81 protein-coding genes, 1 tRNA gene and 1 other RNA gene (1 of these 83 running past the window's edge) are annotated in these 94,210 nt (G+C 31.2%); 18 read left to right on the top strand and 65 right to left on the bottom strand.

Going from position 1 to position 94,210, the window contains the following annotated elements; genetic code table 11:
• Positions 1–432: 432 nt before the first annotated feature.
• The 7 genes from L1S46_RS11740 to L1S46_RS11710 form a co-directional block, all read right to left on the bottom strand.
• On the bottom strand, positions 433–1,380 hold the full coding sequence (locus tag L1S46_RS11740; RefSeq protein WP_012061060.1) for a GNAT family protein: 948 nt from the start codon (positions 1,378–1,380) through the stop codon (positions 433–435).
• Positions 1,381–1,994: 614 nt separating this feature from the next.
• Positions 1,995–2,816, bottom strand: coding sequence for a PTS mannose transporter subunit IID (gene manZ / locus L1S46_RS11735; RefSeq protein WP_012061061.1), 822 nt, complete (start codon positions 2,814–2,816; stop codon positions 1,995–1,997).
• A gap of 21 nt (positions 2,817–2,837) precedes the next feature.
• Positions 2,838–3,629 carry a PTS mannose/fructose/sorbose transporter subunit IIC gene (locus tag L1S46_RS11730; RefSeq protein WP_012061062.1) on the bottom strand — a complete coding sequence of 264 codons (792 nt, stop codon included), beginning with the start codon at positions 3,627–3,629 and terminating at the stop codon, positions 2,838–2,840.
• A 149-nt stretch (positions 3,630–3,778) separates the two neighbouring features.
• Positions 3,779–4,270 carry a mannose/fructose/sorbose PTS transporter subunit IIB gene (locus tag L1S46_RS11725; RefSeq protein ID WP_012061063.1) on the bottom strand — a complete coding sequence of 164 codons (492 nt, stop codon included), beginning with the start codon at positions 4,268–4,270 and terminating at the stop codon, positions 3,779–3,781.
• 74 nt (positions 4,271–4,344) lie between these two features.
• Positions 4,345–4,767, bottom strand: coding sequence for a mannose/fructose/sorbose PTS transporter subunit IIA (locus L1S46_RS11720; RefSeq protein ID WP_012061064.1), 423 nt, complete (start codon positions 4,765–4,767; stop codon positions 4,345–4,347).
• Between the two features lie 214 nt (positions 4,768–4,981).
• The gene (locus L1S46_RS11715) at positions 4,982–7,780 is read right to left on the bottom strand and encodes a sigma-54-dependent transcriptional regulator (RefSeq protein WP_238900072.1); all 2,799 of its coding nucleotides are present in this window, start codon (positions 7,778–7,780) and stop codon (positions 4,982–4,984) included.
• 180 nt (positions 7,781–7,960) lie between these two features.
• A complete protein-coding gene (locus tag L1S46_RS11710; protein ID WP_017212254.1) occupies positions 7,961–8,722 on the bottom strand; it encodes a tRNA threonylcarbamoyladenosine dehydratase in 762 nt (253 codons plus the stop codon).
• Between the two features lie 433 nt (positions 8,723–9,155).
• Here L1S46_RS11710 and L1S46_RS11705 point away from each other — a divergent pair, with 433 nt between their 5' ends.
• A complete protein-coding gene (locus tag L1S46_RS11705; RefSeq protein WP_012061067.1) occupies positions 9,156–9,848 on the top strand; it encodes a 5'-methylthioadenosine/adenosylhomocysteine nucleosidase in 693 nt (230 codons plus the stop codon).
• A gap of 111 nt (positions 9,849–9,959) precedes the next feature.
• On the opposite strand, the gene L1S46_RS11700 is transcribed toward L1S46_RS11705, so the two are convergent.
• The 4 genes from L1S46_RS11700 to L1S46_RS11685 all read right to left on the bottom strand — a co-directional run bounded on the left by L1S46_RS11700 (position 9,960) and on the right by L1S46_RS11685 (position 15,385).
• The gene (locus L1S46_RS11700; protein WP_238900071.1) at positions 9,960–11,966 is read right to left on the bottom strand and encodes a methyl-accepting chemotaxis protein; all 2,007 of its coding nucleotides are present in this window, start codon (positions 11,964–11,966) and stop codon (positions 9,960–9,962) included.
• 387 nt (positions 11,967–12,353) lie between these two features.
• Positions 12,354–13,175 carry a nitroreductase family protein gene (locus L1S46_RS11695; protein WP_238900070.1) on the bottom strand — a complete coding sequence of 274 codons (822 nt, stop codon included), beginning with the start codon at positions 13,173–13,175 and terminating at the stop codon, positions 12,354–12,356.
• An 80-nt stretch (positions 13,176–13,255) separates the two neighbouring features.
• Positions 13,256–13,849: a TetR/AcrR family transcriptional regulator gene (locus L1S46_RS11690; RefSeq protein WP_038458100.1), complete on the bottom strand. Its 594-nt coding sequence runs from the start codon at positions 13,847–13,849 to the stop codon at positions 13,256–13,258.
• A gap of 207 nt (positions 13,850–14,056) precedes the next feature.
• On the bottom strand, positions 14,057–15,385 hold the full coding sequence (locus L1S46_RS11685) for a potassium channel family protein (RefSeq protein WP_238900069.1): 1,329 nt from the start codon (positions 15,383–15,385) through the stop codon (positions 14,057–14,059).
• A gap of 160 nt (positions 15,386–15,545) precedes the next feature.
• On the opposite strand from L1S46_RS11685, the gene L1S46_RS11680 reads away from it, so the two are divergent.
• The 3 genes from L1S46_RS11680 to L1S46_RS11670 all read left to right on the top strand — a co-directional run bounded on the left by L1S46_RS11680 (position 15,546) and on the right by L1S46_RS11670 (position 18,491).
• Positions 15,546–16,469, top strand: coding sequence for a DUF2935 domain-containing protein (locus tag L1S46_RS11680; protein ID WP_041900530.1), 924 nt, complete (start codon positions 15,546–15,548; stop codon positions 16,467–16,469).
• Positions 16,470–16,834: 365 nt separating this feature from the next.
• Positions 16,835–17,266 (top strand): MarR family transcriptional regulator, encoded by a 432-nt coding sequence (locus tag L1S46_RS11675; protein ID WP_238900068.1) that lies wholly within the window; start codon positions 16,835–16,837, stop codon positions 17,264–17,266.
• 19 nt (positions 17,267–17,285) lie between these two features.
• Positions 17,286–18,491: an MFS transporter gene (locus L1S46_RS11670; RefSeq protein WP_017212261.1), complete on the top strand. Its 1,206-nt coding sequence runs from the start codon at positions 17,286–17,288 to the stop codon at positions 18,489–18,491.
• 644 nt (positions 18,492–19,135) lie between these two features.
• Here L1S46_RS11670 and L1S46_RS11665 read toward each other — a convergent pair.
• From L1S46_RS11665 to L1S46_RS11625, 9 genes are all read right to left on the bottom strand, one after another.
• Positions 19,136–20,392 carry a DUF1015 family protein gene (locus tag L1S46_RS11665; RefSeq protein WP_077869676.1) on the bottom strand — a complete coding sequence of 419 codons (1,257 nt, stop codon included), beginning with the start codon at positions 20,390–20,392 and terminating at the stop codon, positions 19,136–19,138.
• A gap of 17 nt (positions 20,393–20,409) precedes the next feature.
• Positions 20,410–21,318, bottom strand: coding sequence for a D-2-hydroxyacid dehydrogenase (locus tag L1S46_RS11660; protein WP_077309884.1), 909 nt, complete (start codon positions 21,316–21,318; stop codon positions 20,410–20,412).
• A 682-nt stretch (positions 21,319–22,000) separates the two neighbouring features.
• On the bottom strand, positions 22,001–23,659 hold the full coding sequence (locus tag L1S46_RS11655; RefSeq protein ID WP_238900067.1) for a peptide ABC transporter substrate-binding protein: 1,659 nt from the start codon (positions 23,657–23,659) through the stop codon (positions 22,001–22,003).
• 148 nt (positions 23,660–23,807) lie between these two features.
• Complete coding sequence (locus L1S46_RS11650) at positions 23,808–24,791, bottom strand: dipeptide ABC transporter ATP-binding protein (protein WP_012061079.1); 984 nt, start codon at positions 24,789–24,791, stop codon at positions 23,808–23,810.
• Entirely contained in the window at positions 24,791–25,798 is a 1,008-nt protein-coding gene (locus tag L1S46_RS11645) for an ABC transporter ATP-binding protein (protein WP_238900066.1), read from the bottom strand. The genes L1S46_RS11650 and L1S46_RS11645 overlap by 1 nt, the downstream gene beginning before the upstream one ends.
• A 16-nt stretch (positions 25,799–25,814) precedes the next feature.
• Positions 25,815–26,759, bottom strand: a complete 945-nt coding sequence (locus L1S46_RS11640; RefSeq protein ID WP_012061081.1) for an ABC transporter permease — start codon at positions 26,757–26,759, stop codon at positions 25,815–25,817.
• Between the two features lie 13 nt (positions 26,760–26,772).
• Positions 26,773–27,699, bottom strand: a complete 927-nt coding sequence (locus L1S46_RS11635) for an ABC transporter permease (protein WP_012061082.1) — start codon at positions 27,697–27,699, stop codon at positions 26,773–26,775.
• Between the two features lie 574 nt (positions 27,700–28,273).
• Positions 28,274–29,269 carry an iron-containing alcohol dehydrogenase gene (locus L1S46_RS11630; RefSeq protein WP_238900065.1) on the bottom strand — a complete coding sequence of 332 codons (996 nt, stop codon included), beginning with the start codon at positions 29,267–29,269 and terminating at the stop codon, positions 28,274–28,276.
• A gap of 62 nt (positions 29,270–29,331) precedes the next feature.
• A complete protein-coding gene (locus L1S46_RS11625; protein WP_238900064.1) occupies positions 29,332–30,687 on the bottom strand; it encodes a putrescine aminotransferase in 1,356 nt (451 codons plus the stop codon).
• A 347-nt stretch (positions 30,688–31,034) separates the two neighbouring features.
• On the opposite strand from L1S46_RS11625, the gene L1S46_RS11620 reads away from it, so the two are divergent.
• Positions 31,035–31,787, top strand: a complete 753-nt coding sequence (locus L1S46_RS11620; protein WP_023974893.1) for a helix-turn-helix transcriptional regulator — start codon at positions 31,035–31,037, stop codon at positions 31,785–31,787.
• Between the two features lie 245 nt (positions 31,788–32,032).
• Here the strand turns inward: L1S46_RS11620 and L1S46_RS11615 are convergent, their stop codons facing one another.
• The 16 genes from L1S46_RS11615 to dnaX all read right to left on the bottom strand — a co-directional run bounded on the left by L1S46_RS11615 (position 32,033) and on the right by dnaX (position 48,507).
• Positions 32,033–33,514, bottom strand: a complete 1,482-nt coding sequence (locus L1S46_RS11615) for an aldehyde dehydrogenase family protein (RefSeq protein ID WP_012061086.1) — start codon at positions 33,512–33,514, stop codon at positions 32,033–32,035.
• Between the two features lie 278 nt (positions 33,515–33,792).
• Complete coding sequence (locus L1S46_RS11610) at positions 33,793–35,169, bottom strand: amidohydrolase family protein (RefSeq protein WP_171788909.1); 1,377 nt, start codon at positions 35,167–35,169, stop codon at positions 33,793–33,795.
• Positions 35,170–35,270: 101 nt separating this feature from the next.
• A complete protein-coding gene (locus L1S46_RS11605; RefSeq protein WP_012061088.1) occupies positions 35,271–36,071 on the bottom strand; it encodes an ABC transporter permease in 801 nt (266 codons plus the stop codon).
• 1 nt (position 36,072) lies between these two features.
• A complete protein-coding gene (locus L1S46_RS11600) occupies positions 36,073–36,936 on the bottom strand; it encodes an ABC transporter permease (protein ID WP_012061089.1) in 864 nt (287 codons plus the stop codon).
• 12 nt (positions 36,937–36,948) lie between these two features.
• The gene (locus L1S46_RS11595; protein WP_012061090.1) at positions 36,949–38,076 is read right to left on the bottom strand and encodes an ABC transporter ATP-binding protein; all 1,128 of its coding nucleotides are present in this window, start codon (positions 38,074–38,076) and stop codon (positions 36,949–36,951) included.
• 31 nt (positions 38,077–38,107) lie between these two features.
• Positions 38,108–39,202, bottom strand: coding sequence for a spermidine/putrescine ABC transporter substrate-binding protein (locus tag L1S46_RS11590; RefSeq protein ID WP_012061091.1), 1,095 nt, complete (start codon positions 39,200–39,202; stop codon positions 38,108–38,110).
• A gap of 130 nt (positions 39,203–39,332) precedes the next feature.
• Positions 39,333–39,680, bottom strand: coding sequence for a P-II family nitrogen regulator (locus L1S46_RS11585; RefSeq protein ID WP_012061092.1), 348 nt, complete (start codon positions 39,678–39,680; stop codon positions 39,333–39,335).
• Between the two features lie 166 nt (positions 39,681–39,846).
• On the bottom strand, positions 39,847–40,608 hold the full coding sequence (locus L1S46_RS11580; protein WP_012061093.1) for a helix-turn-helix transcriptional regulator: 762 nt from the start codon (positions 40,606–40,608) through the stop codon (positions 39,847–39,849).
• Positions 40,609–40,827: 219 nt separating this feature from the next.
• On the bottom strand, positions 40,828–41,004 hold the full coding sequence (locus L1S46_RS11575) for a hypothetical protein (protein WP_012061094.1): 177 nt from the start codon (positions 41,002–41,004) through the stop codon (positions 40,828–40,830).
• A gap of 146 nt (positions 41,005–41,150) precedes the next feature.
• On the bottom strand, positions 41,151–43,181 hold the full coding sequence (locus tag L1S46_RS11570) for a M13 family metallopeptidase (protein WP_012061095.1): 2,031 nt from the start codon (positions 43,179–43,181) through the stop codon (positions 41,151–41,153).
• 143 nt (positions 43,182–43,324) lie between these two features.
• Positions 43,325–44,599: a CHAP domain-containing protein gene (locus L1S46_RS11565; RefSeq protein ID WP_041900545.1), complete on the bottom strand. Its 1,275-nt coding sequence runs from the start codon at positions 44,597–44,599 to the stop codon at positions 43,325–43,327.
• Between the two features lie 343 nt (positions 44,600–44,942).
• Entirely contained in the window at positions 44,943–45,212 is a 270-nt protein-coding gene (locus L1S46_RS11560) for a pro-sigmaK processing inhibitor BofA family protein (RefSeq protein WP_023974900.1), read from the bottom strand.
• A 20-nt stretch (positions 45,213–45,232) separates the two neighbouring features.
• Positions 45,233–45,511, bottom strand: coding sequence for a YaaL family protein (locus L1S46_RS11555; protein ID WP_012061098.1), 279 nt, complete (start codon positions 45,509–45,511; stop codon positions 45,233–45,235).
• 214 nt (positions 45,512–45,725) lie between these two features.
• Complete coding sequence (recR, locus tag L1S46_RS11550) at positions 45,726–46,322, bottom strand: recombination mediator RecR (RefSeq protein ID WP_023974901.1); 597 nt, start codon at positions 46,320–46,322, stop codon at positions 45,726–45,728.
• A gap of 111 nt (positions 46,323–46,433) precedes the next feature.
• Positions 46,434–46,775, bottom strand: a complete 342-nt coding sequence (locus L1S46_RS11545; RefSeq protein ID WP_023974902.1) for a YbaB/EbfC family nucleoid-associated protein — start codon at positions 46,773–46,775, stop codon at positions 46,434–46,436.
• 85 nt (positions 46,776–46,860) lie between these two features.
• On the bottom strand, positions 46,861–48,507 hold the full coding sequence (gene dnaX, locus L1S46_RS11540) for a DNA polymerase III subunit gamma/tau (protein ID WP_012061101.1): 1,647 nt from the start codon (positions 48,505–48,507) through the stop codon (positions 46,861–46,863).
• Positions 48,508–48,805: 298 nt separating this feature from the next.
• Between dnaX and L1S46_RS11535 the strand changes: the two genes are divergently transcribed.
• The 3 genes from L1S46_RS11535 (at position 48,806) to L1S46_RS11525 (ending at position 51,168) form a co-directional block, all read left to right on the top strand.
• The gene (locus tag L1S46_RS11535) at positions 48,806–49,597 is read left to right on the top strand and encodes a thymidylate synthase (RefSeq protein WP_017212280.1); all 792 of its coding nucleotides are present in this window, start codon (positions 48,806–48,808) and stop codon (positions 49,595–49,597) included.
• Between the two features lie 68 nt (positions 49,598–49,665).
• Positions 49,666–50,157: a dihydrofolate reductase gene (locus tag L1S46_RS11530; protein ID WP_012061103.1), complete on the top strand. Its 492-nt coding sequence runs from the start codon at positions 49,666–49,668 to the stop codon at positions 50,155–50,157.
• A gap of 126 nt (positions 50,158–50,283) precedes the next feature.
• Entirely contained in the window at positions 50,284–51,168 is an 885-nt protein-coding gene (locus tag L1S46_RS11525; protein WP_238900063.1) for a fumarylacetoacetate hydrolase family protein, read from the top strand.
• 156 nt (positions 51,169–51,324) lie between these two features.
• Here L1S46_RS11525 and ffs read toward each other — a convergent pair.
• The 17 genes from ffs to L1S46_RS11440 form a co-directional block, all read right to left on the bottom strand.
• Positions 51,325–51,591, bottom strand: an RNA gene (ffs, locus tag L1S46_RS11520) — signal recognition particle sRNA large type.
• Between the two features lie 316 nt (positions 51,592–51,907).
• Positions 51,908–52,459, bottom strand: coding sequence for a ferritin-like domain-containing protein (locus L1S46_RS11515; RefSeq protein WP_052483046.1), 552 nt, complete (start codon positions 52,457–52,459; stop codon positions 51,908–51,910).
• Between the two features lie 103 nt (positions 52,460–52,562).
• Positions 52,563–52,940 carry a fluoride efflux transporter CrcB gene (gene crcB, locus L1S46_RS11510; protein ID WP_023974908.1) on the bottom strand — a complete coding sequence of 126 codons (378 nt, stop codon included), beginning with the start codon at positions 52,938–52,940 and terminating at the stop codon, positions 52,563–52,565.
• 148 nt (positions 52,941–53,088) lie between these two features.
• A complete protein-coding gene (locus tag L1S46_RS11505) occupies positions 53,089–53,724 on the bottom strand; it encodes a TIGR01906 family membrane protein (protein WP_012061107.1) in 636 nt (211 codons plus the stop codon).
• Between the two features lie 134 nt (positions 53,725–53,858).
• Positions 53,859–54,326, bottom strand: coding sequence for a chemotaxis protein CheX (locus L1S46_RS11500; protein WP_065419240.1), 468 nt, complete (start codon positions 54,324–54,326; stop codon positions 53,859–53,861).
• Positions 54,308–55,183: a response regulator gene (locus tag L1S46_RS11495; RefSeq protein ID WP_023974910.1), complete on the bottom strand. Its 876-nt coding sequence runs from the start codon at positions 55,181–55,183 to the stop codon at positions 54,308–54,310. The genes L1S46_RS11500 and L1S46_RS11495 overlap by 19 nt, the downstream gene beginning before the upstream one ends.
• Positions 55,184–55,535: 352 nt before the next feature.
• On the bottom strand, positions 55,536–58,976 hold the full coding sequence (locus L1S46_RS11490; RefSeq protein WP_077829451.1) for a pyruvate carboxylase: 3,441 nt from the start codon (positions 58,974–58,976) through the stop codon (positions 55,536–55,538).
• A gap of 309 nt (positions 58,977–59,285) precedes the next feature.
• On the bottom strand, positions 59,286–59,726 hold the full coding sequence (gene mscL, locus L1S46_RS11485) for a large conductance mechanosensitive channel protein MscL (protein ID WP_238900062.1): 441 nt from the start codon (positions 59,724–59,726) through the stop codon (positions 59,286–59,288).
• 313 nt (positions 59,727–60,039) lie between these two features.
• Positions 60,040–60,843, bottom strand: a complete 804-nt coding sequence (locus tag L1S46_RS11480) for a response regulator (RefSeq protein ID WP_012061112.1) — start codon at positions 60,841–60,843, stop codon at positions 60,040–60,042.
• A gap of 44 nt (positions 60,844–60,887) precedes the next feature.
• Positions 60,888–62,648, bottom strand: a complete 1,761-nt coding sequence (locus L1S46_RS11475; RefSeq protein ID WP_041900559.1) for a sensor histidine kinase — start codon at positions 62,646–62,648, stop codon at positions 60,888–60,890.
• A 15-nt stretch (positions 62,649–62,663) separates the two neighbouring features.
• Complete coding sequence (locus L1S46_RS11470) at positions 62,664–63,980, bottom strand: extracellular solute-binding protein (protein WP_023974913.1); 1,317 nt, start codon at positions 63,978–63,980, stop codon at positions 62,664–62,666.
• A 123-nt stretch (positions 63,981–64,103) separates the two neighbouring features.
• The gene (locus L1S46_RS11465; protein ID WP_238900061.1) at positions 64,104–65,816 is read right to left on the bottom strand and encodes a methyl-accepting chemotaxis protein; all 1,713 of its coding nucleotides are present in this window, start codon (positions 65,814–65,816) and stop codon (positions 64,104–64,106) included.
• Between the two features lie 212 nt (positions 65,817–66,028).
• On the bottom strand, positions 66,029–67,054 hold the full coding sequence (locus L1S46_RS11460) for a sugar ABC transporter substrate-binding protein (protein ID WP_238900060.1): 1,026 nt from the start codon (positions 67,052–67,054) through the stop codon (positions 66,029–66,031).
• Positions 67,055–67,172: 118 nt separating this feature from the next.
• Positions 67,173–68,189, bottom strand: coding sequence for an ABC transporter permease (locus L1S46_RS11455; protein WP_012061117.1), 1,017 nt, complete (start codon positions 68,187–68,189; stop codon positions 67,173–67,175).
• Entirely contained in the window at positions 68,173–69,684 is a 1,512-nt protein-coding gene (locus L1S46_RS11450) for a sugar ABC transporter ATP-binding protein (protein ID WP_012061118.1), read from the bottom strand. Before L1S46_RS11450 ends, L1S46_RS11455 begins: the two co-directional genes overlap by 17 nt.
• A 607-nt stretch (positions 69,685–70,291) precedes the next feature.
• Complete coding sequence (locus L1S46_RS11445; protein ID WP_041900565.1) at positions 70,292–70,810, bottom strand: nitroreductase family protein; 519 nt, start codon at positions 70,808–70,810, stop codon at positions 70,292–70,294.
• A gap of 87 nt (positions 70,811–70,897) precedes the next feature.
• Positions 70,898–71,551: a flavodoxin family protein gene (locus L1S46_RS11440; protein ID WP_238900059.1), complete on the bottom strand. Its 654-nt coding sequence runs from the start codon at positions 71,549–71,551 to the stop codon at positions 70,898–70,900.
• 134 nt (positions 71,552–71,685) lie between these two features.
• Between L1S46_RS11440 and L1S46_RS11435 the strand changes: the two genes are divergently transcribed.
• Positions 71,686–72,048 (top strand): helix-turn-helix domain-containing protein, encoded by a 363-nt coding sequence (locus L1S46_RS11435; RefSeq protein ID WP_012061121.1) that lies wholly within the window; start codon positions 71,686–71,688, stop codon positions 72,046–72,048.
• A gap of 121 nt (positions 72,049–72,169) precedes the next feature.
• Here L1S46_RS11435 and L1S46_RS11430 read toward each other — a convergent pair whose 3' ends face one another.
• From L1S46_RS11430 to L1S46_RS11420, 3 genes are all read right to left on the bottom strand, one after another.
• The gene (locus L1S46_RS11430; RefSeq protein WP_238900058.1) at positions 72,170–73,777 is read right to left on the bottom strand and encodes a glycoside hydrolase family 43 protein; all 1,608 of its coding nucleotides are present in this window, start codon (positions 73,775–73,777) and stop codon (positions 72,170–72,172) included.
• 202 nt (positions 73,778–73,979) lie between these two features.
• Positions 73,980–74,957, bottom strand: a complete 978-nt coding sequence (locus tag L1S46_RS11425; protein ID WP_041900571.1) for a glycoside hydrolase family 43 protein — start codon at positions 74,955–74,957, stop codon at positions 73,980–73,982.
• A gap of 95 nt (positions 74,958–75,052) precedes the next feature.
• Positions 75,053–77,182, bottom strand: a complete 2,130-nt coding sequence (locus L1S46_RS11420) for a glycoside hydrolase family 3 C-terminal domain-containing protein (protein WP_238900057.1) — start codon at positions 77,180–77,182, stop codon at positions 75,053–75,055.
• 150 nt (positions 77,183–77,332) lie between these two features.
• Between L1S46_RS11420 and L1S46_RS11415 the strand changes: the two genes are divergently transcribed.
• Entirely contained in the window at positions 77,333–78,103 is a 771-nt protein-coding gene (locus tag L1S46_RS11415; protein ID WP_238900056.1) for an AraC family transcriptional regulator, read from the top strand.
• Between the two features lie 527 nt (positions 78,104–78,630).
• On the opposite strand, the gene L1S46_RS11410 is transcribed toward L1S46_RS11415, so the two are convergent.
• The 3 genes from L1S46_RS11410 to L1S46_RS11400 all read right to left on the bottom strand — a co-directional run bounded on the left by L1S46_RS11410 (position 78,631) and on the right by L1S46_RS11400 (position 81,068).
• On the bottom strand, positions 78,631–78,789 hold the full coding sequence (locus tag L1S46_RS11410; protein WP_023974926.1) for an aspartyl-phosphate phosphatase Spo0E family protein: 159 nt from the start codon (positions 78,787–78,789) through the stop codon (positions 78,631–78,633).
• Between the two features lie 333 nt (positions 78,790–79,122).
• Positions 79,123–80,571 carry an MFS transporter gene (locus tag L1S46_RS11405; protein WP_238900055.1) on the bottom strand — a complete coding sequence of 483 codons (1,449 nt, stop codon included), beginning with the start codon at positions 80,569–80,571 and terminating at the stop codon, positions 79,123–79,125.
• A 53-nt stretch (positions 80,572–80,624) separates the two neighbouring features.
• A complete protein-coding gene (locus L1S46_RS11400; RefSeq protein ID WP_238900054.1) occupies positions 80,625–81,068 on the bottom strand; it encodes a MarR family winged helix-turn-helix transcriptional regulator in 444 nt (147 codons plus the stop codon).
• A gap of 1,393 nt (positions 81,069–82,461) precedes the next feature.
• Between L1S46_RS11400 and L1S46_RS11395 the strand changes: the two genes are divergently transcribed.
• The 4 genes from L1S46_RS11395 (at position 82,462) to L1S46_RS11380 (ending at position 86,469) form a co-directional block, all read left to right on the top strand.
• Positions 82,462–83,172, top strand: coding sequence for a toll/interleukin-1 receptor domain-containing protein (locus L1S46_RS11395; RefSeq protein ID WP_238900053.1), 711 nt, complete (start codon positions 82,462–82,464; stop codon positions 83,170–83,172).
• A 617-nt stretch (positions 83,173–83,789) separates the two neighbouring features.
• Positions 83,790–83,969, top strand: coding sequence for a hypothetical protein (locus tag L1S46_RS11390; protein WP_238900052.1), 180 nt, complete (start codon positions 83,790–83,792; stop codon positions 83,967–83,969).
• Positions 83,970–84,251: 282 nt separating this feature from the next.
• The gene (locus L1S46_RS11385; RefSeq protein ID WP_238900051.1) at positions 84,252–85,364 is read left to right on the top strand and encodes a DUF4238 domain-containing protein; all 1,113 of its coding nucleotides are present in this window, start codon (positions 84,252–84,254) and stop codon (positions 85,362–85,364) included.
• A gap of 115 nt (positions 85,365–85,479) precedes the next feature.
• Complete coding sequence (locus tag L1S46_RS11380) at positions 85,480–86,469, top strand: hypothetical protein (protein ID WP_238900050.1); 990 nt, start codon at positions 85,480–85,482, stop codon at positions 86,467–86,469.
• A 288-nt stretch (positions 86,470–86,757) separates the two neighbouring features.
• Here the strand turns inward: L1S46_RS11380 and L1S46_RS11375 are convergent, their stop codons facing one another.
• The 3 genes from L1S46_RS11375 to L1S46_RS11365 are packed head-to-tail and all read right to left on the bottom strand — an operon-like array spanning position 86,758 to position 88,247.
• Positions 86,758–87,099 carry a hypothetical protein gene (locus tag L1S46_RS11375; RefSeq protein WP_238900049.1) on the bottom strand — a complete coding sequence of 114 codons (342 nt, stop codon included), beginning with the start codon at positions 87,097–87,099 and terminating at the stop codon, positions 86,758–86,760.
• Between the two features lie 39 nt (positions 87,100–87,138).
• A complete protein-coding gene (locus L1S46_RS11370) occupies positions 87,139–87,600 on the bottom strand; it encodes a hypothetical protein (protein ID WP_238900048.1) in 462 nt (153 codons plus the stop codon).
• A gap of 5 nt (positions 87,601–87,605) precedes the next feature.
• The gene (locus L1S46_RS11365) at positions 87,606–88,247 is read right to left on the bottom strand and encodes a recombinase family protein (RefSeq protein ID WP_343217253.1); all 642 of its coding nucleotides are present in this window, start codon (positions 88,245–88,247) and stop codon (positions 87,606–87,608) included.
• 265 nt (positions 88,248–88,512) lie between these two features.
• Here L1S46_RS11365 and L1S46_RS11360 point away from each other — a divergent pair, with 265 nt between their 5' ends.
• Both L1S46_RS11360 and L1S46_RS11355 read left to right on the top strand, forming a co-directional pair.
• The gene (locus L1S46_RS11360) at positions 88,513–88,869 is read left to right on the top strand and encodes a helix-turn-helix domain-containing protein (RefSeq protein WP_238900047.1); all 357 of its coding nucleotides are present in this window, start codon (positions 88,513–88,515) and stop codon (positions 88,867–88,869) included.
• Positions 88,870–88,927: 58 nt separating this feature from the next.
• Positions 88,928–89,401 (top strand): helix-turn-helix domain-containing protein, encoded by a 474-nt coding sequence (locus tag L1S46_RS11355; RefSeq protein WP_238900046.1) that lies wholly within the window; start codon positions 88,928–88,930, stop codon positions 89,399–89,401.
• A 1,593-nt stretch (positions 89,402–90,994) separates the two neighbouring features.
• On the opposite strand, the gene L1S46_RS11350 is transcribed toward L1S46_RS11355, so the two are convergent.
• Together L1S46_RS11350 and L1S46_RS11345 are read right to left on the bottom strand one after the other, a co-directional pair.
• On the bottom strand, positions 90,995–91,516 hold the full coding sequence (locus tag L1S46_RS11350; protein WP_238900045.1) for a hypothetical protein: 522 nt from the start codon (positions 91,514–91,516) through the stop codon (positions 90,995–90,997).
• Positions 91,517–91,864: 348 nt separating this feature from the next.
• Positions 91,865–92,026 carry a hypothetical protein gene (locus L1S46_RS11345; RefSeq protein ID WP_238900044.1) on the bottom strand — a complete coding sequence of 54 codons (162 nt, stop codon included), beginning with the start codon at positions 92,024–92,026 and terminating at the stop codon, positions 91,865–91,867.
• A gap of 157 nt (positions 92,027–92,183) precedes the next feature.
• Here L1S46_RS11345 and L1S46_RS11340 point away from each other — a divergent pair, with 157 nt between their 5' ends.
• Both L1S46_RS11340 and L1S46_RS11335 read left to right on the top strand, forming a co-directional pair.
• Positions 92,184–92,714, top strand: coding sequence for a hypothetical protein (locus tag L1S46_RS11340; RefSeq protein ID WP_238900043.1), 531 nt, complete (start codon positions 92,184–92,186; stop codon positions 92,712–92,714).
• 140 nt (positions 92,715–92,854) lie between these two features.
• The gene (locus L1S46_RS11335) at positions 92,855–94,060 is read left to right on the top strand and encodes a site-specific integrase (protein ID WP_238900042.1); all 1,206 of its coding nucleotides are present in this window, start codon (positions 92,855–92,857) and stop codon (positions 94,058–94,060) included.
• Positions 94,061–94,143: 83 nt separating this feature from the next.
• On the opposite strand, the gene L1S46_RS11330 is transcribed toward L1S46_RS11335, so the two are convergent.
• Positions 94,144–94,210 (bottom strand) — tRNA-Ser (locus L1S46_RS11330) (it continues 23 nt past the right edge of the window).

Raw genomic sequence — 94,210 nt, 5'->3', positions numbered from 1 at the left:
TCAAAGACCAATTTTTCTTTCTTACAACTACTGTTGTAATGTTTTGTTGTTATCTGTCGTTTCTGACAGCTTATTCAGTATATCACCGCTTTCGAAGCTTGTCAACAACTTTTTCAAAAAACTTTTTGAACTCATTTTTCAGTAGTTCTATTAGCTTTAAGTTATTAATTTTGCATCTCTTAGCGAGGATTTTATCATATCATCACCATTCGACATTGTCAACAACTTTCGTAAAAAACTTTTAATTTCTTCTTTATTAAAATCTTTTCAGTCTTAAGTTGTTTTGTTCATGTCTCTTAGCGACGTGTTTTATCTTAACACATAGTCCATTAGCCATTCTGGCAAAAACCATCATTTATACCATTTAAATCTTAAAACCTATACCAAACTCCATTTTTCTTCTCATTTCTACTATTGATACGCTAGGTATAGTTAATAGTTATTTAAGTATTCTTCTAATATATAATAGGTCTCATGATCCTCCCACTTTCCATTAATTAATAGATATTTTTCATTTACTCCAATTAATCTGAATCCACATTTAGTTAATACATTTTTGGATTTTTTGTTATTTATCAAAGCTGATGCTTCTATTCTATGAAGACCACATTCTTTAAACGCATAATTTAGTAGCAGTTTTACACTCTCTTGCATATAGCCATTCCCCTGCTCATTTTCATCTATTGAATAACCTAATATGCCATTCTTCAACGATCCATATATAATTCGTGAAAGTTTTATCTTTCCAATCAATTTTTCTTCTTTAAAAATACCCAAATCTACACTTGTTCCATTCAAAAATTCCTTATAACTCTTATTTAACAATTTTCTTTGTGTCTCAACTGTGTAGAAATCACTATCTCTACTTGGTTCGAAAGGAGCCAAGTAATTTTTATTTCTTTTATAATAATCCAACATTTCTTGAGCATTGCTAGGAGTCAGATTTCTAAGAATTATATTTTCCCCTTTTAATTCCACTAATGAATACCTGCACATTTGGTCATATTCAATTCTAGTTATACCAAATGACAGTTCATCAAGATATTCACCTTGAAAATATTCATTTTCATTAAATATTCCTTCTAGAGTAAAACCTAGATCTAAAAATGCAGTTAAGTCTATTTTTTCAAGAACTTTTATGTTAACCTTAAAAATATTCGAATCTTTAAATATTCCCTTTAATATAAGCGATAGTGTATCACTTAATAATTCATAATTATATTCTCTATAGAACTTAAGATTGACGTTGCATGTTTTGCTTCTGTCAGTTAATTCATCAGTACTGAATCTACCAATGATAATATCATCCATATCTCTTATTAAATATTCTGTTTTATTCGATCTATTTCCTTGTATCTTTACTTTCATGTTTGATTCCATATAATTCCCCTCTACAATTATGAAAATCTGTCTTCTCGATTCTTAATCCATTATTTATTATTTTCAATTTCACTATTCAACATTCCTATATAATCATTCAACACTTATTTTAATTTTCCTTTTTGCTGTAATCTTAGTTACTCTTATCAATTATATTTCTCTAAATTCTATATAGAAGATTATTACTGGTTACATAAGTGCCACCTCATAACCCTATACGCCCTTCTTACACTAACTAAAAATTGATAATTAGAAAAGCAATATAATTATACTCTAGTTTCATAAATAACCCTCTCTTTTTAAAATATATAAGAGATTATATATTTCATATTTTTATAGCACCATATATACTAATATTGGTTTTCTAGATTTAATCTTGATTGTGAACTTACATTATTCAGATATTAAATGCAAATTTACTATTGTAGCTATATACTTGGACCTAATGCATAAATTTTATCCACAAAAGTCGGATTTAGTACATACTTATACACAAAACCCACAATATATTGTTGATATTTCTACATACCATGCTAATATATTGCGGGTTCTATTTTTAAGGAAGTTTACTATATTATCTAATTTAACCGTTTATTTATTTGATATTTATATATCTACTGTAATATTCCACAAGCTACGCCCAAAATACCTACTGCAAATAATCCAAAGATTATTATTAATGGATTCACGTTCTTCTTTAATAGATACATACATAAAAATGTTAGTAAAAGCGGAACTAATCCTGGCATTAAGCTGTCTAGTACACTTTGAATAGTTGTAACTACTTCTTTTCCATCAGCTTGTGTATATTTAGAGAGAACAAAAGGTATATTAACAGTTGTCCATTTTGAAACAAGACCACCTATAACAAGTAATCCAAGTACTGAAGCACCTTCTGTAAGATACCTAAGTTTATTTCCTCCCATATCAGCAACTAATTGAGTTCCTTTTTCATATCCATAGAACATTCCATACCAGTTTGTTGCAAGTCTTATTGCATTGAATCCTATGAAGAAAATTAATGGTCCAATTATACTTCCTGTAAGTGCAAGTCCTGCCCCTAATGCTGCAAGTACAGGTCTTAGTGTTCCCCAGAATATTGGGTCTCCAACTCCGGCAAGTGGTCCCATAAGACCGATCTTAACACCACTTATTGATGCCTCATCTATATCTGCCCCATTTGCCTTTTGTTCTTCCATGGCAGCTGTTATTCCCATAATTGGCGTTGCCATAAATGGTTGTGTATTAAAGAATTCTAAATGTCTTTTAAGTGCTGCACTTAATTCGTCACCTTTATATAATTTCTTCAAAGCTGGAATTAATGTAACACAAAAACCTATTGCTTGCATTCTTTCAAAATTAAATGATCCCAATAAGAAATTTGAACGGATAAACATTTTTACTATATCACTTTTATTTAATTTCTTTTCACTCATTATTTTATCTCCTTTCTGTACTTACATTAACTCTGAATCATCAATATCATCAATACTTCCTGTTCCAGCTACCGCTACTTTACCTTCATTAGCTATTGATTTTATATGGAATATTGCTGCAATAACACCTACAGCACCAAAACCAATTAAATTGAAGTTTGTAAATGCTGCTAGTAGAAATCCAATGAAGAAGAATGGTAGTAATGATTTACTATTCATCATATTCATTACCATTGCATAACCAACAACTACTATAAATCCACCTGACACTTGAAGTCCTCTTGTAATAACTTGTGGTATAGCTGCAAGTGCTGCATTTACTGCATCTGTTCCTGCAAGTACTCCTACTATGGCTGCTGGTATCGCTACACGTATTGCTTGAAGTGATAACCCTAGTATATGACACATTTCTATTCCTCTTGTGTTACCCTTTTCAGCATATTTATCAGCTAAGTGTTGGAAAAATACAGTTATTGTTCTCACAAATATAGTAAGAACTTGTCCTGCAGCTGCAATTGGTACTGCTACTGCTATACCTGCTCCAATTGATTGTTTACCGATTATAACAAGTATTGCTGAAATTACACTTGCAAGTGCCGCATCTGGTGCCATAGCTGCACCAACATTCATCCATCCTAATGCTAACATTTCAAGTGTTCCACCTAGTATAATTCCTGTTTTAATATCCCCTAGTACAAGTCCAACCAATGTACATGCAATTATTGGTCTATGAAATTGTGCCTCATCAAGTACACTTGCCATACCAGTAATTGCTGCAACTATTACTAATAAAATTAATTGTAAAGTGCTCATTTGTAAATTCCCCTCTTTCTTTTAATTTATATATAAAAACTTTTTTAAATTTTATATATCTAATCTTTTAACAGGATTTATTATTCCTTCTATCAAAATCTAAGAGTTTTTAAAGGATCTTATCTTTGGTTTTTAGGTAAAATTTATGTCTATATAAGTTGTAATTCTTTAAATTTGTCCATCAAATTTACTTTAGGATCTTTTGCTAGTTTCCTCACCTCTAATTCGATGCCTTTTTCATTAAGCTTTTTAAATGCCTCAATATCAACATCATTCATGCACAATGCATTTGTAACCTGTTTATCTCCAGCTTTATAGCACATTCCCCCAACGTTTACAGATTCAATAGGTACTCCACCTTCAACCATTCTTAATACATCTGTAGGGTTTGTAAATAAGAATAAAGTTTTAAAACTGTCAAATTTAGGATTATTATATGCTTCAATTGCCTTTGCTATTGGAAGCACATATGCTTTTATCCCTGGAGGCGCTACTTGAATTACTAATTGTTTTCTTAAGTCATCTGCTGCAACTTCATCACTGCAGGCAAATATTCTATTGCATCCACTATACTTCGTCCAAACTGTTGCAACTTGTCCATGTATTAATCTGTCATCTATTCTTACAAAACTAATTTCCATCTTTATATCTCACCTTTCAAATTTTATATTATAATTAAATTCATGTAATTCTTATACTAACTAATCATAGGTTGCTATATTATCTCATCATCTAAATCCTCTTCAATATTTTTAGATAAAGTTCTTATAGCCTCCTTTCCGGAATTTTCTGCAATTGATAAAAGTTCTGACACACTTGAAAAATCTCTACTTCCTAGAACCTCTAATATCATTGGGAGATTAACACCTGTCACAATTTCCATATTCTCATGTTTCATTGCAATTATGCTTGCTGCATTAAATGGACTTCCTCCAAAAAGGTCTACCATGAACAATACGCCATCTGTTGAATTCATTTTTTCTATAAGTGAATTATATTTTTCAACTAGAGCATCTATACCCTCCCCTGGCTGAAAAGTAACACTTCCCACATTTTCTTGGGCTCCAAAAATCATTTCAGCTGATTTCAGGATTTCTTCCGAGAATATACCATGAGTACCTATGATTACTGCTATCATTATTTCATCATCCTTTCCTGCTACATATATTATTTCTATACCAATATACCTAGCAATTCCCATGCCAAAAAAAGTGTGTCAACAAATACTTTTCTCCAAACATGAATTCTAAACGCATACAATGCGAATAAGTTTTCACCTTGACACTCTAAAGTATTATTTGACACACTTTTAATTGTATTTTGACACATTATTTTTCTTATATAAACTAAATTTAACACACATCTATAACATCAATCATATAGTATAGCTCATCATCCGTCAGCTCTATTGATAAAGCTTCTTTAAATATTAAATTTGCTCTTCTTAACACTTCCAGATATCTTGGATTTAATTCTGAATCAGATGAATCATATACCAGTCCATTATTTAAAAGCATCCTTTCTAATGCGCATGCAACATGAAACATAATTCTTAGTTTAGTTGGATTCTCATAATGTACATTCAAAGATCTTTCGATAGATTTTATAAAATCATCTAATAACGAATATATCTTTTCAGGATTAAGAAAGGTTAAAATCTCTGTTAAAGTTTGCTTACAAAGATTTTTTAAAACAATCTGATTTTCTCCTTTTATAACCGGATTAATGTCCTTTCCTTCAATTATATTTCTTAAAATATTTTCTCCAGATCCATCAATTAGTTCTTCAATCGATATAAATGGAATTCCCATATTAGGATTTGCTATTCCCACAAGTGCTAAAATTTTATTTTTTCGCGAAATCTGTTTTATTGACTCATTTAAATTGTTTAATCCTACTGGGATTATTCTAACATTATCGTTAATTGAGATATTCTTTGCTACAGCTTCAACTAGCTCCTTGAGTTTAATCGCAGCGCCCTTACCTGTTGAACAAATTGTAATTATAGCATTCTCTTCTCCCATTTTACCTTCTGTCATCATATTATTAGTATATCCTCTAAAATCAGTAATTAAATATGAATATACTGAATTTAGATCAGCATCAAAAATTGAGCATTTTCTGACTGCTTCTAGTACTAGAGCCGTTGATACCATATCAATACTCTTAATATTTATCTTGGTCTTTTTCGTTATAGTTTCACCAAAACTATTTAAAGATCCCATATCTACTAAAAGTAATACACCTTTGCCTTCATCTACTTGCTTAACTTTTTCAATAACACTGTCTATAATATCAGAAGGTTTTCTTTCAAGCGGCATATCAACTGCTGCAATATTATCTGCATCAAAAAGTTTTTTAGCCACTGCCACCATGCTTGTAGCAGTGCTTGTACCATGAGATGCAACTACTATTCCAACTCTTTCTTGATGTGATAATTCTTGTATTGAGCTTAGAAGTAAAGCTAAATATTCTATTTCAACTTCTGGAATTATTAAGTTATATCTATCCTCTATTAACTTATGAATCTCTTTAGCTACTCCATATTCTTTACTATTAGATGATAATGTTAACTCAATATTTGTTGAAAATGATACTGTGTTTTTCTTTATACGATTAAATAACGCGCTGAAATGTAGGCTTATAGCATATATAAATCTATCACTTAACTTTCTGCTCAATCTATTTTCAGCTAACATTTTTATTTCTTCAGCAAAATCAACAATATCTTTATCAACAATTTTCAGTAAACCTTCTCTACGATACGCATCATTCTTGAATCTAGCATAAAATTGCTTTAAATGAACATTTATATCTGTTGTTATATAATTTTTAATATCTTGGTCACTCATACCTTCTTCTTGTAAAACAAATGCCTTGTCCTCTATAATATTGTAAATATTAAATGGTGGCTCATAAGCGTCAGTCTCTAAAAAAGTTTTGTTACCATCAGGTTTAACCACTAATGTACTAGGAACCCTTCCCCAAAAATTGGAATCATCTTTTATTTTACCTTCAAAATTAAGTATCCCATTTCTCATGCTTTCTGGTAGTAAATCTAAATTTATCTCAATACATTTATCTGTATTCATGCAATTTAGAAATCCTGTGGCACAAACTAGCTGTATATTTGACTTTAATTGACCCACATTTCCATATGTTGTACTTCCAATTAATGCTTTTATCGACTCCGATGAAATTTTAATAGTCTTATTTACCCGTTGAGCTTCCTTAGAAAGTAAATAGTGTATAAGTTCTAATTTATCTTGTAATGATCTCTCTTCAAAATTCGGAATAACTATGGTTATAGGAATTCTTCTAATAAAAGTATTTAGTAATGTAGAATTAGGATCTTCTGTTGTAGCACCTATTAACAATACATTAGCTTTGCGCTGCCTATCTGTTTCTCCAAGCTTATTATATGTTCCTGTATCCATAAAATAAAAAATCATTTCTTGCCCTTCTGGTGGTAATCTATGTATCTCATCTAAGAATAGTATTCCTCCATCAGCCTTTTCAACAATTCCCTCTTTTTCCTTATCAGCTCCTGTAAAAGCCCCCTTAATATGTCCAAAAATATACGATAAAAGTAATTGTGGATTATTAGCGTAATCTGCACAATTGAAAACAACAAAAGGCGCATCTTCAGGTAACTTTTTTATATATTTTGAATACTGGTACATTATATTAACAAATAAGCTTTTTCCAACTCCTGTACTTCCAATTATCAAGGTGTGAAGTCCATTAGGAGGATATAGGAGCGCAGCCTTTGCTTGTTCGATTTGATTTTTTAGGCTAGTATTAGCTCCAATTAAATAGTTAAAAGGAGATTGCTCTTCATCTCTTACCACATCTTCACTCGAGGCAAATTTCATTATATCTGATATCTCTTCCAAGTCGTCTGGTAACTTTACAGATAATATTTCCTCAAAACTTTTTCTATCAAAGTAAAGAACAGGTCTATTTTTAATCTTGATAATTTTGGAATCTCTACATAGTGTATTAAGTTCCCTCGATACGTTACTTCTTAATATTTCAAGATATTCTCCTATTTCTTGCGCGCTAAATCCTTTAACCTCTAAGAGCTTATTCTTTGTAAATTTTTTTGAGTTATTTTCGATATAATTGTAAATTCTATCAATACGCTTCATGATGCCCACCTTCTTTTAGATTTGTCTATAATTAATAAAAAAACTAACTCTTTCAAGTAAATATATAGTATCCTTTTACTAAAAAAAATACAATATACTTCACCAAAAGAGTCAGTTAAAATCAATCACTATAAATTTACTATATACTTGAAGCTTTTAGACCAATACCTGAATCTAGTATTACTTTATTTCTAATATATCTTTTATAACCTCTCCACCAATTATCATTCCTGCAACCGGAGGAACGAATGATATACTTCCCGGTATTTGTCTTTTAATAGCGCACTTCTTAGTACCACCAGTACAAACACATCCTGTTTTACATGTAACAACATCATCATAGTTAGGTTTTATCGGAACTTCTTCTGAATATACTACCTTTAATTTTTCTATTCCTCTTTTACGTAACTCAGATCTCATAACCTTAGCCAAAGGACAGATTTTTGTCTTAAATATATCTGTAACTTTAAATTGTGTAGGATCTAATTTATTACCAGTTCCCATAGAACTCATTATTCTTATGCCCTTTTTATAACAATATTCTACTAAACCTAATTTAGCTGACACTGTATCTATTGCATCAACTACATAATCTACATCATCAGGAATTATAGACTCTATATTTTCTTGTGTAACAAAAATTTGATGTGTTATAACATTGCATGTTCTATTTATAGATAATATTCTTTCTTTCATCACTTCTACTTTAGGTTGACTTATTGTCTTATATGTAGCATGCACTTGTCTATTTAAATTTGTTAAGCAAACAGTATCATCATCAACTATGATTAACTCACCTACTCCTGCTCTTGCAAGAGCCTCTATAGTGTAGCTTCCAACTCCACCTACTCCAAAAACAATAACTTTACTATGTTTTAATTTATCTAATCCATCTTTACCTATCAAAAGTTCAGTTCTTGATAAAGAATGTTGTGCTGTCATAAATTTTCTCTCCTTATTATCTTATACTTTTAATTGATATTATAACACAAAAACAATCGAAAATTGGCAGTATAATTATTATATATTATAGCCTTAATAATGATTATTTACATATATATGTTAATTAATACCAAAGCCTTTCTTTTACCCTCACATGGAGTGCACAAATAATTTTACAAATTTATCTATTAAATTGTCAAACTAATGATTATAATATATATTAAGTATCATCTATGCTTAACCAAAATATTTATTTTACTATAATTTATTGAATTTAGTATGGATATGATGAAATTTACTGCTTTTGTTCATATTAAGAACTTGTTCATTTTTAATTTCTATATATTACTCAATAAATTTACATAATAATTAAATATATACATAGGTTATATGATATTTATCAATTAATTATTTTAGGAGGCTCACTTTATATATGATTATTGGAATAATTGCTGCTATGGCAGAAGAATTAGAACTATTACTAAATGATTTAACTATTGAAGAAAAAAAAGATAAGGCTAATATGACTTTCCACAAAGGAAAATTATATGGAAAAGATGTTGTAGCTGTAGTTTGCGGTATCGGTAAAGTTAATTCAGCTATTTGCACTCAAATATTAGCATCTGAATACAAAGTAGATAAAATTATCAATGTAGGAGTTGCTGGTGGAATAGGAAAAGAAATTTATCCTGGTGATATTGTTGTTGCTGAAAATTTAGTTCAACATGACATGGATACTACAGCTTTCGGAGATAAGGTTGGGCAGATTCCAAGACTCGATACATTTGACTTTAAATGTGATAAAGAAATGGTTTCTATAGCTAAGAATGCATGCGAGAAAATTGCAGAATTAAATAGTTTTACAGGAAGAATCGCTTCTGGTGACCAATTCATAGCAAATATAGAAAAAATTCATTGGCTTGATCAGGAGTTTGGAGCAATATCTTGTGAAATGGAAGGCGCTAGTATAGCTCAAGTTTGCTATCTAAACGCAATTCCTTTTGTAGTTATAAGATCTATTTCTGATAACGCAAATAATGGTGCTCATATGGATTATGAGAAATTTGTACCAATCGCAGTTAAAAATTCTACTAGAATAATAAAACAAATGTTAGAAATGATGTAGTAAAAATAATATCTTATATAGGGAAAGCCGTCTTTTATAAGTGTCTAAATATATTTATATACACTTATAAAAGACGGCTTTCTTTATATCAATGTCTTCCTATTTAAAATACTATTCTACAGTAAACATCTTTAATTCCTCTTGCAATTTATATGATATTTGCTGCAAATTGCCAGCATACTCTGTTAATTCTGCCATTGTTGCATTTACTTCCTGAGCTGATGCTGTAACCTCTTCAGATATTGATGCTGATTCCTCTGAAACCGCTGCTATATTTTCAATTTGTGTCTTAACTTCCTCTTTATTTAAATTCATTTTTTCATTTAATACCTTAATATTTTCTATTGCTCCTGTTAAAGGAATTATAGAATCAACTATTTTATTAAATATACTTTCTGTTTCCTTTATTGCTTCTCCTTGTTTCTGTGACATTTCTCTACTTTCTTTCATAGCTACTTTAGTAGAATCGCTCTTATTATTTATTTCTGAAACAATTGCTTTTATTTCATCTGTAGATTTTTTTGATTCTTCTGCTAGCTTTCTGATTTCTTCTGCAACCACCGCAAAGCCTTTTCCTGCTTCTCCAGCTCTTGCAGCTTCTATACTTGCATTTAAAGCTAAAAGATTAGTTTGTTCAGTTATTCCTGCTATTACATCCGATATATAATTTATTTTATTTATACTTTCTCCCATTTCATGAACCATGCCGCCAGACTTAATTGCATTTTCTTTAGACTTTTCAGCTTTAAATATCAAGTCATTAAGTATAGATAATCCTTGAGTACCTAATTTCTCAGCTTCACCAGCTAACTCATTAATATGATTAGTCTCTCCATCAACTTCATCTATCCTATTTGATAATTCTTCAGTACTCGTTGCGACCTCTGTTGCTGATTGCGCTTGATTTGTAGCTCCATTTGCAACTTCTTGTATTGCATTTGAAACTTCTGATACTGATGCAGTTGTTTCCTCAGACATACTAGATATATTTCCTGATGCCTCCAATAAATCAGATGATGTATTTTGAATTCCTTTCAATAACTTCGAGATATTCTCTACCATAAAATTAAAGTTATCTCCAAGTTCAGCGAATTCATCTTTAGCCGTTACAATTATTCTTTTACTGAAGTCTCCTTCAGCTACTGTACTAAACGCTTCTTTTAATTTATGTATTTCTTTCACAATATACGATGCTGAAATCATTGATATAATTATTCCTATAATTACACATAATAAATTAGCAGTAATAACTGTTACCTTCATTGTTAAAACATTATTTGTTACTTCTTTGCCATCAATTATACCTACCATTTTCCACCCTGTTAAAGCATCTGTTTCTTGACAGGCATAAAATGCTTTCCCATTATTTTCCCAATTATATACTCCTCTTTCTTCATTTTTAGCTGATTCCCAAAATGGTAATTTACTAATATTATCATCTATCTCTTTATTATTATTGTTATTTGCTACTACATCCCCATCGTTATCAACTAGTACTATGAATCCCGTATTCAGTAGTTTTATGTTACTAATATATTCTTGCATAGAATCTAAAGACATATCTATTACTATTACCCCGGTGATTTGTCCATTATTATCTTTAACAGCTTGAGCAACTGTCATTACTTGCTTTCCTGTTACGCTATCTTTATATGGTTTTATGTATACAACCTTTCCATCAGCTTCCTTAGCTTTCTTATACCATTCCCTTTCTTTATAATTGAAATCATTAATATTCATCGTTCCACTATCTAATACAAGCTCTCCATATTCAGTTGCATATCCTGCATTAATAATTCCATTTATTGAATCCTTGGTATCTTTAAACATACCTTGTACATATTTAGATATTAGTGCATGATCTACTTGCGGATTTGATAAATCTTTGATATTGGCATTTTTCGATATTACTCTCAATTGAGTATTCAAAATTTCTAGATATTGCGAAAAACCCTTATCAACTTCTTTAATAGTTTGAACACTTGTAGTCTTCAAATTATTCTCCAAAACAACATCAGACTTAAAAATTGCTACTAATCCAACAGTTACAGTTGGGAGTAGAAGCATAATGATAATTCCAATCACTATCTTTCTAAACAGCTTACTATTCCTATTCATTTCATTAACACTCCTATAAACTTTATCTTTCTCTAGAATTAACTACATTAATATACATAATACTACAAATAGCAAATATAAACACAACTTATCTGTAATAATATAACTTAATAGGCTAAATATAATATTTTCATGATAACATTGTATTTTACTATATTCAAGTAGTCGAAAATAAGCTGATTGAATATCCTTAATTTTAATATTCACTTTTACTTGCGAAGATAAATGTTAAGCTAATTTAATATTTAATTTAGCCTAATTATTTTATTATCATAAATAATTAGGCTGGATTACAAAGATCTTTAATTTTTTATAAATAAAATAGAGTTATCTTATACCGCGAACCCAATCTAAGATAACTCTATTTTTACTATATAATATTAATTCTTATTTCCAAGAGATATTTGCATCTCTTCTTGGAACAGTTCTAACATATTTCACATTAGGATATCCAACAACCATACATGTTACAATTTCTTCTTTACCTTTTAAACCAAGTAAGTCTCTTATTTCATCATTTCCCTGTGCTGCCATTGTAAAGAATCCACTAAAAAATGTTCCAAGGCCTAAAGCATTAGTCATAAGCTCCATATTAGATGACGCTAAAGAAGCATTTACAGTCGAGTCTGAAACTACAAGAATTAACGCAGGTGCATTAAAAAATAATTTATCATTCTTCTTAGAATCCTCTTTATAGTCATTATACATTTTAATCCACATTTGTGCATATCTCTTGAAAGGTAAAGTTTGTGGATTTAGATTTTTAAGTATTTCTTCCCCTCTAGTTTTTAAGTTTTTTAAAGCCAATTCCTTCAATAATTCAATATTATCTTCCACAACTACATATGAAACATTTTGACTATTAGTTCCAGTTTGAGTGAATCTACCAGCTTCAATAATTTTTAATATCTTTTCTTTTTCTACTTCTTTATCTTTAAATTGTCTTGTAGTTCTCCTAAATTTAATAAAATTAAGAAGTTTCTCCGATTCTATCTTAAACTCAGACTCATTATAATCTTTTACATCTTCCATATTATATTCATCTGTAGATACTGCTCCTTTAGGGCAAACTGCAATGCAGTGTCCACACTTCATACATCTAACATTTTTGATTTCTGCCTTGTTTCCATTTATCTCAATATCATTAGGAAAACAATCTTTAACACAAAGTCCACATCCCACACACTTTTCTTTATCTACAATCATCATAGTATAATTACTCCTTTTATATTAAATTTATCTATTATTATTTTTAAGTATCCACAATATATTTATATAAATTTGCCTACCTATTTCATCTTAGACATATTACAATTGGCTAATTCATTAACTAAATTCTCAATTGCTTTTTCTCTATCCTCTTTTTTATAGAAATCAAATCCCATTTCATTCTTTATATTTTCTGCCTTTAAGAATATGTAATTTAAATATCCTGCAATTAAGTAGTTCTTAACCCAAAATTTATGCGTGTCATCTCCATAAAGTTCCCTAAGGCACTTATTGTATTCCTCTTCTGACCCTAGTAAATGTGCTGTCATCTGATTATTCTCTAAGTCATCTAAAATCGCAATCTTAGAAATTTCAGAATTATCTGCAATAAAGTTTGCAACTTCTTTTAATATGAAGGTGAGTCTATAAATTGATGATTCATTACTCTTTGATTTCATTTTCTCACTTAAAGATCTCGTTGCACAACTCATAACCTTTTTTACTGCTAGACGAATTAAATTATCTTTACTCTGGAAATGATAGTTTACCATTCCATTACCAAGTCCTGCCTTCTCGGTAATATCTTTTACGGTAATTTCACTAGGCTTTTTGCCTTCACATATCATATGTATAGTAACATCTATCAACTTTTCTTTAGCATCATTTTCCCCCATGTTTTCACCTCCTATTATTATAGACTCTGCATATTGAACACCATACTGTATAAAATACAGTATACTATTCAATAACTATTTGTCAAGCTAATGAACTTTGATAAATAAAAATCACCGCAAAAATGCAGTGATTTTTTTATTGATATTCATAAGTTTTCAAGAGTTAATTTTAAGACTTTAACTTTGAAATTAATATATTTACTTTCATTACATAAATCTTCTTGATAGAGATACTACAAAGCTCGATGTAAAAAACACTCCCAAGAATGACTCTAAACTAACAGCCATCTTCATCCAGTTTAGCGGGATTATATCACCATATCCAACGGTTGTAAATGTTATTATTGTAAAATATAATGTATTACCAAACTTACTAATTAAAAAATTAGCATCAAAATTCGAATTCTTCAGCATTTCAAATACTGTTATGAATAGATTTTTTGAATTCAATTGAACATCCTTACACATCAGCAAATTAGGAAAGAAACAGTATAGTAGAAAAAATGAAACAATCACCACTACCATAGACAATAATGTTCTCTCCCAACTTGTATAGTACTTTGTAGTTATGCCAATTAAATAATACAGCAAATTAAAATTACCTTTATTTTTACTTTTTCTCTCTAATCTCTCATACTTCTTAAAATAATAAAGCGTTTCAAGGTATTGATCTATCCTTCCACTAGATTTATATATATCTGATACGATCAAAAAGTTCCATTTTGTTTTCTTAAAGTCATTGTCAAAAATTAGAGGCTTGTACTTTTTGTTTTCCAATAGTTCATATTCCAGATAACATTTATCTGAGAAATTAGTTTTATACAGACTAAACTTACCTTTGATATCATCAAAATTAATTTCTGATTTTTTATAAAAAGAACACTGCAAAAAACTTAATTCCCCATTTATATCTAACTCCAACTTGCTTAATCCTTCAAATCTACAATCAACAAAGCATAATTCCTTTTCTCCTTTAATTTTGTCAAGGATAAAATCATTCAGTATGTTAACTTCTTGGAAAAGCAAATTTTCTTTAAATATAGATGCATTTCCATAGAACTTTCCAACCTCAGAATTCTCCACTATTATGCTTTCTTTAACCACAGTTTCACTTATTCTTAACTTATCACAGTTTATGAACCTTATAAACATGTTATTTCTTATTATGCAATTATTGATTTTTATTCTTTTATAATCTCCCCCTAATAATTCTATATCCTCAACAAATTCACAATTATTAAGTATCAGTCGTAAATGACTATCCATTTTGAGATTAGAATAGCTATCAAATCTAAATTTCTTTAAAAATATAGTATTATAAAATTCTCCTAAAATATTATTACATTCAAATGTCACTAATAAGCCACTTCTATTTTCCGTATGACCTTTATGGTCATCAAGATATTCCAATAACTCTTGCTCTGTAGAAATGACCCTATATTCCAATATAACTCCATCTTTATCAATCAATATAAATTTAATATCTTTTCCTAGCTCTAATTCATCGAAGCCTTTAGTTACTATTTCTTTATTCATTATCTACCTCATCCTAAAGTATATATAACTTTTATTTTATTATATATTATTTACCACCCAGCTTCCATAATAATGCGAATTGATAAAAATTAATATATCACTTAATTTTTATTTTTGAATATATTAATAAAGATATAAAGAATATATTCAGGAGTAGAAAATGCTATCAAAACAAGAGTTTATTAACCAATCTTTAGAATTAAACTTATTCTTTCTAAGAATTATGCGAGAACATTCGATATTTATTGAAGCAGCCCTACCACCAAAGAACAAAGATCTTATAAGTCAAGCTGATGCCTTTAAAAATGAATTTACAACGTTACTCTCTCGTGCCATATTACTATCAGATGGAGTTATCCCTTTCGAAACATTAGATTCCAATGAAATAATCACAAAATATACAATTGATGCCGAAAAGGCTACTCAATTTGCTACTGGAATCTTTATAGACTCTAATATAACTTCTATGGAAAAGTCATTAATATCTGGCATGAGAAATAGTGATACATCTATGTTAACCGATAATGTATATATGCTTAACCACCAGTCTATAGCTGCAACTAATATGATTATTAAATTTAAAACAAAACTTAGAAATGATGTCCTATCTTGTAAGGTATTTACGACTTTATATCCTGCAGTTCTAAACCATGTGCTTAGTGAAGCAATAATATTTACAGAACTTCTAACACGATTGCAAAGTGGTGTCGGAATTGGTACTAAGAGAGATATACTAATACTTGAAAACTTTTGGGATGATAAGTTAGCAGAACATTCATTTACTATTAGAGGAATGCTAGATCCTACCGAAGTAGAATTATTCAATATAGCTAATAACTTTGGAAAAGAATTCGAGGCATTGAGAGATGAGGCTTCTGATATGGATAAATCAGCAGAAGATTTGTCCGAACTTACCGAGACCACCTTAAGTGCAGCCACTAATCTAAGAAACTTCAAAGCCCAGGGTACTGAAGGCCTTTTAACTTGCAAAATAAAATCAATAATTCTACCACTCTTTGCTGATCATGTTCTTAGAGAATCAAATCACTATATAAACTTATTAAAATCCTTCAGCAACATTTAAATTCATTTAATTTTAAGTAATTTATAACTCAAAATAGACAAGACAGTTAAATTAATTCCGTCTAAATATATCTCTCGATTGATTAGTCGAACATATCTTTATCAATTAAATATAAAAATGGCATAAGTATTAAATATTTATGTTATTGTTCACACATTATAAACAAAGTTATCAACAGAATCTGTTGATAACTTTGTTTATAATGTGGATCTTTTTATTATTAATAAATTTTTTTTCATTATAGTTTTTATTCTATAATCAAATTAGTCTTGATTTTTTTTGAAATATACTTATAATTAGTTGTTGTAGCAATTATTTGTAAAACAATTATATTTACAACAACTTTATTTACTGGAGGTAATTATATGTTTGAATCCTATGATCAAGATATTGGAATGTTAACAAATAAAGTTTCTAAAAAATTAACATCTTATCTAAATAATAAGTTAGAAAAATTTAATATTACAACCGAGCAATGGACAGTACTATTAAAACTCTCTAAACAAAATAAAATAAGTCAGAAACTTTTAGCTGAAGTTTCAGGCAAAGACCAATCCACTTTAGCTAGAATACTTGATATACTTGAAAGAAAGGCTTTTATTGAAAGACATCCAAGCAAAGAGGATAGACGTTCTTTTGAAATCCATATAACAGATAGTGGTTTAAATCTTGTTGGAGAGGTTTCTCCTTTTTTAGAAGATTTATTTAATAAATTACTTAAAGACATATCTCTTGAAAAACTGGAAGTATATAATGCAGTTCTTTTAAAAATTGATAAAAATATAAATAGCTTATAATACAAAAGGAGGAATCAATATGGAAATAAAAAATCATTTTAATGCATCAAAACTTTGGACCAAAAATTATATATTTATGCTACTTTCAAATTTATTTATATACTTAGCTTTTTATATGTTAACTCCAACTCTTCCTGCATATGCCAAGCTATGTGGCGGTAATAATTTAGAAGCTAGTCTAGTTGTAAGTACATTTTCAATAACTTCTTTACTTGTTAGATTATTCATAGGCAATATTATGGATAGGATCGAAATCAAACCTCTACTGCTTTTAGGCGCTCTAATACTTGCTGGAAGCACACTATCATATATCTGGCTTCCAATAGATGCAATAATATTAGTCCGCGTTATTCAAGGTATAGGTTGGGGACTTGCTTCTACTGGTGCTGCTGCAATTTTTTCTAATATTGTGCCAAAAGAGAAACGCGGTGAGGGCATGGGCTACTATTCTCTTTCAATGATAATATCCATGGCATTATCCCCTATGATTGCAATAGTAATAATGAATTTATACAGTTTTAAAAATATTGTTCTTATTTCAATAACTTTAGTAGGCATTGGTATTATATTTCTCAGTCAAGTTAAATCAACTATAAAAATCTCTTCAACATCTAATACGATTTCCAAATGCTCATTAAAAGATTCCTTTGAAAAAAAAGCGGCCTTGCCTTCTTTATTATGCTTTTTTCTTGTAATCACATTATGTGGAATTATGAGTTATATAATGTTATACGGGCAGGAGCTAAAAATATCCTCTATTTGGATTTATTTTATTGGATTTGTTGCAATGATTTTAATAACACGGCCTCTTGTTGGAAAAATATTTGACGAAAAAGGACATGCTGTAGTAATATTACCCGGCTCAATTTGCTTAATAATAGGTCTTATAACTCTCTCCTATGCAAACTCTATTTTAATGCTTATACTCTCCTCCTTATTCTACGGACTTGGGTATGGTGCCGTTCAGCCTTCTCTTCAGGCTTGGGCTGTAAACCGATCTCCTTCTAATAGGCAAGGAGCTGCCAACGGAACTTTCTTATCTTCCATGGATTTATCCTACACACTTGGATCAATTCTTCTAAGTTTCATTGCTGAGCATAAAAGTTATGCAATTATGTATAGATTTTCTGCTATTTTTATAATTTTGCTTTTATTGATATACTCCTATTATGTTTTTATAGATAATTCTGAAGAACCAGAAATTATAGAAGAGAAACTTTCTTAAATTAAAAGGTTGTTGCATTAGTGGAATTCCACTTTGCTAACATCCTTCAGTTCCTTTATCAATTCTAATTTTCTATCTATTAAATTCTGAATCCTTTTATCTTATTTAAGGCCTGTATAAATTTATCCACAAAACATTCCTTTTTACTTTAGATATATCCACATTAATCACAGTTTTTTTATAATAAGTTTTGCAGAAAACTAAACAGAAAAAGGGACATAGGAAAAGGAATAAGATTATTTTAACGTGACACCTATATAAATATACTAGGCTGAAACCTTGATGTTTCCTATAAATATTTACATATGTTTATATTTTTCTATTTAAATATTTACATTTTTAAATAGTTTTCTATAAACGTAGATTCCTTTTTAAATATATTCCTATAAATATATTTATCTTTATACATATGTTTATAGAAAAATATTAAAATATATTTATTTTTCATTAAATACAAACTAAACACAACTTTATTTTTAAGGAAAAAAGAGCATAAATTCGAATTAAGAAAACCGACCCGAAGGCTGTGTTCTACTCGCTTTTATGCTCTATCTTTTATTCTATTTTGAGTTCTCTTTTTTACTGCTCCGCCACGTAGTCAATCTTTTTTTATTTCTTGGGCGATCTTTTTTTGACGAGGAGAACTATTTTAATTCATGAATAAATAATCCACTTCTTAATTTAGGCTCAAACCACGTTGATTTTGGTGGCATTACCTCTCCAATATCAGCAACATCCATAATGTCATGAACCTCTGTTGGATACATAGAAAAAGCAATCTTCATATCTGAATTAACTCTTTTTTCAAGCTCTTTGATTCCTCTGATACCGCCTATAAAGTCAATTCTATCTGATGTTCTGACATCTTCAATTCCTAAGATTGGTGTTAGTACATTACTTTGAAGAATTGCAACATCAAGTTGCGCTATAGGATTATTTTCATCAAACGTCCCATCTTTTGCCTCTAATAAATACCATTCTCCTTCAACATCCATCCCAAATGTATGCTTCTTAGCAGGCTTTACAGGCACATTATTTTCAGATTTAGTTACAATAAAGTTTTCCTCTAACTTCGTAATCAATTCTTCTTTAGTCATTCCATTTAAATCTTTAACAACTCTGTTATAATCCATAACCATTAGATCATTATCAGGGAATGCAACCGCTAAGAAATAGTTAAACTCTTCCTCACCAGTATAATTTGGATTTTCAGCTCTTCTTTTAAGCCCAACTTTTACAGCAGAAGCCGATCTATGATGACCATCTGCAATATATAAATAATCTATTTCCTTAAATAGGTCAACTATTTCGTCTATAATAATTTCATTATCTACAACCCATACAATGTGCGTTATACCATCTTCGGCTACGAAATTATATATAGGTTTTCTTTTACTTTCATTCTGAATCCAAGCATCTATTATTTCTGATGCAATTTGATCTTCCTTGTATGTTAAGAAAATTGGCCCAGTATTTGCATCACAATAATCAACATGATTAATTCTATCCTGTTCCTTATCCGCCCTTGTAAACTCGTGTTTTTTAATTATATTATTCATATAATCATCTATAGATGCACAGAATACAATTCCGGTTTGAGATCTTCCATTCATTATTTGCCTATATATGTATAAACAAGGTTCCTCATCTTGAATAAATTCTCCATCTCTTATCATTCTATCAAGATTTTCTTTAGCCTTTGCATATACTTTAGGATCATGTACATCTATTTCTGGATCTAAATCTATTTCTGGTCTATCAACGTGGAGAAATGAGTGTGGATTTCCAACCACCATTTCTCTTGCTTCATCACTACTCATTACATCATATGGTAAAGCTGCTATTTTTGAAGCTAATTCCTTAACTGGTCTAATTCCTCTAAAAGCTTTAACTATCGCCATCAAAAATTCCTCCTAAATTATAGATTAAAGAATTCCTTTATTACTGAAACTACTTCTTCACCTATTCTTGTTTGAGCTTCTTTAGTTGCAGCTCCAATGTGTGGGGTAGCACTAACTTTTGGATGGTTAATTAATTCTTCATTCTTAGTTGGCTCCTCTTCAAATACATCAATACCAGCTCCAGCAATTTCACCTTTATTAAGTGCTTCTATTAATGCTGCTTCATCAACAACCTTACCTCTAGCACAATTAATAAGATATGCTGTATTCTTCATTAATTCCAATTCTTTTTTTCCTATTAGTGAACCAGCCGCTTTATCATAAGGTACATGAAGTGAAATAAAATCTGAAACCTTTAATACTTCTTCTAAAGATACAAAATCATAATCTAAATCATCATGTCTTCCTTCAATTGTATAATATACAACCTTCATACCCAAAGCAGTTGCCTTTTTAGCTAAAGATTGACCTATTCTTCCCATTCCAACGATTCCAAGTGTTTTACCCGCAATTTCAGTTCCTTCATATTTCTTTTTATTCCATTCACCATTTCTCATAGTGTAGTTAGATATCGCAATAAATCTTGCAAGTGCAAACATATGACCAATTGCAAGTTCTGCAACTGAATCTGAGCTTGCTGATGGAGTATTTCTTACTGTTACTCCTTTTCCTTGTGCAGCAGGAATATCTATGTTATCTATTCCAACACCAGCTCTAATAGCCAATTTTAAATTTCCGCCTGCTTCTGCTTCAAATACATCAGCTGTAAGCTTAGTAGCTGATCTAATAACAACTGCATCAAATTCCTTTAATTTCGCCCCCAATATATCTTGGTTAAAGTGTTCATTGACAACTTCTACTCCCAATCCATTCAATGCCTCAATTGACGCATTTTCTAATCCGTCGTTTGTTAATACTTTGATCATGTTTAAAATCCCCCTTAATTTAAATACGCTTATTGCTAATATTTCTAATAAAATTTATAAGCTTCAAACAATAACTAATTGTTATATCATAGTTATTAACTACTAATATTATTAGTCAGATAAATTATCCGCCTTTTCATAATAGCTAACATAAATTCACACAATTAATTATAATTCCACTACTAAAGTGCCATAAACAATATCCAATTTCCATATCCTATTAAACTTATCTGAATTGTAGAGCTAAAAAAATTGCATAGACTTAAATTCCTTATATTTCTATATAATTCTAAGCTTCTGCACCATATAAATTACTCTATAATAAACTTTAAATTTTATCCTTGGACTTGGAATATTTATTTCACTTCTTAAATCCTATCTTTTTTATTTTACTACTTATTTGGCTTTAATTCAATACTTTATGGGCCAAATTATGATTTTAATATTGATGCTTTTCTACTGTTAAATCTATGTAAATATGTCTTAAAAATTGCTTAATATAAATCTTAAAGTATATATTTTCAAAATCCTAGTAATCGAGTACTTATACTTAATTCAGCTGGAAACGTAAAAACTCGCTTGCACCAGAATATAAATTATATTTCCCTAAAAAATAAAAGAGCTACTCTAAAATATAAGCATATTTTAAAGTAGTTCTTTCAATTTATTTAACTAAAGTTTATTATTTTTTGCCTTCTACATAAGCATTTTTAAAGTAGATAGTGTTCATTACAGATACTCTAGCGCCTTTAACATAATCTTTTATACCTATTGTCCTAGTGTAATAGTATAAAGGAATAACTGGCATATCATTCATTAACATATCTTCTGCTTGATGCATTATATCAAATCTCTTTTGTGGATCTAATTCTTTCTTTGCAGCATCAATTAAAGCATCATATGATGGATTGTTATATCCGCAATTATTTTGATCTGATGTTGATTGGAACATATCTAAGAAAGTCATAGGATCGACATAATCAGCATTCCAACCATCTCTTGCAAGCTCAAATTGCTTTTGAACTCTTGTTGTTAAGAATACTTTCCATTCTTGGCTTTGAAGTTCAGCATTTACGCCTATCTTTTTCCACATATCTTGAATTGCTTGCATTGTATCACCGTGACCAGACTCTGGGTTATAAAGTAGTTGAAGTGTTGGTAATCCTTGACCATCTGGATATCCAGCTTCAGCTAATAATTTTTTAGCTTCTTCTACATTTCCCTTTGGATCAAAATAAGTAGTTTTTTCTGTATAGTCTTTTCCATCTGGACCTATAATTCCTTTTCCTACAATACCATGAGCAGGAATTTGGCCAGCCTTAGTAACATTATCAACAATTGATTGTCTATCAATTGCAAGATTTAAAGCCTTTCTTACCTTTGGATCACTTAAAACCTTAGCAGCGTTTGGATCTACAGCTTTTGCCTTATCTGAAACATTTATTGATAAGAAATAAGTTGCTAAATTAGGGAATGACTTAGCACTTCCATCTTTTAAAGCACCTTGCACATCAGATTTTGGAACTGTATCAACTACATCAAATTGACCTGATTTATAACTTGCCCATGCTGATGTTTCTTCTGCAACAAATTTTAAGTTTAACTTATCAAGTTTAACTTTATCTTTATCATAGTAATTTTCGTTCTTTTCTAAAACTACTGAGTCTTTTATTGTATAATTTGTGATTTTGAATGGACCATTAGAAACTAATGTCTTTGCATCATTTGCCCAATCTTTATTACTTTCAACAACCTTTTGATCTACTGGGAAGTAGTATGATTGTGCTGTTAACTCTAAGAAATATGGACATGGAGCTTCTAAAGTAACAACTAGTGTATTATCATCAGTTGCCTTTACCCCAACAGCATCCGCACTTCCTTTTCCTTTGTTATAAGCTTCTCCACCTTTAAGATAGTATAATGCATAAGCGTATTCTGAAGCAGTTTCAGGATTTAATAATCTCTTCCACTCATATTCATAATCACTTGCTTTAACTGGATCTCCATTTGACCATTTAAGATCCTTTTTTAAGTGGAAAGTATATGTTAGTTTATCATCAGATACATCCCATTTTTCTGCTTGACCTGGAATCGCCTTTTCATTCTCATCCAATTCAGCTAAACCTGAAAAAGCATTTGCTATTACAGTAGTTCCAGTAGTGTCCGTACACAATGCTGGATCTAAAGTTCTTGGATCTGCTCCTAAATTATAAGTTATTTCTTGTTTACTTGCAGCTGCTTTATCTCCACCTTTATTTGAACCACAACCAACTAAGATTGACATTCCAAGTGTTGCTGCTAAAGCTACTGCACAAAGTTGTTTTACTTTGCTTGTTTTCATTTATATTCCCCCTTAATTTATTATTTATTATTTATATCTGTTTAAATCATTTTTCCCAAAATTCTTTAACAGTATGCTAAATATCTAATTATTTTTTTTATTTCTTAATTATTATTAAATTTTAACTAATTACTTTTCTTTATAAACATTAATTATCATACAAGTGGCATGCCACGAAATGACCTGGTTTTACTTCCTTTAACTCTGGATCAACTTCTGAGCAAATTGGCTTTGCATATTTACATCTACCTTTAAATCTACATCCTGGCGGTGGATCTATTGGCGATGGAATATCTCCTTCAAGTACTATTCTTTTGCTATTCTTAGCCACATCTGGATCTGGTATTGGTACTGCTGAAAGCAATGCTTGTGTATATGGATGTAATCCTTCAGAGTAAACTTTATTACTTTCTCCCTTTTCAACCATTCTTCCAAGATACATAACTCCAATATGAGTTGATATATGCTTAACCATTGAAAGATCATGCGCTATGAATAGATAAGTTAACCCGAGTTCCTCTTGAAGCTCTTCAAGCATATTTATAACTTGAGCTTGAATAGAAACATCCAGAGCTGATATAGGTTCATCACAAACTATTAGTGATGGTTCAACAGCTAATGCCCTTGCAATACCAATTCTTTGCCTTTGCCCACCTGAAAATTCATGTGGATATCTATTTATATGATCACTAGCAAGCCCAACTTTTGATAATAAACTTCTTATTCTTTCTGTTCTTGCTTCACCTGTTAGCAATTTATGAATATCTATAGCTTCTCCAATTATGTCCCCAACAGTCATTCTTGGATTTAAAGATGCATATGGATCTTGAAATATCATCTGCATTTCTTTTCTTAACGGAACCATTTCTTTCACTGAATTCTTTGTTATATCTTTTCCATTAAATATTATCTGTCCTGATGTTGGCTCATAAAGCTTCAGTATTGTTCTTCCTGTAGTTGTCTTACCGCAACCTGATTCACCTACAAGTCCTAAAGTTTCTCCCTTTTTAATTGTAAATGAAACTCTATCTACGGCCTTAACATAGCTATTACCCTTAAATAAGCCCTTCTTTGCAGGGAAGTATTTACATAAGTCTTTAACTTCTAAAATTATATCTTTATTAGCTTCCACTACTTTATCCTCCTTATAGGTGATTCAACTTCTGGTGCATCCTCATGGCATAACCAACATGCCGCTTTATGTTTTTCCCCTACTTCAAATAATGGAGGTTGCTTTTGAATACATATCTTCATTGCATAGTCACATCTAGCTGCAAAAGGGCATCCAACTGGTGGATTTAATAAATCTGGCGGTTGACCTTCAATTGGAATAAGCTTTTCCTTTATATCTTCTTTAGGATTTGGAACGCTTCTTAAAAGTCCCCATGTATAAGGATGTTTCCCTCTGTAGAATATATCTTCTGTTGTTCCAGTCTCTACTATTATTCCACCGTACATTACATTTATCCTTGAACAAACGTCTGCAACAACTCCCAAATCATGAGTTATTAATATAATTGCAGTATTAAGCTTTTCTCTTAAATCCTTCATTAAATCTAAAATTTGTGCTTGAATAGTAACATCTAATGCTGTTGTTGGTTCATCTGCAATAATAAGCTTTGGCTCACAAATTAGACTCATAGCAATCATCGCTCTCTGCCTCATACCACCTGAAAATTCATGCGGATATTGTTTCATTCTCTTTTCAGGACTTGGAATTCCAACTAATCCAAGCATCTTTATAGCTTCTTTTTTTGCTTCTGCTCTACTAATTCTTCTATGTTTTAAAAGAGGCTCCATTAATTGCTCACCTATTGTATATACTGGATTTAATGATGTCATAGGATCCTGAAAAATCATTCCTATATCATTACCTCTTATAGTTTCCATTTCAGATTCCCTAATATTAGAGATATCTTTTCCATTAAAATGTATTTCTCCACCAACAATTTTTCCATTGTCAGCTAGAAGTCTCATGATAGACATCATAGTAACACTTTTACCACAACCTGATTCCCCAACTATTCCTAATGCCTCTCCTTTTTCTAAGTAGAAGGATACTCCTCTTACTGAGTGTACTTCACCAGCACTAGTTTTAAAGGAAGTTTGTAGGTCTTTTACATCCAATAATCTTTCCATATACTCTTTCTTCCTCCTATCTCTTGTTCTTAGGATCTAATGCTTGGCTCAATCCATCACCAAAAAGGTTAAACGCTAATATAATTATACAAATCATCGCTGCTGGAAATATTAATTGATATGGATATGTATAAATACCAACCATTGCTTCATTTGCTAAAGTTCCAAGAGATGCTCTTGGAGCAGCTATTCCAAGACCGATAAAACTCAAAAATGCTTCAGTAAATACTGCTTCAGGAATTAATAGTGTTAATGTAACCATTATTGACCCTATACAGTTAGGTATTAAATGCCTGATTAATATTCTTGCATTTGATGCACCTAATGACTTTGCTGCAAGAACAAATTCTTGTTGCTTCAATTGAAGTATATCACCTCTAACTATTCTAGCCATTCCAATCCAATACGATATAGAAAGTGCTATTACTATTGTAAGAAGCCCACTTCCACCTGAACCTGGCTTGTTTAAAATAGCCATAAATATTATTACATATATAGTTAACGGAATTGCATATATGATATCAACTATTCTCATTAATATAGCATCTACTTTTCCACCAAAGAAACCAGCTATTCCACCATAAAATACTCCTATTACTAAATTAATAACTGCCGCTAAAACCGCAATAAGAAGTGAATATCTTGCTCCATAAAAGTTTCTAACGAACAAATCTCTTCCAAGATTGTCTGTTCCAAACCAATGCTCTGCCGAAGGTTTCAAATATGTTGATGATAAATCATTTGCTGCATAATTGTATTTAGATAACCATGGAACAAAGATAGCTCCAAGGATTACAGCTACTATTACAACAAGTGATATTATAGCAAACTTATCTTTTTTCAATCTCATCCAAGCATCTTTCCAATAACTAATACTTGGTCTTACTGATACCTCAATTTTCTTTTCTTCTTCGCTTAGAGGAGTAAATAAATCCTTTTTAACTTTTAATCCATTTTCCATCTTCTCTTCCTCCCTAAACTTCTGCATCTTGTAGTTTTATTCTTGGATCAATTAATACGTATATTACATCTACAAAGAAAGCAAAAAATACTAACATTGTTCCATAGAATATAGTTACTCCAAGCAGCATACTGTAATCTCTATTTGTAACTGATTGTACGAATTCATTTCCAAGCCCTGGAATCGCAAAAATCTTTTCTGTTACAAAACTTCCTGTTAATATGCTTGCTATTAATGGTCCAATATATGTAACTATTGGTATCAAAGAATTTCTCAATGCATGTTTGAATATAATTGTAGTTTTGCTTAAGCCTTTTGCTTTCGCAGTTCTTATATAATCAGCTTTCAATACATCTATTAATTTACTTCTTGTAAGTCTTGTGATAAATGATAATGGTGCTGCTGCTAGTGCCATACATGGCATTACATAATTCTCCCATTCTCCGAATCCAGTCGCTGGTAATAACCCTAACTGAACTGCTAGTACATATATTAAAACCGCACCTATTACAAAACTTGGTATAGTTATGCATAATGTAGAAATGAACACTATTAATTTATCCGGCCATTTTCCATTTTTAAGAGCTGCAAGCACTCCAAGAATTATACCTGTTATCACAGCCATTCCTACTGCTACGCCTCCAATTTTTGCAGATGCTGGAAAAGATTTAGCTATAGTATCTGTAACGCCTCTTCCCTTAAAAGTCATTGATTCGCCAAAATCTCCTTGAACTAAATTCTTCATGTACATCCCATATTGCTCTAATACTGGCTTGTCCATTCCATATTTAGCTTCCATATTTGCCTTAATTTGTGGTGTTAACTTTTCACCATCAAATGGTCCCCCTGGCATAAGTCTCATTAGAAAAAATACTATTGTGATTATAGCCCATATCGTTACAAGGCTTATAAGAAATCTTTTTCCAATATATTTTAACATGTATTTCTCTCCTTCTTTTTTTATTTTATATAATTTATTTTTTAATATTTGGAAATTCTGTATGAATATTTAAAGTTTTTAATAAAATTTTAAATATTTTCTGTTTTCTTGGAAGCGCTTCCACATTCGCTTAAAAATTTCAATATATTATGGCAATGGAGTCATTAAACAAAACTAAAATGTCTAATAACTCCGTTGTTATCTATTTATCAATATTTAATTTTTACTCCATAAAATTTAATTTATTCTCAATTTAATACTATAATAATAATCTTATTCTCTAAAAATGTCAACATTATATTTGAAATAGATAATATCAATTCTATATAAATTTCATAAAATATTACCATTATGATGAACTAAATATATGCATTATAAATCTAAATATTCGTGATTTTAACTAGTTTCTAATGATCAATATTATATTCTTTCCAGTACAAAGCTATAACTTATTATTCCAATTACAATTTCTTTTATATCAAAAAAATATAGATCATTCTTATTAAACTCCATACTTTTTTTGATATCATAATCTGATGTAAAATAGTATTTATTTGTTTCTTCTATATTTAATCTATCTCCTCTTACTTGATGAACTTTTTACAATTAGATTGCATAATAGATTCTCTACTTGTTCAAACACTTCGCTAGTGTCGCACTCTAACAAATTTGCAAAAAGTCCACTCAATGTTCTAATCTCACTATCAGGATATATACCCTGATAAAATTTAATCATTTCCACAAACGTAATATAATTAGCTTCTCCATACATAACTGTATTATCTTTTTTTCTTAATGCCTGCTTAATTACATCTAAATCCTTCCCACCTGTATTTGCAAAAGCAATTTCTGAATAATTGCCTGCTAAAAGAAAATCATCTAATATCTGACTACTCATAGCCATTTCCTTGTTTATAATATTTTTATAGCTTGTAAATAGTATTTCAACAGCTTTTAAAGAAAAAAGCCTAGTATATTCAGTTGCTCTGGGAGATAAATACGATTCAATTGCATGAATTAATGCATTTATAGAGCTACTTATAAGCAGGTGTAGTGGTAATTTGCTTAGTAATTCTGTTATCATAACTGTACTATCAGCATATAATTCATCTGCAACAAGGCTTACTTTCATATTATTTTCTTTTAATTCTAATGCAGAAACATTATTTACTTCACTTCCAATACCAAGTTTAGTTGGGACTAATACTAATTCTTTTTCTTTAATTATTTCTAACTTATTATTGTATAAATCTACAACTGGAGAAATATTTGTTAAGGAAAATATTTTTCCGATCTCTAAAATACATTTCTCGCCAATAGCAATAATCCTTTCATGAGATATTCTTCTAACATGTTCATACATACTCTCAACGATATCCTCAGACATATTTCCAATTCCATAGTTCTCTTTAAATAGAACTGCTGATTCATTTACATTAAATTTCAAGCAATTATTATATATTTCTTTTCTTGTAATTATCAGATCATCTTTGCCTATGTGAAATTCCCTACAAAAAGTTTTACAATCATTATATTTATATATCACAGGACCTAGCATTAATTGTCTCATAAGCACATATCTCCTTATCATGAAAAAAATGCTATATACATTGATATATAGCATCTTTACTTCTAAATATTAAATTCCTTTTTTGTATCTTCCAATGCTGAATCCATTCTCTCAATAACATTATCCATATCTTTTTTTGAAATAACAGCTGCCGGTTCAAAACGGATGCATTTAGCATTTACTAAAGTTCCTGCAGTCATAACGCCTCTTTTAAATAACCCCTTAGCAACAGAGTATCCTATATCACTTTCCCGAAACTCTACTGCTAACATAAGTCCAGTACCTCTTACCTCATTTATAACTGTAGGATACTTCTTCCATAACATTTCTAACCTTGACTTTAAATATTTACCTTTTTCTTTACATTGTCCTGGAACATCATTTTCCAGCATATATTTTATTGTAGCAAGCGCTGCTGAACAGCAAACTGGATTTCCTCCAAAAGTTGGTGATCCTAAAAGCCATGGATTGTCCACTAATTCTTGTGTCCACATTTTAGGTCTGCATATAATACCTGTTATTGGCATTATTCCTCCACCAAACGCCTTACCAAAAGTCATTATGTCAGGAGTCACACCTTCTGCTTCACATCTCCACATTGTTCCAGTTCTGCCCATTCCAGTTTGAATTTCATCAAATATTAGAGCAACTTCATATTCATCACATATTTCACGAACTTCTTGTAAATAACCTTCTGGTGGAATGATAATCCCTGCTTCACCTTGTATTGGCTCTAATATAACAGCTGCAACTTTCTCGCCTACTGCATATAGATTACTTATAGCTTTCCTTATATCTTCTGCATTGCCATATTCAACGTGTTGAACTTGCTGTACCATTGGTGTATACGGCACTCTGTATGTGCTCTTCCCCCCCATTGAAATAGCCCCCATTGATTTACCATGAAACGCTCCCACTGTTGAAATGTACCATCTTCCACCTGTTGCAATTCTTGCAAGCTTTAATGCCATTTCTACTGCTTCTGCTCCTCCATTAGTGAAAAAGCAATATTCTAGATCACCCGGTGTGATTTCAGCAACTGCTTTTGCGAGATATCCTCTTAATGGATCTAATAATTCTTGTGAATGTAATGCTTGATGATCGAGTTGTGCTTTTACAACATCAAGTATTTCCTCATTTCTATGCCCACATGTATAAATTCCAAATCCACCTAGGCAATCTATAAATTCTTCTCCATATAATCCTGTGCAATATGCTCCCTGATCTGTCCATTCTACAACTGCTGCATTTGTTGATACTGATTTTCTGTATTTAAGCCATCCTGGACTTACATAGTTATCAAAATAATTTATTGTATCCTTTGTAATTGATTCTTTTTCCTCGTTTGTTAATCCATCGCTTTTTATATATCCTATAACTCTGTTTAAATCTTCAATAATTTGTTTTCTTTGTGCCATAATAATTACTCCCTTTCTAAAATTAAAACGACGCATTACAATGATTTTAAATCAGTAATACGTCGTTGTATTTAATCTATTTTCTTTATTGATATTATTATAAATCAAATGCCCTAGTTAAAACAATTCTCTCAATGTATGGTTATTGCATTATTTTAGAAGTACGTATACTACTTTATAAGTATCTTTTTTCCTTGTTAGTATATACTTACAATAATATTTAAGTATTATAACTACATGTACAATTTATGTAATTTATGGTAAAATACCTTTAATAATCTCGCATATTTATAGAATATTTATGCAGATATAAATATTAGTAATATATAGTTATGGAAGGTATCTATATGCAAAATAATGAATTTCTATTAATAAATAATATAATTTATCAGATATATAGCATTCCGGATTTTGATACAATGAAAATAACATTTTTGAACCTACTAAAAATGTTAATTCCTAATACAGCCTCCAGTATTTTAATGGCTGACCATACTAATTCGAAGAACTTGGTATGTGATCCCATCTGTGTCCCTGAGGTTTACTCAGATACTGAAAAAAATTACCTTTTAAATGAAGATGAAGATTATACTCGTTGGGTAATGTTGAGCGGACAATGCCTACTTATTCGTGAAAGCGATTTAATGCCTGAAGAAGAGAGAGTGAAAACAGTACTATATAAGAAATGCTACGAGCCATTTAGGCTTCATTACTCATTACAATTAAATCTCGTATATAATGATTTATTTTTAGGAGTTCTCACAATTTATCGTAAACGAGAAGAAGGAGATTTTACCTCCGATGAGATGTTCATTGTAAAGGCCTTTAGCGATCATCTCAATCTTCGCTTTTATGAATATTATACAAAGGATTCAAAAAATTCTTCCAATATATCTTTCTCTATGGCAAATCTAGCCTCGAAGTATAATTTGACTAATCGCGAAGTAGAAGTTTTACAATTAATTTTTCAGGATATGAATAATGATGAAATTGCAAACAAACTTTATATAAGTGGATATACACTAAAAAAACACATTCAGAATTTATACCGCAAATTCAATGTGTCTACTAAATGGAGCTTATTAAAATTTAGAGAATAACTAAATACTTAAAGAGAGGCAATGGACAACCGAAATAGAATACATATATGTGTTCTATTTCTTTGTTTGCTTTCCCTTTACGTATTTTTTAACATACAGATACTTTATTTAGAGATAAAAATACTTGCCTAAATATGCTGTCACCTTAAATTTACACCAAACAAATAAAGGTAATATATGTTTTTGCGAAGTGTTTAAAAGTAAACTTAAACTTTCATACAAACTGCAAGTATTTTATACCAAATTTAATGTTCGTACCAGCCAATTGGTCCTGGGGTTAAATTGATGTTTATTTGTTTTATTTCTTGGTATTCTTCTAAACCGTGGACACCTAGTTCTCTACCATATCCACTCATTTTATATCCTCCCCATGGTGCTTCGTTGAAAGTTGGATTATAACAATTAATCCACGTGATACCTGCTCTAATTTCCTTAATTACTTTTAATGCTATAGTTCCATCTGATGTAAATACTGCTCCTGCCAAACCATATACGGTATCATTTGCTAATGCTATAGCTTCTTCTTCTGTTTTAAATGTTTGTATTGTCACAACAGGTCCAAAGATTTCTTCTTTTACAATTGTCATATCTGAAGTACAGTTGTCAAATATAGTTGGTCTCACATAATATCCTTCTGCACATTCTCCTTCTGTGTATCTTTCTCCACCACAAACTAGGGTTGCACCTTCATTCTTACCTATCTCAATATATTTTAATACTGTTTCCATATGTTCTTTTGAAACTAACGGACCCATATCTGGATTATTTACTGGATTTCCTATAGTCATTGCATTTGCTTTTTCTGCAAGACGTGCTACAAACTTATCCTTAATTGACTCCTCGATAATAATACGAGAACCTGCTGAACAAACTTCACCTTGATTAAAGAATATACCAACCATGGCCCATTCAACTGCTCCTTCAAAGTCCGCATCCGCAAAAATAATATTTGGTGATTTCCCCCCAAGTTCTAGGCCAACTTTTTTAAGGTTTCCTACAGCAGCTCTTGCAATACTTTGTCCTACTTCTGTACTTCCTGTGAAAGTAACCATGTCTATATCATTACTTTCAGCTATTTCCTGCCCTACAGTTCCACCTGAACCTAATACCAAATTAACAGATCCCTTTGGAAGCCCTATTTCATCAAATATTTCAAATAATGCAATTGTTGATAAAGGAGTATTTGAACTAGGTTTAAATACGACACTGTTTCCTGCCGCAATAGCTGGCGCTAACTTCCAAACTGCCATTAAAAATGGGTAGTTCCATGGAGTGATTTGTCCACATACCCCTACTGGTTCATGAACTGTGTATGAGTGCATTTGCCCAAATCCATCATTTACATCATAAACTCCTCCATATGGTTTTGTGATTAAGCCTGCATAATATCTAAAACAATGAATTCCGTCATCTATGTCACCTTCTGCCTCACGAAGAGGTTTTCCATTATCTATTGTATCGAGCATTGCAAATTTATCTCTTTTTTCTGCTATCTTATCTGCAATTTGTAAAAGAATATCAGCACGAGCTTGTGCATTCATTCTCCTCCATTCACCTTTTCCATAAAAAGATTCTTTTGCAGCTGCAATTGCTAGCTTAGTATCCTCAATCCCGCCTTCTGTTGTCTTTGCAATTACTTGTCCATTAGCTGGATTTATTACATCTCTCGTTTTTTTAGAAATAGCTTCTACCCATTCACCATTGATGTACATCTTTTTAATTTCCATAATATCTCTTCCTCTCATTTAATTAATATAAGATCTCTCAACTTATTTTTGCCAACAATTTATTTTGCTGTGAATTTCACAGATTAATTTCTATTAACAATTAATTTCAAATTCTAATAAAATATCTGTAGCTCCCGATTTTTTAAGCATATTCTGAAGAATATATATGGTACAGAATACTTATTCTTAAGAATATTTATGGTAATATTCCGAAGAATATATATTCTAATATTCTCAAGAATATTTGTGGTAGACCTTATTAGTTTATTCCATACTTATCATTGCTCCCAATTCCACATAAGACACTTATCTTTAATAGTTTTCCCTGCACTTATATCCAATACTTCTTTCCCTTTTACTGTAATAACTCCATTTACAAAAACATATTCAATGCCTTCTGGCCTTGTGTCTGTAGCTCCAAAGCATGGATAATCTGCTTTATCTTCTATTATTTTTTCATCAAATATTAAAATATCTGCATCAGCTCCAACTCCAATAAATCCTTTATTTATTAATCCTAAGCGTTTTGCCGGCATGTATGTGCATCGTCTTATAGCATCTATTAACGTGATTCTATGCTGCTCTCTTACCATAGTTTTAAAAAATTTAGGATATGTCCCTGCATCTTGGGGATGACCTGGAACTCCAGCATCGTATAATGTTCCCGCATCTGTAGAGACCATTACATAAGGTTTTTCTAGGATTTCAAATACTTCATATTCCTCTCCCACCATGCCTATGACCGTATCATCCTGATAATTTCGTCTAAGTTCTTCATAAATTTCTTTGGTTAATCTCTTACCTTTATATTTACCAGTCCCAGCTATTAAGCTGCTATAATCGCATCCCCACTTTTCTATGCAGCCTTCATCAAAAACAGCACTTCCAATGGAAGTCGCAAATCCACTATACAATCCGCTATCTACGGATATATCTAGCCCTTCGGCTAAAGCTTCTTCTATCATATGAAGAGCTTCTGTTGCCATTCCCATTCCAAACTGGTAAGTTAGATGAGATATATTTACAGCTGCACCTGTTTTTCTAGTTATATCAATAGCTTCTCTTAAGCTAGAAAGGCCACCATAGGAGTCTGACCTTGTATGAATTGATACTAACTTTCCATATTGGGCTGCAACTTTTGCTAGTTCTAATACTTCCTTCCTTGAGCTTCCAGGAACATATTCAAGTCCGAATGATAATCCGCTGACTCCAAATTCAAATGCTTCTTCAAGGATACCCTTCATCTTTTCAATTTCTTCATCGCTGGATGATTTATATCTATCAGTAACCCCAACTTGTTCTCTCAGAGTAATATGTCCAATTTGTTCTATTTGATTGATTAAAAAACTATCATACTTATTGTAGAATTCCTTAATATTTTCTGGAGACATTCCACAATTACCATTGTATACTGTAGTAACTCCCATGGCTGCTAGCACTCTAGCACAATCTAAATCTCCCTCTACATGAGCATGAATATCTATAATACCTGGACATACTATTTTGCCTCTTACATCTAATTCAATGTTACCTTCCATATCTTCTCTTGTTATAGCTTTTATTTTTCCATTCAGGATTCCAATATTAGCAATAGTGCTCTTTTTTCGCTCTGGATCTATTATGATTCCATTCTTAATAACAACATCGTATTTAATCATTAACTCACCCTCTTATTCAAGTTAGTAAACCTTTATTCCTTATTATCTTTATGAACATGAAAATAAATAAAAGGTAAACATACCGTTCTACTATTCTCTTATTGTGCCTTAAGCTTCCTAACTTGAAATGCAGTATTTAAAGCTATAATTATAATAGTTATAACCATTATTACTGTGGATAAAGCATTTACTTCTGGTGTTACTCCAGTCTTTACCATGGAGAAAATTTTAAGTGGAAGTGTTGTACTTCCTGGTCCAGCTGTAAAGAAGCTAATTACAACATCATCAATAGATAATGAAAATGCCAGCATAGCACCAGACAAAACTCCTGGCATTATGAGCGGTAACGTTACTCTCCAGAAAGTCACAATCCTATTTGCACCTAAATCCATAGCTGCTTCTTCAAGATATTTGTCAAATCCGGCAAGTCTTGCTCTCACTGTTATTACAACAAAAGGAATACTGAAAGTAATGTGAGATAAAGTAATACTAATTAATCCTAAAGGAATACTAAGAACTGAATATATTGAAAGTAGAGCAATACCAAGTACTACTTCTGGAATTACTATAGGGATGTATAATAATTTATCTATTACATCTCTTCCTCTAAATCTGTATTTACTTAGCCCTATAGCACCAATAGTTCCTATAATAGTTGAAATAATAGTACTTATAATCCCAATAATCAAAGTATTTGAAAGCGCCTCCATTAAAGTTCTATTTTTGAAGAAGGTCCCATACCATTGAAAAGTGAAATTTTCGAAAGTAATATTTAACTTTGAAGTATTAAATGAAAAAATAATTACATAAAAGATAGGAAGATATAAAAATAAGAAAACAAGATAAATATAAATATTTTTAAATATTCTAGATATATTCTTTTTCTGCATCTTTGTCATTTTACATACCTCCTAAGTCGTCCATATTACCACCTGATTTTTGGTATAACCATACAAGTACCAAAGTAATTACAATTAAAAATATTGAAATTGCTGATCCGAGTGGCCAATTCCTGGCGGTTATAAATTGAGTTCTAATAACATTACCAATTACTTGAGTTTTACTTCCTCCAAGTAAGTCAGTAACAAAGAAATATCCTAATGAAGGAATAAATACTAGAATACTGCCTGCAAATATTCCCGGCATCGTAAGTGGTAAGGTAACTTTTATAAAAGAAGTAATAGGTTTTGCTCCTAAATCACTACAGGCTTCCAAAAGCGATTTATCCAATTTTTCAATTGAGCTATATAAAGGTAAAATCATGAATGGTAATAACATATATACTAGACCTATCATTACCCCGGTTGTATTATATACTAGTTGAAGTGGTTCATTAATTACTCCTAATTTCAACAATAGTGAATTGATAATACCGTCCTTGCGAAGTAAATTGATCCATCCAAAAAGTCTAATTAACGAACTTACCAAGAAAGGAACTATTACCATAGCCATAAAAACTGTCTTCTTTATAGTTGTTTTTTGGGCTATAAAGTAAGTAAATGGATATGCAATTACTATGCAGATTACAGTCGTAAAGGTCGAAATCAAAAATGATTCACCAAAAACCTTTAAATATAACGGATCAAATACTTGTATAAAATTATTTAATGTAAATCCAATAACAACTCCACCATAAGCCCCCTTATTCATAAAACTCATAACGAAGACATAAATAAATGGAATAGCTACTAGCAAAATCATCCATGCTGAAACTGGACCAACTGTGGTTATAAGAGGCATGTTTATTTTCTTTTTACTTTTCATTTAAGCACCTCCTTATTTTGTTTGGTTCTCTACTGTAAATACGGGATTATCTACAACATTGAAGACTTCTTGGCTTTGTGATTTAATAACAACTGCATCTTCCTTTTCCCAATACACATATACTTCTGAACCTATTGGTAGTAATTCCACTTTTGGAGTAGTATTCATCTTTATCTCCATTCCTGTTGGAAGCATAATTATTGTTTTATTAACATTCCCAATATAGACATGCTCTTTTACTTTTCCTACAAGAGTAAATCCTTCTATCGCTTCCTTAGATAATCTTATATTTTCAGGCCTTACTAGAACATAAATTATTTCATTATCCATAACCTGAGAATCCAATACTATAGCATCTCCATTTTCTAATTTTACTCTTGATAAATCATTCTCTAACTTATTAGCAACTCCATAAAAAATATTTGATTCTCCAATAAAATCTGCCACAAATTTAGATTTTGGCTTTTCATATATTTCCTTTGGTGTTCCTATTTGCTCTAAATCTCCTCCATACATAATTGCAATTCTATCACTCATTGTAAGTGCTTCCTCTTGATCATGAGTGACATAAACAAATGTAATTCCCAACTTTTTTTGGAGACGCTTCAATTCAAATTGCATTTGCTTTCTTAATTTTAAATCCAAAGCTCCTAAAGGTTCATCTAGCAGCAAAACCTTTGGTCTATTTATAAGGGCTCTTCCTATTGCAACCCTTTGTTTTTGTCCACCTGATAATTGATCTGGTTTTCTATTTTCAAATCCCACTAGCTGCACTAGCTCGAGAATTTCTGTAACACGCTGTTTAATTTCTGCTTTGTTAACTTTCTTGACTGATAATCCAAAAGCTAAATTATCATAAATAGTCATATGAGGAAATAGTGCATAGTTTTGGAAAACTGTATTTACTTCTCTCTCATAAGGTTCAGAGTTTTGAACCTCTTCACCCTCAATATAAATGCTTCCACTAGTAGGTGTTTCGAAGCCTGCTATCATTCTCAAGGTTGTAGTTTTACCACAACCTGAGGGGCCAAGCATAGTTAAAAATTCACCTTTTTTTATGTCAATAAATAGATCTCTAACTACATGATTATCTCCGTATTTTTTATTTATATTATCTATTTTCACGATAACCTCAGACATTTAATCCCCTCCAAAGTCTTATTTTTCACCCTTATCCTTTAAACTTAGTCCATAAGTCAGTTATTTTTGATACATTTTCTCCAATATCTTGTAACCCTTGACTTTTCTTCATTTCAGCCTCTGGGATATTCATAATATTGTTATTTTTAAAGTCGTCTCCTAGAATATCTTTAGCTGCTTTGTTTGGATTTACATATGGGAAAGTCTTTGAAATAGTAGCACTCACTTCTGGATCTAATATATAGTTCATTAGTAAGTCTGCATTCTCAGAATTCTTAGCTCCGTTCACTTTCATCATCATATCAAATGTGAAATAAATGCCTTCTTCTGGATAAACTACTTTAATTGCTGGATTCTCCTTAGCTGCTAAAGCGCATTCCCCTCCATAAACAAGGCCTAATGAACACTCACCATTTAATAATAATGTCTTTGGGCTATCACCGTTGAATGCATGAATATTTGGTTTCAATTGTGTTAAAAAGTCCTCTGCTTTCTTTAATCCTTCATCGCTTGTATCATTTATCTTATATCCATTTGTCATTAATCCAATCCCGACTATTGGTCTGGCATCTTCAACAACAACCATGGTATCTTTATACTTAGGATTCAATAAATCTTTATATGATTTTATATTATCCTTAATTTTATCTGTATTAACTGCTATCAATATGCTTGTACCCAAATAAGGAATACTGTATTCATTTTTAGGATCATTTGCTTCATGTAAATATTGCTCATCAATATTTTTGAAGTTCTCTATTTTACTTGTATCTAATTTTTGAATCAAATCTTGAGATTTTAGTATATCAATATCTTGAGCCGGGCCAATAATCATATCATATGTCCCTTTACTTCCTGATTTAACTTTTGCAAGCATTTCATCTGGATCAGTGAATGTAGTCATATTAACTGTAACTCCATACTTTTCTTCAAAACCTTTTAGGACGTCATCAGGCAGATATTCGGACCAGCAGATAACATTTAATTCCTTACTTTCACCAGAATTTTCACCTGTACTTCCATTAGAAGTTGATTGAGTATTTGAACCACAGCCAGATAAACTCATTGTTACCATGCATCCTATTGTTATACTTAATATAAGTTTCTTTAATATACCTTTTATCATCTAAATCACTCCTCTAAATAAAAATAGCTTTTATGCTTATAATTTCCTAACTCTTCTATCATGAGCTAAAACAAAAAAGTGCATAAAGATATTCATACCTTTATGCACCCTTGCATCTAAATATTTATAATTATAAAGCCTTACTTCCTCTTTCACCTGTCCTAATACGAACAACTTGTTCTATATTTCTAACAAAAATTTTTCCATCTCCAACATTGCCAGTTCCTACCTTGTCTATTACTGATAAAATAATATCTTCTATTATATTGTCCTCTACTACTGCCTCGACTTTAATTTTGGGTAATAAATTTATATTTGTTTTTAAACCCTTAATCTCATTTACACCTTCTAGCGAGCCTCTTTGAGTTCCACATCCCATTGCGGTTGATATTGTCATTCCACCACAGTGGTATTCATCCAAAATACTTTTAATAATTTCTAATTTTTCCGGTCTTATAATTAATACTATTTCTTTCATAACCTCTCTCCTCCCTAATTGCAAAATTATATACAAACTTCCATCTAAACAACTATTTCACTACTTCTTGTGAATAATATACTATCAAAATCTTTTTATAACAATTCACCAAAAACACCATTTTAATTATCCTTTTTAATATATAGATACCCCTAAAGTAGTATTCTCATCCTCTTTCTTTAACCATCTTAAATAGCTGAACTCTATTCTTAATACCTAGCTTTCTATATATATTAAGTACATGTTTCTTTAATGTATTATTTGTAATGCATAATTTATTGCTAATCTCACTGTTCTCTAATCCATTCATTAGTTCACATAACACAGCTTCTTCCCTTTTGGTTAATCCATAAGTATCTACACACTGGGAAATAGATATTTTTTCTCCACCCATGGAATTATTATTTAGATCCTGATATAGCCTAAAGGCTAAATGTTCTTTAATAATATCAAGTACAAAAGAATCCTCATATATAAAATCTTCTTTTCCTTTTATTCTAAAGAAACATACTACACCAACAAACTGATTTTTGTGTGCCAATATCATATTTAGTGTATGATGCCAATTGTTAGGTTCAAAGTACTTTTTATAGTATTCCGTCTCTACTCTCTTTTTCTCTGAAATAATATCACTTTCTCTATATACTTTACTTTTACCACCAAACATTAATCCCCTGCTATAATCTATACTGTCATACTTGTCCATGTAATTTTCATCTGCTCTAGGCTTGTAATTGTAAAATACTGGTTTAACCAATGTATGACTATTTAATTCTGATGCAATATAAAAGTCAGCACTATCAAAATCTAAAACTAAAGCCATCTGAGTAAGGAAATTTTTTCGCATAGTAGTAGAATTCTCAATAGAATTAATCTGATATACTATATTGTTAATAACCATCCAATCATTTGTTTCTAAACTACGCATTTGCTAAAACTTCCTTTCCTAAAGTATTGAATAATATAAAATAAGAGGCATATGTAATTCTCTTAATGAGATATTTACATATGCCTCTTTGCACATATCAATTTACTTATACATTATTTTACTCTTTCACTATTCGTCTTTCAACATTATCATTTGATTATTTTTTATACTAAGCATACTCCTTTAGGAGTACATTTAAAGTAATTATAAAGTTATATTTTAATTCTCTTCATCAAAATATAATACTGATTCAGTTTCTCTACAATATTTAACACACATACATTGTGCTAATTTTCTTGGGCACTTATAACATAAACAAGTCAGATCCTTTCCATTACATCTTCCTTGCTTTAGCTCTCCACAATCTCCGCAATTTACTCCATTTCCTGCTGGCATAATAGTATCACTACTCCTTTAACTTTATACTTACATTATTATTAACTCAAAATTAATGAATGTCAAATTATAAGCCATTAATAAATAAATAGATAGCTTTTTTGAAAAGCTACCTACTTTTTCACTTAAAACATATAAGATATCATTTACCAAATCCCTATTCTATCCCCCGGCTTAACATACATACCATCTTTTTCAGTAATTCCATATGTGTCATAGAACTTTTGAAATTGTGGTAGGACTGCATTTACTCTAGCCTTATTAGGAGAGTGAACATCTATGATTAATGCATATGTTGCATATTCTTTTGTTGTTATTTGCCTCCAAGTAACTGCATAACTTTCAAAAAACGCTTTATAATTTGCATTATTCATTTCGCCTAGTATATCTAAAAGACAGGATACTCCACCTATATCTGCAATATTTTCTCCCACAGTAAGATTGCCATCTAACTTTTCACCAGGCATTGCTTCAATCTGACTATAAAAATTTGCAACCTTTTGAGTTTTTTGCATGAATTCTTTATAATCCTCTTCGGTCCACCAATTATTAAGGTTACCATCAGAATCATATTGAGCTCCAGTATTATCAAAGGCATGGCTAATTTCATGACCAATAATAACTCCAATTCCGCCTAAATTAACTTCCTTAGGTGCATTTACATCATAAAAATGGCCTTGAATTATTCCGCCTGGTATAATAATTGAATTTTCTGTTGCACTATAAAAAGCATTGACTGTTTGAGGTTTAAACTGATCTTCATCTTTATCCACTAGTTTGTTTATTTTATTAAACATCTTATCACGCTCAAATATTCTAAGTGTCATTGCATTTTGGAAAAGTGATCCACCTTCTTCGTATGATTTAATATCTAACTTTGAATAATCATTCCAACTGTCAGGATACGCTATCTTTATCTTTAACTTATCTAGCTTATCAATAGCATTTTTTTTAGTTTGACTACTCATCCAATCAAGATTATCAATTCTCTTTTTGTAAACTGCTATAATATCCTTTGTTATGGACTCTACATCTTTTTTAGTCTTTTCAGGAACATATTTTTCAGAATAAAGTCTTCCAATAGCCATTCCCATCATAGAATTTACATTATCAACGGCCTCTTCCTCTTTTGATACATTACCAGTTATGCCTAGCATATTACTTGCGTATTCTTTATTGGCATTTTCAAAATCCTCACTTAAATAATTTGATGCATATAGTAAATTAACTATTTCAATATAATTTTTAATGAGAGGTAAATTTTCTTGATTATATAATTTATTAAATGCTTTCAACCATTCTGGATCTTCTAAAATAATCTTATTAGCTTTGTCTATTCCCATATAATTCATAATTTCTGGTAGATTTAAATTAGGAGCTAAATTATTTAATTCTGCTACTGTATATACATTATATTGTTCATCAATCAAATTCTTAGTTGTAGCCTTTTCCTTTTTTCCTTTAATATACGGAGCTACCATTTCTTCAAATTTAAACATATCATCAACTTTTTTCTGAGATTCTTGTTGAGTATATCCACTTAACATCAATATTTTATTATAATAATCTTCCGTTAACTTACGCTCTTTTTTGCTATTCTCTGTTGGATTAGTATATTCATCTGAATCCCCTAAACTAAGCGCAATAGGACTTATATAAAGTATATTTGTTTTCACATCTTTTATATCTTTTTCTACAGAAAACTTTATTGTTGAGTTTAATATCCTCTTATCCTTCCAGAGCTTAGTAATATCATCTATTGTTCCAATTGATTTAATTTCATCTAAATTTTCCTTTACTGGTTTTATCCCTTCTCTATTTCTTGCTTCTATATTTAAAGTATTATTGTAAATATTTATTATTTTCTTCTCATCACTATTTTCTTTATACGCATCCTTATTAATCAACAAATTGTTAATTATATCTTTGATTTGTTCTGTTACTTTATTCTCAACATCATCAAAAGTAGACGCAGTAGATTTTCCATCTTCAATTTTAGCATTTTTAATCCAATCACTATTTACTGCATCATAAAAATCATCATTTAATCTTACTCCTTGACTATTGTTTGTTACTGATGATTCCTCTGCCATTGCAACATTATGTGATCCATTAGATACAACCAGCATAAATGCTACTATACTTGCTACTATACTTAACTTTTTAATTTTTTTCATTACTACACCTCTCTTTCAGGATAGCTTTTTATAATTAGCTTTTATAACTTACTATTAACCTCTGTTTATATTACATGTGCAATAATATTTATTATGTTTCACTAATAAAAACTACTCCCTAGCCCCTTTAGCTTATGAAATTCTTAGTGGTTTGCCTTGTCCAGATAAATATATCCATATAAATAATTGGTATCATATATTTCTCTATACCTAAAAGTTACACCATTCCAAGTTGATTCTGATATATAAATTTTACCACCATCTATTTTTTCAACTATTGCTACATGTCCATCGCCTCCAGAATTAGGCATGTTAGATTTCCAAACTGCAATAGCTCCTACTCTAGGTTGAGAACCATACTGGTATTTACCGCTTTTTTGATTTGCGTCCCACCATTCATAGGCATTTCCTATAAATCCTGCATCACTTGGCTTTACTCCTGTAATTTCCCAAGCGCGTCCCCAAGCATACCATGTACAATTTCCTTTAATCGGTTTTCCTCCACTATAAAATGGTGGCGAAAGTTTAACTTTATAAAAAAGATTATCATCAGAATAGTAATACTTATTATCTGTACTTGGCTGTGTATTCCTTATATCACTAAGCGAACTACTGATCGCATTAGAATTTTTATTATCTACTGATGGAGTATCTACACTAGAATTAGGTATATTAGAAGAGGTTGGACTCTTTGTTGTATCATCTTCAGGTTTATTAAACGTGACCCATTTAGAGCTTACCCATCCCCTTTTTCCATTTATTATTATGGGATAGAATCCATTCTTTTCATCATCAACAATTTTAACCTGTGCACCTCTGTATATATTGTCAATTATATCTGACGAAGTTGATGCATCTGATCGAACGTTTAATGAATCATTATTTGTCGCAACATATGCAATACGAGAATTCGTGTCATCCTTTACACCATTTACATTCTCTGATCCACTTTCTATTTGCTCAGTATTACCATTTAGCATTTCTCCGCTATCAGAGAAAGTATAAACTTTGCCACTTATGCCTAATGTTCCAGTTTCCATTTCTCCACTAAAATTAGTATAATACCAAGTGCCATTGTCATTTACCCATCCTATGCTCATTACCCCATCATTATTAAAGTGATACCACTTTTCACCAACCTTTTTCCAACCTATAGTCATCTCTCCACTATTAGATAGGTTGTACCATTTTCCATTATCACTAAGCCATCCTGTTTTCATTATTCCATCTGTATTAAAATAATACCACTTTTCATCAATTTCTTTCCAACCAGTAATTTTAATATCTCCATCTAACCAACTCCAACCATTGTTCTTATCATTAATCCATTTAGCTGATGCTGAGATATAACACATGTTTGTTACCATTAGAGTTGTCATTCCCGTTATTATAATCTTTTTAAGAAATTCTTTGTTCACTTTCTTTTCCCCTTCATAAATTATTTCTTATACGTAACTCATAATATACTCTTTTATTGTTTATACATAAAAAATTACTATATTAATTTCAATATAAAACTAATCTCAATAAGTTAAAAGAGTCCCCCCTTGGAAAATAAATAATACTCTAGGAATTTTAATCCTTATACATTAAATATTAACTCAAAATCACTTAATTAACAAACATAATTATAATTAAAAATAACAAAATCTGTATTTAGAAACATAATGAACTTTTTATATTTCTAAATACAGACAATCTTTGAACAATTATTAAATTTTGCAATGTCAAAATTCTCTAAATGAAAATTCTAAAACTCAATTAAAGAAATAACCTTATTATAATCAAAACAATAACACCAGGAACTCCAAAAAAACCTGCTATCAAAGCGGTAATTGGATTAATCGCCAGCGAAAAATTAACATTTATGCCTATTAATCCGAGATTTGCAATTATAAAATTAGCTAAATATAATATTACAACGCCTATGATACCATTTATAAGTATTTTTATCGGCCATTTTAATAATCTTATCATTAAAAATAATAATATTATCCCTGCTAATCCATATATTAAATATTGTCCCTCCATATTTAGCTCCCCCACTTTATTTATTCAACAATTCGTACATTATTTTCTACTACATAATTATGTTCTACTCTTATCCCCTTTTCTCTTGCTATTGATAATAAGTAATCATATCTTTTTCTTGCAACATTCTCTGAATAAATAGCTACTTCTATTAATTTGTCATCGTTAACATTATTAAACATGCTACGAGCCACATTTATTTCCATTTTTGCAATTTCCATATCATGTAATAACTTAGCATACATAGTTGAGTCATTAGTCTTGTTCATCAGGTACTCTACAATATTTTTTTTATTCATGTAAATCCCTCCAAAAAACTTCTTACTACCATTTTATCCATTCAATGGTAAAAATATACATAATTTGATTTCATAATTTATTTTAATACTGTAACACTTTTTCAAATTTATATATATTATACTTAAGAAGCTTTTCACTCATGCAGATAGAAACTTCTAACTCCCATCTATGTAACACTTTTTAGGAACCTAATTTTATTTAGGTTCCTTTATTTTATATCTCTTTTCTTCCCTCTAGTGCCTTAGATAATGTAACTTCATCTGCATAATCTAAATCACCACCAACAGGTATACCTGAAGCAATCCTAGTAACTTTAACATCAAGAGGTTTAAGTATCTTAGATATGTACATTGCAGTTGCCTCTCCTTCTATATTAGGATTCGTTGCTAATATTACTTCCTTTACATCTTCGTTCATTCTAGAAACAAGCTCTCTAATTCTTATATCTTGAGGACCTCTTCCTTGCATTGGAGATATATTTCCATGTAATACATGATATACTCCATTGTATTCTTTAACCTTTTCCATTGTCATAATATCCTTTGGCTGCTCTACAACACATATTGTACCCTTATCTCTATTAGGATTCCCACATAATGCACAAGGATCTTTATCTGTAAAGTTTCCACATACCGAGCAATACTTAACCGTTCCTTTTGCCTTAACTAATGCATCCGCAAATTCCTTAACTTCATCATCCGGAAGATTTAATATATGTAATGTTAATCTTTGAGCCGTCTTTTGTCCAATACTTGGTAGCTTGGCAAATTCTTCTATCAACTTTTCTATGGCTACTGGATAAAACTCCATCATAATTTATAATTCTCCTTTATCTATATTTTTAGCCTATTATAAAAAGCATACAGGCTGAAGTTTCTTCTACACTCCTGTATGCTAACTTATTAATAACTATTGAAATTCTTAGAATAACCCGCCTGGCATTCCGCCTGTTAGTTTACCCATTTTGCTTGAAGTTTCCTCTTCTGCTTTTCTTAGTGCTTCATTAACAGCACTCATTACTAGGTCTTCAAGCATTTCAACGTCATCTGCATCTACAACTTCTGGTTTTATGTTAATTGATGATACTTCTTTTTTACCAGTTACTTTTACAACTACAGCACCACCACCTACTGATGCTTCAAATTCCTTTGTCTCAAGTTCCTTTTGCATATCTTCCATTTGCTTTTGAAGCTTTTGTGCTTGCTTCATAAGGTTATTCATATTTCCGCCACCAAAGCCTCCTGGAAATCCACCTTTTGCCATAAAAAATCCTCCTCTTTCTTGAATCTCATTCATTAATTATAAAACATCTTTTATTAATACTCAAGTTTAATGAATAAGTAACTTCTTATTCATCATATATTTCAAATGGTATTCCTTCGATTGTTTCTTTTAATAACTCTTCTTGATCTTTTACTTCATTATCATTTTTTACTACATAATCTACAATTACTTTTTCCTTTAGAACTTCTGAAAATACGGTATTCACAATTTCTCTGTATTCTGCCTTCTGCAACCTATCTTTATTAAATGCATACATTGAATCATATTCAAGTGTAGCTATACCATTTTTTAAGCTATATGGCTTTGCTGTAACGATTGAAGCATAAACAATCATTGCCCTCTTTGCCTTGAACTTTTCTAATATTTCTGTCCATACTCTCCCAACATCATCTACTGTTAACGATGAATTTGGATTAGCTTCTAAATTAACACTGTTACTATTTATGTTACCCTTATTAATAGCATTTCTACTTTGATTATTATTTGAATTAGTTCCTATATTATTATGTGCAGATTTTAATTCTTCATTAATATTTTCTGATTGAACCATTCGAATCTTGCCAGTTTTTAATGATTCCTCCAACTTGTTTATTCTTGATAAAATAACCTCATTTGAAGTATCATACTCAATTTTACACATCTTTATAATAGCAAGCTCTAAATATAATCTACTTTGCTTGCTAGCTTTTGAATTTGTTTCCGAATCCTGAAGTATTCTAATAGCTCTCATTATTTCTTCTACTCTAATCTTTCTTCCCTGTTCTTTAATTAAATGAATATTTTCAAGAGACATGTCTAAAACTTCTTCTGGATTATTTGTAACCTTTACCATAAGTAAATTTCTAAAATGTGCTATTAAATCTTTAATGAACAATTGCATATCCTTACCAGAATAAACAAGCTTATCAATTATAATCATGGATTTTTCAATACTTCTATCTATAATGGCATAAGTTATGTCAAACAAATATTCATTTGTCACAAGTCCCAATATACTAACTAAATCTTCGTAGTTAATTTTATCTTCACCCATAGCAATCGCTTGATCTAATATACTTAATGCATCTCTCATTGCACCATCGCAGACTCTTGAAATTAAATCCAAACTTTTTTGCTCATAAGTTATTCCCTGAGAATCTGTTATCTTTTTAAGTCTGCTAGATATTTCTTTTTGGCTTATTCTCTTAAAATCAAACCTTTGACATCTAGATAGAATAGTTATAGGTAGCTTTTGCGGATCTGTTGTGGCTAATATAAATATTACTCTCTTAGGAGGCTCTTCTAAAGTTTTTAAGAACGCATTAACTGCTCCTACTGAAAGCATATGAACCTCATCCATTATATATATTTTATACCTAGCTTCCTGGGGCGGATATTTTGTATCATCTATAATGTCTCTAATTTTATCTATACCATTATTAGAAGCGGCATCAAGTTCTGTTACATCAATTGCTAATCCCTCATTTATTTTTCTACACATCTCACACTCGTTACATGGTTCTCCATTTTGTAAATCTAGACAATTTAATGCCTTTGCCATTACTTTTGCAGTTGATGTTTTTCCTGTTCCTCTAGTTCCACAAAAAAGATAAGCATGTGCAATTCTATCGTTTAAAATTTCATTTTTTAACGTTGTAGTTATATGTTCCTGTCCAACAACGTCTTCAAAATTCTTTGGTCTCCACTCTCTATATAGTGCTGTATAACCCACGGGATACCACCTCGCCATTTCTCTTAAATATAACATTATTATACACTATTGCTTGTGCAATGCAAAATACACAATTAGTTTTATATTACATATATTTGAATAAATATATGTAATATAAAAATCTTTAAAAATAAATACTAATAGTTTCTTGAATTTACACTCCTTCTGAAGACCATATACTTTTAATATGCTTTTATATAAAATATATTGGATGACTTGTTAAATACTTTAGGTTAAAATGTATATTGAATAATTTTATTATAAAAATAATTTTTAAATATAAGGAGGCATATCTATAATGAGTTTATATGATGATAAATATTTAGCCATTGCTAATGATATATTAGAAAATGGTTACTTCGATAATAACAGAACTGGAGTCAAGACTTATAAACTACCTCATCAAATTATGCAATTTAATTTAGAAAAAGAATTTCCAATACTAACAACAAAATTTGTGGCATTTAAAACTGCCGTTAAAGAACTTCTTTGGATCTTTAAAGATCAATCAAACAGTGTAAAAGAACTTCAATCTCAAAACGTAAAAATATGGGATGAATGGATGATGGAAGACGGAACTATTGGAACTTCTTATGGTTGGATAGTGAAAAAGTTCGATCAAATGGATAAATTAATAGATGCATTAAAAAATAACCCACAAGATAGAAGAATGATGATTAATTTATGGCAGATTCCATACCTAGATAGCGCTCCTTTATATCCTTGCTGCTTTCTTACAATGTGGGATGTAACAGATGGGAAGCTCAACTGTATGCTTGTTCAACGAAGCGGAGATTGGGGACTTGGTGTTCCATTTAATACATCTCAGTATGCTGTATTAGTTCATCTGTTAGCTCAAGTTACTGGACTTAAGCCAGGATTATTTACTCATGTAATAAATAATGCTCATATATACGAAAATCAAGTAGATGGTTTGAAACTTCAACTTACAAGAAAAAATGATGCATATAATGCTCCAAAACTTTGGATCAATCCAGAAATTACAAATTTCTATGATTTTACTCCTGACGACATAAAATTAGAAGATTATAAGCATCATGAATCTATAAAAATGGACGTATCAGTATAATTAAATTTAAGGCATATGAAAGAAAATAATATACTTTTTGATTGTGCCTAAGATAGGTGGGATAATAAATGATTTCAATAATTGTTGCTATTGCTAAAGATAATGTAATCGGGAAAGATAACAAATTATTATGGCATATTTCAGAGGATTTAAAGAGATTTAAAAAAATAACTACAGGCAAAAAAATGATTATGGGTAGAAAAACTTTTGAATCATTGCCTGGAATTTTACCAAATAGAGAACATATAGTTCTAACTAGAGATAATAATTTTAATGTAGATTCAGATAAGGTGACAATAGAGCACGATTTTAATTCAGTACTTCAAAGATATTCGGAGTGTGAAGATGAAGTCTTTGTAATTGGAGGTGCTGAAATTTATAAACAATTTCTCCCTTATGCAAAGAAATTATACTTAACAAAAGTAGATGAAGAATTTGAAGGCGATACATATTTCCCTGGAATTAATTATTCAAATTATAATACTGAATACACATCAGAGAAATTTATTGATGAAAAGAATGGATTGCATTATACTTTTGTAAATTTAATACAGGCATAAATATACGGTAATATCAGTTTTAAATTCATATTACTATATCATAATTACTAAGAATTACATTCTATTTTAGAAATGGGCTACAATACAACTTTAAAATAAAAAATCTTTAGAATTGGGGAATGTATTATGAAATTTGTAACTTTTAAGCATGAAGGTATAGAGCAAGTAGGAATACTAGCTCTCAATGAGCAAGGAGTTTATCCTATGAAATCTCTTGGCATTAATTATGATAGCATGATCAGTTTAATAGAAAACATAACAGATCATGAAATGGATCTTCTACAAAAATCATTAACTAATAATGATAAGGAATATATCTCCATAGAGAATATTTCTAAAATGCCTCCAATACCTAATCCTAATCAAGATATTATTTGTTTAGGTATCAACTATATGGAACATGCAGTTGAATCTGCTCGATATAAAAACGAAGCCTTTGGTGGAGATAGACCATATGCAGTATATTTTTCTAAAAGAGTTAATACTGCGACTGCTGATGGTGATTATATCCCTAGTTATCCACAAATAGTTGATAGTCTAGATTATGAGGCTGAATTAGCAGTGATCATTGGAAAAGACGCTAAATATGTACCTAAAGAAAAAGCTTTTGATTATGTTTTTGGTTATACTATAATAAATGATGTGAGTGCAAGAAACCTTCAAACAAGACATAAACAATGGTATTTGGGTAAAAGTTTAGATGGTTTTACTCCAATGGGGCCTTGTATTGTCACTAAAGATGAATTTGTTAATCCTCCAGTATTAAGGATATGCTCTAGAGTTAACGGAGAGCTAAGACAAAATAGTACTACTGATCTTATGATTACTTCAATACAAGACGTAATTCATGAATTGTCTCAGGGAATTACTTTAAAGGCTGGAACTATTATTGCAATGGGAACTCCAGCTGGTGTGGGCATGGGATTCATACCACCTAAATTCCTAAAGACTGGCGATATAGTTGAATGCGAAATTGAAGGTATAGGCTGTCTTAAAAATATTGTAAAGTAAATAGTAAATTTAAATTAAATAGGATAAGAAAATGAGGGTATTTCATTACTGAAATGCCCTCACTTTCTTATCCTATTGTGTGTCCTATGTTAATCCTATTGAAGAATAACCTAATTAATTTTTCATTTCCATGCTATAATTAAACATTAAAATAAACCATGCACCTCGCTTCGTTATTAGTTTTCTATACGTTACTAATGCAGTTAGCTCAGACCAGATTGATCCACGGCACATGGAAGGAACCACTTATCGCTGCTTCCTTCCAGATCTGACGAGGTTCATGGGCTTCCATTGCGTGGGACCCAGTCATCAACACCACTTACAAAAGTCAGACTATAAATCGCTAATACCTAAGCGAGGAATTCAATCCTGCTATAGCGGATTGCAGGTTACAGGGCACCGCTAACTCCCCATCTAGCATGGCAATGGTGGAATGATAAGGGTTTGCACCTTAATTTCTCCTATTGAGAAAATCGTCTCTTTTCAGACGTCAAACCATGTTAATCATTGCTTTTATCAAAAACATATTTTTAAAATTATTATTAATTTATTAAATGTCATTTTCGATACTTGTTAATGATAACACATAAAAAGTCTAAATTCAAGAACATTATTACTGTCTTTATGTTAAATTTATTCCATACATACCATAATACAATAACAAAATTAACTTTACATCAATTCTTCCCTCATATTTTTTATTTAAATAAGCTTTAAATCTTTTCAAATTAAAGATTGTCTATTCTTCAACAAGAATGACATGCTCTTTCTCTACGCCAGCTAAAGCTGCAAATATTTCAAATAAATTGCTGTCATTAACCTGATTTTTATATTTTTCATAATATCCAACAGCATGTTCTTCTTTTTGTTTTGCTAATTGTAAAAGTGCACTATCACTATCATATCTATCATAGCTGACTTTACTTAAATTAGGAGCCTTTATAAAATCACCTAGTCTTTGATGTATTTTTGAATGACATATTTCTATTTTTGATAATGCTCCAAATACTTTTTTGACTTTATCATTTTTAGCTCTCATAGCTGCCGTATTATAAAAGTCACCATTAAAGAGCTCAAGCTTAACAGCATGATCTAAAATCTTCAAAGTATTTTCATCAAACGAGTCACTTTGTACTGTAATTATTTCGTTACTTTCACTCAAATACTCCTTACCTACACCACAAAATGGACAATGAATAATATTGTCTATCGAATTCTTATTAATAAAAGCTTCTTCATTAAAATTAAAATTTCTTTCATTTATTTCCATACCACATATTTTACACTTCAAATAGTCCATCCCCCTTAAATTTCATATATATTTTAACATACTTTTCATAGACTCATTGCTTTAATCTCATCTTTTTTTAGTTTTTTGAAATAATTATTCTTTTCTAAATTGATATACTACATACTAATCTAGCTAAGGCAACTCCCCCTATGCTTAAAAATACATTTAATAAAATGTTAGCAATTCCAAATAAGTATCTTCCGTCGCTAATTAAATTTATTGTTTCATAGCTAAATGTTGAAAATGTTGTTAGCCCACCCATAACACCTGTTGTTAAAAAAAGCTTTAAATTGGGCGATATCAAATCTGTTGAAACACTTAGTTCCATTATCATTCCTATAAGGAAACCTCCGACTACGTTTACTATTAATGTTCCTAATGGAATATTAGAATTTATCATTTTTGCTGATTGCATGGTCACTAGGTATCTCATTACAGCTCCAATGCAACCGCCTATTCCAACATAAATAATCTTTTGCAAAATAATCTCCTCCTTAATAATAAAAAAACTCCCGCCTTCTAAAGCAAGAGTCTTTAACATAGCGTATGTCGTATTAACCTCGCTATATTTAATCAGTTTTTCTTATAAATGTTATTATATACCAGAGAGTTTCAAAAGTAAATTATAATTAACTTTTCGAACCTAATTTGTTTCTAATATAAAGTAACTTTATAACTACAGTAACTACTACCAACAAAATTATTATGCTCATTAATTCAAGCATAAAAAATTCTTCTGGTAATGCATTTATTATAGGATCAGTTCTAGGATCAAATATCCAGTAATTATTTCTAAAGAATATTTTATGAAAATAAATAAATGCTTTGGAAAAATCCTTTGCTGATATTGCACCAACAAATATGAATATTACTGCCATCATATTTACACCACTATTGAAATTTGCTATAAGCCTCTTTTTTAAATCATTTGATTTATTAGCCAATACTTTAAAGATTATAACGCCAATAAATATTATACTAAATACATATAGCGCTATAAATATTCTCTTCACCTCAAAAAAGTGTATCCTTCCGAATTCACTCATAGGTATACTATTAAACTTTAATTCCTTAATAAACGGATTCTGAACATAATAAATTACTCTTTTATAGTTATCCATTAATATTTCTGTTGATAATCCAGTGTATTCATTTAATTTATATCTTTGTATTGCATAACCATATATACTAGTTGTATTTAAAACACTTAAAACTATAATGGATATAATTGATATCGCATAAAATATATCTCTAGAAATCCCCAAAGCTATTCTTAAAACTTTTGAAAATATACTCTTATTTATATGAATTCACTTCCTTAAATAATCTAATTCGCCTTTAATAAAACCACTTATGATTCAAAATCACAAATGGTTTTATTATAAAAATTATAAATGTTCTAAATTGTGTTTTTCTCCATTGAAATATTAACCTCAATATTCATATCTCCAACACCCATTTGCACACATACAACTTTATCTGAACTCGCATTTGCAGTAAAGTTTCCATGTACAAGAGTTGGTGTAGATATATTTATATTAATATCTTCTTTTGAAAAATTAGTTGCTACAGTTGCAGTTAACATATTTGTAAGTTCTGAAATTGCACTTTGAGCCAATTCATCAAATTGTTCAACTGGCATTCCCATCATCATTGTAGATGCTATTCGTTTTGCATCATCTAAGCTTAACCCATAAATAACATTACCTTTAATGTCACCTATAATACCAACAATAATGACAACTCCAGGACTCTCTATGAATCTACCTCTTAGACTTATTCCCTTTTTCTCTACATTAGGTAACCCTAACTGTGGCAATACACTTGCAAAAGAATTTAATATTGGATTTATATAATTGACATCCATTCTCCTTCACCTCTTCCAAAGCCTATACTAATTGATAAATCTCCGAACTGAGTTTTTGCATTCGCAGAATAAGTAGTTTCTAATTCTGCTTTCGATATACTAATTGATTCTCCATGGAATGTGGTTGGCGGAGCAACCCTTAATCCAAATATCCTATTTCTTTTATTTATCATTGAACATGCATTTCCTGCCGCCATATTTGTTATCTCAGACATAACATTAAGCATTTCTTCAGTATTCTTTACCTCTCTCTTAAGCAATGCTTTTCCTATGCTATTAGCAGTTTCAAATGACATATCGAAAATTATTCTTCCTGAATACTTTCCTATAACCCCCATGACAATTGAAATTCCCTTACTAATTTTCTCAACATTTTCATTACTTTCATGTGTAATCACCGGCACTGTTTTAGTAAGCTTATTAAAGACATCTAATAGAGCCTCTCTAAACACTGATGAATATAGACCTTCCAATTCTAAAAACAATTCTTCATCTGCCATAACTCTATTTATTAATAATGTTAATTCTTCTGCATCTACTGGCTTTTGTGCGTACCCACATACGTGATTCTTTTTCGCTTTTCTTACTATTTCATCATCCATCATAGAACTAACAATTATAACTTTAATATTAGGATCAATTTTATGTATTTCCCTTGTACATTCAAATCCATCAGTTCCTGGCATAGTCATATCCATTGTTACTAAATCCGGCTTCATATTTGTAACAACCTCAATAGTTTCCTCTAAGGAACCTGCTTCACCCACAACATTAAATCCACTTTCTGTCAATAAATCTCTCAATAAAGCAATTTGAAAAGGCGAGTCATCCACTATAACAATATTCACATTTTTCATAATTACACCACCTACCCCTTTATTTATAAATACAATCAACCTACCTAACTTTAATATCAATCTGTCTCACAATTCTCCTTCTTAAAATAACCATTAAATTTAATATGCTTTGTAAGTTAATCATATTATCATTATATTTTAAATTCTACTAATACTCAACGAAATTTCTACATAATATAATAAATTTATCATATTAATACATATTCTAGTTAAGATAAAAATCAGTAAATCACCCTATTTCTTATTTCATATTTATATTATATTTTGAGCTTGTCACTTTCTGTATAATTAATATTCCATCCACTATAAATAGCCCTATAAACTATCTTATAGGGCTATTTATATATGCTTATTATTTAAGTTTTACTAATAATTCACCTGTTTTAACTTGTTGTCCTTCACTTACTAAAACAGATTCAATAGTTCCTGCACTAGATGCAACAATATTTGTTTCCATCTTCATTGCTTCTACCACAAGTAAACTATCTCCTTCTTTTACACCGTCTCCTTCTTTTACAAGCACCTTGATTATGGTTCCTGGGATACTAGCTCCAACTTCTAGCTTATTATCAGGATCAGCCATCTTAGATGAATCATCCTTACCTGAATTACTGATAATTCTCTCAGTTTTATCTTTTATTTTAATTTCTCTTCTATTTCCATTGATTTCGAAATCTAAGGTTCTATTTCCTTCAGCATCAAGATCTCCGATTTTAACCAGTTGGACAATCATGGTCTTTCCTTCTGCTATTTCAATTTCACTGGTTTCTCCCTCTGCAAGTCCATGGAAGAATACATCACTGCCCATACGGCTTACGTCACCGTACTCTAATATAGATTTTATATATGCTTCAAATACATCTGGATATAATGCATAACTTATTACGTCTTTTTTGCATGGTGTGAACTTATACTTTTCTTTTAAGTATGTTTCAATCTTTCCAAAGTCTTCTGGTGGTAATAATTCACCTGGTCTAACAGTTATAGCCTCTTCTCCTTTTAATACAATTTCTTGTAAATCCTTAGGGAAACCGCCTTCTGGCTGACCCATCATTCCTTTGAAATATGAAACTACAGAATCTGGAAAGGCCATATTCTTAGCTTTTTCAACTATATTTTCAGGAGTTAAATCATTCTTAACCATGAAGATAGCTAAATCTCCAACCATTTTTGATGATGGAGTAACCTTGATTATGTCTCCAAGCATATCATTTACATCTTTATACATGTATTTTACATCATTAAATCTATGTCCAAGACCAAAGCTCTCAACTTGTGGCTTTAAGTTTGAATATTGTCCACCAGGTATTTCAAATTTATAAATTTCAGCACTTCCTGATTTTAAGTCTGATTCAAACTGGCTGTATACTGGTCTTACTGTATCCCAATAATCAGATATCTTTTGAATTCCGCTTAAATTAATACCTGTATCTCTATCTGTATTACGAAGAGCAGCAACAACTGAGTTTAAAGCCGGCTGACTTGTAAGTCCTGACATTCCATTGAAAGTTGTATCAACAATATCAACTCCTGCATCTGCTGCCATTAATACTGTAGCAACACCATTACCAGTAGTATCATGAGTATGAAGATGAATAGGGATCGAAACTTCATTCTTTAATGCAGTTATAAGCTTCTTAGCTGCATAAGGTTTAAGTAGTGCTGACATATCCTTTATTGCAAGAATATGAGCTCCCATTTTTTCAATTTCCTTAGCTTTATTTACATAGTACTCTAAGCTATATTTATCTCTTTTTTCATCTAAAATATCTCCAGTATAGCATAATGCTACTTCAGCTACCTTATTGCATTTTAATACTTCCTCTAAAGATACCTCTATGCCCTTTAACCAGTTAAGAGAATCAAAAATTCTAAATACATCTATTCCGCTGTCAGCTGATTCTTTTATAAATTCTCTTATAACATTATCTGGATAATTCTTATAACCTACACCATTTGCTCCTCTAACAAGCATTTGGAACATTACGTTTGGAATTCTCTTTCTTAACGATTCAAGTCTCTTCCATGGAGATTCCTTTAAGAATCTATAAGCAGTATCAAAAGTAGCTCCTCCCCACATTTCAAGTGAGAATAAATCATTTCCAAAAACTGCTGTTGCCTTTGCAATATTCTTCATGTCCTGGGTTCTAACACGAGTAGCCATTAAAGACTGCTGAGCATCTCTCATAGTTGTGTCTGTAAGAAGCAGCTTATTTTGATTTTTTATCCATTTAACTACACCTTCTGGACCTTCTGCATCTAAAATCTGCTTAGTTCCGCTTAAGCCTTCTAAAGATGCTATAGCTGGAATATCTGGCACGTCATATTCTTTCTTAGTACCCTTAGTTTCATTTACGATCTTTTCACCAATGAACTTTAATACTCTGTATTCTTCATCACTTCTAGGCCTTATATCAAATAATTGTGGATTATTTGATATAAAGTTAGTATCACATTCACCTTTTTTGAAGGTTTCATTATTTAACACATTAATTAAAAAGTCTACATTAGTTTTAACCCCTGAAATTGTAAGCTCCTTGATTGCACGTATGGATTTTCTAACAGCATCATCAAAAGTTCTTGCATATGCAGTGCTCTTTACAAGTAAACTGTCATAATATGGGCTTATTACTGCGCCACTATATCCATTTCCTCCATCAAGTCTGATACCAAAACCTGATCCTGTTCTGTAAACATCAATTTTACCTGTGTCTGGTGAAAAATTATTTGCAGGATCTTCTGTAGTTATTCTACATTGGATTGCATATCCTCTTGGCTGTATATCGTCTTGAGAGTGTATACCTACTTCTGCAGAGCCTAACTCATAGCCTTCTGCTATTAAAATCTGGCTTTGAACTATATCAATTCCAGTGACCATTTCAGTAATTGTATGTTCAACCTGGATTCTTGGATTCATTTCTATAAAGTAATGATTTCCGTGCATATCAACTAAGAACTCTAGAGTTCCTGCACTTCTATAACCTACAGATTTAGCTATTTTAAGTGCATCTACGCAGATTTCTTCTCTTTTTTCTTGTGTTAATGATAATGCTGGAGCAATTTCGATAACCTTTTGGTGTCTTCTTTGAATAGAGCAGTCTCTTTCATAAAGATGTACTATGTTACCATACTTATCTCCAAGCACTTGTATTTCAATATGCTTTGGTCCTTCTATATATTTCTCAATGAACATATCATCATTACCAAAAGCTTTTTTTGCTTCATTCTTAGCATTTCTAAAAGAAGGTAGAAGCTCATTTTCGCTTCTTACTATTCTCATTCCTCTACCACCACCACCGGCAGCAGCTTTTATCATTACAGGAAAACCACATATTTTTGCAATTTCAATTGCTTCTTCTTCAGAAGATATAGGTTTTTCTACCCCTGGTATTACTGGAACGCCAACTTCTTTAGCTACTATTTTTGATTTAATTTTATCCCCCAATTTTTCCATCATTTCTGATTTTGGACCTATGAATTCTATACCAGCTTCTTCACATCTTCTAGCAAAGTCTGGATTTTCAGATAAAAATCCATATCCTGGATGGATAGCGTCTACATGTTTTTTTAATGCAAGATTTATTATTTCGTCAATGTTTAAATAAGCTTCAACTGGCCCCTTATTCTTTCCAATTTGATATGCTTCATGAGCCTTAGTTCTAAAAAGAGCAAACTTATCTTCTTCTGTGTATATAGCCACAGTTCTTATTCCAAGTTCATGACAAGCTCTGAAAATTCTTATTGCTATTTCGCCTCTGTTTGCAACCAGTACTCTTTTAAATTTTTTCCCCAATTAAAATACAACTCCTTCAATGCTTATTATTTTTATTTCATATGAATTATCTTTTAATGCATGTGTTAGTTGTTAGAAACCAATTATGCAATTTTTATAACTCATAAGTTGTCATAATACAAATTTTGTTCATTAAAAAATTAATATATTGATTATAACATATTTGACGTTAAATGATACATATTATTTATCTTTTCTATGAATCTTTACATAATTCTCACTATGCCTGCAAGCTATTTTTTTTCACAAATATGAAATATAAAAAAAATTTTCTTTCATTTTTCTGTATTTATACACCATCTCATTTATCTAATTTTCTTTCAATTCTGACGTACAATTAGGACATCTTGTTGCCTGCGAATTAATTTCGGTGTAGCAGTATTTACATTTTTTCTTATTAGGAACAATATTTTCTCCCTTTTTCTTAGTAAGTTTGCTTATTTGCTGTATAATAATAAAAATTGAGAATGCTACAATCAGAAAATCTATTATGTTATTTATAAATATTCCATAGTTAACTGTAGCCACTCCTGCATCTTTAGCTTCTTGAACAGTTTTAAAATTTCCACTTCCTAAAGTAAAAAATAAATTAGAGAAATCAACTCTTCCCATCAATAAGCCAACTAGTGGCATTATAATATCATTAACTAAAGATGTAACAATTTTGCTAAAAGCTCCACCAATAACAACACCTATCGCTAGACTAACCATGTTTCCTTTCATAGCAAATTCTTTGAATTCCTTAAACATTTTTATTCTCCTTTTTCTTGCTTTATTGTTTAAATGCGTAACTGCATTAAACATAGACTAATCATTCATAACTTATTTTATTATCTGTGACTTTAAATTTTTTATTCTTGTGAATTATTTTATATTCATTAATTAATGAACATTAACATTATAGTGAAAATTATAACTTTCTACTTTATATTCTTTATTATCTATGTGTTGATTTCAGGCTATTGAAACTTAAATATACCAAAAAAAGAAATGTAAGAATATCTAATTTTTACAAACTACATATTCCTACATTTCTACTACATATATCTATACTCTTGTAAATTCATGACTTTTGTTTTTTATATTCTTTGATTGATAGACCAGTACACTTCTTAAACCAATTGCTAAAATAGTTAGGATCATCGATACCAATTTTTTTTGAGATTTCATAAGCCTTCGCATTAGGGTTCTTGAGCATTTCAGTAACTATCTTTACTTTAGTATTTACAATATATTCTGAAAAAGTCTCATCAGTTTTTTCCTTAAAAATTCTGCTTAGGTAACTTGGATTAACATAAAAATATTCAGCTACCAGTTTTAAAGATAAATCTCGATTAGATATATTTTTCACTATAAATTTTTTAATTTGTTCTATACTTAAATTTTTATCCTCAGTTTCATTAGCATCATTTAGATTTATTATATTATTGTATACAACCATCTTTTCTTTAATATCCTTATATTCTTTTTTCTTTAGATATTCATCTTGAATCTCGTCTTTTAGCTTTAAAACTGAATTTCTTAATTCATCTTCATCTATAGGCTTAAGAATAAAATCATTCACACCAATCTTTATACTTCTTTTAGCATATTCAAATTCATTGTAACCTGTAATTACAATAACTTTTATATCTGGATACCTTTCTAATATACTTTTACTCATATCCAATCCATCTGTTACAGGCATATTTATATCTGTTAAAATAATATCTGGCTTTTCTTTATTTATTAGATTCAATCCCTCAACTGCATTAGAAGCTTCAGCTACTATCTCCATGCCAATTTCATTCCAATCAATGCAATTTTTTATTAGATCCCTTATAAGATGTTCATCATCAATTATCATAACTTTTATAATGTTATCCATAAAATAATCCACTTCCCTTTAGAATATTCGTTAGAAAACTTAATCTATTTCTTAATTCTAGGCATCTTAATAGTTATTCTGGTACCAACATTTTTTTTGCTTTCAACAATAAATTCGTGCTCGTCTCCATAGAACACTCTTAATCTTTCCTTTGTAGTTCTTACTCCAATGCCAGTAGTTTTATTTTCGTTTATATTTCTAACTTGTGATTCCTCCATGCCATTCCCATTATCTTCTAGCATTAATATAACTTTTTCTTCCTCTTGAAAGGTAGATATTCTTATCTTTCCTTTATTCTTGCTGCTTCTAATTCCATGATAAATAGCATTTTCAACTAGCGGTTGTAATACTAATTTTATTATCTTAAAATCGTCGCATCGTGGATCTAAATCATATTCAACCTCAAACATATCCTCATATCTTATATTTTGAATTATCAGATAGCTTTTTACCGTATTTATTTCTTCTTTTACAGTAATAATATCTTTTCCATTATTTAAGCTTGTTCTATAGAATTTACCCAAGGCTTTTATCATTTCATATATTGTTTTATTTTTTCCGAGTAGAGCTAAAGAATTAATAGTATCAAACGTATTGTATAGAAAGTGAGGCTTTATTTGTGACATTAACAAATTCAATTCATTTTGCCTTTTTATCTTTTCATCTTTACGTATTTTATCCAAAAGTAAATTAATTTGAGAAATTGCAATGTTATATCCCTTTTTTAATTCTCCTACTTCGTCGTTGTACGTTTTTATATTAACAATATTAAACTCTCCACTTTGAATCCCCTTCATTGATTCACTAAGCTTCTTTAAAGGCATTGTTATAAATTTAGATATTACTATAGACCCAATAATAATTAATAGGAAATTTATTATACTAAAACACAAAAGAAAATAATTAGTATACTTTGTTTGCTCCGGAGATTCATTGTATTCTGCCACAGTCGTCAGATTCCAGTTATAGTCTGAATTTTTAAGATTTGATATTATATAATCTTTATCTTGTATTTTTTCCTCTAAAAAAAACACTTTTGATTTAGAATCATTATAATTTTTTATTCTACTTAGTATTTTAGAGTCAACCTCTGAACCTGTTATCAATTCATCTTTATCATTCTTTATAATCAATTTTGTTCCATATTGATTATTTAGCTTCAAACTTAAATTATAGAATGCATTCTCGTTCATGTTTATAATTATCAAACCAATTTTTTCACCAGTATTTATATCATTTATTTCTCTTATGAGGGATACATAATTATTACCATAACCCTCAAAAAATCCTCCGCCATTTAATCTTAGTATATATTTACCCTTACCCTCTAGTAATTCATTATACCATTCAGAATTTTTAATCTTATCCATCTGAAAATCCTTATAAAAGACATTTTCAGAATAATACTTATTGCCATAGTTATCTAATACATATATTGAAGATATATTAGAGCTAAAATTAGTGAATTGTATCAGATAATTACTAATATTATCATAGGCAGTCCCTTCTTCCTGAACTCTCTTTAATGTATTTTGAACATTGTCACTTGATATAATCATCTTTGATACGTTATTAACATTATCAATTATCATGCTCGTATTAGTTTCTGCACTTTCCAAAACCTCAACTGAACTTTGTTTCATTTTTTCTATATTATAAATAGAATTTATTTTCTTATATGCAAAGGTAAGTATGACTGTTGAAAGCACAAAAATTATTGAAAAATATACAATAATCTTTATACTTATTTTTGAATTTAAATATTTATCCTTCAAATTCTTTAATATAAAAAATTTATTATACATTTAATCATATCCTCATCATTCTATTTTCACCATTTCCTTTGTGAAGTCTTCAGGACTTATTTGTCCTTTAAATAGCTTACTAACTAGCTCCTTCTCTTTGTTTCCCTTTTCTTCTCCTAAGTAAATATCTCCGTATAAGCTATATGATGCATTCTCTGTTAATGTCTCTAATTCCTTAGATAATTTATTTACATTGCTCTTATCATCAGTGTATTTCCACGCTGGAAGCCCTGAACCAAATTCAAAATATCTTTTTGATATTCTTTCAGCTATAAATTTTGCCGCATCAACAGCTTCTTTTTTATATTTTGTATTATTACTTACCATTAAGTGATCCACTGCTCCACCCAAAAATTCTTTATCATTCCCATCTCCCTCTTTAACTACCGGGAATTTCTTAACGATTACATTGTCCTTTATAGACGGATCCATATTCCCTATCTCACCAATGAACCAGTTTCCTGTATAATACATAGGAATTTTTCCTTGTTTAAATAAGATCTCAGATTCATCTCTTGTAAGCTCCATATTTGATTCATTAAAAGCTTTTGAATCTATTAATTCCTTTAATCTATATGCAGCTTTTAATATTGTATCACTTTTATTGGCACCTACATGCGGATCACTGACTCCACCTATTCCACCTTCCCGTAACGCTAAGATATCATAATAGAGAATTCCTGTCCAATTGTCTTTTTCACCTACTAAAAGAGGTGTTATACCTTTATTCCTAAAAGCTTTTACTGCATCTAGGAATTCATCATAATTTTCTGGCACTTTAATATTTGCTTGTGAAAAGAGCTTTGTATTACAATAAAATGTTCCAACTGATAAAGTCATTGGTAATCCATATATGTTGTTATTATAGGTTACATTATTAAGCATATCTTTATTAATCTTATCTTTTGTATCTTCATCTATATATTCATTAAGATTTAATACCTTTCCAGATTCTATGAATGGCTTACTAAAGCCACCTCCCCAAGAATAAAATATATCAGGTAACTCGTTTACGGCAAATGCTGTCTTTATTTTTGCTTTATATCTTTCATTTTCTACAGCCTCAACTTTAATTTGGACATTAGGATTAGCCTTATTCCATTCTTCCACCGTATCCTGAATTATCCTTCCATTAGCATCCATTGTAGTTTGTGACCATATATGCCACATTGTTAATGTTATTTTTTCTTTATTTTCTGTGTCATTTTTTTTATCTAAAGAACAGCCATTTAAACTAACTAAAAATATTAAAATTATAGGAAATAAAATTACTTTTTTAATAATTATCCCTCCCCAAAAAAACTGATAATTAGGTCGATGATGATCAATCATTTAAATTTTCCTTCTTTAACTATATCTGTATTATGCTTTTACTGCAAGTCTTCAAATTCCTCTTAAAATATAAATATACTTTATATTTCAATAAAACCAAAACTCTCTTTTAACACAACTCATCTATATAGTAAATCTATTAATGACCTCATTCAATTTTACTGTTAATTCACTTTGATTCTGCGTATTAAAGGAAATTTGCTCTACTTCTTTGGTTACTTCATTTATACTATCTAATATTTCATTAGAATTATTTTTAGATTTCTCTATATTACTTGAAAACTCTCTCATTGTACTATCTACATTATCAATATTTGAATTTATTGCCTTTACCATGATAGCAATTTCCTCAGACATTTCATTTATAAATCTAGCATCATTTTCATAACTTTTACTAGATTCTATCATAAACTCATAATCATCGTTTACGTTTTGTTCTATATACTTTAAAATTCCTTTTGAATTTTCTGATAAATATTCAAATACATTTTTTATTTCTTCTATAATTCCATGAATACCACTTACAGTAGTAATAGATTCTTCTGCTAGCTTTCCAACTTCATCTGCAACAACTGATAAACCTTTTCCCATTTCTCCCGCTCTTGCTGCCTCTATTCTTGCATTTAAGGCTAAAAGGTTAGTCTCTGAAGCAATGCTTACTATAGATTCACTTAAAACTTCTATTTCTTTAACTACCTTTCCCCTCTCTATAGCATCTTTAATTTTTTTATTTTTCTCCTCATATATCTTTCTGGATAATTGTATGGAATCTTCGCTTTTTTCCATCATGCTACTTGATTTAGTTTTTATATCTACTGATTTTTTAAGCTCTTGATTTACTATTCCAGCTAGATTATTTATATTTTCATTAATCTTTTGAATAGATAAAACAAATTTCTCGGTTGATGAACTCGTCTGCTCAGCTCCTACTGCTATTTCATCTGTCGATTCATTTATAAAAGAAAGCTTTGAGCTTATTTCATGAACAGATGCAGCTAATTCCTCAGATGATGCTGATAGTTCTGTTGAGTTATCTAGGATTGTCCTAATAAGTTCCCTTACATTTTTCAATGCTATATTAAGAGCGTCTCCTGTTTGTGCAAATTCATCTTTTCCCTTAAGTATAATTTCCTCTGAAAAATTATACTGCGCAAGATTATTCGCATAATTCTTTATCTTCTTTAAAGGTACTATCATATTTCTAGTCATTGCATATCCTAAAACTATAGTAAGCATCAATCCTGCTATTATAAAAGTTAATATTTGTATCTCTACCTTACTGTATAAATCAGCATTGTTAATATTCTCATTCTTTGCCTTAATCGAGCTATACTCTAATAATTTAGTTAGTGATGCTGCAACCTTGCTTCGTGATACTGATAAATTTCGATAATCTAGTATAGCTTCATCATAATTATTTTCCTTTACAAGCTTTAGCAACGAATCACTTTTTTCCTTATAATCCTTATAAATTTCATTATAATTTACAAGCTCATTCTCTTGATATTCATCTAAATTTAACCCTCTATATTCATCTATAAGTATATTTCCTTGTTCAAATCCTTTTGAAATGTCATCATTTAATTTTTTTATCATTAATTCATCTCTATCATAAATTAGGCTTAATATGTTATTATTTATTTCCAATGAATTTGCGTTTAATCTATGTAAAACATCTATAGATACAAGATCTGTATTGTACATACTATCTGATGCATTATTAACTTTACTTAAACTCTTTAAACCTATGACTCCTACCGATGTTATAATTATAAATAATAGCGTGTATGAAATTACCAATCTTTTACCTACACTAAAATTATTCCCAAAATTCATCCTCTAAACCTCCTTGTAACCTTTAGTTCAAAGCTTGATTTTCATATGTATCTTAAATCACTTATAAATCATTCCCAATTACCAATTAATATGTATAGTTATTTAATTAAATAGCAATAAAAAGGGTAACTCAATTTGAAAATATACTAAAGTAAATTTGAATACATTAATCATTTGAGTTAGCCCTTATTAATTTTATTTGTATTTAATTATTATTTAGTTTCTGTTGTAAATTGCTTTTGTTTTTCTTTTCCGTATTCAACAATTTTATCTGGAGTTACCCATTTAACTGGTACTGGATAAACATCATCAACTTTTTCACCTTTTATTTTCTTATCTAAAGTATCAATTATAGTTTTACCTATTGTATAAGAATCTTGGTCAACAATTCCTGATATTAAATTGCTACTTACACCATTTTCCCAAGTTGGAGTATAGTCAAAACCAAAGTGATAGATACTTCCTGATTTACCTTGAGATTTTATTGCTTCCATTACACCTGTATCTGGTCCTTCTGATCCTAATGAGAATACAGCTACCATATCAGGATTTGAAGTTATTTGTCCTTCTAATTGTCTTTTAGATTCTGCTGATTGGTCATTATCTTGGATTGGTTCTAACCACTCAAAATTCTTAGCATCTGCTCCCATAACTTTTTCAAATCCAGATTTTATTCCATCTTGTCTATATGTCATAGTTGTTTGAGTTAAGTTTACTGCTGCCATTGCAATTTTACCTTTTGTGATTCCCTTTTCCTTTAAAGCTTTAGCACCATTTTCACCAAGTTGTTCTCCTGCTAGCTTATTGTCTGTTCCTATATAAGATGTTCTATTTTCTTTTGTCTTTACATCAGCATCAAAAGTTACTACTGGAATTCCCTTATCATTTGCTTCCTTAACCTTCTTATCAAACATATCTGGATCCATTGGAGCAATAGCTATTCCTGCTGCTTTATTCTTTATAGCTTCGTCAAGGAATCCTATATGCTTTTCGTTCTTTTGTGTTTCATTTGGTGGTGAAGTTTTAACTACTAAATCATATCCTAATGCCTTAGCCTCATCCTCGGCTGCTTTCTTCATAGGTGACCAGTAAGCTCCTGTATCAACTATTGGAATAAAATAAATAACCTTTTTTCCACTTGTACTTGCTGTTCCCCCTGCTTGTGTCTTTGTTCCACACCCTGCTAAGCTACCAACAATAAGCACTGTTGATAATAAAGCAATTATTTTCTTCTTCATAATTTTTCCCCTTCCGTAATTCCAATTTTTTAGATATGTTTTTATATTTTAAGCCTTATTCAGTAGTAAACACTTAAGCCTCAAGTCTACCAAATTACGCTCAAACGACTTTTTATGATTAGCCTTTTTTCTTAAATAAACTTCCTTTTCTGTAGAAGTCAACAACTATAGCAAGTACAATAACAGCTCCTGTTACAGCTTGTTGTAAGAATGAGTTAATTCCAAGGATTGCTAATCCACTTTGGAATACTTGTATAGTAAATATTCCTACCATAGCTCCACCGATAGTTCCTACTCCTCCACCGAATTGTACTCCACCCATGATTGCACCAGCCATTGCAAATAGATCTGGACCATTTATTTCACTTGGAGCACCAACATTTATACTAGACATTAGTAATATACCAGCTATTGCAGCTAAAACACCTTCTATTGCATATACCTTTATAACATGCTTGTTTACATTTATTCCTGATAATCTTCCTGCTTCCTTGTTTGATCCAACCACATAACAGTATCTACCAAATCTTGTATTTTTCATTAAGTAAGCCATTACTAATACTATTATGATGAATACTATAGTGTTAGTGTGTATTATTGATATTCCAACTTCTGTGTTAGAAATATTATAGAACCAATCCGGAACACCCTTAATATAAATCCCATTTGTAAAAAATAGTATTAATCCTCTTATTAAATAACTTGTACCCATAGTAAGTATAAAAGATTCTAATTTAAATTTTGTAATTAATACTCCATTAAATAATCCCCAAACTGCACCTACTAATAACCCAGCAAGTAAAGAAACTGGTACGCTAACCCCTTTTACAGATAGATAGGCTACTGTACATCCAGAAAATGCAGCTATTGCACCAATGGAAAGATCAACACCTCCAGTTATTATTACCATAGTAATAGCAACAGTTAAAATTCCCACTGTAGGAATCTGTCTTAAGAAATTTGAAGCATTTGCTGCTCCCAAAAAGTCCGGGCTTGCTATTGAGAATACTAAAATAAGCACTACAAGTACTAGATAGATTGAATATTTGAGAAATAAGTTTTTAATATTAAACCCTTCCTTTTTCATCTTAATACCTTCTTCTTGCACAATTTTATTATTAATTGTTTGATTCATCTTTATTAATCCCTCCAAGCGTAGCTAATTTCATAATCTTTTCTTGTGTCGCTTCTTCTCTGCTAAGTTCTCCAGTGAGTTTTCCTTCACACATAACATATATTCTATCTGACATACCTAATAATTCAGGTAATTCAGAAGACACCATTATAACTACTTTGCCCTTTCTAACTAGATCATTCATTATGTGATATATTTCAGCTTTAGTACCAACGTCTATTCCTTTAGTTGGCTCATCAAAAATAAATATTTCCGAGTCCGTATTTAACCACTTAGCTAGTATTAATTTTTGTTGATTTCCACCTGATAATGTTCCTGCCATAACATCAAGATTTGCTGTTTTAATCTCAAGTGCATCCTTAAATCTTTCTCCAGTTTCCCTTAACTTTTTATGATTTAACACAAAATCTTTTAAGTTAGTTAAAGTTATATTATCAAGCACACTCATTACTAGAGATAATCCTTGGCTCTTCCTATCTTCTGTTAAAAGGCAGATACCATTATTGATTGCATCCATAGGTGAATTAATCTTAACTTCCTTCCCATTGATTCTTATCTTACCTTCACTTATTTTATCAGCGCCAAATACAAGCCTCATAAGTTCTGTTCTACCTGATCCAACCAAACCAGCTAGTCCTAAAATTTCACCTTTTCTTGCTTTCAAACTAACATTCTTAACTCTACCAACATTATCACTAATATTTTCTACTTCTAAAACGTATTCTTTAGGCTCAAAAATCTCCTTAGGAAATAGCTCTGTCAAATCTCTTCCTACCATCATATTTATAAGTCTTTCCTGAGTTATCCCTTCTAGTTCACAGCTTTCAATATAAGTACCATCTCTGAGTACTGTAGCTCTATCACAAATATCAAAAACCTCTTTTAATCTATGTGATATATATATTGCTGCAACACCTTCATTTTTTAGTGTTTTTATAACTTTAAAAAGGTTTTCAACGTCCTTCTGAGATAACGATGTTGTCGGTTCATCAAAAATAATCGCTTTTGCATTTAAACTTATTGCCTTTGCTATTTCTACCATCTGTTTCTTTGCAGTTGGAAGCTGCATAACTAGGTCAGTAGCTTTTATATCTATTCCTAATTTTTTTATTATAGAATCTGTATCTTCGTGTAATTTCTTGTAGTCAACAATACCCAAGGCTTCATTTTTATATGGTAGTCTTCCCATATAAACATTTTCTGCAACCGTCAATGTCTCTGCTAGATTTAGCTCCTGATGAACAAATCCAATACCTAATTGTGCAGCTTTAGTTGGATTAATAACTCCACAATCAACTCCTTCAACAAATATTTGACCTTCATCCTGTGTATGAACTCCCCCAAGTATTTTCATTAAAGTTGATTTTCCAGCACCGTTTTCTCCTAATAAAGCATGTACTTCACCTTTTTTAATTTCCAACTGTGCTCCCTTAAGAGCATAAACTCCTGGAAATCTTTTATGTATATTTTTCATTTCTAAAAATACATTACTCAATTCTAACCACCTCAACTTTCACTAATCGTTTTCATGAACATTTTACAATAATATATTAGTTAGTTATATTTAATATCTTTACTTCTACATTTGAAATATTTACTTTTTAAATAATGATTAAAAAGTTATTAAATCTCTAAGAATACGTTTGTTAAACTTTCATCTTCAAAGCGTTTAACATCGTTTACATTTGTTATTTTACAGTAATGCATTAATTAATTATATGTAATATCTTTACCTTTACATTTGAAATCTTTACTTCTTAAATAAGTTTTAAAAAGTACTTATTTACTAAATTAAAATAAAAAGAGCTGCTACAAAAGTAATTAACTAAGTTTGTAGTAGCTCATTTTTTGCACATATTTAAAGCCCGGCTTGCACGTCGGGCTTTCTTTATTTTTGCTTTTACCATACAATTTCACAAAACTATTCCAATAGTCTTCTAGTATCTTATTTATTTTATCCTTTTTCATTTGTATACCTCTTAATTTTATAGTTACTTCTTAACATACCGAAGAGCCTAAAGCCAGATTTCATCTAGCTTTAGACTCTTAAAAATTCTATAATTTCCTATACAATTAAATTATCCTAATAAATAAATCATACATTAAAAATTATTGTAAAAGACAGTTTTGGAAATATCCTTTCTTTTTTCGTGGTTAGGATTTGGCTTAGCCTCGCTACTTGGATAACCAATTGGTAAAAGACATACAGGTTCAAGATTTATTGGTATATTAAAAGCCTCACGTATAGCCGCAGGATCAAAATGACCAACCCATGTTGAACCTAATCCAAGTTCAGCAGCTTGTAACATCATATGCGTTGCAATAATGCTTCCATCAATATCAGTGTGGACTTTTCCGTCATAGCTGCGTTCCCATGCTTCATTTTTATCGGCGCATATAAGTAAGGCTAACGGTGCATTAAAATGATAAATTGTGCAAGTTTGTAGTTTAGCAAGAGCATCCTCACTTTCAAGTACCAAAATTCTTTGTGGTTGACGATTTGCAGCAGTCGGAGCTAATTGTCCTGCTTTTAAAATTAAATTTAAATCCTCCTGACTGATTTTCTTTGTGTCAAAACTTCTTACAGAATATCTTTTGGCAGCTAATTCTATAAATTTCATATATACATCTCCATTCATTTAAGTTAATATCTTTATACCTCATCTATTATGACTTTGTAAAATGTTTTATGATTAAACTTATATATATTACTTTATTAGACTAGCCCCTATTTCAAATGCCTTTTGACAATCTAAAGGAAATTGAACTTTTCTATGTTCTGCTTTTGCTTCTTCAGAGAATACTTCCATTTTATATTTTGAGTAATAATTAAATTGATAAGTATCATTTGAATACATAACTAATGGTTTTGTGAATATTCTTTCAATCGCTCCTTCTACATTATTAAAAGTTGATAAGTAACCAGACTTATTCATTATCTCTTCTGTTACATTCATTGTATAAATTATTGCTGTTGGCATTTTTTTTGGTGCCAGTGAAGAATAATTTTTATCATACACTAAATAAGGAAATAATAATCGTTCGATGAATGATCGCAATTGACCTGTTATATCTAAAAAATATACTGGAGATCCAAAAATGATTCCATCAGCTTGAGACACTTTTTCTAAAACTTCTTGAATATCATCTTTTACTGCGCATTTCCCATAACTTTTCCCTTCAAGTCTCTTACAAGCAAAGCAGCTTTTGCATCCAGTATAGTTATAATCATATAAATTAATTATTTCAGTTTCAATTTCTTTATCTTTCGCCGCTTCTTTCACTCCATCTAAAGCTTTTTGAAGTAATGTAGCCGTATTTTTATTTTTTCTTGGGCTTCCATTGATAGCATAAACCTTCACAAATAACACTCCTCTTTTTAATGTTTTATTTTTCTGTTATAATCAATATAACATAAAGGTATAAATATACAAGTATGCAGTTTTTTCTGTGTCAGTATAAAAAGTATACCATAAGATTCAAAGGAGCTATACTTATGAGTGATTATATGCGTTATAATAAAGAATTCCCTGATGATAATATCTATGAAACAGAGTGTCCTGTTATATATGCACTTGATATTTTAGGTCAAAAATGGAAATTACCTATCATGTGGTATTTATCAAGTAAAGATTCTACTAGATATAATGAATTAAAGCGAAAAGTTAAAGGTGTTACTAACATGATGCTTACAAAGTCCTTAAAGGAATTAGAAGAACATAAGCTAATTGTTAGAACTCAATATGAAACTATTCCCCCTAGGGTTGAATATTCTTTGACAGAAAGAGGAAAAGCCTTACTTCCTACATTAAAGGAATTATATGTATGGGGCGAAGATCAACTTAAACTTGATAAATAAATTTTTAAAATACTTCTTATTTATCTCCGTATATTATATATTAACAGGTGGTTTAAATCTATATTGAAACCACCTGTTTTGACATATGAACCATTTATGATAATGCAATTGGGATTTTAACTTATCTCCCCTCTACATATGAAAAATAATCAAAATCTGCATACTTATTCATACCCGATAAGTCCTGACACGCAATTCCTATAAAAGCACCGGTGAAAGCCCATGAACCTTTGATAGCATCATCTGACAATGTACTTGCGTCATAAACTTTGCCTATAGGCCTCCACTCGTCCTTATTGGTAGCAAAGAAAAATCTAAGTTGCCCAAAATTCACTTCCACTTTTAGATAAATACGTTCTACATCAGTTATCAAGATGTTATCATCCTGAGTCATGGACTCTGATAAATCATTATTTATGCTAGCTAAAACCCCTATGCATTTGCCTCCTAATTCTTCATCCATGCTTATCCTCAAATAATAATAGTTTTCTGTGTTGTAATAGCAAATTAATCCTGCAAGCTGCAACGTTGTTTCAGGCTCAAATTCAACACAGGTTTCGGCAGAATAAACAAAGTTCTGCTGACGTCTTGCTATCATACTTTGTGCAAACTTGGAGAACATTGATTCTTTTCCATATAACCTTAAAAATCCTGGCCTTTCAGTAAGTGACATAAAGGTTTCCGCTGGAACTCTTAAGGACTGAAAATTTATATTTAATAAAGTATTATTAAAATCGTCATACTGTGAAACTAAGACATCTTCTTCATTATTTGATTCACTTTCACTGTTATTGTTAATTTCTATTTCCCAAGAAGGTAAGTTATCTGTGTCAGAACATAAATAAAGCCAATCATCTTCACGCCATTCCACCTTTTGTATAGCCGTTTCTCTTCCTAGAATGCAACGATCTGTTTCAGGAAGAGGCCTTCCACAAAGGTGAACCATAAACCATTCATTATTAGGACCTTCCACTATGCTTGCATGTCCTGCTTTTTGAAGAACTTTATGCATATCACTTCCCACAGAAGTAAGAATTGGATTTTGTGGATGAACCTCATAGGGACCCGTAAGTCCTCTCGAACGAGCAAGTGTTACTGCATGTTCATAACTAGTGCCTCCTTCAGCAGCCATCAAATAATAGTACTCATTATGCTTATATATATGAGGACCCTCAGAACAACCTAAATCTGTCCCTTTAAATATATTCATTACAGGGCCAGTAAGGCATTTGTTTTTTTCATCATATTCTTGTAAAAGATGACCAGCAAAATTATTCTTTCCTATACGATTATCCCATTTCATGTTTATAAGCCACTTTTTTCCGTCATCGTCATGGAATAGAGATGGATCAAAACCACTTGAATTAAGATACACAGGCTCTGACCACTCGCCACAAATATCACTTGAGGTCACCAGATAATTATGGGTATCTTTAATATGTCCATTGTTATTTACTATTGTATATATTAAGTAAAAGATACCTTTATTATAGGACAAACATGGCGCCCAAATTCCACCTGAATCAGGGGTTCCTAATATATTTAGCTGAGAGACTCTATTCAATGGATGTGCTATAAGCTCCCAATTCACTAGATCTTTGGAATGATGAATTTGAACTCCTGGAAACCATTCAAAAGTAGAGGTTGCAATATAGTAGTTGTCCTCAGCTTTACATATAGATGGATCTGGATTAAAGCCCTTTAAGATTGGGTTTTTAATTTTTAACATAATTCTCCTCCTTAAGTTAAGAATTTTATACATAAACAGACTATATAAAATATTAAAAGGCCTGACTCCAATGGACTATTGAAATCAGACCTTAGCATCATAATTTTTCATTATTTCTCCTGTCTACTTGACAGGGTGAATTTCAAATATGAAGTACCTTTCTATAAACTTTCAAGATACATATTTATTATAATTTAGATTATTAAGATAACTCTACTTTTTGTAAAGTACCATCATCATTGTACTTTATTTCAGTGTATTTTACACAACGTTTGTTGTCTGCTCCACCTGATAAAGAACTATCATGATAGAATAAATACCATTTATCTTGGAACTCAACAATTGAGTGATGAGTTGTCCAACCAATTACAGGATCAAGTATTTTTCCTTTAAATGTATAAGGTCCCTTTGGATTCTTACTCATAGCATATACTATGCAATGTGTGCTACCAGTAGAGTATGAAAGATAATAATTTCCATTATATTTATGAACCCATGGTCCTTCAAAATATCTTCTTTCTTCATCACCAGCAAGTATAGGATTTCCATCTTCATCAACAATTGATATCTCCTCTGGAGCTTCTTTAAATGTAAGCATATCATCATTTAATTCAGCTACTCTTGGTCCTATAGCAGGTGCTGTAGCAGCAGGACCTTCTCCATCTGGATTAAAAGTGCCAGTTTGCCATTTTTCTAGCTGTCCTCCCCAAAGGCCTCCAAAATAAACATATGATCTATTATCGTCATCCATTAGAACAGCAGGATCAATGCTATAGCTTCCAGGTATATAACTTTCTTGCGCTTTGAATGGTCCAGAAGGAGATTCACTAGTAGCTACTCCAAGTCTAAAGATATCTTCTTTATCTCTTGCTGGGAAAAACAAGTAATAAGTTCCATTCTTATAAGCAGCATCTGGAGCCCATAATTGTTTACTTGCCCATGGAATATCTTTTAAGTGCAGTGCTTCTCCATTGTCGATACAAGGTGAATTAGTATCATCAAGAGATAAAATATGGTAATCTTCCATGTTATATTGGTCACCATTATCGTTTGAAATCTGTACTTGGTCAAGATCATGAGAAGGATAGATGTAGATCTTACCTTCAAATACATGAGCAGAAGGATCTGCCGTATAAATATGAGTTACTAGAGGTTCGTTTTGTTTTGCAATATTTTTCATATGATTCTCTCCTATCTTTTCTTTGAATATTTATTTCCATACTAACTTACGTTTTTGTAATTATAATTTGTCTGTTTAATATATAATTTAAATCTCTATATTAATTCAATATTTGCTTCCAATGGCGATATTGAGGTAAGATCAAAGCTTCTCTTATCTGGTTGTGATACTCCTACAAATAATTTGAATTTCTTACTATCAAGAAGCCTTTCTCCGTCATCATTTACAACTTCGAATGATTTCTTATCCAATTTTATTGTTACAATTTTGCTTTCTCCTTTTTTCAATGAAACGCGTTTGAATCCTGCTAGGCTATGATTTAATACAGCATATTTTGATTCTATATCTTTTACATAACATTGAACTACTTCTTCAATATCATATTCCCCAGTATTTTTAATCTCTATGCTAATATCAAAACTCTCAAAGCTAGGCTTAACAGAAGGCACTTGTAAATTAGATAATTCTACTGTTGAATAAGTTAAACCATACCCAAATGGATATAAACTCTCATGTTCTAAATATCTATAAGTTCTTCCCTTCATTGAATAATCAGTAAACTCAGGAAGCTTAGCTGTGTCTTTATAAAAAGTTACTGGTAATTTCCCACTCGGTGAGCATTTTCCAAATAATATATCCGCTACAGCAGTTCCTCCGTGGCTACCTGGATACCATGCATTTAAAATGGCTGCACATTTTTCTTCTGCACCATTTAGTGTTAAAGCACTTCCAGCTCCAAGGACAACAATAACTGGCTTTCCAACCTCAAGTACTTTTTCGAGTAAATTTTGTTGCCTTCCTGGCAAGTTCAAATTCTCTTTGTCTCCTGCCCCGTAGCTATTACCAGCATCCCCTTGTTCTCCTTCAATTGTGGAATCTAATCCTAGGCATAATACAACTACATCAGATCTTTCTGCTACTGAAATCGCTTCAGATAATCTGTCATCTGGTCTTGCTAAGTCCTCCACTTTATCTTTAAATAAGTGACATCCTTCAGAGTAATATACTCTCACATCATCACTAACTGCATCATGAATTCCTTCTAATATTGTTGTATACTTAGATGCTGTTCCAGAGTAATTTCCCTTTAACATTATTTCGCTGTTTGCATTAGGACCAATTACTGCTATTGATTTTAAATTTGATTTATTCAATGGAAGCGTTCCATTATTCTTTAGTAATACCATTGATTTTCTAGAAGCTATTAATGCAACATCGTTATGCTCTTTAGAATCGTTTACTTCATATGGTATCTTGTTATATTCACAATCTTCATCAAACATACCTAATTTAAATCTTGTCGTCATTAATCTTTCTGCTGCTGTAGTTATTTGTTCTTCAGTTACTAAGCCTTCTTTATAAGCTAATAGCAAATTAAGATACATATTTCCGCAGTTAAGATCACAGCCATTTTCTATAGCCAATGCTACTGATTCAGTTGCAGTACTTGTAACCATATGGTGTAAATGAAAATCTGCAAGAGCCCAGCAGTCAGATACTACATGTCCTTTAAATCCCCATTTGCCTCTTAAGATATCTTTCAACAAAGTCTTACTACCACAACATGGCTCCCCATTTGTACGATTATATGCTCCCATTACACTTTCAACATTTGCCTCTTTTACACATGCCTCAAATGCTGGTAAATATGTTTCATATAGATCCTTCTTGTTAACTACCGCATTAAATTCATGCCTTAATCCTTCTGGTCCGCTATGAACCGCAAAATGTTTTGCACAAGCAGCTAACTTTAAATATTTTCCTTCTCCTTGCAATCCTTTTATGAATGCAACCCCTAATCTAGATGTTAAATAAGGGTCTTCCCCGTAAGTTTCATGTCCACGTCCCCATCTAGGATCTCTAAAAATATTTATATTGGGAGACCAATAAGTTAATCCCTTATATATACCTCTGTCGTCTTTTTTGCTGTATTCATTGTATTTAGCACGTCCCTCTGTAGCAATAATATTTGCAACCTTTCCCAGAAATTCATCATCAAATATAGCGGCTAAACCAATCGCTTGAGGGAACACAGTTGCTGTTCCAGCTCTAGCTACCCCATGAAGACCTTCATTCCACCAATTATACTCAGGTACATTTAAGTGCTTTATTGCCGGTGATTGATAAGTTAATTGCTCCGCTTTTTCTTGTAATGTCATTTTAGATACTAATTCTTTTGCTGCCTTTACTGCAAATTCATGAGTATTTTCTTGCTCACCATTCATCTATATCCCTCTATTCCTTAAATATTTATGGAGCTTAAAATTTATAATACAATATTCAATTTGTAATTTAATAATATAAAATTTATGGTTGACTTAACAAGAAAGTATTTATATAATTGTAGACAAAATTTACTCTCTTGGAGGTATTCTATGTTAAAATACGAGTCGCACCACTTTGGAAAAAACACTCTTTTTTCCCACTACCATCCAATTAGTCTTAATTACCCTGTTCATCTACATCGAAGCTTCGAGTTCATATCTGTTATTGATGGAGATCTTCAAATTTCTGTTAATAATAGAAATTTTGAAGTAAAAAAGGATGAATGCATATTAATTTTGCCTTACGAAATCCACTCTCTCTCAACTAATAAGTACTCTGATGCTCGTATTTGCATATTTTCCCCTGAATATGTAAAAACATTTGACAGCATGATCTATGGTAAATTTCTCAAAAATCCAGTCTTTAATTTATCACATAATGCGAGATCTCTTATACTAGACAAAATTTTCAGAGATAATGTCAATGTTCTCGAGATGAAAGCTTGTCTTTATTTGCTTTGTTCTGAAGTTATGGAACATACTCAATTACTTATAAGCGTGAAAAATGATTATGAATTGTTACATAAAATTCTTAACTATATTCAAAATAATTTTACTAAAGATATCTCATTAAAAAGCATTGCAGATGAATTTTGCTACAGTTACAATTACCTATCCAAATATTTAAATAATGTACTCGGAATATCGTTTGTTGATTTTGTTAATCAAAATAGAATTAATTACGCGGCATATTTATTAAAAAATACAGAAGACCCGATTACTGATATTACTTATAAATGTGGTTACTCAAGCATCCGTTCATTTAATAGAAACTTTCTTAAGATTATGAATATGACTCCAAAAACTTATAGAAACTTTTAATCTACAGTTAATTAAATACCACGCAATAGCAATTCCAGTATTCTCAAACGTCTATAAATGCGATTATCCTTTTATCTATTATGTAGATTTTAACTTAATCATAATGATACTCTCGGTTGTAAATAGTTATAATCAGAAGTATCAAAAAATATAAAACCAGGGTTTATTTTTAAACCCTGGTCTGTTTCGAAACAAGTGTACTTATGGGGACTTTAAAATCATTTTCGGACTAATCCTAAAATATTATTGTTAAAATCAATGTCCATGAGAACCACCTCTTTCAGTTATTATTGTGTGTAATATGAAATTAAATATACTAGAATATAAAACCATATATTCTAATATTACACTTGCAAGAGAAAAACATGCCTTGCCATTTTCACTTAAGTGTAAATGGTAAGGACATGTTTTATTATTTTCTGGCTAATATCATTGTTTTTATATATTCATAAAACTATATGATTTAGAAATACTAATCTACAGATAATATAAAAACATCAGTTCGAATTTTTGCGATAAAAAAATACCTAAATACTTTTATTAATACTATTCATATATTCATTAATCAACTTATCTAACTTTATACTAAGCTCTAATAATTCCTTATCATTTGTAATTATTTCCTTATTCTTAATTAATATATTTAATTCCTCTCTAGTTCTTTCAAGTTCACTCTTTATACCCATAGCTTTCGTTCTTCCTTATTCCTTAAATTTATACTTTATCCATATTATACAATAAAAATGCATTATTTTCAAACATATGTTCGTATATCCCTTACAATTATGATTCTGGCACTATCAGCCCCCATTACGGACTTTCACCGATTAGTACGTGCCCATGCTGGGCACACCAAAAAAATAAGAGCTTATATTTCATAAACTCTTATTTTACACAATGATGTCTGAAGTTCTTATGTGTCCTATAAATATTTACATATATTTATAGTTACATAGGAATATAGTTATCTTTTTAAATATGTTCCTATGAATAAAGGTATATATTTACCTTTGTTCATATTAAACTTTAAACTGGTGCTCCAAATGCATATTAGAGCTTTTCAGCTTTTTACTTCTTAGTCTTAAAAAAGTCAAGGCAGCACCGATTAAGCTTATTACTGCAGCCACTATATATACAGTTCTCATAGCATATATAAAAGCATCATTTCTCCCTGCTACAAAATCTGTAACACGGTATCCAATTATAGAACTCATCATGCTATATAAAAGCGTTGTAGCTAAAGCTATCCCACATACCATTCCCAAGTTTCTTACAAGAGCATTTACACTTCCTGCAATTCCAAGTTTCTCTTTCGGTACTGTTGACATTATCAAAGAATTATTAGGCGATTGAAATAATCCCATACCAATAGACATAATTCCTATGAATATTATTGTGATTATTACAGTTGAATTTACATTTAAAGTGGACATTAATATTAAACCTAGGCTTATAAGTATCAAACCTATGAAGGTTAAAAGCTCTGAACCAATTTTATCTGATAAGCTTCCACTAAGAGGCGCTACTACAGTTAAGAGTAATGGATAAACCATCATTATTAATCCAGTATGTTCTGGCGTATAATTCATTACATCTTGAAGGTAAAATGGCAGAATAATATTGTTACAGAAGATTGCCACAAAAGTTACAAATGCACAAAATATACTTAAAGAAAATAATTTATTGCTAAATATATTTAATTGTAATAGAGGATCTTCTTTTTTCCTTTCCACAAAAATAAACATTATAAATGAGATAATTGCGATGGCAAAGCTCAATAAAATCATTGGATCTGAAAAGCCAATGTTCAAACCTTCATCTAAAGCTCCAAAGAGTGGAACTATTGCAAACATAAATAATACAGCTCCTAAGATATCTAATTTTCCCTTAACTGTTTTATTCCCCTTCGGTAACAATTTAATAGCATAAAATAATGCTATTACACCAATAGGTACATTTATCAAAAAAATATATTCCCAACTTGCTGCGCCTACTATTAGTCCTCCAAGTCCTGGTCCTATTAGAGATCCTAAAGCTACAGAAGTACCTAAAAATCCAAGAGCTTTTCCTCTTTCATGTGGAGGGAATGTTTCTGTAATAATCCCTTGATTATTAGCCATAGTTCCAGCAGCGCCTATAGCTTGTACTATTCTTGCTAAAATAAGTATTGGAAAAGAATTTGTTATGCCACATAGTAACGATCCAAGGGTAAATAATCCTAATCCAAATATAAACATCTTGGATTTTCCAAGCATGTCTCCAAGTCTTCCAAAAATCAATACTGTCCCAGCGATTACTATTAAATAACTTGTTGCAACTAATTGTATACTAGATGTTGTTACATTTAAAGCAATAGCCATTTTAGGTAATGCTACATTTACAATGCTACCATCTAGGGCAGACATAACTGTAAACATTAAAACTATTACTAATATGGACCATTTGCTTCTATCTTTTACATTTTCCATCAATTTTCCTCCTTTATCACTTGTCACTATTTAGCTTACATAGCCATATTACCTTAATTCTCAAATTCGTTTAATCTTCGAATATTGATTAGAATTTTCTTTAAAGACTGCATTGTAATTAACATTTCTGCTTCTGATACATCTTCTGTTATTAAACTCATCAACATTTGAACATCTTCATGAATTTTTGGCAATACCTCTTTAGCTTTCTCTGTTAAATATAATTTATAAGATCTACTATCTTTTTCATCTTGTTTTTTATAAACATAACCAAGATCTACTAATTTTGTAATTGTTCTTGCAGACATTGCCTTGTCATTACCAAGTTCTTTGCTTAAGCCGTTTTGGCTTATACCTTCGTTTCCTTCAAGATTAAACAAATATGGGCTGGAACCACTGCTTAATCCATATTTTTTTAAGGCCTTTTCTAAATACATTTGCTTATATCTGAAAATTTTACTTGTAATCATTATGAGGTTCATGCTTTCAACATCCATAATCATTCTCTCCTTATAATATAATTGATTAGTCTACTATATTATATTTACACTATGTTGACTTGTCAACTTTTATAATGGAACATTTTTACTAAATAGAATATAAATATTCTATTTATATTCACATAATCTTGATCATCATACAACCCGTTCTCACAACAGACTTATATAAATTACTTTTGAATAATCTTTTTAATTATTGAAAGCATGATGATTGATCTCTTACTATAAAGTGATAATATAACAGCTCCTTGTCCACATTTACTTATAAACATTATCAAATTTATACTTTTAAAATTTATCATCTTATCATATTGCAATATAATTGATTAGTCAACAATACTTTATCATCGTCAAGTTGACTAATCAACCTATTTGTTTATTTCTACATATTTTATGAAGATGAAGCAAAAACTCATTTAACTCATAATTGGTAATAATGATGATATGGCTATAGGTGCAATTAATCATTTGTTGTAATCTTGTAAATAACAAATGATAAAAAAACATTAAGCAAACTTATAAAATTTCACCTTCTTAGACTTTATGCAGAAATATAATTAAAGGTACAAGCAGTCCTTTACTTGTACCTTTAATTTATAATTTATGAATTTGAGTTCATACTGTAGTCAGCTTCTAATTATTCTTGCAACGCTTCATCTTGACATCTTAGTTCTCCACTATCTTTCAAAATTATTTTTACAAACTTATTTATATTTTTTATCTAACGATAACAGTTCATTTAAAATTATATATCTCTCGAAATACTACGTAAGTCTTTTTCCACGTTAAGTAGCACACTCCTCTTTATATTATCACCAATCCACGCTCGCATAAGGTGTTGCATCACTCTATCTTGATTACAATTTGATTACAATATAGCTGGTAAATTAACGTCTTATACGGTAGTTTGAGCTATGATTTGGACAACTTAAAAAGTGCCTGAGTCCTTAGTTTTACTAAGTTCTCAGACACTTTTAACATCTTATTTCCATGGCGGAGAGAAGGGGATTTGAACCCCTCACCCGTATTGTAAAGCCTTATAAATAGGGCACTTCTGAGTATAGGTAATCAAGAGGTAATCAAAAAGGTAATCAAACAGAAAGGAGGTTTGTACGCTATACACAACAAAACCGTTGCAGCCCTTTATTTTATTAGGTTTGCAACGGTTTTATTTATAACTTACTCTACCTTGTACACAAGCAAGACATAGAAAGGAATTCAAAGGATTATTAGATATATACTGTATTTTGTTGAAATTTTTGTCTATAGCTGGTAAAATATACTAAGAGTATTTTACCAGCTATAGACAATGCGTACAGCATACTGAGGTTTGACAGCGAATCAAAAGCAGATAAAGTTTTCTAAAAAAAAATAAAGGGGGAATAAAACTATGGCAAGATGTACAGCACCAGTTCACGGCCATCGCACAGCAAGCGGAAGAGCAAGCTGCCCAGTATGTGGTGGAGGTAGTTATAGAAGTAGTTATGGAGGTTACAATTCATATTCTTCACCGTATTCTTCATTATCAAGCAGTTCTACAAGTCGTAGTAGTGGTGGCGGACAAACTAAAAAGAAAGCAAGTTGGTCTTCAGGTGGTTCTACTATTTTATACACTCCAGAGGAAATTAGAACACTTACTCCTGTGCGTGAAAATTTTGAGAAACGTTTAGAAAAACCAGATTTACGAGATGTTTTTCTTTGTCACGCTTGGGATGACCGTAAAGACGCAGCTAAGGAATTGCACGATTTACTTGAATCAAAAGGTGTAACTATCTGGTTTAGTGAAAAGGATGTTCTTTTGGGTTCATCTTTACTTCGTGAAATTGATAAAGGTTTGGCAAACTCTCGTGTCGGTATTGTATTGGTTACACCTTCATTTCTTAAACGTGTTAAGGGCGAAGGAATAGCAGATAAAGAACTTTCAGCTTTGTTAGCTCGTGATTTGCTTATCCCTATTGTACATAATACGACTTATGAGGATTTACGTGAAGTTAGTCCATTACTTGGCTCGCGAAGTGGCTTAAGTACTATTGAAGATTCAATGGAAGATGTTGCGGCTAAAATAGCGGAATTGGTTACTTCAAACTCCATGGACGAATAGAACTGCAGATAACGAGCGGTTTGCTACAATGGCGGCACTAACCACCCGGAAAAGCTAGTTCAATCCACCGGAGGTTGTAAGCAATGGACAAGTATATTATAAGCATTTTCTAAATATTGAAAGCAAATAAATTTTAAATCCTAAACCTCACTTATTTCTGTGAGGTTTTTTTATTTTTCGAAAACTTTGTTATAATAAATCAAATTTAATTTGAAAGTAAGTGATGTCGTTCTTAATACTGATAAAGTAGCCATTAGACTCATAAATGAAAAGGTCCATATCTACTTTAACACGCTTATAACCCTATTAATTGGTATGGGTAGAATGATGAAGCCTTTGCAAAAGCAAAAGATAAGCCTATTTTTTGTCTATTTGCAACTCCTAAATGGTACAGTTGACTACTTGTCTTGGTGGAAATCAAGTTACTGCATCCAAATTATCTTAATGTCCTCAATACATAGCATCTTATATTATCTTTTGCATAACTTGACTAATTAATTTCAGTGTGATAATTTAAAACAAGGCATTGTTCGTTTTGTTCAGCTTCGTTCCCCGAAGCGAGTAGGCTTAGCGTGAAAGCGTCCGTAGTAAATTTGGTGAAAAAGGGGGCGGTGCCTATGAAAGCACTTGTTAAATGGTTTGATGGTATTGACATAAGATTACCGTTTGTTTCAATTAAATTCAAGAAGCCAAACAAAACATCTGATTCAACCTTAACCAATGCTACGGGGCTGAACAAAGCGAATAATTACGAGAGGGATGATATCAATATCATCCTTTTTTGCTATAATCATTAAAAATATTAAAAGAACTACCACTGGTGGCAATCTAGTTACTGCACACATTGATTTTACTGGATTTTTAGTACATAATACAACTCAGAATATGCCCCTCAGAAGTTTTATCAGAGGGTCTTTAGTTCTGTGTACTCATTCAAGTTTAACTATGCCTGTAAATATAAAACTGCTATTCTATATTTAATCATAGAGGAAATTTCGTTGAGAATGTAGAAAATATAACTTGTGTGATGATACAAAATACTGATTTAATAATATAAATATAGATATGAGGTGACATCTATGACAGTAAAATGGCAACATTTCGTACCAAGGGTGTATCTTAAAAATTGGGAGACGCAAGTAGAGAGTCTTAAAGAGCCGGATAAACCTTTTCAGGGTATTTACTACTTTGAGAAACCGGAATTAGCACTTGGAGATGGTAAAAACAAGGCTTCAATACTATGTGAATCGAGGTTATATAACATCAATTATGACTTATCATTCATTATAAAATCATGTCCTGTAATAGAAAAGGACTATATAAAGCAAGTAGATAAACTGTTAGAAGCAAGGCAAGTAAATGCTTTCTGTGATGGTAAAAAGTTAAAAACTAGAAAGGATTTAGCCGAACATTTCTTTGAATTGGATAGGTGGGAGTTAAAATACAAGAAGTATCCTTTTAACTTAGCTAGAAAAGGTGCAATCCTGAATGACATAAAGGGGATAAGCAGCTATGTAATTGAGCATACATTAGATGATGTTGTTGAAAAGAAATGGCAGCAGAACCTAGAAACTTTTATTTATGAAATGGAACATACAGTACCTTTAAATGGCGTAGATGAAATAAGAAAGATAAATGAAGGTACTGTAATAGAGATTGTAAAGATGGTAATATTTTTAATTTGTAGAAATCCAGAGTTTGATTATTTAGGTATTTTACCTCGGATAAAGGATTTGGTCTTAGATTGCCTACCAGAAGCAATGGACAAAGTAGGTCAGAAAGCAAGACAAGATTTTATACAAAATCAAATGGATGCTTTATGGCTAGTAGAGATATATAAAGGATTATTTGGTGTACAGAGTGGGTATTTTCATACATTGATTGAGTCAGCACAAAGTTCATTTCAGCTGATGTTATATAAATGCTGGGAAGGACAAGGGGAGTTTATCACATCAGATAAACCAGCTTTTGAGCATGTATCAAGAATGGAGGCAACAAATATAAATTCAATCATCTGCCCTTTAACACCACAATATATCTTATTGCTAATGAAAGGTGAAAGTAATAGTCTAAACAAAGTAAATTTTCGTATGGCAAATACTGAACTAATAAGAAAGCTAAATAATATAGTCTTAACTCATGCAAAAAAAGGGATTGTTTCTAGTAGTAAACACTTGGGGTATATACTATAAAGAGTACCTAAGCCTAGTAAGCATATCGTTGCAATTTTAAAAGAAAATGGGTGCATTTAAGCACTTTTAATCTGTAATACATAGTAAATTATAAATGGAGGAGGCTTGAAGTTATATGAAAAACACAGTCTCAATAGGAACAAAAAATGGATGCTATACTGTAGTTGAAGGATTTGAAGCATACCTAAAAGAAGTGGCAGCTGGAAGAATATTGAGTTTAGAGCAGAGTAAACAAAAATTTATCAATGGAGAAAAAAGCACATCAAACAATTTTGATTCTACAGGCGATTTCGACAGATGGATTCAGAGATATAAGGACTCAAAAAATTACAAGTGCAGATGCAAGTGTGGAAAAATAAAATATCTAAACGAGGCTGAGTTATTCAGGAAACGTTGGAGAGAGTGTGGAGAAGATTGTGAGTTAAAGAAAGAACGTGAAAGAAAAAGGCTAGCTTCATACCGTAGAGTAAAAGATAAAAGTTATGATATTAGCTACTTAAACTCAACACACGAATCATTAGAAGTATTGGAATGTATTGATGAAAATTATGAAGGAGCACTTAGCATAGGTGATAAAAGAAAAAAAGGAGCAGGCAAATTTATAGTATTTAAGTTATATAAATGTCGTTGCTATCTGTGTGGTAAAGAATATCAATTTAAATCATCAGATTTTGAGATAAGGTCTGACAGCTATGGCTATATGGCTAGTTTGGGATACTATAGCAAAGCTTATTGTAATTGTCATAGTATTTCATCATTTCAATGGCGAACTATTAAAATATTGAGAGAACACAATATAGCACACAGAGTTGAAGTTTCATTTAAAGACTTATATGGTGTAAACAATAAGAAGCTATTAAGATATGACTTTGCTATTCTCAATTCAGACAATAGTGTTAAATGCCTTATTGAATGTCAAGGTGAACAGCATTATAAGCCTGTAGCTGAGTTCGGTGGTGCTTCACAGTATAGCCATCAAGTAAAGAATGATGAATTAAAACGTGTTTATGCCAAGTCACATAATATATCTTTATTTGAAATTCCATATACTTGTAATACATATGAAAAGAAAATAGAATTTCTTAAAAATGCTGGAATTATTTAATCACATATTTTCAGATAATGGTTGTTGATATAAGACACGGAAAAGCATTTAAGGGATTACTTGATAGATACTTCAACTAAGGTTTTATCAGTCTTTAGAAGTATTTCTATAATTCATCTAAGTCATTAAAGCGGTGAATATTATAATAAGCGGTGTGTACACAGTAAAATAGCTATAACCCTTGGATTAACTGGGGTTATAGCTTTAAATATGTTAGGTTTTATTTGAGTTTCTTCCTTAATATATACAAGTTATTGGGCCGATTATACTGTGGTGCAATTAAGATGCTTAATTTTTGTCCTCTAGCCATTGCTCCAACTCTTGAATCCTTTTATCAGGGTGTAGCTCATTGCATCTTAGATACCATACCTCATTGCTCAAGCATTGTAACTGCCATTCACAAGGCAACTCACCCAAGAGGTACTGAGGCACAGACCCCGTAATATAAATAGTAACTTTGGTTTTATGTGTAGTACAATACTTAATATCAGTATCTTTGACAGCAACACCTCTCTTTATCAGCATCTTTACTACCGTAGTCAGACTGCTCCAAACGAATATTGGGTCACTATAACTACCACAACCCGAGCATTTGTCCTCAAACCTATTAGTGCAAGGTGTTGCACACATAGGACAGAGTTGCACATATTTCATAAATAGCTACCTCCTTTAATCATACATAAGCATAGTTACACTTTGTATAGCATCTGCATCGTAAGTATTGTTCAAATATTGGACAAACTCGTCTACCACTTCTTGTACCCTATCATCAACACTCTTAACGCCGTCACAGCAGTAGGTTTCGTAGTAAGCTAAGACAGGTACTACTAAAGGAGTGTGGTCATCACTGGTGGTTTCCTTATACAATCTCCATTTTATCGGCAACCTACCCAGTATCTCTATTTGATAGCTATGCCGTAGCTCTATGTGTATGTTTATAATGTACTTATTCTTTGAGCCGTTCACTAATTGTGTAAAATGAGCCACTCCGAGTAATTCAATACCTATTTCAAATAGTCTGTCAGCGAGGTTGCGACAGTGTCTAGTAACAGGTACTAAGCTTAATATGTTGCATTTATTGGAATTACGATGATGATACTTCCTACACTTCAAACAATATAGGTCACTCATACGCACTACACCTCCTCTTTAAAGCGTTTAGCATACTTATAGTAGGTGGATTTCTTCATATTCAACTGTTTCATCAACTCGAAGGGTTTTATCTGGCCATTGACTACTTTTGCATATTCATCTTTAAATTTCTTGTAGTCCATAGCGACTGGTCGTCCGTATTTATCCCATTCTTTGCGGTCTTTCATCGCCTGTATGCCCTGTTTTTGTCGTGTTTCACGCTTGAGCATCTCTGCGTGTGCGATGACTGCATACATTTCTATAAGCATATTATTGATGGTTTCCATTAACATAGAAGCCATTGAATTATCCAGCTTACCATAATCTATTAAGGTTGTGGGTATCTCAAGTATCATAACTCGTACACCAGCATCTTTAAAATGACGTAACTCCTTGAGCGTATCTTCTTTATTACGCCCAAGACGGTCAACCTCACTGATTATAATACAACTGCCTGATTTCGCTACTCTTTTGAGAGCTTGATAGTCTGGACGATTGAAGTTTTTACCTGTGCATTGGTCTGTAAACATTACATCAATAGTAATGTTATTTGCCTGACAGTAGTCCTCGATAGCCTTAACGCCCCTGTCGAGGTGTTGTTCTTGTGTTGAAGTTCTGTGATAACCGTATATAGCCATATTATTCATTCCTTTCCTTGCGGTTTTTATTGGCTTTAGCTTAGCATATTCAGTCTATAAAAGTCAACACTTATCGTAGACTATTACATAAAGTTCTATGTATATATTTATAGACTTATTTTCACCTTATTTTTGGTATGCTATGAAAGTATACATTTTTAGACTAGCTTAGAAAAATTTAGATTAAGAAAAATTACTTTAGATTAATTAAGATTGAATTAGGCCTGACTCGTAGATTAACATAGATTAATTTAGATTAAAGGAGGATAAAAATATGAGTAAGCTACTCACAATCGCAGAATTATCGAAAATAACAGGTTTAGGGGTAACTACTATTAGGAGGCGTGTAGCGGCAGGAACGCTACCGTATACTCGTGCTAATGCTAACTCAGGTAAGCTTTTATTTAATGAGGAGTTAGTACAGACTGTCTTACACAATGAGGCTTATAGCCACCTTAAAGGGTGTGATATGGGTGATATGATTGATACAAAAGAACCAGAAACGCAGAACACCAGTTATCTAGGAAGCTTATTTAAACCGTCAGACCCTTGGGAGGCCGAAGCGGAGCGAGATGTAAACTTTGGCTATAAGCCGAGAAACGTCGTTAAATCAGCAAGCTTCACTAAATAAGCTTTATTTGGAGGTGTACACAATGAACTTACAGAACCTATCGACAGACGAAAAACTCTTGGTATTACGAACAACAGCTGGATTGCAACAGCTAGAAGAATGGCTAGCAGAAGGTAATTCACTAGGTAAGATTGCCCGTATAATCGGCATCCACACAGAAACTATGTATAGGTGGCGAGACAAGCATACCGATATAGCAGTAATAGTAGCACCATATGCACCTATCGCATCAGAAACGGTAGCAGATATGAGCAGACCACCTGCATGTCGCATTATATGTGCCTACGATGACAGAAAAACATCTATTTTAGGCACAATATACGACGAATACGAAACTCCAGAGGATTTATGGAATAGTGAATTTATGAAAGAATACTTTGATTTTTGGGGCGTTGACCCAAGCAAATACTATCCACAATACTATGAGGCACTTAAGGCTAAAGGTGTGTACCACCTAAGTCATTATATATGTATTGCATACTGCGAAATTAATGCCAAAGGCAAAATAAAACCTTTAGCACCCACAATCTAATTTTTTATAAAGGTGGTTTCAAGCTCTTTAAAATGTCAGGTATATAAATATACTAAAAGAAGATTCAAAGACGCTTGAAGGCTCTAAAAATAGCATATTAAATAGGAAGTGCAGTTGGTGTACTTCCTTATTCTTTTATTTGGATAAAAATATGAATTAGTACGAACACGCTGTATGTAAAAAGGAGTGATTATAATAGCTACAGGAGCGACATTAAGAGCTTTACGCATAAAGCTAGGGTTGAAACAAAAAGAGCTGACGGAAAAATACAAAATTCCGGGACGTACACTTTCCGATTAGAAAAATTTAGTAAGAATATCGCCTGATTATATATTAGAACTACTGTTAAACACCATAACTATTGACTATAGCATAGACGAAGCTACAAGGGATGCAATTTTCATAGCGAGGATTAAAAGCAACACAAGCTTTAAATAACCCTGCACTCTTGTAGTACAAGGTTACCTTATGTAAAACACTCTATAATGATTAAAAACTGCGGAGTCATCAAGCAATCTTTATACCCGATAAATCCAGTCATACCAACACTTCTTGCCTGTTTTATTTGTATATAATTGAGGCCCAACGACATATTGTATTTTTATATAAAAATACATTCATTTTTATATTTTTTACTCATAATTTACTTTAGTAAATTTGGGGCCGTTAATACCCAATATTATATCTGCATTTACTGCACAACCCCATATTTGGTGGGGTTAATAATATTTTTTATATGTATCTCAGAGAAAATCAGGCCCTGCTAATATTAGTATATAAATCATAATCTGTATGTGGGTAACCTTAAGGTGAGAAAGGAAGTCAGCACAGGGCGTGCGAGTTTTACTACCTCAAATCACAGTTTATAAAGGAGTAGATGAACGAGTTACATACGCATCTGTGGGTACTTCTACTGCTTAAATGGGTTTTATACCGTGATAACGACACTCCCTGAGGCCGATGAACAAATATTACATACCATTTATCAAGAACAGAACGACAAAGATTCGGATATTTAAGGGTTTTAAAAGTATATTCCTTTAAAGGTGCAATGCTTTATAATAATCTTTATGTTATAAAAACTGGGGGGCCGACAATCAATATTTACACCTCAAAAAACCAGTTGTATCAACACTTCTTGCCTGTTTTATCTGCTTAAATTAGGGGACTTTCGTCTTTAAATCATTATTATTATTTAAATACGAAAGGATTATGAAGGAACACTAGCATAGTGAAGTATAATTTCACTCATACTTGTTATTTTTATTTGTATATAATTCATAGATTATAATACATAAATCGTACTTCATAATCCATAATTAATAAATCCATTTATAGGCCGGTTTATAGGGTTTAAACCTCGAATATTATGTGTCTAAAACCTTCATAATCCTTGAAGGTTTTATCAGTCACACCTCATATAATCGCCTCTAAGCCACTTTACCCTCTTACCAATACAAATACACCAATACATACTACAAAACTCCACAAGAGTGATTACAGAGCGTATAAAGCATAAAAATTTAACAAACCTAGAGTCATAATTTCCTAGGCGTACATGTTTTTTATTTAGAGTTATAACGCTTGTAGGTTTTACTTGCTTATATCCTCAGTATTATCAAGGTAGTTCATAATTCTTTTCTTGCTAATTTTAACACAATCCTCACTAATATCAGTTCCAATGACTTTAGCACAACAGTTAGTACGCAACGCACTAAGTAGACTTGTCGAAGTTCCGCAGCAAGGGTCAAGAACAACACTATCACCGTGTTGTATGAACCTTTTAGCCAACTCGTCAAACACATCTAAAGGTTGTTCCCATTCGATTTCACGGGCTTTATTGGCAGGTTCAGCAGTAATCAAATCACTATAAATCTCGCCTTTATAGCTAGTGCCACAAGTCATATGTATAACAGGTTTTGCGAAGCTACTTACACCAATCCAGCTTAAATTAGCAGAACGCCTTGGAAACACGGTTGTTATAGTCCAGTTATAGCGTAACCGTGTATCTTCCCTCAGTGCATCTAAAACTTGAGGAAGTGCAGCATATCCAGTCATGCAAACAAGACTTGCTATTCCGTCTTTTTTAAGTACCCGTCCAGCGAGGTGGCTCAACGCTTTATAAACATTAAGGTAGGCCGACGAGTAAGGTAAATCAGTAAGGATTAGGTCCACGCTGCTATCGGCAACCCAGTCCATATCATCATTAATTAAATCCAAACATCTTATATCCACCTCAGGAACAGCACCTGAGGTGTTTTTTCGTCGTGCAGCTTTTATTTGCCGATTAAGGATAGCTTGACAACTACGGGAGCTGAGTGACTGTCGCTCTTGCATCAAGTCTAAAACACCAGGTGCTTTTAATGCTCTTAGACCTCTTGCATCAAGTTTGTTGAGTATCTCAGGGTGCTGTTTCAGGTATGGGTGGGATAGATACTCAGGAGGTGTGTCCACGATGGTTAATTATCCGGTTTTTATTAGTTCTTGACGTACTTTTTCTACTGTGACGTGACTAACACCGAGTTGTCTACCTATAGACCTAGATGATAAAGAAGGTTCTAATTTAATTTGTGTTTCTATTAATTTCCTCTTCTTAGACGCTGAAATCTTCACAGGTTGCTTCATTTTTACCCTCCATAAAATCGTATAGTCAGATTATACAGTAATATCAAGGATTACACCATAAGCCAGTAGGCCGATAATAAATATTTGTTTTATTTGCCACTCATTGCTTAGGATGTTCAGAAAATAGAGTAAAATCAAACAAAAATTTTAGGAGGTAATGACTATGAAAAAAGTAAAAGAAATGACAGTCTGTATGGGGACAGGAAAGGTATGTTTTAGAGTAAGAGATGCTTACAATCAGCTGATTGAGGTGATGCAAGGCATAGACGCACTTAAGGCCGGTGAACAGAACGACACTATGGCTTATGAGGTAGCACATACAGCTATGATGGCAGTAAAAAATGACCTTAGCAAACAGGTACACAAGACTTGTCTAAATTGTGAAGTAGAAGCAGCAAAGCAAGCAGTAAAGAAAGCTGAGAAGTCTATACGAGAGGCTGTAAGGGTTTGTAACGAAGCTTCGGATATTGTTTTGTGCAGATTACTTGCTGACAAAGAACACTTTGAGATTTCTAAGCTATACAACTTATGGGATGCTGCTCGCTTAACTGATTTAGATTGTATAGAAGCCGAGCTAGCGCTACTAGAAGCATACAACGTACGCAACATAGCTAGGGAAGTGCTTAAAGTTAAACAGGAATTGCTTAATAGGTTATGCCCTCAGGGTATAGAGCTTGATAAAATTTAATACACAAATAAGACCATCTATCACTTCCTATTTATATAAGCCGATGCTATGACAGTAAAATTTCTTATGTTTTATTAGCCACAAAATCAGGCTGTTCCAAACACTACTTAATTTTTAAAAGATTTAAGGAGTGTTTTATTATGCAAAATAGCGATAAAATGTTGCAGTACCTAAAAGCCAATGTTAATATTGACTGGTATAGCGTACAACAAGATATGGATAAAAAAGAACGTGAAAATTATTTAGCACTTCACACATATAATGTATGGCAAGGTTCAAATGGCAAATGGTACACATATTTACCCGAAAAAGAAGGTAGAAAGCAGGTTAAGCGAACTACAGAAGCTAAGCTACAAGATGCTATTGTAGACTATTATAAATCACAAAAAGAAGAGCCTACAATTGGTAGTGTCTACTATGACTGGATAAACCAAAAAATTGAAGATAAAGAAATAAGTCGAGGTACTTTTGATAGGTACTCTAATGACTACAAACGCTTCTTTGCTGATAAGGAAATTGCTAGTAGAAAAATTGCAAGTGTAACCGAGGATGACTTGGTTTTATTTATTCGCCAAACCATTATAGGTCATAAGCTTACTCACAAGGCTTACTCAAACTTCCGTACACTTGTGCTTGGAATATTCAAGTTTGCCAAGCAAAAGAAGTATACAACAATTAGCATTTCGACTTTTATACAAGATTTAGCATTGCCTAAAACCATTTTTGCAAAAGTCATAAGGAATAAGGAAGACCAGATTTATCTGGAAGATGAGATACCGAAGGCTGTTGAGTACCTAAAAAGCAATCCAACAATTGTAAATCTAGGACTACTGCTCGCTTTTCAAACAGGTTTACGCTGTGGTGAATTAGCAGCCTTAAAACCAACAGATATCGTTGGCAAGGCCATACACGTACGGAGGCAAGAAATTAAATATAAGGACGAGGTTACTCAAAAAACCATCCCTGAAATCAAGGCGTATCCTAAAACTGACTGCGGTAACAGATATGTCATAATAACTGACAACGCCTTAGAGACGATTGAAATGGTTAAGAAACTTAATCCAACCGGTGAATTTTTATTTGAGGCGAATGGCATTAGATTAAAATACTATAATTACAACAATGGTATATCTCATATGTGTAAGGCTCTGAACATTACTCAAAAGTCGATGCACAAAATAAGAAGGACTTATGGAACGACGCTTATAGATGAGGGAGTAGCTGAGAGTATTATTGCTCAGCAAATGGGCCACTCCGATATATCAACTACAAGGGCTTTTTATTACTTCTCTAATAAGACTCGAAAAACTCAAGAATCCCAAATAGAAAAAGCTCTTAGTTTCTAAAAGGTAATCAGAGGTAATCACCTAAATTAAAATAAAAATAGCTCTTAACCCATTGATTTTACTAGGGGTAAGAGCTATCTAATTGGCGGAGAGAAGGGGATTTGAACCCCTGATAGAGTTGCCCCTATACACGCTTTCCAGGCGTGCTCC

The organism is Clostridium sp. YIM B02500 (assembly GCF_022324665.1).
In the GTDB taxonomy this organism is placed as follows: Bacteria; Bacillota; Clostridia; order Clostridiales; family Clostridiaceae; genus Clostridium; species Clostridium beijerinckii.
This window is presented reverse-complemented; position numbering and strand designations above follow the sequence as displayed.

Bases quoted from the DNA above. Each gene is read 5' to 3' on its own strand.
- L1S46_RS11420 (WP_238900057.1), bottom strand. From the start codon at position 77,182: ATGAATGGTGAGCAAGAAAATACTCATGAATTTGCAGTAAAGGCAGCA.
- L1S46_RS11555 (WP_012061098.1), bottom strand. From the start codon at position 45,511: ATGAATAAAAAAAATATTGTAGAGTACCTGATGAACAAGACTAATGAC.
- L1S46_RS11705 (WP_012061067.1), top strand. From the start codon at position 9,156: ATGATTATTGGAATAATTGCTGCTATGGCAGAAGAATTAGAACTATTA.
- L1S46_RS11640 (WP_012061081.1), bottom strand. From the start codon at position 26,759: ATGGAAAATGGATTAAAAGTTAAAAAGGATTTATTTACTCCTCTAAGC.
- L1S46_RS11380 (WP_238900050.1), top strand. From the start codon at position 85,480: ATGAAAAACACAGTCTCAATAGGAACAAAAAATGGATGCTATACTGTA.
- L1S46_RS11455 (WP_012061117.1), bottom strand. From the start codon at position 68,189: ATGAATCAAACAATTAATAATAAAATTGTGCAAGAAGAAGGTATTAAG.
- L1S46_RS11385 (WP_238900051.1), top strand. From the start codon at position 84,252: ATGACAGTAAAATGGCAACATTTCGTACCAAGGGTGTATCTTAAAAAT.
- L1S46_RS11575 (WP_012061094.1), bottom strand. From the start codon at position 41,004: ATGCCAGCAGGAAATGGAGTAAATTGCGGAGATTGTGGAGAGCTAAAG.
- L1S46_RS11665 (WP_077869676.1), bottom strand. From the start codon at position 20,392: ATGGCGATAGTTAAAGCTTTTAGAGGAATTAGACCAGTTAAGGAATTA.
- L1S46_RS11360 (WP_238900047.1), top strand. From the start codon at position 88,513: ATGAGTAAGCTACTCACAATCGCAGAATTATCGAAAATAACAGGTTTA.
- L1S46_RS11600 (WP_012061089.1), bottom strand. From the start codon at position 36,936: ATGAAAAGTAAAAAGAAAATAAACATGCCTCTTATAACCACAGTTGGT.
- L1S46_RS11630 (WP_238900065.1), bottom strand. From the start codon at position 29,269: ATGAGACAATTAATGCTAGGTCCTGTGATATATAAATATAATGATTGT.
- manZ (WP_012061061.1), bottom strand. From the start codon at position 2,816: ATGAGTGAAAAGAAATTAAATAAAAGTGATATAGTAAAAATGTTTATC.
- L1S46_RS11680 (WP_041900530.1), top strand. From the start codon at position 15,546: ATGCTATCAAAACAAGAGTTTATTAACCAATCTTTAGAATTAAACTTA.
- L1S46_RS11375 (WP_238900049.1), bottom strand. From the start codon at position 87,099: ATGTGTGCAACACCTTGCACTAATAGGTTTGAGGACAAATGCTCGGGT.
- L1S46_RS11430 (WP_238900058.1), bottom strand. From the start codon at position 73,777: ATGTTAAAAATTAAAAACCCAATCTTAAAGGGCTTTAATCCAGATCCA.
- L1S46_RS11335 (WP_238900042.1), top strand. From the start codon at position 92,855: ATGCAAAATAGCGATAAAATGTTGCAGTACCTAAAAGCCAATGTTAAT.
- L1S46_RS11595 (WP_012061090.1), bottom strand. From the start codon at position 38,076: ATGTCTGAGGTTATCGTGAAAATAGATAATATAAATAAAAAATACGGA.
- recR (WP_023974901.1), bottom strand. From the start codon at position 46,322: ATGGAGTTTTATCCAGTAGCCATAGAAAAGTTGATAGAAGAATTTGCC.
- mscL (WP_238900062.1), bottom strand. From the start codon at position 59,726: ATGTTTAAGGAATTCAAAGAATTTGCTATGAAAGGAAACATGGTTAGT.
- L1S46_RS11585 (WP_012061092.1), bottom strand. From the start codon at position 39,680: ATGAAAGAAATAGTATTAATTATAAGACCGGAAAAATTAGAAATTATT.
- L1S46_RS11660 (WP_077309884.1), bottom strand. From the start codon at position 21,318: ATGATCAAAGTATTAACAAACGACGGATTAGAAAATGCGTCAATTGAG.
- L1S46_RS11410 (WP_023974926.1), bottom strand. From the start codon at position 78,789: ATGGGTATAAAGAGTGAACTTGAAAGAACTAGAGAGGAATTAAATATA.
- L1S46_RS11710 (WP_017212254.1), bottom strand. From the start codon at position 8,722: ATGACAGCACAACATTCTTTATCAAGAACTGAACTTTTGATAGGTAAA.
- L1S46_RS11470 (WP_023974913.1), bottom strand. From the start codon at position 63,980: ATGATTGATCATCATCGACCTAATTATCAGTTTTTTTGGGGAGGGATA.
- L1S46_RS11615 (WP_012061086.1), bottom strand. From the start codon at position 33,514: ATGGAAATTAAAAAGATGTACATCAATGGTGAATGGGTAGAAGCTATT.
- L1S46_RS11435 (WP_012061121.1), top strand. From the start codon at position 71,686: ATGAGTGATTATATGCGTTATAATAAAGAATTCCCTGATGATAATATC.
- L1S46_RS11465 (WP_238900061.1), bottom strand. From the start codon at position 65,816: ATGAATTTTGGGAATAATTTTAGTGTAGGTAAAAGATTGGTAATTTCA.
- L1S46_RS11405 (WP_238900055.1), bottom strand. From the start codon at position 80,571: ATGGAAAATGTAAAAGATAGAAGCAAATGGTCCATATTAGTAATAGTT.
- L1S46_RS11670 (WP_017212261.1), top strand. From the start codon at position 17,286: ATGGAAATAAAAAATCATTTTAATGCATCAAAACTTTGGACCAAAAAT.
- L1S46_RS11635 (WP_012061082.1), bottom strand. From the start codon at position 27,699: ATGTTAAAATATATTGGAAAAAGATTTCTTATAAGCCTTGTAACGATA.
- L1S46_RS11740 (WP_012061060.1), bottom strand. From the start codon at position 1,380: ATGGAATCAAACATGAAAGTAAAGATACAAGGAAATAGATCGAATAAA.
- L1S46_RS11415 (WP_238900056.1), top strand. From the start codon at position 77,333: ATGTTAAAATACGAGTCGCACCACTTTGGAAAAAACACTCTTTTTTCC.
- L1S46_RS11400 (WP_238900054.1), bottom strand. From the start codon at position 81,068: ATGGATGTTGAAAGCATGAACCTCATAATGATTACAAGTAAAATTTTC.
- L1S46_RS11590 (WP_012061091.1), bottom strand. From the start codon at position 39,202: ATGATAAAAGGTATATTAAAGAAACTTATATTAAGTATAACAATAGGA.
- L1S46_RS11560 (WP_023974900.1), bottom strand. From the start codon at position 45,212: ATGGAGGGACAATATTTAATATATGGATTAGCAGGGATAATATTATTA.
- L1S46_RS11390 (WP_238900052.1), top strand. From the start codon at position 83,790: ATGAAAGCACTTGTTAAATGGTTTGATGGTATTGACATAAGATTACCG.
- L1S46_RS11655 (WP_238900067.1), bottom strand. From the start codon at position 23,659: ATGAAAACAAGCAAAGTAAAACAACTTTGTGCAGTAGCTTTAGCAGCA.
- L1S46_RS11675 (WP_238900068.1), top strand. From the start codon at position 16,835: ATGTTTGAATCCTATGATCAAGATATTGGAATGTTAACAAATAAAGTT.
- L1S46_RS11570 (WP_012061095.1), bottom strand. From the start codon at position 43,181: ATGAAAAAAATTAAAAAGTTAAGTATAGTAGCAAGTATAGTAGCATTT.
- L1S46_RS11685 (WP_238900069.1), bottom strand. From the start codon at position 15,385: ATGAATAAAGAAATAGTAACTAAAGGCTTCGATGAATTAGAGCTAGGA.
- L1S46_RS11365 (WP_343217253.1), bottom strand. From the start codon at position 88,247: ATGAATAATATGGCTATATACGGTTATCACAGAACTTCAACACAAGAA.
- L1S46_RS11500 (WP_065419240.1), bottom strand. From the start codon at position 54,326: ATGGATGTCAATTATATAAATCCAATATTAAATTCTTTTGCAAGTGTA.
- L1S46_RS11535 (WP_017212280.1), top strand. From the start codon at position 48,806: ATGAGTTTATATGATGATAAATATTTAGCCATTGCTAATGATATATTA.
- L1S46_RS11620 (WP_023974893.1), top strand. From the start codon at position 31,035: ATGCAAAATAATGAATTTCTATTAATAAATAATATAATTTATCAGATA.
- L1S46_RS11715 (WP_238900072.1), bottom strand. From the start codon at position 7,780: ATGAAGCGTATTGATAGAATTTACAATTATATCGAAAATAACTCAAAA.
- L1S46_RS11480 (WP_012061112.1), bottom strand. From the start codon at position 60,843: ATGGATAACATTATAAAAGTTATGATAATTGATGATGAACATCTTATA.
- L1S46_RS11580 (WP_012061093.1), bottom strand. From the start codon at position 40,608: ATGCGTAGTTTAGAAACAAATGATTGGATGGTTATTAACAATATAGTA.
- L1S46_RS11720 (WP_012061064.1), bottom strand. From the start codon at position 4,767: ATGATAGCAGTAATCATAGGTACTCATGGTATATTCTCGGAAGAAATC.
- L1S46_RS11395 (WP_238900053.1), top strand. From the start codon at position 82,462: ATGGCAAGATGTACAGCACCAGTTCACGGCCATCGCACAGCAAGCGGA.
- L1S46_RS11525 (WP_238900063.1), top strand. From the start codon at position 50,284: ATGAAATTTGTAACTTTTAAGCATGAAGGTATAGAGCAAGTAGGAATA.
- L1S46_RS11460 (WP_238900060.1), bottom strand. From the start codon at position 67,054: ATGAAGAAGAAAATAATTGCTTTATTATCAACAGTGCTTATTGTTGGT.
- L1S46_RS11625 (WP_238900064.1), bottom strand. From the start codon at position 30,687: ATGGCACAAAGAAAACAAATTATTGAAGATTTAAACAGAGTTATAGGA.
- L1S46_RS11690 (WP_038458100.1), bottom strand. From the start codon at position 13,849: ATGGGGGAAAATGATGCTAAAGAAAAGTTGATAGATGTTACTATACAT.
- L1S46_RS11340 (WP_238900043.1), top strand. From the start codon at position 92,184: ATGACTATGAAAAAAGTAAAAGAAATGACAGTCTGTATGGGGACAGGA.
- L1S46_RS11645 (WP_238900066.1), bottom strand. From the start codon at position 25,798: ATGGAAAGATTATTGGATGTAAAAGACCTACAAACTTCCTTTAAAACT.
- L1S46_RS11695 (WP_238900070.1), bottom strand. From the start codon at position 13,175: ATGATGATTGTAGATAAAGAAAAGTGTGTGGGATGTGGACTTTGTGTT.
- L1S46_RS11345 (WP_238900044.1), bottom strand. From the start codon at position 92,026: ATGAAGCAACCTGTGAAGATTTCAGCGTCTAAGAAGAGGAAATTAATA.
- L1S46_RS11425 (WP_041900571.1), bottom strand. From the start codon at position 74,957: ATGAAAAATATTGCAAAACAAAACGAACCTCTAGTAACTCATATTTAT.
- L1S46_RS11445 (WP_041900565.1), bottom strand. From the start codon at position 70,810: ATGAAATTTATAGAATTAGCTGCCAAAAGATATTCTGTAAGAAGTTTT.
- L1S46_RS11475 (WP_041900559.1), bottom strand. From the start codon at position 62,648: ATGTATAATAAATTTTTTATATTAAAGAATTTGAAGGATAAATATTTA.
- L1S46_RS11370 (WP_238900048.1), bottom strand. From the start codon at position 87,600: ATGAGTGACCTATATTGTTTGAAGTGTAGGAAGTATCATCATCGTAAT.
- L1S46_RS11605 (WP_012061088.1), bottom strand. From the start codon at position 36,071: ATGACAAAGATGCAGAAAAAGAATATATCTAGAATATTTAAAAATATT.
- L1S46_RS11725 (WP_012061063.1), bottom strand. From the start codon at position 4,270: ATGGAAATTAGTTTTGTAAGAATAGATGACAGATTAATACATGGACAA.
- L1S46_RS11495 (WP_023974910.1), bottom strand. From the start codon at position 55,183: ATGAAAAATGTGAATATTGTTATAGTGGATGACTCGCCTTTTCAAATT.
- L1S46_RS11530 (WP_012061103.1), top strand. From the start codon at position 49,666: ATGATTTCAATAATTGTTGCTATTGCTAAAGATAATGTAATCGGGAAA.
- L1S46_RS11545 (WP_023974902.1), bottom strand. From the start codon at position 46,775: ATGGCAAAAGGTGGATTTCCAGGAGGCTTTGGTGGCGGAAATATGAAT.
- L1S46_RS11700 (WP_238900071.1), bottom strand. From the start codon at position 11,966: ATGAATAGGAATAGTAAGCTGTTTAGAAAGATAGTGATTGGAATTATC.
- L1S46_RS11730 (WP_012061062.1), bottom strand. From the start codon at position 3,629: ATGAGCACTTTACAATTAATTTTATTAGTAATAGTTGCAGCAATTACT.